This is a genomic window from Pedobacter metabolipauper (assembly GCF_004362715.1).
GTDB lineage: Bacteria > Bacteroidota > Bacteroidia > Sphingobacteriales > Sphingobacteriaceae > Pedobacter > Pedobacter metabolipauper.
In genome coordinates, this window is record NZ_SNYC01000005.1 from 809,180 (window position 1) to 924,522 (window position 115,343).

Here is a 115,343-nt window from a genome sequence, read left to right on the forward strand (position 1 = left end):
AAACGTACCCCCTCTTTTGCGTACATCGGCAACAATCAGGCTATCCGTAGCTTCTTTCAATTCAAAAGAAGTTCCGCCGCCGGTAATGTTCAATATGGTTTTAGTAGCTACAGAATCTTCATAAGGCTGGGTAAAGTTCATGTTCTGGTAATCACTATCGTCATGATCACCATTAAAATTTTCAATTTTCCAGGTCCTCTCTGTCCGTGGCTGCTGGCCCCTTACAAAAAGCACAGCGAGCGTAATCACCAGGATTCCTAAAGATATGATTCCGCCCAACTGCGATTTACTGCGGTTAAACAAAATATTTATACCGGCAATGATTAAAAATATCGGCCAGAATCGCCAAACGCTCGTCCAGTAAAAATCAATGATATTAAAATTCTCCAAAAGAAGCACACCGCCTATAAAAAGCAGTACAATACCCCACATGATTCTCTCTAGCTTCATGATATGTCTTTTTTAGTAAAACGATCGTCTATTTTATTTCCTTCAGTACCTGTATTTTGCGAAGTTCCCTCATCTGTTGCCGGAGGTATTGGGCCATCTGTTACGGGAGCATCCGTTACCGGGCTGTGTGTTACCGGAACAGCTGGTGTTTGAGTTACCGGGGTAACCGGATCTGTAACCGGTGTTACAGGATCATTTCCGGAAGGCACTACGGGTTCGGGTTCAACAGGGTTTTCCTGTTGTCTTTTCCAGTCTTCCCAGGCACTGTTTCCTTTTGATTTTAACAGGAAACTTAATCCAATGGCTACGAAAATAAGCGGCCACAGTTTTCCAAGGCTAAACCAAAATGGAACGAAGTGAAATTCATCCATTAAAAAATATAAACCAATCACCAGCAGAAATAATCCCCCAACGGTACGCCCGGTTTGATTGTTCTTTTGATAAGGTTTAAACTCATCTTGCTTTTTGAATGCCCCAAAACCACCATCATTAACCGTTGATGAAACGGGTGGTTGTGTAAATGGATTTGACGACTGAAAAGGGTTTGGGTTCCCTTTATAAAAATCATTAAATTTTGAAAACCGCTTTGCCGGGTCATAATTTACAGGTACCACGATCCACATGACCAAATACACTAAAATTCCAGTTCCAACCAAAAATATGGTAGAAAGAACAAACAACAACCTCACTATAGTTACATCAATTTCCATGTATTCTGCAATGCCGGATGAAACCCCGGCAACTACCTTTTCATGCTCATTTCTAAATAATCTCTTGTCCATGACTATATCCTCCTGTTTTAAAAATGTATTGGTTTGATCGTTACCTCATCAACATTTACGCCATTACTTAAATTTAAGATGGAATAAATGGTATTGGCTATATCTTCCGGCTGAACAAAACGATCGGCAGGAATTTCTGTGCCCTGCCATGAAGATGTCAATGTTGATCCCGGCAGGATAGCGGTTACCTTTACGTTGTATTTTGATAACTCATTCCTAAATACATGATTAAGACTAAGCAAGGCTGCTTTAGTTACACTATAACCGCCAGCATTTTCTACAACGATTTTACTGGCTACGGAGCAAATGTTAAAAATATGTCCTGAACGGCTGTCACGCATCATTTTACCGAAAAATTTCGAGCAATAATAAGCAGCATAAAGGTTCAGTTTTACCTGGTTTTCAAACTGATCGTCTTCCTCATCCAGAATAGAACCCTGCAGGTACATGCCCGCATTGTTGACCAGAATATCAGCCGTTGGCATTTCCTGCTGCACTGCATCGCAGAACGCATACACCTCGCTTTTAATGCCGCAATCTGCGGGAAAGGTTAGTATGCGCACACCCGTATATTCAAGGCTGGCTTTAAAGGCTTCCAATTCCTGACTGCTCCTGGAACAAACAGCCAGATCATAGCCATTTTCAGCAAGCTTAATGGCCACCGCTTTTCCAATGCCTTTAGTTGCACCCGTTATAATTGCATTCATATTTTAATTGAATTTACTATACAATAATACAAAAAAGGGCTGCATCACAAAACTTTGCAGCCAAAGATTTGTTAGAAAAGTCTGTACCACATTTTTCAACTTTTTATTGTTTCTTTGTAGTAATATTGCGTAAGTACCCATAGCTAATTTTTCAAGCATGAATTTCACCAACTTTGGCAAGTACCTCCTTTTATTGAAAGCGGTATTCAGACGGCCAGAAAAATTTAAAATATATCTGAAAGCCATTTTTAAACAAATGGATTTTATTGGCGTTGGATCCATGGGTTTAATTGCGATCATTTCTACCTTTATTGGTGCAGTAATGACCCTCCAGATTGCGTTCCAGCTGGTTAGTGATTTTATTCCAAAAACCATTATTGGTTCTGTAAACAGGGACTCCAGCATCCTGGAACTGAGTCCAACCATCAGTGCAATCGTACTGGCCGGTAAGATCGGATCTGCCATCTCCTCAGAGATCGGAACCATGCGTGTGAGTGAGCAGATCGATGCCCTGGAGATCATGGGAATTAACTCCCCGGGATACCTGATCCTGCCAAAGATCATTGCCGGAATTACCATGGTTCCTTTGTTGGTGATCATGTCTATGTTTTTAAGCATTACCGGCGGATATATTGGCGGAACCTTATCAGGAGCAGTATCCCCGGCAGAATATATTGAAGGTATTACCACAGACTTTAACCCCTATACCATCGTTGTAGCCCTGGTTAAAGCATTCGTATTTGGTTTCATCATTACTTCCGTTCCAGCGTATGAAGGCTTTTATGTAAAAGGCGGCGCACTGGAAGTTGCACAGGCAAGTACCCGTGCAGTTGTGGTTAGCTGTATTACCATTTTAGCCTGTGATTACATCGTTACCCAGTTATTATTATGATCGAAATTAAAGACATTCACAAATCATTTGGCGACAATGAAGTGCTTCAGGGAATCTCCGGAAAATTTGAAGCTGGCGTAACGAACCTGATCATTGGCGGTTCAGGATCTGGTAAAACGACCTTGTTAAAATGTATGATTGGTCTGCATCATCCGGAAGAAGGAAGTGTTACCTATGACGACCGCGAATTCACCACCATGAATTTTGAAGAAAAGATCGACATCCGTAAAGAGATCGGTATGCTTTTCCAGGGATCAGCACTTTTTGATTCCATGACCGTTGAGGAAAACATCATGTTCCCACTGAACATGTTTACAGAACAAAGCCATAAAGAAAAGCTGGACCGTGTAAACTTCTGCCTGGAGCGGGTAAACCTGGAAGGTAAAAATAAATTGTTCCCGGCAGAGTTATCCGGCGGGATGAAAAAAAGGGTAGGTATTGCAAGGGCAATTGCCATGAACCCTAAATACCTGTTTGTTGATGAACCCAATTCAGGCCTTGATCCTAAAACATCAATTGTTATTGATGAACTGATCAAAGAACTGACTGAAGAATACAATACCACAACCATTGTCGTTACCCACGATATGAACTCCGTAATGGGAATTGGTGATTACATCATCTTTCTTCATGAAGGAAAGAAATTCTGGGAAGGCTCCAACAAAGAAATTGCCCGCACCGACGTTCAAGAACTAAATGATTTTGTTTTTGCCAGCCGCTTCATGAAAGCTGCCAAAGGGAAATTTTAATAACATCCGAATTTTATGATAAGCCTGTTAACACCCACACACTGGAAAGATTATGAGTTGATTGATTGTGGTGATTTTGAAAAGTTAGAACGTTTCGGTAACCTGGTCCTATGCCGGCCGGAGCCGCAAGCGGTATGGAAAAAAACTTTTTCCGATCAGGACTGGAAAAAACAAACGCACATCCGTTTTAAAGGCAGGTCAGCAACCTCCGGAGAATGGATCAAAAGCTCCGCCCACCTGCCGGACCGCTGGAATGTGGAATATAAAAATGATGATGTTACGATCAATTTACGCTTAGGTCTTACTTCCTTTAAACATGTTGGTGTTTTTCCGGAGCAGGCTGTAAACTGGGATTATATCTCCTCCTCGATAAAAAAATTCAAAAGTCCGGTTCCCAAAGTACTAAACCTGTTCGCTTATACCGGAGCAGCCTCACTAATTGCAAAAGCAGCAGGAGCAGACACCACGCACGTAGATTCCATCAAACAGGTAGTGAACTGGGCCAATGAAAACCAGGAATTGTCTAAACTAAAAGATGTACGCTGGGTAGTAGAAGATGCGTTAAAATTTGTAAAAAGGGAATTAAAGCGAGGTAAAAAATACAATGGGATCATTTTAGATCCGCCTGCATTTGGTCACGGGCCAAATGGGGAGAAATGGAAACTGGAAGACCATATCCAGGAAATGATGCAGGATGTGGTACAGCTTTTGGATGAAGAAGAACACTTCCTGATCTTAAATACCTACTCCCTGGGCTTTTCATCAGTGATTGTAGAAAACCTGATCAGAACCTCATTCCCGCAGGTACAGAACCTGGAAACGGGTGAATTGTATCTACAGGCTACCTCGGGCATTAAATTGCCATTGGGCGTATTTGGAAAATTCAATACCTTTAAATAATCAGTTACCCTCATTTGGTTCTGACGGTTTCAGACAGGATGGTCTAATTAAACGGAATTATCTCCAGGTACCATTTAGCCTGGCCGCATCAAATCGCAGCATGATATCATAATTAGACAAAATAAGGCGCCGGGGCCTAATCCGACGCCTTCTAAACACACTTAGAGCCAGTAACACCTCACTGCCTAAGTTTCTTTCGCTGTCAGTTTAGCCGGATAAACCGTTAAACCAGTACAGCCAGTTCATTGGCGATCATTCTCCAGTCTTCATTTTCAGGAATACCTGGTTTACGTTTTCCGAAGAACTGAACAATGATATTTCCTTCCGCATCAAATACCTCGATGCTGGTAACATAACCATCATCAGTTGGTTTTTTAACCAGCCAGATCGACGCAATTCCATCCATACGCAAGTGCATATTAAATTCCGGATCAAGTACATTGAACCACGGACCGGTTTCCAGGATCTTTTTGATCAGGCCCGTATGGATCTGGATACAGCCTGCGCTGGATACAAAGACCATAATTTCCAGGTCTGTTACCGAGATCTTCGTTAAAATTGCTTTCAGCGATTCCAGGCTGATCTGAGCAGCATGTCCTTCCGGAGCCAGACGCAATGCCTGGGTACGGGTTAACCCATACTTACGGATCAGGCCATGAAAATCATGCGTATCCTTTAATGCGAGCCAGCCTGCTTTAAACGCATCAACATCTGCTTCAGCATCCGGTTTTTCTGTAACAATAGCTTTTTCCGTATTAATTTCCAGTGTTCTGTGTTGATCTTCTGCAGTATATTTTTCTACCAAGGCGGTATATGCAGCTTCATCACTGGTATCAGTCAGGTAAATTTTATGAAGAGCAACGCCATCCTTACCAAAGAACTGCAAACTCTTACGTCCGTTTTCGTCAACGGCAAAACCGGATTTCCACTGACCCATGAACAGCCTTAAATCAATATCCGGGTTGACGGCCAATCCCATAGCGCCATCAAAGGTTACTTTTTTATAAATACCTTTACGCTCATGTACACAATGGTCATTGCGGGTTAATCCCATCACATAACCAATGCCTTCAATTTCTTTTAAAATTTCCTTGAACTGGTCTTGTAAACGGATCGCCGTCTCCCCTACCGATGTGGCTATTAATTCGGCTTCAGTAGTGCCCATTTGTTTAGCCGCATCCCTGATGCGAAGTTTTGGGTTTTCTAATTTAAAAGACTCCCATTGGCTTTTTAAATCTAATGTCTTTTCCATATCCTTAATTTTAATATTTATATTTTCAACAACTATTTTACCCATTTAAGCAGGCCATCGTACTGAGAATGTCTGTTCCGGATCCTTATATTACATACCCTGCATGTGCGGGGATGCTGCAGCAGCAGGAAACACAAGCGGGCAATCGTAATCTTCACTTGCCATCAATTTCACTTTAATGTTAAACGTCAGCTCTATATTCCCGGTATTGATCACACTTAATGGTGTTCCATCTGCCACCTTTTTACCATTTTTGAGCATGATGATCTGATCTGCGAAGCGGGATGCAAAATTGATGTCATGCAAAATACAGATCACCGTATATCCGCGGTCGGCCATACTGCGCGCCAGCACCATGATCTGCTGCTGGTACTGCAGATCTAAACCATTGGTGGGCTCATCCAGGAACAAACAGGCATTTGGGTTATCGTAGATCTGGGCAATTACACGGGCAAGCTGTACACGTTGCTGCTCTCCGCCAGATAAGGTATTGTAATCCCGCCCAGCCAAATGGGTAATGCCTGTTTCTATCATCACCTGCTTCAATACCTCATGATCATGTAATCCGGGCTGCTGGTCAAAATGAACATACCTGCCCATCATCACCAGTTCTTCCACTAAAAATGAAACAGAAAGGGTATTGTGCTGCTGAAGCACGGCCCTGGTCTTAGCCAGATCAGTAAGGCTGTAAGCGGTAATGGCCTTATCGTTGATAAATACCTCGCCCTGATCGGGCTTAATGTCGCGGCACAGCAATTTCATCAGCGTCGTCTTACCCGCACCATTTGCACCCAGAACGGCAAGCAGCTCCCCTTTCTTCACGTCAAAGCTCAGGTTATCTACTAAATTCCGTTTTCCGGCTTTAAAGGTCAGGTTTCTTACTTTGATCATCGCAATGCGTTTTTATTTCTTTCTGAAATGATAATGTATAAAAATACCGGTGTTCCGATCATGGCCGTTAAAATACCGATTGGAAGTTCAGCCGGAGCAACAATCGTTCTGGCAATCAGGTCTGCCCCGGTTAGCAAAGCTGCACCCAATATTGCGGAAGCAGGAATCACAAAGCGGTGATCGGCAGTAACCGTCATCCTTAAAATATGAGGAATGATCAGCCCAATAAACAGAATGATCCCGGCAAGGGCAACAGAAGCACCAACGGCCATGGTAGCCATCACAATAATAATGCGCTTCACCAATTTCACATTGATCCCGAGATGCTGGGCCTGTGATTCACCAAGTGCTAATGCGTTAAGCGATTTAGACATCAAAGGCAATCCGAAGATCGGGATCAGCACGAAAGGCAAAAGCGCCGTTACGGTTTGCCAGCTTGCGCCGCCAAGACTACCTAAATTCCAGAAAGTGATGCTTCTCAACTGGGCATCATTGGCCAGGTAGGTAAGAAAGCCGGTAAAGGCATTTGTTAACGCATTGATGGCCAATCCTGCCAGCAGTAAGGTCGTGATCACTGTCTTACCATTTTTCATCGCAATGCGGTAAACAATCGTCGTGGTTATGCCGGCACCGATAAAGGCAACGATGGAAAGCACATAAAAACTCCAGATGCCGGTTAATTGTTTAAAAAGTTTGATCTCCAGTACGATCATCATAACCGCAAACAAAGTTGCCCCTGAAGAGATCCCGATCAAACCCGGTTCAGCAAGCGGATTTCGGAATAAGCCCTGTATGGCAGCACCAGAAATCCCAAGAGCGGCACCAATTAGTACGCCTAATATCACGCGCGGCAAACGCAGGTTAAAAAATACGGCCGCCTGCTGGGGCTGAAAATCCTGCTGATCAGATAATCCGGTATGGTAACTGATCATAGAAACCAATTCCGGAAGACGGATTGTAACGGCACCAATACAGGAGGAAACGACCATGATGGCAATCATCAGGACGAGCAGCAGCATCAATATATATTTTGTTTTACCCGTCACTACTTTACTGCAGCATTAATTTTATCAGACAATTCTTTTATCGCAATGCCAAGGCGCATGCCAAAACCAGTCAGCAATTCACCATTCATGGTGATGATGCTTTTATTCTTTCCAGCATTGGTTTCTGACACACCCTGAATACCCAATAATCCGGTCACACCACCAAGACTTTCCAGTCCGTCGTCAAACAACAGGATCACATCTGGATTGGCCTGCACCAGCGACTCAGGAGTTAAAGGCTTATAGTCGTTAAAACCTACCACTGCATTTTGTGCACCGGCAAGTTCAATGATGCTTTGTACCTGCGTACCAGCACCAGCCACCATCATGGTGCCCGTTCCGCGGGCATAAAGGAATAATACCTTCGCTTTTTTAGGCGTATTTGCAAGCTGCTTTTGGGCAACTGCCATTTCAGCATCGAATTTTTTGATCAATGAATCTGCTTTCGCCGGACTCTGCAGACTATCCCCAACAGAACGGATCAGGTCTTTGGTTCCCTGTGCAGAGAACTCCTGTTTAAAAAGCAAGAGTTTAATTCCAGCAGACCTAAACTGTGCAGCCAGTTGTGGTGGTACTTCTTTCTCGATACCAACTACAATATTTGGTTGTAAAGCAAGCACACCTTCCACATTAATCTTGCGGTTATGACCAATCTTAGGTTTCTTTTTCAGGCTTTCCGGGTAGTTACTGGTAATGTCAGTGCCCACAATATTTTTTTCAAGACCCAGTTCAGCAACGATTTCACTTACGGTACCATTTAAAGAAACGATCTTAATGGTATCCGGTAATTGCTGACCTGCATTTTTTTCAGTGCTGTTTCTGCAGGCGCTAAATAAAGCAAGGACCAGGCATAGTCCTATTAATCTTTTCATACGTTAAATGTAATAATAATCTATATTAATTATAAATAAAAAGAGGAGCTTCCGAAGGGCATCGGAAGCATTCCTCATCAACCAAACTAAACCAAATCTTTATGCTTTTTTAACCAGCTTATATTCAATAAGCGGTTTACCACGTACCCCGCCATCAGTAGGATGAAAGTTTATAAACTTCAATTTGTAAACATTTCCTGATGCATCTTTCAACACATAGAAACGGTCTGTTTTTACACCGACTGTTCCGCCAGAGGTTACCCTCCAGTTCGAACCGATCACATCACGGTTTGTTTTAAACTCCGTAGTCGCAATATTGCTTTCTTTATAATCTGCATACGTTACTGTAGCGGTCAGCACTTCAGCAGCCTGAACACCTCCGATTGAATTGATGAAGACAAGGTCTGAAAAACCGTAAGGCAATGTTCCGGTTAAATACATGCTGTATCCCCAAACCAGGTCCCACTTCGCTTTTGCAGGCTCCACATTTACAACTTTATTGGTCACCAATGAAGCAAACTGGAAGTTGTAGGTATTATCCTTAGTGATGTCAATTGTTTTAAAGGTTGTTTCAGAAACCTTCGCATATTGAAGGGAATATCCGGTGGTACCTTTTCTGATCACTTTGATCTTATACAGATCTGCAAGCTCAGCTACGGTATTCGAACCGCCTTTTCTATTGATGATATAAACTTTATTTTCAGCATCCGCAGCAGACACTGCGGCAATTGCTGTTTTATTCAGAATGTTTGCTTCCCTTGGATCGTCAATCAGTGCGAAAGTTCCGCCTCCCTGTCCAACTTTCAATGTATTTGGATCAAAATCTGCCGCAGTAACCGCGTTTAGATCTGTTTTTGCAAGTGCAATGACAGAAGAACCGTTGCTTGCATTCAGGATCACTTTAAAATCCGTACCTGAGTAAAAGCCAAGGTCCCAGCTGTCACGATCAACCGGAACCTGGGCATTTCCGCTAAAATCTACAAATACAGAATTGCCTGCACTTGCACCAATTTCGGTAGAAATGATTCCGTTCAAGGTCATTTGGGCACCGTCAGAGGTAATGGCCGCAAAGCTCAGCTGAGATTTAAGAACCGTTCCATTCAGTATTGGCTGTGTAACAGTAGCAATGGTAAAATCGATACTTTCCGTACCATTGATCACTGCATTGGCTACTTTTTTAACTTTAAAAGACACCGAGCTGCTGCCAGCAGGAATGGTTAATGCCAATGTATTGTTTACTGCAATGGGATCCGTTGTAAATTCAGTTCCGTAGGCTACACCGTTCCCGGTTAGTGTAACGGTTAATGGAATGGCCACATCGGTTGCTCTGGATAAGTTGATATTGACTACCGATTCTGTTGCAGAAGCTTCCAGTCCTTGTTTATCTGCAGCAAAGCTGATTAGATTGTCTGGAAGCGGCGGATCTGATTTTTCACAGGAAACGACAGAAACAGAAAGCGCGATGATAAATAGAAAGTTAAAAATTTTGTTCATTTTGTATAAATTAGTATTAATTAGTTTTTAGACCATTGCAGGGTTAAACCCAGGAAGAAAGAGCGGCCATAGCCCATGGCTACAGAACCACCCGGACTGTGGGGATCGGTATTGGTACCGGTGGTATTGAGCCTGCTTACATCGAACAGGTTTCTTGCACCGGCATTGATGGTGATGAAATTGTTCACCGATTTATTGAGGGTAAGATCAGCCAGGTGATAGGATGCTACTTCTCCCAGAATGACTGTATTTTGTCCGCTGGACAAGCTCGTGGTATATTGCTGGTACCTTCCGGTAAACTTATAGAAGAAGCCAATATTGGCATCCAGTTTAGGAAACGAATAAATGATGTTGGTATTCAATTCCGGCGACCAGGTAAAGCTTGGAGAATCGCCAAGTTCAGGTTGTTCTGAATACTGGTTGTAGCGGCCAATATAGGACAGTCCCAAGCTTGCCTGTACATTTTTAATATTCAGTGTATTGTTCCACTCTGCCCCCGTCGTTTTAAATTTTCCAATATTGATGTATACACTGGAATTACTAACCGCAGCATCTGTACCAATGTCTATCCTGTTTTTAAATTCATTGTAAAAACCACTTAGAATTGTACTTAGCCGAACCGAAGCTGTGCTTTTTAGTGCCCAGGCCAGTGAACCGTTAAAACTGTTGGAATGTTCAGCCTTCAGGTTTTCATTTCCAACGATATCGTGACTGGAGTCTTTAAATATAAAATAGAGTTCCCTCAGAATAGGTGCCCTGAATCCCCTGGCGTACGCGAATCTGAGGTCGAGCTGTTCATTTAACCTAACTTTTGCATTTAGCGATGGAATTACCGGAGGTGCATCGTATACCGAATTATTCAGGAACCGAAGACCGGGTCTAAGCTGGATGGCAGGATTTAGCTGGATCTGGGAAGAGATAAAAAATGAGTAATCATTGATCACCGGATCACCCTGGATCCTTGCTCCTTTGCCAGAATTGTTATTGTATTCAATTCCAGGCTGTAAAGAAACCGATGGCGAAAGTTTGTAAAGTGCGGTCCCCCTGAAAAAGGTACTGCTAAATACGTCTTTATCCTGCGATCCCGGATCAATGGATAAGGTTTCACTTCCGGTATTCAGGTTTAAGTTGGTCGATTGTGTTCTGCGGCTATAATCGGTATAGGAAGCTGCCGCATTGAAGCTTAGTTTATCATTAACTGTTAAATCTGCCTGGGCCTGGTGAAAAAAGCGTTTGGACAAGTATTTCTTATCAGATGCGATCGGCGCACCATTGTTGGTGATGATATCGCCCAGGTAATGCAGAGTTTCATCAGTTCCGTTAAAACGGTACCAAACATCCAGATTATTCATTTTATAACCCGCCAATGCCGTTCCAAGCCACTGGTCTTTAGGAAGCCATTCTTTAGCCCTGCCTGTATGGTCACCCTGCCATCCGCCAAAGTTATTGCGGGTTGCAGAGAGGCCGAATCTCCAGGCATTATTCTGCCAGTTGACACCTAAATTACCGTTATGGGTACCTCCCTTGTTAAAGGCACTGTATTCTGTTCCTGCGCTTTCTTCCTGTAAACGGGCATTTACAGAGAGTTGGTTACCGGTAATTCTTTTGGTAATGATGTTGATTACACCAGCCATTGCGTCTGTGCCGTACATTACGGACATTGGCCCTTCAACGATCTCAATGCGTTCAATGGTATTCACATCAATTTGAGCAAGACTTTCTTTCGCGGTACCACGGTCTGCCATAGGCACTCCGTCCAACAGGATCTTAATCCCCGCACCATCCATGCCCATCAATTGCGGATCACTGATCCCGGTTGCCGGATCATTAGAGAACCGGATTCCAAGCTCAGTGGATAAGATCGTTTTTAGATCTGTTGCCGCCCTGAGTTTGATCATTTGGCTATTGATCACGCGGACATTGTATACGGATTTTTTTAAAGATTGAGGTTCAAACTGACCGGTAATGACTACTTCCTGTAATTTCAACAGGCTATCGGCTGTAATTTTCCTGACGGGACTTGTTTTATCCTGCTGGGCACCGGCATTAAAGACTAAAAAAGAGAGAATAACTGCAGGTAAAAAAGACTTCATGTAAAATTATTTAGAATCATTTCAAATAACAGCGCAAACATAAACACTTATTTAGACTAAATACAAATAATATTGAAAATAATTTAATATTCAATCTATGCCTCCTTTTTATTCATTGAAGAGTGTTATACTTGTATGATTTTAGTGCGGAACAGCTTTGTTCAGTTTAAAATCACATCTAATCTTAAAAAAACACGTATAAAAAATGAAATTACCTCAGCTAGCAGGGATGCTTTTAGTCGGAATGGCCTCAATTGGCGCATGTATAAGCTGCACCTCAGACAACGCCGCTAACGGAAAGACCAAAACTACGGACTCTGCGTCCGCGGATTCAACGGTAACAGAAGCAGAGATCAGTACGACTACTCCTGTTGACACTGCCAAATACAATGCGGCTGTCCTTAAACTTGCCAATGGTGACACCACAGGCAAATGGCCGGTAAAAAAACAACCTTATCCATTGGCCGGCGCTATTCTTCCATTTAAACGGATCGTGGTTTATTATGGCAATTTACATTCTAAAAAAATGGGTGCACTTGGAGAGTATGCTCCAAAAGAAATGTGGACCCGTTTAAATGCAGAAGTTAAGAAATGGAATAAAGCAGATCCAGCTACTCCAGTGCAGGCCGGTGTTCACTACATCGCTGCTGTGGCAAGCGGTACCCCAGGAAAAGATGGCAAGTACATCAACCGGATGGGCGATAAACAAATTGACTCAGTGATCAAGATTGCCAAGATGAACAATGGTATTGTATTCTTAGATCTTCAGGTGGCCTTGAGTACCATTCAAAGCGAATTGCCAAGGATCGAAAAATACTTAAAAATGCCGCATGTACATTTAGGGATCGATCCGGAATTTTCTATGAAAGATGGCAGCAAGCCAGGTAAAAAAATAGGAACCTATGACGCAGCAGATATCAACTTCTGTTCTGATTATTTAGCCAAACTCGTAAAAGCAGGCAATCTGCCTCCAAAAGTATTTGTCGTGCACCGTTTCACTAAAAAGATGGTAACGAATTACCAAAACATTAAACTTCGTCCGGAAGTACAGATGGTAATGCACATGGATGGATGGGGCGAGCCGGAACTTAAAAAAGGTACCTACCGTCACTTTATCTATTCTGAGCCCGTTCAGTTTACCGGGTTTAAAATATTCTACAAGAACGATTTGAAAAAAGCGCCGAACCGTTTAATGACACCAGAAGACCTGTTGAAATTGAAACCGGCACCGATCTATATTCAATACCAATAACACCAGATCACCATCATTTGCATACTAAGAAGATCCCGGCATTCACCGGGATCTTTTGGTATTTATACCTTGCATTAAATTAAGTTCGTGATCAGGAATGTGCTGCATTTGAGACCCGTATTGTCATTCAATTAATCCACAGAAGGTTTAAGGGTTCCGAGATAAACGCTATTTGCTATTTTTTTACGGTTCATGGCAGTAACACCAACGTACACATGCAGCTCTTTGCCTATAAGCCGGTTTCGAAAGGTAAAGCTGCATTTTTGCCGGGCCCTGGTTATTCCGCCAATAAAACCTTCAGTCTCGTGAAATTCAGGGCAATATATGGCCAGCATCAGCTGGTCATTAAATTTGGCTCCTCCCGGATAGGACATTTTCCAGTTCAACTCTACGGTATTGGGTTCGGTTAAGGTTACAGTTAGCTCTTCCAGCGGAGCCAGCTTCCCTTTGCTGATGATTACTTTAGAATAATCGATACCCAGATTCTGATAAACGCCGGTTATTGCATTTTTCATGGTTTCTGAATGGCAAAGATTAATCTCTGTCTGGTTGTCTGCGATGTTTAGAAAGCCAACATTGATAAACTCATGAAAGGGAACAAGCCATTTCGACACAAAGACAAACCGCTCCGTAGCTGCCAGTTGTGCTTCAGTCCGGGGCTTTCGCGCCTTTTCCTTCTTTGTTTTCTTTTTGGGTGCCTTCCTGATGGTGGAAATGCTTTTCCACATCGAGCCAACGATATTGCCTACTTTACCTGAAAAAGATCCAAAAATCCCATTTTTTGCTTTTGCCATATTTTTTGTTTTTAAATGATTAGATTATGAATTGAAGGTTGCCCCTTACCAGGGCTAATGAGGGAGGCATCGGGAGTATATACAAAAACGGACGTTATTTGTATCAAATACGGCTTTAATACCTGTTTTCTATTGCTAAAGCAATAGCAGAGCAATACAATACCCAAACAAAAGCAATACAAAATACGGAGTATAAGTAAGCCCTGCCCGACACCTTCCCTAGCCCAGCCCAACCCTGATGTGTTGTGTGTACCCATTTTTTATTGATTTTAATTTAATGAAATTCCTAAACCTATAAATCACTCTTGTCAGATAAAATTACCCGATCAGGATTGTTGATTTTGCGTGTATACCTGATGTTTAATTCTACAACTCACTTAACATCAAACACTTCCTGTCTGAATCAAACCTAGTGATAATAACATGAATATTTTTCATGCAAATATTTGATCTCTAGAATCCTGTGTATTTTTTAGCGCTTTTTGCGCTTTTTGGCGCTTTTTGCGTTCTGTGGCGTTTTTCTACTTTTTTGGCGTTTCATTTGACATTAAAATGACAATTTATTTAGCCCATAACTAGTTCGGGAGAGGAAAATGGTGCTTTATTAAAAAGCAGGATAGCAAATAAACTGAAAATCAGGATACTATAAATTATATTATAGTTATTACATTTAATCTTTGATTTTTAATGCGTATGAAGCAGCCTTATTTAACACTTAACTTACCTGTTAAATTAACTGAAGATTTATCATTGGAAAATCTTCCCGATTTTTGCACTTACCCAATTCAATATGCTTCTTCCAAATTAATTACCATTCCGGAAGGTCAAATCCTGGATCAATCGTTCAGCCATAAGTTTTCACATATAAACCTGTTAGAATATAACTTACAGGAGGATGCTACGATCTCCTATACCGTTGATGAGTCTTCTATCGTGATGCTCTTTATAATTACAGGAAGTTGTTCCTGTGCGCTCACCCATTATCATCCAGGGGTGTATAAAACAAATTTTACCCAGGGCAATCATAAACTGCTGATGTTTAACATCAGCTTAAATTGGCTATTGGAAAAACTTCCTGAATTACCGGGTCTTCTTCCCCTTTTTGACCATGCCGAGTATGTGCAAAAGGGATTACTATCGTTAGGCTTCTGCCCATCTCTGAAAAAATTAATCACGCCGGCCAAAAAAATTTTGATCCTGGATAAAGATTGTCCAAAAAAAATGGAATCTTCTATAACCAGGCATTTGGAGCAGATCCTCAAAAAATACCACGGCATGCTTTTGCAAAAACATTTCAATACAGCAACGGTCCATGAACAAAAAGCACTTGAAATTGATCGCTTTGTAAAAGCCAATTTCTCCAGTAAGATCATTGAAAATGAAAAGACAATAGCTGATCTGCTTCTTTTGTCCAGCAGCAACCTGAACCGCATCTCCAGAAAAGCCTTTGGGATGCCTTTCCATCAGCTGGTGATAAAATATAGAATGCATTACGGATTAAAAGATCTTTTACTCAGCAACAAATCCATTAAAGAAATTGCAGTTACGGTTGGTTATGAAGACGCCAGTTATTTTAGCCGTGCATTTAAAAATTACTTTGGTATATCCCCTACTGAAATCCCCAGGGCTTACAGTAAGCATTCCATGAATTAAAAAGAAGAAAACTCTACTTTATGCTCCGGATTGTCCAGCTTTGTACTCTTCCGTTTGCCATTGACAATGGCATGGATCATATTGATCTGGCTACTGTGCTGCTCTAAAAGGATGGTGTTCTCTATGGCAAGCCGCTGGATCACGTCTGTAGCTTCTGTTTCAAAATAACACCAGGCTGCATCCTCTTCAATCTCATAACCTACATATTTTAAAACCAGCGATTTGTTATTCGCCTTGATCTTTAAATGATTTTTGACATAATCTGCAATAAGCCCGTCTGCCTGTTTGCGGTTGGATGGCTTTAAGATATTTACCCGTACCTTATAATTCTTATCCAGCGCATTTTCAAAATCATCAAAAAATACACGCACACTGACCTGCACCACCTTTGTTTTTTGGTTTTGTTCGATCTCTGTTACACTCACATAAAACGGATGAAAAAGGCTGAGCCAGCTAAAAAATAGGAGTTGTAACATAATTGTTTTGATCCGCTTAAATTAAGTATTGTTTGCGATTTTTAACCAAAATTACAAATTAATAAACAATGCAGGATTTTTGGCTCTATTTTGATCTCGGCTGGCACCACATTCTGGACTGGCAGGGATATGACCACATTCTTTTTATCATGGTGCTTTGCGGAATGTACCTGCTTAGCGACTGGAAAAAGGTTTTGATCTTAGTTACCGCCTTTACCATTGGACACAGCATCACGCTTGCACTGAGTGTCTTTAAGGTTGTTACCGTAAATACAGCCTGGATCGAATTCCTAATTCCTGTCACCATTTTAATTACGGCCCTGACCAACATCCTCAATAAAAGGCAAAAACCAAAACATGTTGGCTATAGATATTTCATTGCTTTATTTTTCGGGCTGATCCATGGCATGGGTTTTTCTAATTATTTAAAGAGCCTGCTTGGAAAAAGTACAAATATTGTTGCCGAACTTCTGGCTTTTAACCTGGGTTTGGAATTTGGGCAGATTATTATTGTCATTGCCGTACTGATTTTATCTTTTATTTTGATTTTCATTGTAAAAATAAAGCGATGGGACTGGAATTTCTTCCTCTCATCTGCTATATTTGGTATTTCCTTAATCATGGCACTGGAAAGACTTCCAATTCACTTATAAAATAATATGAAGAAAAGATTACTCCTGCTGGCGGCATTGTTTTTTAGTGTAACCACTTATGCGCAGTTATTAACCAATCCCGGATCAAACCACGGTAATAAATTTGAACAGTTAGGAACCATTCTTTCTGATCCAAACTCTTATCGTTCCGCTTCAGGTGCTCCTGGCCCCGCTTACTGGCAGCAGCGTGCTGACTATCTGATCAATGCAGAACTGGACGAGAAGAAATTGCTGTTAACAGGCGCCGAAACCATTACTTATTACAACAACTCTCCTGATCCGTTAAGTTATTTATGGGTTCAGCTTGATGAAAATCAAAATAAGTCGACAAGCGACAATAAGCTTACAGAAACCAGTAAAATGACGGATAAGATGAGTTATAAAGACTTATCAGGAATTATCCGCGCAGAGAATGATCTTGGCGTGAAGATCATTAAGATCACCGATGAGAAAGGCAGTCCCCTTCCCTACGTGATCAACAATACCATGATGCGGATTGATCTGCCGGCAACACTGAAGCCAAATCAGAAATATATTTTAAAGATCTCCTGGAATTATAAGATCTCAGACCGCATGGTTACCGGCGGCAGAGGTGGTTATGAATATTTTCCTGAAGACGACAACTACCTGTTTACCATTACCCAATGGTTTCCACGGATGGCCGTCTATTCTGATTTCCAGGGATGGCAGAATAAACAATTTGAAGGAAGAGGTGAATTTGCCCTGGCCTTCGGAAATTATAAGGTAAACATGACGGTTCCCGCAGATCATGTGGTAGGCGCTACCGGTGAATGCCAAAACTATGCGCAAGTATTAAGCGGAGCAGGCTTAAAGCGCTGGAATGATGCACAAACAGCAAAGGCACCTGTGGAAGTGGTGAACCTGAGCGATGCTAAGTCGGCAATGACTAAAAAATCTGCTGCAAAGAAAACATGGACCTATACGGCAGATAATGTGCGTGACTTTGCATGGGTTTCTTCCAGAAGATTGGTTTGGGATGCAATGGCCACCTACGTTGATGGCAAAAAGATTATGGCCATGTCTTATTATGGCCCTGAAGCCTATCCGCTTTACAACCGCTACTCTACAAAGGCCGTTGCCCATACCCTTAAAGTATACTCTAAACACACCATTCCCTATCCATATCCGGTTGCCATTTCTGTAGAAGCTTCAAATGGTATGGAATACCCAATGATCTGTTTCAACTATGGCCGTGCTGAAAAAGACGGCACTTATACTGAAGCGGTTAAATATGGTATGATCGGTGTAATTATCCATGAGGTTGGCCATAACTTCTTCCCTATGATCGTAAACTCTGATGAGCGTCAGTGGAGCTGGATGGATGAGGGACTGAATACTTTTTGCCAATTCCTGGCGGAACAGGAATGGGACAACCAGTATCCATCATCCAGAGGTCCGGCACATAAGATCATTGATTATATGAAGATGCCAAAAGATCAGTTGGAACCGATTATGACCAACTCTGAAAACATCATCAATTTTGGTCCGAATGCCTATGCCAAACCTGCTACCGCCTTAAACATTCTAAGGGAAACCATTATGGGACGGGAGCTTTTTGATTACGCCTTTAAAGAATATGCAAAACGCTGGGCTTTTAAACATCCTACCCCTGCTGATTTATTCAGAACCATGGAAGATGCGTCGGCTGTAGATCTGGACTGGTTCTGGAGAGGCTGGTTCTTTAGTACAGATCCTGTAGACATTGCATTAAATGATGTGCGCTACTATCGCATGAACAGCATGAAGCAGTCCATCGAAAATACCGAGAAAAAGACCGCTTACGATAAAGATGCAAATTATATCGGCCGTGAACGCAACCGTGTTGCCGGCATTAAATTCGCAGTAGAACAAGACACGAGTCTGCTGGATTTTTACAATAAATTTGATCGTTTTGAAGTTACCAAAACTGCCGATCAGGATTTCCAGACTTATTATGCCGCATTAAGTGCTGAAGAGAAGAAATTATATGAAAGCAGGAAAAACTTTTATGAGCTTGAATTTTCAAACATCGGCGGATTGGTGATGCCAATCCTAATCGAGTGGACCTATAAAGATGGCAGTAAGGAAATTGAAAAATTACCGGCATACATCTGGAGAAAAAATGAGAACAAGGTAACCAAAGTGTTTGCGAAAGATAAAGAAGTTGTCTCTGTACAGATAGACCCTAACCGGGAGACTGCAGACATTGACGAAAGCAACAATTCCTGGCCAAGAAAAAGTCAGCCTTCAAGGTTTGAGTTGTTTAAGCAGCAACAAGCACCGAGAGGCTCGTCTACTGGTGCCAATCCAATGCAGGAATCCAGGAAAAAAAGTTAAACTGATATTTATAAAAAATGCCATCTTTTCGGATGGCATTTTTTATAACGGGCTGATTGCTGAACCTGGTTCTTTCAATGCAGCGCTATTTCGCTTGTGTTTTTAAAAGTTGTACTTCCTTTTTAAGCTGCTCTATTGCTTCCTGCTGTTCCTGAATTGCTGCAACCAGCACAGGAATTAAACTTTCCGTTTCTACAGCATCATACTTCGCAATTTTCGACTCGTTCTTACCGCCATCATAAAATCTAGATGCTTCATAAACCAGTTCCGGAAATACAGACTTTACATCCGGACTTAAAAAGCCATATTGTAAGGTTGCAGGTAATTTTAGATGTTTAAAGGTTTGGGTATCATATTTAAAGGTAATTGGTTTTAAACTATTTAACCGCTGTACCGCGTTGGGTACTTTATTTACTTGTTGTTTTAACTGTTGTTCTTCAATTTTTTGCGCGTTTGCAGAAAGTGCAAAAAGGCTGATTAAAAAGCCTGTACCCAGACTTTTTGATACTAAATGATTCATAATAATATAATTGTGTTGTTTTTAAATGCGAATTGATTAATGGTATTTTTACTCGTCCTAAACTTCCGGAGGCTGATACGGCGAGTCGTAATACGAAGAAATACAAGAGACAGTATATGGTGTAAAGATCATTTGAGCATTTGGGTGCCGGATTAAACCAGCCAGGTCTTCCGTAATAAAGGCATCCTCAGGAAGCTCTGTGTTTTTAGATTCCTTTTCTTCATCCGGCAGGCTTTCGGAATCTGGATCAACTCCCCGGTCCCCATCATGGTCTGTACCTAAATCTTTGTCAGGATTTATATCCCGATCCGTATCCCGGTCTGCATCCTGATCTTTATCTGTATATCTATGTAGGTTCGCCATTTGATCGGCATCCTGATCAATTCCAATGTTTGCTGGATCTGTATAAGTAATGATTGCTGAATTTGTATAAAAAGAAAACACAGAAATATGCTTTGCTGCCAAAAATGACAACAAAATAAAAAGACCTGTAAACTTCCTCAATCCCAACATCACATTCATTGTTTTAAAACAGTTTAGTCTGCCCCGTATCGTCGATATCCAAATCATCCGGGTTCGTGATCTCCAGATCTATTTTCTTCACTGGCTTAGCCTCAGGTTTATCTGGCGTACCCCATGCTTTTTTAGCCTTTACACCGGCCTTTATTTCAGCAGGCACCGCTGGCGTTTCTGCAGTTTTTTGATCTGGTTCCTTTTTAACAACCGGAGCCGGCTCCGCTGCAGCTGTACCCTCATCAGAAGCAACTGGTGTTATTTTAGATGTTTCTTTTACTTTAGGTGATTCTGTTACTTTGGGCAATTCCTTTGGCTCAGTAACGGAAACATCAGGTGCTTTATCGCTTTGCAGCAGTTCGGAATCCTGATCCTCCTGATCCTGAATTATCGGATTATCAGTACTGTCATCGTCCAATGCACCTTCATTCACTGCATCTTCTGCTCCAACCGTTTCACCTTGCTCAGCATCATCTTCGTCGGCAGCTTGTACAGGAACTTTCGCCTCTTCAATTACAGCCTCCTGCTCTTCATGATTGGAGATTGAAATATTTTTCACCTCGTGTTGTGAAAGCCGGTTCCCATTTGCCTTGATGCCTTTTACATCGATGAATTCTGTCAGCAACACCTCCACGGTTTCAGGGATCTGTGTTTTTCCTTTCAGCACATCAACCGTTAATACAGCGGCAGGATTACTCGTCAGGTAAATAAATTTAGAGCCTGTTTCTTCACTGATCAGGTTTCCTTTTCTTCCTACCGCTATGGGTTCAAATACAAACCGTTTAACAAAGTAATTCTTGGCCTTGCCTTCAAACTGCACTACGGTAAAAGGCTTTTCAGGATCAAACTTCTGGATCAGGATAAGATCCGCGTCAAAGTGATTGCTCAACTCAAACGTACTGAGTTCATACCAGCCCTCTTTATGAACCTGCAGAATTTTATCATCTCCATCAAATTCACCCAGGTATTTTCCCCTGCCGTCTACATTCAGGCGTCTCAGCAACTCGTCGTACCAGATCTTTAATCCGGAAAGCGTTGAGATGCCCTTGCTTTTAAACAATATCTTTTTAATCGGATACTTGGATACAATGTTACCCTGAGAACCACGGCCCTTGATCGCGATCTCTGCATAATCCAGGTCAAACTGTAATTTCTTCAGCTTGGTATGCGGCTTAAGCTGCACCGTAATGACCTCGGCTTCCCCATTTGGGTTTGCGGTAAAATATAAGATCTTAGAACCCTTGCTTCCCTTGGTCAGGTCGTACTCTTTGTCACGCGTTACGCCAACTACGGCAAAACGTTTCACATAGGAAACACCGCTGGCCCCATCTTTATAAATTAAATTGTAAACCGTACGTTCATCGTTCTTTTTAAAGATCTGCGCATGCAGGATCCCTTTACCAACGAATGTCTTATCGGCAACTTTCGTAATGATACATTTTCCGTCTTCCCGGAATACGATGATCTCATCCAGATCGGAGCAGTCGGCCACAAACTCATCCTTCCGCAATCCTGTTCCAATAAAACCATCTTCACGGTTCAGGTATAATTTGACATTTGCCAGGGCAACCTTAGAAGCTTCAACCCGGTCGAACAGGCGGATCTCTGTCTTCCGTTCCCTTCCCTTGCCATATTTATCGCGAAGTTTCTGGAACCAGGCAATGGCGTAATCGGTGAGGTGGCGCAAATGATTTTTAACCACCTTGATCTCATCTGCCAGTGATTTCATGTGTTCATCGGCCTTTTTCACGTCAAAGCGCGTAATGCTGCTCATCGGTTTATCGATCAGCTTTTTAAAATCTTCCGGCAGGATCTCCCGGTAAAGCTGGGGCATAAATGGTGCGAATAACCGGTTCAACACTTCAACCACCATGTCAAAGTTATTCGAATTTTCATATTCTGCGTTCTTATACATCCCTTCCTGGATAAAGATCTTCAGCAATGAGCTGAAGAAGATCTTCTCCTGAAGTTCATGAAGCCTGATCTCCAGTTCCTGCTTCAACAAGGATTTGGTATGCAGCGTATTTTGATTGAGGATGTCATTAACCCCTAAAAACTGGGGCTTATCATCTTTAATTACACAGGTATTTGGAGAAATGGAAACCTCGCAGGAGGTGAATGCATACAAGGCATCTATGGTTACATCCGGAGAGATTCCCGGAGCCAGATGAATGACAATCTCTACATGCTGTGCGGTATTGTCTTCAATCTTCTTGATCTTGATCTTTCCTTTATCATTGGCAGAAAGTACACTATCGATTACAGAACCGGTTGTGGTGCTGTAAGGGATCTCGGTAATGACCAGTGTCTTTTTATCTTTCTCCGTAATTTTTGCGCGCACCCTGATCTTACCTCCGCGCATCCCTTCATTGTATGCCGAGAAATCGGCCATTCCGCCGGTAAAGAAATCAGGTAATATATTGGAGCGGTTGCCTTTTAAAATTTCTATGGAAGCATCTAAAAGTTCCAGGAAATTATGGGGCATCACTTTAGTAGCCAAACCTACCGCAATACCCTCTGCTCCCTGTGCAAGCAATAACGGGAATTTAACGGGTAAGGTGATCGGCTCATTGTTCCGGCCATCATAACTCAGCTGCCAAACGGTGGTGTCCGGGTTAAATACCACGTCGTTTGCAAATTTAGAAAGACGGGCTTCGATGTAACGGGCAGCGGCAGAGCTGTCTCCGGTAATTGGATCTCCCCAGTTACCCTGGCAATCGATCAGCAGGTCTTTCTGTCCGATTTGAACCATCGCATCCCCAATAGAGGCATCCCCATGCGGGTGATACTTCATTGTATTTCCAATTACATTCGCTGCCTTATTAAAGCGTCCGTCATCCATTTCTTTTAAGGAATGCATGATCCGTCGCTGAACCGGTTTTAAACCATCGTTGATGTGCGGAACTGCGCGATCGAGAATTACATAGGACGCATAATCAAGGAACCAGTTTTCATAAAGGCCATTTATTGGGATCACATGATGTGTACTTTCTTCGCTTATGTTGTTTTCTATTTCGTCGCTCATCAAAAAAAGATTGGATTTTGTAAATATAAGGCTTAATGCAAATTTTATGAACAGAAGTTTTTAACAGTTCTTAAATATAATTCACCGCGCATGGCATGATTTTGGTTATAATCAAGCGATATAAATTCTCAAATTATTACAATTGAATAAATATATACGCAAAAGTCTCAAAATTGTGCTCTGGATAATCGCAAGTGTGATTATTCTGGTTGTTTTATTGGCCATTTCACTCAATATTCCTGCTGTTCAAAATTTTGTAAAAGATAAGGCCATTGGATATTTAAAGAACAAAACCAAGACAGAAGTACGTCTGGAAAGCATAAAAATTGCACTTCCAAAGGATGTTGTCCTGAACAAATTCTACATTGAAGATAGAAAAGGTGATACACTGCTCTATGCAGAAAAACTTTCTGTTGACATTAGCCTGCTCAAACTGCTCAGCAATAAAGTAGAAATTAACAACATCACCTTAAAAAAGATCAGGGCGAATGTTACCCGTATTGATCCGGACACTGCATTTAATTTTTCCTTTTTAGTGGACGCATTCATGTCTGAACAGACAAAACCGGAAGCAGAAGTAGAAAAAGATACCACTTCAACCTTAAAGTTTTCCATTGACAAGATCAATTTCGAGGATATCGGCATTGTTTACCGTGATGATGTGGCCGGAAATGCAATGGCCCTGAACCTCGGAGAATTTAAAGCCAATGTGAAAGACTTTGACATGGCCAATCAGCACTATGTGATCAAAACCATAGCGCTTAACAATACCGCTGTAAAATACCTGCAGAAAAAACCATTAACCGTTTTACAGGCCCACCTGGAAAACAGCATTGATACCGCAAAGACCGGGACCGGAAAGTTACCTTTGGTAGAGATCAACGACTTTGCTTTTAACAACATTAAGATCAATTTTGACGACCAGGTCTCCGGCATGAATGCAGATGTAGATCTGAGTAAACTTACCCTGGAAAAACTATTTGTAGACCTTACCAACGGCAACTATAAGGTGGATGATGGTAAGATCAACGACACCAAAGTCAATTTTAATTCAGCAGCCAATAGTGCAAAGGTAAACCTTCGGGAATTTTCGCTGACCAGGGTGATCGCTGATGTAAATAAAGGCAATTATAAATTGGATAATGCAGTACTGAATAAGTCAGACGTTGTATTTCAGCTAAAACCTGTAAAAGCTGTTAAAGGCAGTAATGCTAAAGAAACAGTAAAAGATTCCGTTGCACCTTCGGCACCGCTATCTCTGCTGCTTGGCAAATTAAGTTTGTCAGAAAACAACATTCAATTTGACAACAACGGCACCAAACCGGTTAAAGGTATGGACTTTAATCATTTAAAGATCAATAGCCTGAGTTTGCTGGCAGAATCAATTGCCTATAGCGATGCCGGCATAAAAATCAACGTAAAGGAAGGCTCCTTTAAAGAGAAGAGCGGCTTTCAGCTGAACAGTTTGCAGGGTGATGTTGCCTATTCTGATAAAGCCATTAAAGTAGCCAACTTTAAAGCGAGAACACCCAATACGACCATTGAGAACAATACGGACCTGACCTATACATCCCTTGAAGACCTGACTAAGCATCCGGAGCGTGTTAAGATGGCGGTAGTGCTCAAAAACACGACCATTGGATTGAAGGATGCGACCTATTTCAGTGATGCTGTACCCGCAAATTACCGAAATGAAAAAATCCGTGTAAATGCAGTGGTCAACGGGTATATGAATAACCTGAGCATTCCAAGACTTCAGATCAATGGCCTTAAAAGCACATCGATTGATGTAAGCGGAACGGTAAAAGGTTTGCCCGATGTGGAAAAGACCGTACTTGACCTGAACATTAAAAAGTTCGCCTTAACAAAACAGGACCTTTTAGTGGTCATTCCTAAAAATGCACTTCCGGCAAGCATTCAGCTTCCAAACTACATATCTGCCAATGGTAAATTTAAAGGGTCGATGACCAATTTTAATACCGGCTTTAATATCAATACAGATATGGGCTCTGCCAAACTTCTGGCAAACATGAATGGCCCTAAGGGAAAAGAGCATTATACCGCCAACATCAGCCTGAACAATTTTAACGTTGGCCGCTTGTTGAAAATGGATACTGTATTGGGACGGATCACAGCAAAAGCTACCGTCAATGGTACCGGCCTGGATATGAAAACGGCTACGGCAAAAGTAAATGCGCAGCTGATCAGTGCATATTACAATAAATATACCTACCGGAACCTGTTCCTTAGCGGAACCTATTCCAAACAAAAGCTAAATTTAAAAAGTAATATGGCAGACAGCAATGCCAACTTTAGCTTAACTGCTTTTGTAGACATGGCTGGAAAATACCCGGCTATAAAAGCCGACCTCAACCTAATCCAGGCAGATCTTCAGAAACTAAACTTTAGTACCACTGAATTCAGGCTGGCCGGACTCGTTACAGCAGACATTCAGACTGCTGATCCGGATTACCTGAACGGGGATGTGAGCATCAGAAGTCTGCAGCTGGTAAAAGAAGGTCAGAAGTTCAATATGGATACCATTGACATCCATTCTGAGGCCGATGCAAGCCACAACCTGCTTACTTTAAAATCTGAAGTAATTACAGCCAGGGTAGACGGTAAATACCAGCTGACCAATCTAGGAAGTGCCGTGATCAACCAGATCAATAAATATTACCAGTTTGGTGAGGTAACCAAAATACCTGATCAACGGTTCCGGTTTAATGTGCACATCTTTAACCCTAAATTCTTAAAGAACTTTGTTCCTTCATTAACCACCTTCTCTCCTGCCCGGATGAGCGGATTGATCGATACCCAAAAGGATAGTCTATTGATGAATGCTTCGTTTCCGCAGGTGGTATATGGTGATTACAAGGTAGACAGTACCAGGCTAAACATCAACAACAACAATCAGCAGCTGAATTATAAACTGCAGATCAAAGGTGTACAAAGTCCTTCTATTGCGTTATACAATTCTGAAATAAGCGGACAGGCCGTAAACAACATACTGGGGTTAAACATCTTTTTACGGGACAGTAAATTAAAGGACAAGTATTTGATTGGCGGTACGTTTAAATCCATCAATAAAGATTTCCAGTTTAGCCTGGATCCGAATAAATTATTACTCGACTATCAAAAATGGACCGTTGCACCGGAAAACTTTATCCAGTTTGGTCAATCGGGAATCCTTGCCAATAACTTTAACATCAGTCAGGGAAGTCAGCTGCTGCGCATTAACAGTTCAGACAACGTGCCCAATTCTCCGCTAAAGGTTGAGTTTAAGGATTTCAGGATTGAGACCCTGACTAAGTTTGCTGAACAGGATAGTGCCCTGGTAGGCGGGTCTATCAATGGTGCTGTAGATGTTAAAGATTTAATGGGCAGTCCGAAGTTTGAAGCCAACCTGACCATTGACCAGCTCCGTTATGAGAAAGACCAGCTGGGTACCTTACGGATCGCTGTAAACAATAATACAGCAAATGCATTTGAAACCAATATCGCGTTAACTGGTGTTCATGAACTGCGAGTAAACGGATTTTATTATACCAATACAGAGAATGCGCTGGATCTGACCCTGAACATTGACAAGATCGACTTAAAGGCTTTGGAAAGTTTATCTATGGGACAAATTAAACGTGGATCAGGTACCATTACGGGTCAGCTTAGTGTTAAAGGCGCTATTGCCGCACCAAAGGTATTGGGTGACATTAAGTTTAACCAGGCTGCATTTACAGCTACCTATGTGAATTCGTACCTGAGGATGCCTAATGAAACCATCAGCTTCACCAACCAGGGCATAAACTTTAATAACTTTACCATACTCGATTCCCTTGGACGTAAAGCGACGATTGGCGGTGGTGTGTTAACGACTGACTACACGAACTTCAGGTTTAACATGGACATTAAAACTGATAATTTCAGGGCGCTGAATTCTACAGCCCAGGATAATGATATGATCTACGGAACGGTATACCTGACCAGCAATATTAAAGTTCGCGGCGACTTGAATCAACCTGCTGTAGACATGACCATCAAGGTAGAAAAAGGCACAAAGTTCTTCTTTGCCCTGCCGGTGGATGACCCTTCCATAATTGATCAGGAAGGTATTGTACAATTTATCGATGAGGATGCTGCACCATATAATGGACAGAAAGCATTAAATGGAGACAGCATCAGCAAGGCAGCAATTAAAGGAATTAACCTGAGTGCGAACTTAACCATTGATCCGGAAGCGGAACTGAATGTGGTTGTAGATCCGGCAAACGGAGATGCGTTACGCGTTAAAGGCGAGGCCAACCTGATCGCTACCATGGATCCCAGCGGTAAGACCAGCTTAACCGGCCGTTATGAAATTTCTGAAGGTTCTTATAACCTGTCTGTTGGTCCGCTTGGTAAAAAAGAATTTAAACTGGTTAAAGGCAGTTATATTGTATGGACCGGCGATCCGATGTCTGCCAATGTAGACCTTACTGCGCTTTATGAGGTTAATGCAGCCCCTATTGATTTGCTGAATGCGGCAGACAATGTATATGCTAAGACCAAGCTTCCATTCCAGGTTTACCTGATGATGAAAGATGAGCTGATGAAACCGAAGATCTCCTTCCGCATAGACTTGCCGGAAAATGAGCGTGGTGCATTGGGCGGACAGGTATATACCCGTTTACAGCAGGTAAACCAGGATGAAAGTGAACTGAACAAACAGGTGTTTGCATTACTGGCCCTAAACCGTTTTATTGCAGAAAATCCATTTCAAAGTCTTGCCGGTGGTGGTGGCGGTGTTTCAACCCTTGCCAGGTCCAGTGTCAGCAAATTGCTAACTGAACAACTCAATAACCTGGCGTCTGACCTGATCCAGGGTGTAGAGCTTAACTTTGGTGTAAACTCTTCTGAAGATTATTCTTCCGGATCGCTTGAACAGAAAACAGACCTGGAAGTTGGTGTTTCTAAAAAGCTTCTCAACGACCGGTTAACCGTTACTGTTGGCAGCTCATTTGGACTGGAAGGCCCTCCTACACAAAACCAGAACTCGACCAATATTGCGGGTAACGTCAATGTTGAATATGCACTCTCTGCCGATGGAAGGTACCGCTTAAGGGCTTACCGCAGAAATCAGAATGAAGGGGTAATTGAGGGGCAGATCATTGAAACCGGACTTGGTTTTGCATTGGTGGTAGACTATAATAAGTTTAAGGAGATCTTCCAAAGCCGTAAAAAGAAAAACAGAATACTTAATAACGAAACTATTGAACAGAAACCTAAAGATGAAAAATCCAATTAAGCCTCATTTCTTACTCTTTTTGTTCTTGTTTTTAGCCGCTTGCAGTACAACGAAGCGTTTAAAACCCGGACAAATCTTATATACCGGAGCTGAGGTGAAGATTAATCCAGACTCATCCGCACGGATTGACGATCAAAAATATGTTAAAAGCACCCTTGAGGATAAGACCAGGCCAAAGCCAAATAAGTCTTTTCTGGGTATAAAATATAAGCTGTTCTTTTATAACCTGGCCGGAGAACCAGCAAAACCAAAGGGTTTCAGACACTGGTTAAGAACCAAGCTTGGCGAGCCGCCGGTTCTGCTGAGTGAAGTTAAACTAAAATACAACAATGATGTACTCACCAGCTACCTGATTAGCCAGGGCTATTTACAGTCGGTGGTTACCGGTGACACCGTGGTTAAAAATAAAAAAGGAAAAGCCATCTATACCGCCTATACCGGACAACGGTACAAGATTAACCGCATTACCTTTCCGCCAGATAGCGGCAACCTGGCCAGCATCATCAATCAGCATAAGGGTGAAACTTTATTAAAAGCAGGCGAGTATTACGATCTGGAAAACTATAAGAATGAACGGATCCGCATTGACAATGACTTAAAAGAATCCGGATATTTTTACTTTAGTCCGGATTACCTGATTGTACAGGTTGACAGTACCATTGGCAAGAACCTGGTTAACATCCGCGTTCGTGTAAAAGATATTGCTCCGGATGCTGGTTTAAAACCATACACCATCAAGAACATTAACATTTATCCAAATTATAGTTTGCGCAGGGATAGTGTGTTGAGAAAACTGCCGCCTGTTCAGTACAATGATTTTAACATCTACGATAACCGGAATACTTTTAAACCAAGGGTATTTGACCGCCTGGTGTTCTTTAAAAAAGATGAATTGTATAACCGGAAAGACCATAACCAATCCCTAAACCGGATGGTTAACATCGGTGCCTTTCAAAGTGTAAAAGCAGAGTTCCTGCCAATAGACAGTTTTAAAAATAACCAGCTGAACCTGAACATTTATTTGACTCCTTTAAAAAAGAACTCCCTTACTTTTGGGGTTACGGGAACCAGTAAATCCAATAATTTTGTGGGTTCTGAAGTGAAGCTGACCCAAACTACCCGGAATTTATTCAGAGGAGCAGAAATATTAGAAGTCAGTGCCAGCGGTGGTTTTGAAACCCAGGTAAGCGGAAAATCACAAAACCTGAATTCCTATTCGTTTACGGCTGAAGGTAAATTGACCTTTCCCAGGTTCATTGTGCCTTTTTATAAACCAGAGTCTACCAATGCCTTTATTCCGAAAACAATTGCTTCTATTTCCTATCAGCTATTAAATCGTGGATCGCTGTACAGCTTAAACTCCTTTAAAGGTGAATATGGATACAGCTTTAAGGAAAACCAGTACAAAGAGCATGTGTTTAATCCAATTTCCATTAACTATGTGCAACCGATCATTGATCCAAACAAAAATCAGGAAGATCTATTTGATTCAATTCCAGGCTTAAGGTATACCCTCCAGAAACAATTCATTATTGGGAGCAATTACAGCTTTACCTATACTGACCAGATGGAAACACAGCGCCGCAACAATATGTATTTCAACGGAAGCATAGAAACGGGCGGTAACGTTTGGGGGCTATTTGCACCGAAGAATGAAGAAGGTAAAAAAGCAATATTTGATGTTCCTTTAAGCCAGTTTGTGCGCCTGGAAGCAGACTTTAGGGATTACTTTAAGGTCAACAGGGGCGTAACCTGGGCCAACCGGTTAAATGTAGGCTATGGTTTTGCTTATGGTAACGATTCTTCACTTCCTTTTGTACGCCAGTTCTTTGCAGGCGGAAGCAACGACATCCGGGCGTTTAAAGCACGGTCATTGGGTCCGGGTACCTTTAAAGTAGCAGACACGGTTCGCTTTGCCGATCAGGGTGGTGATGTAAAGCTGATGCTGAATACTGAATTGAGGTTTAAGCTGGTTAGTGTGCTTTATGGTGCCTTATTTGCCGATGCCGGTAACGTATGGCTGCGCCGGGAAGATCCGGACAGACCGGGTTCTAAATTTAATGCAAAAAATGTGCTGAGTGAACTTGCTGTAGGTACCGGTGCCGGACTGCGGGTAGATGCCACCATTTTTGTGATCCGTCTTGATGTTGCATTCCCGGTCAGAAAACCATACCTGCCGGAAGGACAGCGCTGGGTGTTTGACCAGGTTTCTTTTGGAAGCAAGACATGGCGCAGAGATAATTTAATTTATAACATCGGGATCGGGTATCCTTTCTAATCATACTTATGGAACTAGTTGTTAAAACGAAGAACTTTTTTATTGCTATTTATCATTTATTCATTGCTGCCGGAAAAGGTTTTATGGAAGACCGGGTATTGAAACTCAGTGCTTCGCTGGCCTACTATACCATCTTTTCATTAACGCCTTTGATCATTATCATCATGTCATCTGCAAGCTTATTTTTGGGAGACAAATTGAATCCGCAGGATAAGCTGCTTGGCGAAAATGGAGAAATTACGAGTATGCTTGGCCGCGAGACTACGGAACAGCTAAAAACCTTTATAGACAAGTCTAACCTGGAAGGCAAAAGTACAATGGGCCTGATCATTGGCGTAGGCGTATTGATCATAGGTGCCACGGCCATCTTCATCGAGATCCAGGATAGCATTAACATGATATGGAAAGTAAAGGCGGTGCCTAAAAAGGGCTGGAAGAAATTCCTCACCAACCGGCTGCTCTCCTTCTCACTTATTGCATCGTTAGGGTTCCTCCTTCTCGTTTCACTGGTGATCAACAGTATTGTAGTCGGGGTTGGTGATAAACTGGCCAGCTATTCTGACCGGATCGGAATTGAGAAAGTTTCCGAGTTATTTATGCTGATCCTAACCAACGTAATTACCCTCGCTGTGGTAACCTGCATCTTTGCGATTATATTTAAAGTGCTGCCGGATGTAGACCTGAAATGGAAACCGGCCGTTATTGGTGCTTTATTTACTGCGGTACTGTTTAGTATCGGTAAATATGTGATCGGGATCTATATTGAAAAAGGAAATCCGGGATCAGCTTTCGGGGCAGCCAGTTCCATCATTGTTATTTTAACCTGGATCTATTATACCGCAGTTATCCTTTATTTTGGCGCTGAATTTACACAGGCCTATGCCGAAAAATACGATGATGGAATAGCACCCAGCAAATATGCCGTACATACCAAGATCATCGTTGTGGAAAAGAAAGTGGATGTACTGCCGCCGCAGCACCCGGAAGATACCAAGTTGCCTGAAGGAAAGATCTAAGCAGATTCTGCGAGATCCTCATCCTCATCAACCACATCATGAACAACAGCCATCGTAGATGCATCTTCGGTGGCTGAGATCAATTCTTCAACGGTATCCTTTTCTACCCTGAGATTCCTGATGATGTGCTGTTGCCTGTCTGGTGTATTTTTACCCATATAATATTCCAGCAAATTCTTAATCGTTTGATCTTTGAGGATCACAGGATCTAAGCGGATATCTTTACCGATGAACAGGCCGAACTCATCAGGTGAGATCTCTCCAAGACCTTTAAACCTTGTTATTTCTGGTTTATTGCCCAGCTTCTCTATTGCCTTTTTACGTTCATCATCACTATAGCAATAAATGGTTTCTTTTTTATTGCGGACGCGGAACAACGGTGTCTGCAGGATATAAACGTGACCGGCACGTACCAGATCCGGAAAAAACTGCAGGAAGAAGGTCATCATCAACAAACGGATGTGCATGCCGTCTACATCGGCATCGGTAGCAATCACAATATTATTGTAGTGCAGTCCTTCCAGTCCGTCTTCAATGTTCAGGGCATGCTGAAGCAAATTGAATTCTTCATTTTCATAAACCACTTTTTTAGTCAGCTCATAACAGTTTAGCGGTTTACCCTTTAAACTGAATACGGCCTGGCAGTCTACATCCCTGGATTTGGTGATCGATCCGGATGCGGAATCCCCCTCGGTAATGAATAGTGTAGTTTCGTAACGCTTATCATGTGTACTGTTAAAATGCACTTTACAATCGCGTAGTTTCTTATTGTGCAGGGATGCTTTCTTTGCACGGTCATTGGCCAGTTTCTTAATTCCGGCAATGTCCTTCCGTTCACGTTCCGACTGGAGGATCCTTTTTAGTAATGCATCTGCTACATCGGTATGTTTATGCAGGTAATCATCCAGTTCTTTTTTAACAAAGTCGTTGATGAAGGTCCGCACAGACGGTCCTTCCGGCCCCATATTCTGAGATCCCAGTTTGGTCTTCGTTTGCGATTCAAATACAGGTTCCTGAACCCGTACAGAAATTGCCGCTATGATGGAAGACCGGATATCTGAGGCTTCATATTCTTTTTTATAAAACTCCCGGATTGTTTTCACCACTGCTTCCCTGAAGGCTGCCTGGTGTGTACCGCCCTGTGTGGTATGCTGTCCGTTAACAAAGGAATGGTAATCTTCGCCATACTGCTGGCCATGCGTCATCGCGATCTCAATGTCATTCCCTTTTAGGTGAATGATCGGATACCGGATATTTTCCACGTCGGCCACTTTATTTAGCAGGTCATACAGACCACGTTCAGAAAGATATTTTTGATTGTTATAATTTACCGTCAGACCTGTATTTAAGAACACATAGTTCCAGATCATGCTTTCTACAAAATCAGAAATATAGTGGTAGTTTCTGAAAATGCTTTCATCCGGATAAAAGGTTATTGCGGTACCGTTTCTTTGCGTGGTATCAATAATCGGATGATCAATAACGATCTCCCCTTTTGAGAATTCTACTTTTTTTGTTTTACCGTCGCGGTAAGACTGGACAACGAAATTGGCAGACAATGCATTTACCGCCTTTGTACCCACCCCATTTAAACCTACTGATTTCTGAAATGCATTGCTGTCGTATTTACCACCGGTATTGATCTTTGACACACAATCAATTACCTTACCCAATGGGATACCGCGGCCATAATCCCTGATATTAACCTTTGAATCTGAAACGGTTACATCAATGGATCTGCCGGAGCCCATCACAAACTCATCAATGGAGTTGTCCATGATCTCTTTCAGCAAAACATAGATGCCGTCATCATGTGCTGAACCATCTCCAAGTTTACCGATGTACATACCGGGTCTTAACCGGATGTGTTCCTTCCAGTCGAGGGAGCGTATACTGTCGTCGTTATAAATAGGTTCAGCCATGATTGTTTGTGAGTAGAATACAAATTTAATCGAATAAGCCATCTAATCAACCACAAAGTTTCAACAAATACACATTTTCATGTATATTGATCGAATAAATTATTAGGTATGGCTCCAAAGAAACAGCTCTCCCTGTTTGACCTATCCATGATCGTAATCAGCCTGGTTATTGGAATGGGGATTTTCAAGACGCCGGTACGGGTAGCTTCCGCTGCACAAATCCCGGAGCTTTTCTTCCTGGCCTGGATCATTGGCGGTCTGGTGGCCCTTTGCGGTGCATTGACCTATGCGGAGATTGGATCGCGTTTTCCGGTTACCGGAGGCTACTATAAAGTATTCTCTGCCTTTTACCACCCTTCTATTGCATTTGCGATCAACTGCATCATTATCGTTTCTAATGCGGGTTCTGTAGCTGCCGTTTCTCTTATTGGTGCGGAGTACCTGAGTAAGGTGATTCTTCCTTTAGACATGCAAACCGAGTTTTACCGGATCATTATTGCCGCTATTACCATTGTTTTATTTTATATCGTTAACCTGCTGGGATTAAAGGTTAGTGCCAAGGCCCAGAATGTATTGTCTGTTATTAAAATGGGGATGGTACTGACCTTGATTGGGGCGGTATTTGCCGGGCCTGCCGCTGTGAGCCAGACGCCTGTTTTTGAAACCGGGATTGCAGGTGCAGTTCCGGCCTGGTCAGACTATGGAAAAGCCTTGGGGATCTGCCTGATTGCCATTTCGTTCACCTTTGGCGGCTATCAGCAAACCATCAATTTTGGCGGCGAAACAAAGAATCCAAACAAAGTTGTACCGCGTGCCATTATTATTGGGCTGGCCATTATCATTGCGCTTTATATGGCCATTAACTACGCTTATGTTCGGGTCATTGGATTTGAACAGCTGAAAACGGCAGAGAGCATTGCGGCAATACTTGCCGGAAAGATCTTTGGTCCGGCTGGTTTTACCTTACTTTCCGGACTCATTTACCTGTCCGTTCTGGGGTATGTAAATGTTAACCTGTTGAGCAATCCCAGGGCAATGTATGCCATGGGCGAAGAAAAAGCACTCCCTTCTTTATTTACCCGGATCAGTAAGAGAACGGATGTTATGTATGTGAGCTTAACGGTTTTTGCTGTGATTGCAGTGTTTACGTTATTTTATGCACAAACCTTTGAAAAGATCTTAAACTACACCATATTCTTAGACTGTATCGGCATGGCCACCTCTGCCGCAACGCTCTTTTTTTTAAGAAAACGCACTGCAGATCTAGATAAAAAGACCATTTACAGCATGCGTTTATACCCCTTATTACCGCTTATTTTTATTGCTGCCTATTTATTTGTCGCACTGAGCATTTACAGTGACGATCCGAAGGCCGCAATAAATGGATTGATCATCTTCGCTGGATTTATAGTTATCTATTTCATCAGTGTATTTTTTAATAAAAATAAACAGACCGGATAATTATTTCCGGGACCAAATACCCCGCTTAACTAAATATAACGATTACCATTTTAATATACATTTGCCCTAAACCAAAACCAATATTACCAACTCATTAGCGCCTTACAAACCTGGAATGCCGATAAAACAATTGCCTTTAAAAAAAGAGATCTCCTATGCTGCCGGAATGATGGGCTGGAGTATCATGAGTAACCTCATTATTGTGATGCTCCCTTACTTTTACCTGCCGCCAAATAATTCCGGGTTAAACCCACTGGTTCCGCAGCTGATGGTTTTCGGTGCATTTAATATTCTTTCACTGATTGCGGCCTCTGGCCGCTTGTTTGATGCCATTTACGATCCTTTTATTGCTTCGGTAAGCGATAGCAGCAAAAATCCTAAAGGCAGAAGAATTCCAATCATGAAATACGCAATTGTTCCTGCTGTGCTTTTCTGCTCCCTTGTTTTCTATCCCCTGGTTAAGGGAGAAAGCATTGTAAACGGATGGTGGCTGGCCATTGTACTTGCCGGATTTTTCATCTCCGTAACCACTTATATTATCCCTTACAATGCCTTGCTTGCCGAGCTTGCACACGATGCAGATCAAAAAGTCAAGCTTTCTACGTACCAGCAGGTTGGATTTGTGCTGGGAATGATCCTTGCTGCCCTGTGTAATAATTATGCGGACCTGATCCAGGATATTTTTAAGGTTACCGAACGTGCCGAAGCCTTACAGTATACCATTTGGGGTTTAAGCATTTTCTCCGGACTGGTGATGATCCTGCCTATCATATCCATTGATGAAAAGGAATATACCACGGCAAAACCCACACACATTGCCTTAATTCCTGCAATAAAGAACACGTTTAGGAACTCAAACTTTAAGTATTACCTGATCTCAGATTTTGCCTACTATATTGCATTGAGCATCATTTCGAGCGGATTGTTATTCTTTGTAACCGTTTTATTGGGATTGCCGGATTCTGACGGGGGTAAATTTATGGGGATCATGGTTGTCCTTTCTCTTTTGTTCTATCCTTTTATCAATTATGGGGCTAAGCGCTTTGGGAAGAAACCCCTGGTTATTGCCGCCTTTGCTATACTCAGCCTGATCTTTGTAACGATCTATTTTTTGGGTGAACTGCCCATATCCCCTACCCTGCAAATGTATATCCTGGTTACCTTTGCTTCTTTTCCGCTGGCTTCACTTGGAATTTTACCCAATGCGATCCTGGCAGACATTGCGCAAAAGGATACGATAGAGACCGGAGAGAATCATGAGGGGATGTTCTTTGCGGTGAAGTATCTGTTCGTTAAATTGGGTCAGACGATGGGGATTGCCATTTTTGCCATGCTGACCGTTTATGGCAAAGATCCGGGAAATGACTATGGTTTACGCTTAAATGGTGCCGTTGGCTTTGTACTTTGCGTTTTGGCCCTGATATTTTTTAGCCGCTTTAAGGAAAGCAAAGCTAAGGTCTGATACTCAAACCACTATAAAACACAAGGATAAGTAAAAGCCGAAAGTTTATATGTACCTTTGCCGGCGAAGCGAATTATTTCGCGGCTATTATTACATTAAATACAAACATATTGTTATTCGAAGAATTAAATCTGATTGAGCCCATTTTATCTGCGCTGCAAACAGAAGGTTATACACAACCTACCCCCATACAAGAACAATCTATTCCAAACATATTACAAGGCAGAGACCTATTGGGCTGTGCACAAACAGGAACGGGTAAAACTGCAGCATTTGCTATTCCAATGCTGCAACTGCTAAGTAAGCCACATACCAACACGAAAGTTCATAAAGCAATTAAAGCATTGGTATTGACGCCAACGCGTGAGCTTGCCATCCAAATTGAAGAAAGCTTTAAAGCTTACGGAAGAAATCTGCCCATTAAACACCTGGTTATATTTGGTGGTGTGGGTCAGAAAGCACAGACCGATGCACTTCACCGCGGTGTAGATATTTTAGTTGCCACTCCCGGAAGATTGCTTGACCTGATGAACCAGGGATTTGTAAACCTGCGAGACATTGAGATCTTTGTACTGGATGAGGCCGACCGTATGTTAGATATGGGCTTTATTCATGACGTTAAAAAAGTAATTGCGAAGCTGCCTGCAAAAAGACAAACCTTGTTCTTCTCGGCTACCATGCCTAAGGAGATCCAGACGTTGGCAAATACCATTCTTAGCGATCCAATTAAAGTAGAAGTTACACCGGTATCCTCTACCGCTGAAAAAATCCAGCAGGAGATCTACTATGTAGAAAAGAACGATAAAAAGAACTTACTGATCCATATCCTTCAAGATAAGACCATTCAAACGGCCTTAGTCTTTGCCCGTACCAAGCATGGTGCAGACCGGATTGTAAAAGACCTGATCAAAGTTGGTGTTAAAGCGGAAGCCATTCATGGTAACAAGTCTCAAAATGCCAGACAAAGGGCTTTAACAAATTTCAAAGCAAAGACTACACGGATCCTGGTAGCTACCGATATTGCTGCCCGTGGTATTGATGTGGATGAACTGACCCATGTGATCAACTATGAGCTTCCAAATATTCCGGAAACTTACGTTCACCGTATTGGCCGTACGGGTCGTGCAGGATTAAGCGGAACCGCTCTGTCTTTCTGCGATTCTGAAGAAAAAGAGTTTTTGGATGATATTGAGAAACTGATCGGATTAAAGCTTCCGGTTACAGAGGATCATCCGTATGCATTGAGCTGGCAAAGCCTGATGAGCGGTGCTGCAGCAGCAAAAGTTAAAGGCAAAGCGAAACCTTCAAGAGGCGCGCGCCCTGAACGTACCGAACGTCAGCCTAACTTAAGCGGAGCCAAAAGAACACCAAACGGTGGCGGTGGTGGCGGCAAAAGATGGGGAAGCAATAAAGGAAAGCCTAAAGCGGCAAACTCCTGATCCCAATGATACATCAACTATAAAATAGAAGATACATACCTTACGAAAAGCCTGGTTTTAATAGAACCAGGCTTTTTTATTAAACGGCAATATGATTACTGCGGCTTAGGGTATGATAGGAATCCATATATGCACTTGGAGACTGTCCGATTATACTTTTAAATACCCGGTTAAAGTTTGTGATGCTGTTGAAGCCTGCCCGGTATGCTACGCCGGAAATGCAATCCGTTTTATGGTCAGAAACCAGGCTTTTACATGCATCATTAACCCTTACCTCATTTAAGAATGAAATAAACGTATGACCCGTATGTTTTTTAAAGTACCGGCAAAAGGCGTGCGGTGTCATATATGCTGCATTGGCCACATCTTCCAGATCAATCTGGTTGTTGTAATTGCGCATAATAAAGTTGATGATATTACTCAGCCTCATCCCTTCGCGCTCTGAAAGTGCTGACGCGTAAACATCCTGACAAAGTGCTTCAAGCCCTTGTTCTATATTTTGAAGTACTTCCAGTAACCCCAGGAAGTTAAACAGCACGTTCATCCCGGATGCGTCATGTACCTGGAGCATTTTATCTGCAACAGCAATACGGTATTGCTCCGGAATTTTAAATCCATGCTTGTTATTTTTCAGAAAAGCACCTGCAGCCTTAAGTTCAGGCAGGTTGAATAACCCATCCAATATACCTGAAGGGTTAAAGTAAATGGAGCAGGCCTGAATGGTTTTGCGCGCATCTTCTTCAAAATATTCCGGGTTGCTTTTGAATAGGTGCGGCAGATTGGCCCCGATTAAAAACAGATCGCCGGCACAAAAAGCATGCATATTATTCCCGGCAATGAGTGTTCCTTCCCCTTGTTCCACCCAGGTTAGCTGCCATTCATCATGCCGGTGTAAATAAGGATAGAAATGTGGCCGTTCAATGCGTTCGGAGATCACACTTTTATCGTCTGGAGCCAGCAATGTAAATGGAAGTACTTTCATAAGCTTACCAGAATTTAATGTAAAGTGCCGCGATGATGAGCAGGGTAATTACAATCAGAACCAATGTAGAATTACTCACCTTAAACATGGTCTTATCCAGTTCAAAAGCTTTTGGATTTATTTTTGGACCGAATAAGCTGATTAAGATCATGATCAGCATGGTAAAGCCAAATGACAGTCCCATACAGATGTGAAACGGGATCTCATACGCACCGGATCCATTTGGATAGGCCGTATACAGCAAGGTATCGTTACCCAATAATTTTGGTGCAAACTCATTGAAAAATACAGAGAAAAGGAAGCCTGCCAATACACCGGCAATTGCGGCGCTTCCGGTTGTTCTTTTCCAGAACATACCAAGAATGAACATGGCAAAGACCCCGGGACTGATAAAGCCGGTATATTTTTGAATAAAGGTAAAGCCCCCTGCGCCGCCGATTCCCAACAGATCATTCCAGGTGAACAGTACCGCAAGGATCATCCCCACAAATACCGTAGCCCTTCCAATAAAGACAAGGTCTTTTTGGTTGGTACCTTTATTAAAATATTTGGAATACACATCCAGCGTAAATATGGTTGATATACTATTTACCTTACCTGCCAGTGAGGCAACAATTGCAGCGGTAAGTGCGGCAACAGACAATCCTTTTAAACCAGTAGGCAAAAACGTAAGTACTGCAGAATAGGCACCATCCTTACCACCGATCAGCTGGGGTAAATGACCGCCTTTGTAAAGTACATAAGCCGCAATACCGGGAAGCATTACAATTACAGGCATTAACAGCTTAAGTAATCCCGCAAACAGGATTCCTGTTCTTGCGGTTTGAAGATCAGCACCAAGAGCCCGTTGTGTAATGTACTGATTACAGCCCCAATAGTTTAGGTTAATGATCCATATACCTGCTACGTAGGATGCGAGGCCGGGAAAAGTTAAGTATTTACTGATCTCGTTTTGTGTGGACGTGGCTGTAGGTTTAGGAATGATCATTTTAAAGTGTTCCGGTGCCTGCTCCATCAATACATTAAAACCAGCGATGGCATTGCTGCCGACACCAAATTTCTGGCCTACCACAGTTAAGGCAATGTAGGTAGTTACCAGGCCGCCAAATATCAGAACGGCTACCTGGATTACATCGGTATAGGCTACCACCTTCATCCCTCCCAAAGAAATAACCAATGCAAAGACGGCAAGGCCGATCATGATCACATGCAGGTAATCACCACCGGTTAATCCATTGATTGCCACAGCACCTAAATAAAGTATGGAAGTCAGGTTTACAAATACGTACAGGAATAACCAGAAAACGGCCATGATCAGCGCGACCGACTCATTATACCGTGTTTTAAGAAACTGGGGCATGGTGTAGATCTTATTTTTAAGATACACGGGAATAAACCATACCGCAACAATGATCAGGGCAATTGCAGCGATCCATTCATAAGCTGCTACCGCAATGCCGAGAAAGAAACCTTCGCCACTCATGCCAATAAACTGCTCTGCAGAAATGTTTGATGCAATTAAAGATGCCCCAATTGCCCACCAGGTTAAGGTACCTTCAGCCAGGAAAAAAGCTTTGGCATCGTGTTCTCCTTTTTTACGTTCGCGATAAATGTAGTAGCCATAGCCGGAAACGACCAGGAAATAAATGATAAAGACTACATAATCTGTAGTTACTAAACTATTGTTCATACGTTATTTGGTTATTTGGTTTGTGGTAATCTATCTGTAATACATTTCATTCCAGTGCAGCTCGTTCCTAAAGTTTTCCAACTTAGTCCCTGCATTGATATTCAGGTATTCAAGGCCTGCAATATTAGCAAAATCAAGCATATTCCCTGCAGTTAAATTCTGGCTGTAGGCAGTATGGTGGGCACCACCTGCATAGATCCAGGCTGCGCATCCTGTTTTCATGTCCGGCAGTGTTTTCCACAGTACCCGTGCTACCGGCAGATTAGGAAGTGCCTCGGTTGCCTCTACCGCTTCCACTTCATTAACCAGGAGCCGGAAACGGTTCCCCATGTCTATTAAAGATGCATTTAGGGCTTTACCTCCGGCTACATTGAAAACCAGGCGTGCAGGGTCAGCTTTACCACCAATGCCAAGCGGGTGAACTTCTAAACTGGGTTTATCCTTTGCCAGGGAAGCATCTACTTCCAGCATGTGTGAGCCCAGCACCATCGGGTTTTCCGGATTAAAATGATAGGTATAATCTTCCATAAATGCATTGCCTCCTTCCATACCGCTCCCCATCACCTTACAAGCCCTTACCAGGGCAGCAGTTTTCCAGTCGCCCTCACCAGCAAATCCATATCCGGATTCCATAAGCCGCTGTGCAGCAATACCAGGCAGCTGGATCATGCCATGAAGATCTTCAAATGTATCGGTAAACCCCTTAAAGCCGCCATCCTCTAAAAATTTACGTAACCCGAGTTCAATTTTAGCGGCTTCGTATACCGAAGCGCGTTTTGATCCGCCTTGCAGCAGTTCAGGCGACATTGTATAGCTTTTTTCATATTCGGACAACAGATCCTGGATCTGCTGCTCTCCAATACCATCGATCACAGTTACGAGGTCGCCGATGCCATAGGTGTTTACAGAAAAGCCAAACTTCATTTCAGCTTCTACCTTATCGCCTTCGGTAACCGCAACAAACCGCATATTGTCACCAAAGCGGGCAAATTTAGCGCCCTGCCAGTCGTGCCAGCCTGCTGCCGCCCGAGTCCAGGCATTGATCTCATTTAAAACGTCTTCATCCTGCCAATGTCCCACAACTACCTTTCGGTCTTTGCGCATTCTGGAAACCATAAATCCGAATTCCCGGTCTCCATGTGCACTCTGGTTCAAGTTCATGAAATCCATATCTATAGTATCCCATGGAATGTCCCTGTTAAATTGCGTATGCAGGTGCAGCAATGGTTTTTGCAGTATACTCAATCCCCTGATCCACATTTTGGCAGGAGAAAAAGTATGCATCCACGTGATTACTCCAATACAGTTTTTGGTTGTATTGGACTGCTGTAAGGTTTCAAAGATCTCATCCGGAGATTTTACGATGGGTTTAAACACGATGGTTACCGGAATCTGCTTTACTGTATTTAGTGATTCTGCAACTTGCCGGGCATGTTCAGCAACCTTTTTTAAAGTTTCTTCACCATATAGGTCCTGACTGCCTGTTATGAACCAAACTTCCAATTCTTTTAGATCTATCATCATATATTTTTTAAGATTTAGGGTTACTGACCATAATAACTATCTGGTCCATGTTTACGTTCAAAATGTTTTTTTACCAGGGCTTCCTTTAATTTTGGTGCCCGTGCATTGATGCCTTGCGTAAGCTGGGCCATCTGTGCAATATTCTCGAGCACTGCACTATTGTAAACGGCTTTATCTGCAGTTTTGCCCCAGGTAAAGGGGGCGTGGTTTGCAACCAGCACCATCTCTACTTCCTGGTAGCTGAGGCCCAGGTTTTTAAAGTGGTCGATGATCTGGTATCCGGTTTCATATTCATAATTGCCGGCGATCTTTTCGTCGCTCATTGGCGGGGCACATGGAATATCTACAGTCAGATGGTCTGCATGTGTTGTTCCCTGGATGGGGATGCTGGATTGCGCCTGTGCCCACGCGGTAGCATAGGTGGAGTGTGTATGAACGATACCGGAGATCTCCTTCCAATTCTTATACAGGACTGCATGGGTTTTAGTATCTGAAGATGGCCTGAGTATTCCGTTTATGGTATTGCCTTCAAAATCAACGATCACCATATTTTCCGGAGAAAGCTCTTCATATGGAACACCGCTGGGTTTAATGGCGAATACACCAAGGTTTCGGTCTGCCGCACTCACATTACCAAAGGTAAAGAGCACCAGGCCCAGTTTGGGAAGCTGCATATTTGCAGCGTAAGCTTCCTGCCTTATTTTTTCATACTTACTCATGGCGGATATTTTGTTCGATGTAAGCTCCCAATGATTTGTATTTCGGAAAGCGTTTGGCATAATACCCGGCAAGCGCTGGATTGGGCTGATATGCTGCATCGAAGCCACTTCCCATAGCTTTCATAGCGTCTTCAATGCTTGGATATATACCTGCTGCAACTGCGGCGAACATGGCCGCTCCAAGCGCACAGGTATGTGTAAACTGATGAATTCTGATGGGCATATTCAATACGTCGGCCATCATCTGCATCACAAAGGGTGACTTTTTTGCTACGCCGCCTATTCCGATAATCCCTTTTACCGGAATGCCTTCAGAGATAAAGCGGTCTACAATATTTTTAGCACCGAAGCAGGTTGCTTCGGCAAGTGCCTTAAAAATTCTCGGGGCATCTGTACCCAGGTCGAGCTGGAATAATGCACCTTTTAATTCCTGGTTTGCATCAGGTGTTCTTCTGCCGTTTAGCCAGTCGATACCCAGCTCATCATCCGGATCATTGGGTAAAAGTGCAGCCTGCACGCTTAATTCAGGTATGATCCGGTCTGTCATTTCTTCCCGTAATGCGGCAGCTGTTGTTTCATTGATGATGGACGAATCTGTTAACAGGTTTTGCAGCGGCCATGCCAATATATTTTTGAACCAGGCATAGGTATCGCCAAAAGCGGACTGTCCGGCTTCCAGTCCTGCCATTCCCGGAATTACCGATCCATTAACCTGGCCACAGATGCCTTTAATTAATTTGCCTTCCATATCTTCCTGAGGGGCAACCAGTATATCGCATGTGGAGGTACCCATAATTTTACACAGGAAATAGGGTTCTATTTGTCCGCCAACAGCCCCCATGTGTGCATCAAATGCACCAACCCCAACCTTAACTGCTGTTGTTAGCCCGAGCCGTTCTGCCCATTCCGCACTTAATGAACCTGCAGCCTGATCGGAGGTATAAGTTTCTTTAAACAGGCGACCGGTATATCCATCTAAAACCGGATCGAGTGCTGTAAAAAAATCATTGGGGGGCAGTCCTCCAAATTCTTCAGCCCATAATGCTTTATGACCAGCGGCGCACCTGCTGCGTTTCATCTCATCAGCAGACGTACCGCCTGTAAGCAGAAATGGAATCCAATCGCAATGCTCTACCCAGGAGTAACAGCTGTTTCTAACAGCTTCATCTGTTCGGAGCGTTCGCAGCAGCTTGGCCCAAAACCATTCTGACGAATAGATACTTCCTACATATTTTAAATAATTATTTTCATACTTAAGCGCATGTGCGTTGATCTGTGCGGCTTCCTGAACGGCAGTATGGTCTTTCCAAAGCACAAACATGGCATGTGGATTTTCTTCAAAGCCCGGCGTTAATGCCAATGGGGTACCGGTATGGTCTACAGCAACAGGCGTAGATCCGGTTGTGTCTACAGAGATCCCTTTGATGAGACCGGCTATCGCACTACCGCCCGCTTTCTCCACACATTCTTTGATGGTAATTTCTAATCCTTCTATATAATCTAAAGGATGCTGCCTGAATTGATTTGCTGCAGGATTACAATATAATCCCTGCTGCCATCTTTTATAATGGTGTACCGCCGAGGAAATTTCTTGTCCCGTGCCGGCGTTTACCAATACGGAGCGAACAGAATCAGACCCGTAGTCAATACCGATAACATATTTGGTTATGTTCATAATATTATTAAATGTCTAATTAACGTTTAATAATTATGAAAAAAAAATTTAATTCATCTTTTGGGAAAGATTCTATCCAATAATGTTATCGAGGTTAGGCATAAAGTTTATAAAAGACTGAAATTTAGTCTTATACAGATCCTTATCCAGCTTGAAATAGAAAGCTCCTCTCTTGGAGGCAGACTTATCCTTATCTTCCAGTTTGATCAGCAAACCAGTTGAACTTAGTTTTCTTATGAAATTACGATTGTCAATACTGGTATTATATACCTGCTCATAGAGACTTTGCAGTTGCGGTATGGTGAATTTTTTAGGCAGCAGTTCAAAAAGAATGGGATGAAGTGCGGCTTTGTATCTTACCTTTTTCTTGGCATCTTCTACCATCTGGTCATGATCGAAAATCAGTTTAGGGGCTTCATTGAGCAGAAACCATTCTGCATGAAAATTGTGGCTGATCTGCTTTTCATACTTATGGATATCTATCAGTGCAAAATAAGCAACAGACACCGTACGCTCCATTGGGTCTCTGTTCGGGTCACCATATGTTTTAAACTGTTCCAGGTAAACTTCTTTTAAGCCTGTCAATTCCAGCAGGATACGCTGGGCAGCACCATCTACATCTTCATTTGCACCAACAAACCCACCCATTAAACTCCATTGGTCTGTAGCCGGTTCAAAACTTCTTTTGATCAGTAAGATCTTAAGTTGTTCTCCGTCAAATCCAAAAATGATACAGTCTACAGCAAGCAGCAGATGTGCCTGATTAAAATATTCAGCCATTGTGTATTTATAATATATATCTTATCCAAAGATAAACTTGCTTTGATATATTTAAGAAAGATTAAAAAAATAATAAGCGTTTAACTGACTATTGTTCGGAATTTAAGGTATCGCATTCCCTAAACCGGCACCTTTTACCTTCCGGTATTATTTGGCCTGGTATAAACCATCTGCATGACATGGATATTGCGCATGGCAAATGCTGCTTCACAATAATTAAAATAATACCGCCATTTGCGGATAAAGCGTTCATCAAAGCCCAGGCTTTTAACCAATGCAGCATTCCGGTTAAACTGCTCAAACCACAGGTTCAGTGTTTTTGCGTAATCCAATCCCATGTCCTTCAGATCGACCATGGTTAAGTCGCCTGTTGCATTGATGGCTTCATTTATCTTTGCTACTGAAGGCAGCAGAGAGCCTGGAAAGATATGCTTCTGAATCCAGTCTACCCCTTTCCGCAGACTATCATATCTCGAATCCGGACTTGTGATGACCTGTAATGCAAGTATCCCATGATCGGCAAGCACTTCATTACATTTAGAGAAATAGGTTTTATAATAATTGTGACCAACGGCCTCCAGCATTTCTATGGAAACTATCTTATCGTATTTGCCTTTTATATCTCTGTAATCGCGGATTACAATTTCTATTTGATCAGATAAGCCAGCGGCAGCTACACGCTCCATCGCTAATTTCTGTTGTTCTACAGAGATGGTTACTGAGGTAACCCGGCATCCATAATTGCGTGCCATATAAATGGCATTGCCGCCCCATCCACTCCCTATTTCCAGCACATGATCTGTAGACTTGAGGTGAAGCTGTTCACAAAGGCGTTTATATTTGGCATGCTGTGCGTCCAGCAGCGATGTTTCCGGAATATAAAAATAACCGCTGGAATAGGTCATGGTATCGTCCAGAAATGTTGCAAAGAACGCATTATTCAAGTCATAATGCGCTGAAATATTTTTCCTGGAACCTGAAATACTATTTGATCTTCCATTGTGATAGACCCTGTTTATCCATTTAAAGATATTGAGGCCTAATGTTTTGGCTTTACTGCCGGATACTGAGGGTGCATTTTCTATATTCAGCAGTACCCATTTAATCAATGCTGTAATGTGGTCTGTTTCCCAAAGCCCGTCCACATAAGCTTCTCCAAAACCAATATCGCCATACAAGACCAGGCTTTTAAAAAAGTCATTGTGTTTAATGATGAGTGTGGCACTGATCTTCGCCCTGGCCTCACCAATACAGATCTGTTCACCGCCCGGCAATGTCAGGCTTAAGCTTCCCTTATTCATTTTTTGCAGGGCATTGAGCACTACATTTTCATAGAATCCGGGTTTACTTTTTACGATGGACAAAGAAGACATGGGCTGCTCAGTTAGTAGGTTTATAGGGTTTATATACGTCCTTTTGCAATTGGTGGTTTGCCGACTTCTTATGGAATGAGAAGTCCTTGCGCCACAATAAAAAGGCCTGCCAGTGGATTAATCCCATCACCCGAAGGGGGATTAAAGGAATAGAAAAGAAGTATCTTAATAAGTTTGCATTTGTTAAAGGTTTTCGCGTTCCGGTTAATGTGCTTAGAAAAAAACGCTGCCCGTTCTTATCGTAATCGTCGATCCTGATATCCAATTTTTCTCCAGGTATACCCAGGTTAAAATCAAACAGGGTATCCAGGTCTATGAACGGAGAAACGTAGAAATATTTTTCAACCCGCTGTACCCATCTACCACCTTCCAGCTCATCTTTACCAATAAAGAACAGCTTCATTTCATGAAAGGTATTGCTGATCTCAACTACCGCACAAAGCGGCTTACCGTGTTCGTCCTGGCAAAAGTAAAACGATACCGGATTAAAATTATAGCCCAATACGGACAGGTTGGTTAGGAGCATCACGCTGCCGCGACCTAAAACGACCTGGTTCTCCAGCAGGTACCTGGTTAAATGTTCCCGCGTACTTTTACCAGGATCAGGATTTTTTGCCGGCAGCTGCAGATGGTCCTTATCCCTAAAATTAAACAGGTTAAATCTATTGTGACCAATCCAGCGCAATTTTTTAGAAAGGAGACCGATTTCATCCAGATCTATATAGAACAAATATACTTTATACCAAAAGTGGTGCTTCTTTGGCGACAACCGGTTGTGCATTACTTTACAGATATAGAGCGATGAATTCATTTTAACAGGTTTAAAGGCGCTTACACAGTTCAACTGCGCTTGCATACGCATCTTCATGGAAACCATACTTAAAATAGCTTCCACAGTAATAAACAGGCCCTGTCTGGTTTAACAGATGCAGTTCTTCCTGGGCCTTCATTGCAGGCACATCAAAAAGAGGATGCTCATAATCGATTTCTTTGATAACTTTTGATCCATCAAGCTGGCTGGATGGATTGATGGATACAAAATAATCTTTTTTGTCAGACACCTGCTGCAGCTGGTTCATCCAATAGATGGTGCTTGGCACCAGGGCATCCCCATTTTGTTCTACCCGGTAATTCCAGCTGCTCCAGGCCAGTTTTTTATTCGGCATCAGGGAAGTATCTATGTGTACAACGGCTTTATTGGACTGATATTTAAATTTTGACAGCAGACGGGCTTCATCTGCTGTTTTATGCTGCACAATCTTATCACTTTGATCTGCATGGCAGGCCATGATCACTTTATCGTATACCGATTCTTTGCCGCCGGAACTGGTTACCATAACCTGACCATTTTCAAGCCGTTCCACCTTTACCACCTTTTGTTTGAGCATGATCCGTTCTTTAAACGGAGCGATGAGCAGTTCCCGGTAAGATTGGCTTCCCTGATGCAGGGTATACCACTGGTGCTGGCTATCCAGCCCTAAAAAACCATGATTCTTAAAAAAACGGATCAATGATACCGCAGGGAAATCCAGTATTTGTTCCATTGGTGCAGACCATACTGCGGAACTCATTGGAATGAGATACTTCCAAAGCATATCTTCGCCATACCCAAATTCCCGGATGTAACGTCCGATGGTATAATCTGCATATTGCGGATTATACAGCACCTGGAGACATTGTGTATTGAACCTGTTTATTTCCAGCAGCATCCGCAGATAGGAAGGCTTAAAAATATTCCGCCGCTGTGCAAATAAATGGTTTAAGCTTGATCCGCTATATTCGAGCTGATCTGGAAGGTACTGGACGCTGAAGGACATTTCGGTTTTTTTTACCGGGGCCTTGATCTGTTCAAAAAGCTGGGTCAGGTGCGGATACGTCCGGTAATTAAATACCATAAAACCAGTATCCAAATGCACCGTTGCTCCATCTTCATTTACCGTAATGGTATTGGTATGCCCTCCTATATAGTCCAGTTCTTCATAAAAAGTCAGGTCGTATTTTTTATGCAGAAAATGACCGCAGCCCATTCCGGCTATTCCGGTTCCAATGATTGCTATTTTCTCCATCAAATCTGGTTCTTTTTAAACAGGTAATGTGAAACCATCCACTCATTCCCATTATGGTAACCAAACAATTCGGCACATGACATATAGAACAACCGCCAATACACCCACCATTTAACGGACTGATCCTTTCCATAGGTTTGCTCAAATAAGGGTATAATCTCCTTTTTATGGGCATCCATATTCTTTAACCAGGCTTCTGACGTCTTAGCATAGTGCATTCCATTAACTACCCATTGCTTTTGCACGGTAAGATCATCATTAAAATAGGACAACAGGTGATTGGAAGGCATGATGCCTCCGGTAAAAAAGTATTTGCTCATCCAGTCGGTTTCATCGATCACTTCGAACTTATAAGCCAGGGTATGATGTGTAAAGATGTGAACAAACAGCTTTCCGCTTTCTTTTAAAAAAGAAGCTACCTTTTTCAACAGCAACTTATAATTGCGCATGTGCTCAAACATCTCTACAGAGACTACACGGTCAAACTGATGGAGAATTTGAAACGTATTCATATCTGCGGTGATGACAGTCAGGTTTTTGATACCCCGTTCAGCGGCTGTTTCATCGATGAATGCCTTTTGCGTAGTAGAGTTAGATACCACGGTAAAGGTACTGTCCGGGAACTTCGCAGACATATAAAGCGATAAAGAGCCCCATCCGCAGCCCAGTTCCAATACCTCCTGTCCGCTTCGAAGATCTGCACGCTGACAGGTAAGTTCGAGCATGTCAATTTCTGAGGTATCTATATCTTCAACTCCGCCATACCAATATCCGCTTGAATATTTCAGGTTCTTTCCAAGGCAATACTGGTAAAATTCGGTTGGCACTTCATAATGCTGTTCATTTGCGTCTGATGTATTGATGGCTATTGGTGAATTTCTAAGTTCTTCCAATAGTCCGCTTAAGCGCTGCTGCTGCAGTTCACTGTTTTCAGCAAGTTCATCTTTAAGTCGCTGCTTTATTAATCGCCTGATTCCGAGGCGCAACAGGAAATCAGGCAATTTATCTTGTTCAAGTAGTTTATCGTACCACATCAAGTCGAAAGTTTATCTAGGGGTTAGGGTTATTCCTGTATCTGTACGAATTGATACAAGCGCAGTTATTAATTATACGTTTTTAGCCACTATTGAGATTTATTTTAAACGGATTAGGAATTAAAATGAACAACCTGAACAGGTTAATATCATTACAAAAACATCATCCTGGCGGAAAAGAGAGAACGTCTAAAGAGAGAACGTTTAAAGAGAGAACGTCTAAAGAGAGAACGTTGAAGAGAGAACGTTTGAAGAGATAACATTGGAGAGAGAACGTTTGAAGAGAGAACTTTTAAAGAGATAACATTGGAGAGAGAACGTTTGAAGAGAGAACTTTTAAAGAGATAACATTGGAGAGAGCATCCAATATTGAGCCTTGGAGAGAACGTTGGAGAGAACGTTGGAGAGAACGTCGGAAGAACGTTGGAGAAAGAACATTAAGAGCAATCAATAGAGAACGTGTGAAAACTAACTGTTCTTAAACCAGGGTACAAATGCACTGGTAGTTTCCTGGTACTTGCGGTATTTGTCGCCTTTAGATCTTAATGCCTGCTCTTCTGTTGCTGGAATACCGGTTACATTAAAGATCAGGTAAAAAATGATTGCAGGGCTAATGATGGCGATCCATCCCCATGAGGCGGTAACGGCGAACAGGAAATAGGAGACCCACATCAGGCATTGAAAAAAGTAATTGGGGTGCCTCGAATAGTTCCATAATCCAAGGTTACAAACCTCTCCTCTATTCACGGGATCTTTTTTAAACAAGCTGAGCTGCCAGTCTGCAATCCCCTCACCAATTACCGCGATAGCCCAAATGCCCATACTGGTATATTCCAGGATATTTATTGCAGGTTCTTTGTTTAATGCGATTATAAAAAATGGAATGGCAAGAACTACATTGGAGATGGCCTGAAACTGAAAGAATACAAAGAATTTAAAATCTTCACGAGGTGCCCATTCTTTTCGCAGTTGCTTATAACGGCCTTCTTCTTCATGAAGGTGTCCAATTACGCGTTTCCATAGGTGAATACCCAAACGTGTACCGGCAATAACTACCATACCACAGATCAATTGCTTACGGGGCTCAAAACCTTCTGCTAGGCAGTAGAGCAGGATTCCTATGACGGGAAAGTTCAATGCCCAAAAAACGTCAACAACCCCTGCATTGGTTATCTGCTTTGCCCAAAACCACACCGCAACCATAATGAGGCAGCAGCTGAACAGGCAAATAATAATCAACAAAAGGGTTGAGATCATACCCTAGAAACGAATTTATTCGTTCTTAGGTTTTCCGGATGCGGATAATGTGCATCCAGTGCATCACCTTCATGATCGGATAGGTTGGGTCAAACTCATACCATTTTGATGCAAAATTCGGGCTGTTTGGCTTTTTGTGGTGATTGTTCTGAAACAACTCCCCCATCATTAAAAAGTCTAACGGCAAAGAGTTTTTGCTATGGTCGTTATTATCATGGTTGGAATATCCATATTTATGTCCGCACCAATTTACGATCGCTCCATGTAACGGACCCATCAGGAAATGAACAGGCAGCAATAAGAACATCCACCAGGCTGTAGCAAAGGTTACATAGAACCAAACATAAAAGCTGATAAAGATGAGTCTGGTGATCCATGAATCGCCAATCTTATCAATGATAGGCCATGAAGGATAGTTATCCCTAAATTGCTCTTCAGGCTCATGATTATATTTCGAATAATTCAGGTAAATATTTTTGGTTTGGATCATCATCCCCCAGACGTCCTTTACGAAGTGTGGGGAGTGCGGATCTTTTTCGGTATCACTAAATGCATGGTGCATGCGGTGCAGGATGGCATACGCACGTGGATTCAAGAAAGATGAACCCTGCGACAAAAAAGTGATGGTATAAAAGAATTTCTCCCAGAAAGGATTCATCTTAAACATTTTATGCGAAGCATAACGGTGCAGGAAGAAGGTTTGGGAAAAAAGTGATAAAAACCAGTGTAACAGAAAAAACAATAAAATGATCATATTGGTATTAACGAATATTTAGGCATAATGTTCTAATGCCATCATAAAATGATGTAAATAAAAAGAACTTATCTGCCAAAATCGTCCTGAACACGAACAATATCACTTTCATCAGAAGGATTGCTTTGGTCAGTATGCTGCCAAATCTCAGATACGATACCCCAATCTTCCAGACCGATCAAACGGTGTCTTTCACCTTGTTTTAATTTAATACTTTGACCCGGACTAAGCTGCTGTAATGCACCTTCTTCATCTGTATCGCTGGTTACGACACCTACAGTACCGTTAACTACACGCCATATTTCAGCACGACGGTGGTGGTATTGCCACGAAAGACGAGTCTTAGGGGCTACGATTAATATTTTAGGGCTCAATTTTCCTGAAATACGAAGGTCTTCCACGTTTAATCCTTCGAAGTAAACATTGGCAAACTGTTGTGCCTGATCTTCATCGATTACAAAGAAACCACCCCATGGGCGGGTTTCATCACGGTTAACTACATTAAATCCTTCTATTTTTAAACGCTGCGCTACGCCGTCGAATATTTCTTTCTTTTGATCTGACATTTTAAATTGCTCTATTATTTTAATGCCCAAACTTAGATAAAATTGCTCTTATATACAAAGAAGCCGGGCAATCTTTGTCCGGCTTCTTATGTATTGTATAAAAATTAATTGTTATTTATTCAATTGGGCATTGATTCGTTTTACGATGTAATCGATATCAAATGGTTTGCTGATATAATCGTTAGCACCAGCTTCAATACTAATCTGTTTATTCTGATCGTTTGCAGACATTACGATGATTGGAATGTGTCTGGTAAATACATCCCCTTTAAGATCGGCACAAATACTGGCACCATCACCATCAGGAAGCATGACATCTAAAATAAACAAATCAGGAACAGAATCTTTCAATTTAGTTTTCAATTCTGCGAATGTAGACGAAAGCTGTAGTTCATATCCTTCATCTTTTAACAAAACTCCAATAATGTATCTGATATCTTCATCATCTTCAAGTACATGTATTCTTTTTATCATAATTTGATCTTGTTTATAAGGTTTCGTGCTATTACTAGCAACAACTTTGCCATAGATAGAAAACCCTGCAAATTACATAAAAAAATTACCGGCAGGAACTACCCTGCCGGTACTAACCAACCATTTATTTAACATAAACGTCTACTTCTCCAAGAACAATATAAGCCTGAGGTCCCCTTAGCCCGGTAACCTTAAAATATCTTGCTGTAGTCAAAGTCTTCATTGTGAAAATTTGCTCACCATCGATGAGCCTGTTGAACGCGAACGTACCCTGATCTGTCCAGGTTACATTGTCCAAACTTGTTTCGATCTTAATGGATTCTGGTGCACGGTCATCTGTGTTCATTCTCCATAAACTCAAATCAGTGATGGTTCTTACTGCGCCCATATTCACTGAAAAATAATGTGGATACGGGGTAGGATTGGTTGCCAGTCCATGCCAGCGTGTGCCTGGATTTCCATCAATAATATTGGCTACTTTATTTTCATCACCAGGATGGTTATTGTCAAAATTAGCAATAACCCATTCCTTTTTATCCAGTTTTAATTTAGGGCCAGACAGGTAACCGGTATAGAAAGTATCAATAGCCAGAGAATCCGGCAGGTATAAAGTACGGTACCTAAAGTTGGTTTCTAATTTATAATCAGCGATCTCGGTATTCAACAGCCCGCCTTTGAAACGGACAGTCTTCAATACACCTGCAGTATTGGTATACTCCAGATCAGTAGCAAAAGCACCGGTAACGCTATCAGCAATGCTCCAGTTTAACTTGAGTACATTGGCTTTAGTTAACATGGCTGCGTTAAGCGGTCTTTCTAAAACCCTTGACTGATAATTATCTCCATACACGCTGCCAGAAACCTCAACCGGAACAGATACATGTCCCTGCGCGTCGTAGGTCTTAATGGTGAACGAATAGAAATTCTCTGCCAGGGTTGTAAACGTATGGCGAACAACACTCTGACTGGCAGTGATTGGAACTTCCACAGAATCGGCATAGTTATTCCAAAAGATCCTGGCTTTCACGATTTTAGGATCTGAGCCTTTCAGCCATTCGAGTATGGCGCGTTTATTTCCACCATGCAAAACTGCAGACTTTGCAGCTCCCGGATATTGGATACCACCTTTAATAACATATTGTTCATAGGTACTATCCATTTTTTTACAGGCCATAAAGACACAGAGCCCTGCAAATACAATCAATAAATAATATAATTTACTTTTCATTTACTTTAATTTAATTGATTAATTTAAAATTTCCCCCAGAAGCTGATTTCTGCGATGGTAATCTGTCCGCCGCCACCATAGGTTTCTAATGATTTAAAACGATAATAACGATACGCCAATGGTGTTTCTGTTAACTCAAAATCTTCACCAAGGGTATGACCATAATTATAATCTTCTGCACTATTCTGACCCAATGGAAGTCCTGATGGCTTGGTTGAGGTAAAGGAACCTAACAGTTTCCAGCTATCCCAGCTTCCATTTGGATTTGGTGCACTTGATCCGTACAATTCAAATCTTTTTACATTACCACCACCGTAGGTATAGTTTGGCGATCTCTGGTGCACTTTCATACGGCTAACAATTACCGGTCTGTTTAAATCTACTGTAAACCATTGTGGCACAACGGTACTGTTTCTTGACGCAAAGATCCAGATGTCAACAAGTCCGTCCCACATTCTCGACATTGGATAGGCTGCTTCTACCGGCAGGTATTCATCCGTTGGCAACTGAAGTGCTGTAAATGGTTTAGGTACCATGGCTTCGGCCAATGGTGTTGTACGCTTTGTTAGAATTTCTGATTTATTACCCCATCTGTCTCTCAGATATACCGTAAAGGTTTTCCTTATTGGTGCCAATCCCCTGTACGAATAAGAACCTTCCCTTGCCTTGGTATAATAGGTTTGTAAGGGTATCATTACTCCATTTCCTGCTGTATCTGCTTCAAGAACAATCGCCAGGTTTGCCTGGAATTCATTTTGGAATTTGATCTTCACCCCACCAAAACCTGAATCAAGGGTAAGGTATTTAAAAGCACTCTGAACCGGAGGCGTTAAAGGCTTAACCTTAATGGTCAATGGTTCTGAAGCTTTATCATTTTTACCCACGGTATAGACCTTTACATCATATTCATTGGTATCACCAAAACCTTCCAGCCTGATGGTATCGGTATAAAAAGAAGCTTTACCCTCTTTAAAAACTCCGGGCTGTATTTCATAAACAGCCTTTACATAAGACAAATTAGCATCTGAAGGAACCGTGTAGGTTAAAATTGCACCACCGGGTATACCTTCTGATTTAATATTGCTTACTTGCTGAGGAGCAGGTGCATTCTCATCAATATGATCAAGTCTAAGCTCTTCCTTGCACCCTTGCCCTACTACTGCAAAAAGCAGGAGTAAAGGGAATATGTATCTTAATTTTTTCATAATATATATTCAGTTAATCAATTACCATCCTAAATTTTGAACTAAATTCTTATTCACCAACAGATTGTTATCCCTGATTGGCCAGAAATAATCCTTTAAGCTAAACTTCTGATCAAAAACAACCTTTGTACGGTAATAGAATGTCGGATCAGATTGTTGAAGATCCCAACCCTGAATCGGCTTTCTGTTGTATTCTGTAATGGCTGTTTTCCAGCGTCTTAAATCCCAGAAGCGCTGTCCTTCAAACGCAAGTTCAATCAGTTGTTCCTGACGGATAATTTCCTGCATACCCAATTTTGAGGTTGCTTTACCCGGGTTGTTTGAAAAGTTAGCCCATGATGTTCTAACGGTTCCTAATCCTGCACGTGCACGTACCAAATCAACATAGGTATACACTTCTTCACTTGGTGCTGCGCCCAATTCATTTAATGCTTCTGCATACATCAGGTACAGATGCGATAAGCGTATTAATGGCCATGGGTATGCATTGATGGTATAGTCATTTACTGAGGCACCCTGAACATTCTGGAAATGAACATATTTCTTAACATAATAACCGGTAACTGACCCTCCATCTGAGCTATTTTTTGAATTCGGCTGACCTTTTCTACCGGAAACATAATAAAGACCTGATGGAGCTGCATCGTCATAAGCACCTTGTCCGTACCAAACTCCGCCATCAAAGCCAAGACTTGCATAAAAACGAGGTTCTCTGTCAAAGTTTACAGCTGCAGTTGTATACCCTACACGAATAGCAAGTGCATCAGCAGCAGTACCTACTCTGGTTGCTCCTGTATTAACCCTGGTTTTGTCTTCGCTAAGCGGAACACCATTTTTAGTGTAAAACGTCTCTGTAACTTTCAATGTAGGAGATAGTTCACCAATAATCCTTGGATTATCCATGTAACGGAAATCTACTTTAGCAGCAGCAACCCTTTGAAGAAGATTGGTACTACCCTGCGTATTTGCCCAGATGATCTCACTATTCCATCTTTCAGTAAATGCATTTCTTAAATCCATTTGGGTTTTAATAAATGGTGTTAAAGCATTTCCAACTGCCGGATTGTATTTATAAAGTACATTACCTGCAGATGCAGCAATATCAATCGCTTTTTTACAGGCAACTGCTGCTGAATCCCATTTAACTATTGAAGCGGTTTGATTAAACAATTGAGCACCATCACGGTTCCTTAATCCGGCCTGTTCCGTATTTCCGTTAAACAACGGACTTGCAGCAGTAACCAATACTTTTGCTTTAAGCGCATAGGCAATTGGTTTAGTGATCCGGCCAAGCTGTCTTTGAGGGTTTGTAATGCTTAATGTCAAATTATCCTTTGCTTCGTCAAGAAGCTGCACAATGTATGCAAAACATTCATCTACCGTATTTCTGGATACTCTAACGGAGGCAATGTCTGCATCAATCGGTAAGTTTTCCTTAATTAAAGGGATTGGGCCATACATTCTTAACAGGTAGAAGTGATAATATGCTTTCAGAAATTTTACTTCAGCAGTCCACTCGATTTTTTCCTGATCAGTAAGGTCCGGAACACTATTTACATTTTCCAGGAAGATATTACAATCACGTAATCCCCTATACAGGTTATCCCAGTGAAAATCACCTACCGGATTAACTGTGCCCTGAAGCCCACGGGCAATGTTAAACATTCTATGGTCAAACTCTGGCAATACAGAGCTTTCAAAACCCCACATTTCATCTCCGCTCAATATGGCTGGATTTGAAGAAGGATCCCCATCTCTGGGCATATATGAGTAGCAGGTATATAAATACTTTTCTGCTTCAGTACGCATGGTAAATGCATTTTCAATGGTCGGAATATTATCCGGCACTACATCAAGGTAATCTTTACAGGAGCCTAACACAGATAAGAAAACAAGAAATGCTGCTCTCAATATCCATTTTCCTTTTTTAATATTTTGCATATCAGTAATCTCTATTAGTTAAAATTTAAGTTCACACCCACATTAAATACTTTTTGAACCGGGTAACCTAATCCGTTACCTGCCATCTCAGCATCCCACATTTTGAATTTACTGAACATAAATAAGTTACTTCCGTTTACGTATACACGGAAACCAGCAGCTTTAATCTTGCTCAACACACTTTTAGGCAGGGAATAACCCAATTCTATTTGTTTAATCCTCAGGAATGCCGCATTGCGCATAAACCAGGTACTGGTTTGGGCATTGTTTGCATTTACTGTAGGGCTTAAACGTGGCCAGATTGCATATACATTCCGGTTTTCTTCAGACCAATAGCTGTCGGCATACGCTTTTAAAAGCTGTGTCTGGTTGTTGAAAGGAGCGGTTGCAGAAGGGTCAATCCAGAAAGACTGATTTGCAGAACCTTGTGCGAAAGCTGAGAAATCAATATTTTTATATTTAAATGAGAAACCAAAACCATAAATAACTTCTGGTGTTAACGGGTTTCCTATTGGAACCATATCTGCTTCAGAGATTCTACCATCACCGTTTACATCGGTGTATTTGATATCACCACCACCATATTGCCCGCCAAACTCCTGTCTTGGAGAGTTAGCAGCTTCTTCATCATCGATAAACAAACGTTCAGCAATGTAACCGAAGTTTTGTGCAAGTGAATTACCTACCCTGTAGCGCCATGGCTCATTAAACTCAGGCTCTTCGTATACTTTAAATTTACTGGTTGCATAGGTAAGATTTCCTTTAAGCGACAAGAACATATCCTTGCTCCATGCCTGCTGATAATCTGCCTGTATGTCTACACCTCTGCCTGAGGCCTTACCAAGATTTGCTTTTGTAATTGCTGCCAATCCCATCGTTGTTGGGATCGAAGCACGGCTCATCAGGATATCACTCCGTTGTTCTGTATAATATTCAGCAATGATGTTCGCTTTGCCGAATAAGCTAATTTCCATAGCCATATTCTGCTTAATTGCTCTTTCCCAGCTGATGGCTGTATTGGCATAACGGTTAACTGTTACCCCATTCAATCCAAAGTTCAGGTCACGACCAAAAGTTGCTCCTTTATTCGGATCGTTCATGGTAACGTTTGAAAGATAAAAGAAACGATCGTTGGCATCACCGATCCTATCGTTACCTACAACACCATAGGTATAGCGTAATTTCAAGTTGGTGATTGAACCTTTTAATGGCTCAAAGAATTTCTCATTAGATATAGCCCAGGCTACACCTCCTGAAGGGAAGAAACCGAACCTGTTTTTTTCAGCGAAACGTTCTGTACCGTTGTAACCAAAGTTAAACTCGGCAAAATATCTTCTGTCATAGGCATAAGTAGTACGTCCGGAAAGACCTAAGTTCCTTCCTGGAAGTGATTGTTGTAAACTACCTGCATTTGCACTTAAGCTTTCTCTCATGATCAGTACCAGTAAGCCACTCACATCATGTTTATCTCCAAATGTTCTGCCATAGTTCACCATGGATTCATTATAGAAACTGGAGTTTAATGTTTTACCACCTTCCTGAAAACCTAAATACTCTGTTCCATTGTCATTAATTTGTGAAATGGAGTACTTATCAGCTAATGGATCGTAACCTGCTAACCGGTAATAAAACGGATCATAAGAACGCTCATAACCGAAATTTGAGATCCGGGTTAAATTCAGCATCGTCCGTACAGATAAACCTTTGGTAATAGACTCCAGGCTTTGTTTTATTTCAAACTGTGCCAGCATTTGTGATCTGGATTCATCTCTGTATCCTCTAACCATGTCTGCATACGGGTTAATATAGGCACCTGTAGTACCAACACCTGCATTACCAAACATAATGTGGCGTACATATTGATGCTGTGCATCAACCGGATAATAAGCAGGGAAAAGAACAGGATTTGAATGTACAACCTTATTATACATTGCAGCACCACCATCTAAAGGACCGCTGTAGTCGTCAAAGTTTCCACTTAACTTAATACCAAGTTCAGTAGATTTGGTTAAGTTAATGGTTACGTTGGTTAATAACGAGTAACTTTTTAAGTTGATGTTACTGTTAAAGTTATTCCGTTCATCAACATTTAAAACCCCATTATCTTTTGTATACGCACCGGCTACATAATAAGTTGCAACGGCACCACCACCTCTAACATTCAAATTGTAACGCTGATTGATGGCATTGTCTTTAAATAACATTTTACGCCAATCGTTCGCAGGGTATACTAAAGGATTAGCTCCTTCGCCTGTCTTAACAATTTTTTCTTCCAGATAAGGAAGGGTTGCCAATGGATCGCGTGTTGCAAAAGCCTCGTTAGCGAGCTTCATATACGTTACCGGATCGGCAAGTTCCACATTATCTGTTGGACTGGATACAGATGTTTCTGCCCTCAGTGAGATATTTGCTTTACCAACAACCCCTTTTTTAGTAGTTACTAAAATTACACCATTTGCACCACGTGCACCATATAACGAGGTAGCAGTAGCATCCTTCATGATGGAGAAAGTCTCGATATCATCGGTTTGAAGCCTTGCTAAATCGACTGTGCTCAATTCCACACCATCGATTAGGATCAGTGGACCAGTATTGGCCCCGAACGTAGTAATACCACGAACAAAGAAGTCGGCATTATCTGCTCCCGGCTCACCGCTTCTCTGATATGCGATTACACCCGCTACCCTACCAGCCAGTGCTCCTGTTAAGTTACTTGAAGGCACTTTTAGGTCACCCGGACGTACCGTAGTAATGGAACCGATCACGCTTTCTTTCTTTTGAGTACCAAAAGCCACAACGGCCACCTCTTCCAATGCATTTTTTGCATCCGGTGCCATTTTCACATCCAATACTTTTTTATCGCCGATTGTAATTTTCTGGGAGGTATATCCTACAAATGAAAATACCAGGATCTCAGAATCACTATTGATCTGTAAGGTATACTTACCATCTGCGTTGGTTACCACACCACGTTCGGGAACGGATCCCTGAACTTTAATGGTTACACCTGGAATGGATACACCTTCTTCGTCATATACAGTTCCGGTTAGAACCCGCTGACGGACTAATGAGTTACTATTTTTTAATTTGGTTACTGTTGTTTTATTAAAGACTCCTGATTTACCTGTGGTTTTAGCGAATGCGAACGCATTGCACAACACACAGCATACAAGGAGAATAAGTATTTTTTTCATACTTTTACACCTGTTTAAATGTTAATTGCCTGCAGTAGCGTTTATTCATGGTTGTCGCCTGTTATTTGCGCCCTGCTTTTAAAATCATGTACATTTGAATGTGGTCTTTTTGTTAGCTCCTTTACGCAATAAGGGAGCTTCAAAAGGCCGAAAGATTAGATAATTGTCTAGATCATAAATATTTTCCCTCTCAGTTTGTTTAAAACACAGGAGAATTCAATCCGCTTCAATGATGCAATAGTAAACAAGGGATCGTTTTACGATTGAATGATCAGGGTTAAAATCCTTTGGTTTAGTTTGTTTTGGTTAATTGGCTTTGGTTAATTAAGAACAATTATAATGCAAACCCGTATCAGCTGCAACCTGTGCTGTCCTGCTTTTATCGTTTTATTTCAAATTAATACCAAATTTTATTTTTATAACCAATGAAAATGCCCCTTAATTGGAAAGCTGGACTTTCCGATTAAGGGGCATTTTGATAAAACAGGAAGAAGAAGCCGTTTTATTTTGCCTTTATCCAGGACGCGATATCATTTACGAGGTCTTCAGATACACTTGCAGGGCTTTCATATTGTTTGCTTGTCCCTTTCATTCCCTGAAAGCTCATCAGGTGATTGAGTTGTGGATACAACTTAAGCACTGCATTTTTATTTTGTGCTAATGCTGCATTCCAAAGTTCATAATCGGCAACGGATACCTGGAAATCCAATGCTCCCTGTGCCACAAAGATTTTTTTGTTTAAGCTTTTCGCCACAGCCACCTGATCGTAATTATTAATGTCAATCCAGTAAGATGCAGGAAGCCCCAGTACAGATGAATCTGGTTTCATTTTTCCCAGTGTATTTAGTCTTGTCTTTTGGATCTCCGTAGTTAGTGAGGTCATTTGCTTTTTTGTTGCTGCTGATGTATCCTTTGAAAGGCTATACATATAGTTATTCTGTTCAATGATCAGATCAGTCATTTTACGTGCAGGTGCAGCGAGCAGTAAGATCCCTTTTAAATCTGGTGACAGTGTGGCAATTCGCGGCGCCAGCATTCCACCCAAACTGTGCCCGAGTAAATAAATCTGACTTTTATTTGCTGCAGGAATTGTTTTTGCAAGTTCTACTGCCGCTATGGCATCATCAACCAATTCTTCTTTTACGGTGAATGCTCCATAAAACTCAGCATTATAGATCATGGTTCTCTTTACGTAACGGATGGAAGCAATACCCTGAGACGCAAGACCAAGTGCAATGTCTTTTAAGGGTTTATTGGGACCAACGGTTTCATCCATATCATGAGGTCCGGATCCATGAACCAGTACCACGATTGGAAAGTTGGCTGCATTTTTTGGTGCAGTAAGTATTCCAACCAACTCGTGACCGGGTGTTTTTACATAGATCTCTGTTTCTTTATATAATGTAGTATCAGATGCATAGGTTGGTTTTGCGTAGGCCACAGCGTTTGTTTTTCCGGGAAGATAAAAACCAACGATCTTTTCTGCTTTGTTATAGGCAAAGAGAAAATTTTGTGTGTCTTTTTCAAAATTACCCTCCATAGTGATCACAAAAAAATCGCCTTCGGTTTTACTGCTTACAATGTCTGCCGACTTAAACTTACCAAGACCGGTATTTAAGTTTGTCCACAGTTGTTTTAGATCAGGCTCAGAAAACTTAGCATGAAAGGTGGTGTCAAAATACAGATAAGCTTCCTGATATTTTTCTTCGTTTAATAACGTGAAAAAATCCTGTGATTTACCTAAAAGACCAATCAAACCCTGTGAAAATGCAGAGGTGGTAATTAAAACTGTAAAAAATAATAAAACAACTTTCTTCATGTAACCAAAGGTAATAATATTTTAGCAGATCAGTTTATATCCGAACCCTCTGTGGTTAATTATTTGAACCATGGGATCGGCCTTAAAATAGCCCCTTAATTTTGAAATATAAACATCCAGGCTACGGGAGCTAAAAAAGTCGTCATCACCCCATACCTGTATTAAAAGATCTTTCCTGTTTAGCATTCTGTTTTTAAACTGATAAAGGGTATTCAACAATTCTCCTTCCCGGGAGGTTAGCTTTCGTGTTCTTTCCGGATGCGTTAGGATAAGCCTTTTGAGGTCGTACCGGTATTCTCCGATCTGAACAATTTCCAGCTGGTTTTCCGGATCTGCTTTTTCCAATAAACGATTGTGATTTAGCAGTACCCTGATTCGAACCACCAGTTCTTCCATATCAAATGGCTTTTTGAGATAGTCATTACCGCCGGCTTCAAATCCATTGAGTACATCATCGGGCATGGTACGTGCGGTTAAAAACAAAATGGGTGTATCTTTATCATGCTGCCTTATTTTCTTTGCAATGTCCAGGCCGCTTTCATTCGGCATCATGACATCTAAAATTAAAAGGTCTGGCTTAATTTTTAAATAAGTGCGGTATACTTCATCGCCTCTTGTGATCAGAAAAACATCAAAGCCACGGCTTTCCAGAAGATCTTTGATGATCATTCCAAGCGCCACCTCATCTTCGGCCAGCAAAAGTCTGGTTCGTATCATCCTTGTGGTAAAAAAATGGTAAACACTGTGCCTGTCAGATCAGACTTTGATAAGGCCACGTTCCCTCCATGCCTTTCCACAATTGACCTGACATGCGTTAATCCCATGCCGTATCCTTTGATGTGCTGATCATCCGGATCCTGCACTCTGTAGAACTGATCAAAGATATGTGCCTGGTGTTCTTTAGCAATCCCAAGTCCATGATCGGTTACGCTGATCTCTATTCCGTTGGTTACAGTGGTACACGTGATTAGAATATCAGCCGGATCGGGTGAGTACTTAACCGCATTATCAACCAGATTATTTATGGCCTGGTGGATATATTGTTTATCGGCAGATACGATTTCCGGAGCCGTGTACATCAGATTGATAATGGCCTGATCTTTTAACAAAAGCTGCTGACCCGCTATCAGTTGTTCCAACAGCTCTTTTAGATTAAATGCTGAAGGATCTATTCTAAAATTCTCTCTTTCGTACACGACACTGTTTAATACCTGGCTAACCATTTGAGACAACCGCTGCAATTCTGAAGCTGCCGTTTTTAAGTAACGGTTTGTTTTATCCTTATCTTCTAAAACATCAAAATACTGCATTCCCTGAACTGCGGCCAAAGCGGTTGCAATTGGGGTTTTCAGTTCATGCGACATGTTCCCGATAAAATCATTCTTTAGGTCGTTGAGCTTTCTTTGATGAATGATCAGGTAAAGCATGTAGCTCATGCATGCAATCAGTATAATGAGCAATAAGAATGACCCTAAAATACCAAGCGCCATACTTTTTATGGTATAAGCTACTGGTACATCTACTTTTAGCAGGACCATCTGAATGGCCCAGAGGTATTGATCGTTCACATCGCTTAAAAATGACCGGCCAGCGTATATCGTTGTTCCGCGTGATCCATTTTCTTTAGATTCTTCATTCGCGCTGCGTTCCCCGGATGCTCGATGTTCTCTACTTTTATTACGATTTCGGATGGACTCATTTAATCCAAGAAGCCGGTCAATTAAGTTTGCATCAGTTGGAATAAACCCTTTACCTGGTGTAAATGGCCCAGCCTTAGCATACAAGACGTTGATATCTTTTATAAAAAGAATTTGCGCATCAAATGGCAGGCTTCTGACTTTAAATTGCTGCTTCATGATCTTATTTAAGGTACGGATGTCACTATATGGATCATTGCTTAACTGCCTGAGTTTATTTAGCACTGCATCTTTTTCAGGATCATCCGTAAATTCCTTTGCCCCAAGTAATGCGGAGTACAAATGTCTCAAGTCGTTGAGGTTACCCCCATCGATCTTACCGATCAAAAATTTATATGGGTCATTTTTCAATTTGATTATTCCTTTTTCCGTAATGGGATAATCAAAATAGCCATGCTGATCATCGGAACTGAAACTGGCGCGTATTCCGTAAGGATAGCGGGTAATCCGGTATATAAAGTCTTTTTCTGACGTGATCATTTGTTTTAACCCATACCTCATGCTATCGGCCTTTTCTACTTTATAGCTGGTGATAATTTCATCCAGCACATCTGACACTGTATTTTCTGCCTGCTGTCTGCTGATGCGGTAACTATCCTGAAGCCAGATGATCTGTGATATGACAATGCCCCCGCAGGCCAGACAAAGCACAGCGACCAGGACGCTCAATTTTACACCGATTTTTCTGTCTTTAAATATGGAGCTTACCATTTGAACCTCCTGTTAATGGCATCAGTAACGGGGCCTACTCGTTCCGCCTCTGCTAAATAACCAGGATTTGTATCGACTAGCATTCCGGCAGCATCAATTAAAAAGTGAGATGGATAAGCGTGAAATCCAAGGATCGTATTCATAACGGTAGCTTCATCGTTGGAAAGGTAAATAAAATCAGCATTAATCTTAAATTTCTCCTGAACATGGTGCATCTGGTCTTCTGTTGTACGCACCGCAAAGAAAATAAACCGGATTGGCTTGTGCTTTAACGCCTGGATCAGTTTGGGATAATTGGGCATCTCCTGCATACAGGGCGCACACCAATCGCCCCAAAAGTCGAGATATAAATTGCTTCCCCTGGTTTTCATAAAGATATCTGCAAGCTTTTTCTTAACCGGTATACTGGCATTCGAACTTTTAATCTTTTCCAAAACCGGGTAGGGTTTAAAAACATGATCTGCAGCGTTGTCTTTTTCGATCATTCGTTTTTTTAAATAGACATTATGAACCGTTGAATCCATTCGGCCACGGCTCATACCTGCCTGCTCAGCGGAAAAATAGTTGTCTGCATACAGCAGCTGACGCGTTAGGCCCTTAGCGATCTGGTCAATATGATTTAACCGCAATGTCAACGTGTTAAAGCCATTGTTTTTCTTCAGGTCATCGTACATGGGATTCATATTGATCAGGATCATCTGTGTTGCTGACAATAAACTAAGGAATTCGTAATACGCAGAATTATTCCATGCAGTAAGGCTGTTAACAGGTATCTGATCCAGCAACTGATAAAGCTGGGGGACTGAGATCTCAAATTTTGGCTTTGCAGATCCTGCAAAGTACATGATATCTTTTGCGGCAGAATAGATTAGATGGTTACGTTGCCAGACTACAAAAGTTTGGTTGCCGACCCTCTTCTTTAAGACATATGCCTCAAAGAACTGTAGTTCTTCTTTTAACTGCGCCTGCCTGTTTAAGGCGAATGTAGTTTCCGACTGCTCCTTGTACCCCGCATCTGCTTTTAAGAGAAACGGGTGCTGATTAAATTCCGACTGAAATCTGATCATGGCATTACTGATCCCTGCCAGTTCTCCAGCTACCAGGAAAACATTGGAATTTGGCTTCCCGAAGTCCATCTGTTTTTCATCAATCGCAACAGACAATTCCTTTCCGGGTTCTGCATAAACACTTATATAAGCCTCCTTATAATTCAGGCCGATATCTCCTTTAACCGGACGCGCAAGTACCGCATCAAAACTTCCGTCAGGCTGAATAGCTACTGCAATTCGGTTACTTGTTCCATCCGGATCACAAACAGAGAACTTCACGTAGCTTTCTGTTTGTCCGGGTTGATAACCGGCAATTGTTCCTTTGATCCGGATGCTGTCTTCCTTAAATGGATTCGATTGTTCCATTTCCTGTTGCGCAATTGCTTGATCCAGCAAGAGCAATGTGCCGCACATAAGCATGCAGAGACGCTGATATCGTTTCATATTCCTTATATTTTCAACGAAAGTAATGGCGGTCTGCAGTACTTAAAAACGAATTAGGGAACGTTAACATTCGCTAAATTATTTTCTGTATTTAATTATTACTATTTTCGCTTTTATTTTAATTATGATCATTACTCCAAGAACCCGTGGGTTCATATGCTTAACTGCTCATCCAGAGGGATGTGCGCAGAATGTACAGAACCAAATCAGTTATGTAAAAGAACAAGGTACCATTGATGGGCCTAAAAAAGTATTGGTAATCGGTTCTTCAACCGGTTTCGGACTGGCTTCAAGAATCACAAGCACTTACGGTGCTGGTGCAGGTACAATCGGTGTATATTTTGAAAAACCACCAGCGCCTGGTAAAACTGCTTCTGCGGGATGGTACAATACTGCTGCATTTGAAACACAAGCTATAAAAGATGGTTTCTATGCAAAGAGCCTCAATGGTGATGCTTTTTCTGATGAAATTAAACAAAAAACATTCGACCTGATCCGTGAAGACCTGGGACAGGTAGACCTGGTTATTTACAGCCTGGCCTCGCCCCGTCGTACACACCCTAAAACCGGTGAAGTTTTCAATTCGGTATTGAAGCCGATTGGAGAGACGTTCACCAACAAGACCGTGGATTTTCATACCGGGATTGTTTCAGAAATTTCTATTCCTCCTGCCAATGAAGAAGAAATGGCCAACACCATTGCTGTTATGGGCGGTGAAGATTGGGAATTCTGGATTGAAGGCCTAAAAGAAGCCGGCTTGCTGGCAGATGGTGCCATCACGGTTGCCTATTCTTACATTGGTCCTGCGGTAACGGAAGCTGTATATCGTAAAGGAACCATTGGCGGTGCAAAAGACCATTTGGAGAAAACAGCTTTTACGCTAACTGACAAATTGAAGGATATTAACGGAAAGGCCTATGTTTCGGTTAATAAAGCCCTGGTAACACAGGCCAGTTCTGCTATTCCGGTAATTCCTCTATACATTTCATTACTTTATAAAATAATGAAAGAAAAAGGTTTGCATGAAGGATGTATTGAGCAGATTGAGCGTTTATTCTCTGAGCATTTATACACTTCTAATGAAGTACCTGTAGATGAAAAAGGAAGGATCAGAATTGACGATCTTGAACTGAGAGCTGATGTACAGGAAAAAGTAGCTGAACTTTGGCCACAGGCAACTACAGAATCATTGGATACGATGGCAGATCTTAACGGGTATAAAAAGGATTTCTTTAATTTGTTTGGTTTCGAAGTTGCTGGTGTAGATTATGAAAAGGACAGTGATGAAATGGTAGAGATCCCTGGATTATCTTAAACGATTTATGGTATGCAGCCGATAAAATGGATATTGTTATTTTTTAGCCTATTCAATTCTTTATTATCGGTTGCACAACCTATTCATCCGGCAGATTACGGTTTAAAAAGTTTCACATTACGGGATAAGAAGCTGGGTAAGATCAGTTTTTATCTGGACACTATTAATATCAACAAGAAAGCACCCCTATTTCTCGATGTGAATGGTAGCGGTGGCTATCCTTTGTGCTTTTTAATAAAAGGCAAAGGATATGAACGGGTTATGAATACGTTCAAGCCTTTTCATATCAGTCAGACACAAGTACAATACCATTACATACTGTTGGATAAACCGGGTACCCCTTTTTGTGATACGATTTATACTGATCAGGGAAAAGATGCTTTTAATGGCACTACCTTACTTGAAAGTTACCGCCCTAGTCCTGCCTACACGCAGCAAATGAGCCTGGAATGGCGTATAAATGCCAGCAAGGCTGTTCTCAATTATCTAGTGAGCAAAAACTATTGGGACAGGTCACAGATGATAGCTTTTGGTTATTCTGAAGGCGCACAAGTTGTGCCCGCACTTGCTGTTGCTGAAAAAAAGATCTCTCATGTCGCTGCTGTAGTTGGCAGCGGGCTGAACCAATTCTATGACGAGATCCTGCAATTCCGGATCAATGCGGCTATCGGAAAAATGACACATCCCCAGGCGCAGGACAGCATTGAATCAAAGATGAAAGAGATTGAAGCGATTTACAGGGATCCGGCAAATACGACCAGGGAATATAGAGGACATTCGTTTCAACGATGGGCTAGTTTTGGTTCGTCGATACCTTTTGAAGAACTCCGGAAGCTGGATATTCCGATTTATGTGGTTGCCTCCAGCAACGACCGCAATTCACCAATCTACAGTTTAGATTATCTCTGGCTTGATTTTATCCGGCTTGGCAAAACTAATTTAACGTATAAAACTTGTGTTGATTGTAACCATAGCCTGATTAGTGGAAAAGACGATAAAGCTTTATCTAATTATAGCGACTATTTCATGGCGATACTGAAATGGATTAAATAAAAAATATGAAAACTCTGTGTTATTCCCTTATCCTTTCTGCTGTACTTTTTGGTTGTCAAAGACAACAGTCAAAAACATATATCCCTTCGGATATAACCAAGAATCAAAGCTTTAACCAGCCCGTAACTTCTGACGGGGATTCTATAGAAATAGAAAAACTGGATATACCAACAAGTGACCTCAACGAAAAAGGCCCGAAAGTATATTATCAGGTAAAGTTCGGGGACACTTTGCTTCGTATCCAAACGAATAAGGCCGATACCGGTTCTGCAAAAGGAAAATTTCTTAGAGCCCTATTCATGAATACCCAGAAGACCTGTGCATTGGTACAGATCTATGACGATTATGATTATAAAACTGCTCCATTTTATATCGTTGCCCTAAAAGATGGCAAATTGGAGGTAAAAAGTCTTTATCGCGCCTCAAAAGGAAGAGCAGACAAGAAATACAGTATTGGAATGGCTCGTATTGGCAGGGATGGATACCTGATCAATAATGACTTTTTCATCAGCAACGTAAATGCAAAAGTCTATCTTATTCCACGTCAGCATGCTGAAGAGAAGATACAGGGTACTTTCTTCATGCAATCTGCAGACAAAGAAACCCTGGTTTTTATACAACCGGATTCGTTGTACGAGGTGCATTATCCAAGTGGTCGGAATTTGACAGTTGCCCTTGACCCGGATGCTTATAATAACCTGTATCAGTACGTTACCCAAAATTACAAATGGGAGAAGAACGGTAATGGAGCCAGCTTTTTACAAAAGAAATAGGATAGCCTTTATCAAAATTCTTTTGAATTCATATTGGTTATTTTGTAACTTGTACTGGCAATGTCAGTTACCATAAAAAACAATTCTTTTGAACGGATCAAATCGATAGATATCGTCCGGGGCCTGGTCATGGTGATCATGGCCCTTGACCATACCAGGGAACTGATCTTTGTTGACGCCCTTGCGCTTGACCCGACCGACCTGAAGGTAACTACGCCTATCCTGTTTTTTACCCGCTGGATTACGCACCTTTGTGCGCCAACCTTCGTTTTTCTGTCGGGCGTATCCGTTTACCTGTCATTCAGCAGACAGGGTAATTTGACCAAAAGCCGAAATTTCCTGATCAGTCGCGGTCTTTGGCTTATTCTCCTGGAGTTTACGCTGATCACCTTTGCGATCAGTTTTGACATTCACTTCCAGATCTTCGTGTTCCAGGTGATTGGCGCTATCGGCTTTAGCTTTATCATTCTGGGATTGTGCTTGAGGCTTAAGCCTGAATTCATCGGTCTGCTCGGGTTGCTGATCATACTTATGCTCCATATATTTCCGGCATTACATGTTCCCGTTTTATCCCAACCCGAGTTCATACCACTTCCATGGGGTGCAAACCTGCTGATGGCTTACCCGCCCATATTGTGGCTATCCATTATGTTTTTAGGCTTTGGCGTAGGGAAATGGTTTCTTGTCCCTTCCAGATTGCGGCTCTTTCTTTATATTGGTGTAAGCTGTATCCTATTGTTTGCAGGCATCCGTTACCTCAACGGTGTTGGTGATCCGGTTCAATGGGCAGCACAAAAAGATGGGCTATTTACTTTTCTTTCTTTTGTAAACCTGACAAAATATCCACCCTCACTGGACTATGACCTGCTATTTTTAGGGATCATGTTTTTACTTCTTGCCCTCGCGGAACAGTTGAAAGGAAAAGCGGCTCATGTGCTTCATGTATTTGGGAGTGTTCCGTTGTTTTATTACCTGCTACATTGGTATCTGATCCGGATCGTTTCCTGCTGCATCTTGTTTGCCCAGGGCTTTGGCCCGGCAGACTTTGAATTCGGTTTCAATTTTGGGCGGCCGAAAGCAACAAACGGACTACCGCTTTGGGGTGTATACCTCGTTTGGATTGGCATCGTAACTGCACTTTATCCGGCCTGTTTGTGGTATAAAAAGTATAAGGCAGCGAACCAACACCACAAGAAGTGGCTTAGGTATCTTTAATTGCGACACCTGTAATCATCATCATGATACCGGCTGTTCACAAGCGTACGTCAAATGTTCATTTACGGACATATAAAAATCCATAAACGGTCTTTACATGCAATTCGTGACACTTATTGAACATGGCACGTCATTGGTTCAATGAGGGGTATATCCTAATATTCATTTGATGTTTAAATTAAACTTAAAAATAGCTTTACGCAATTTGTGGACAAACAAATTATTCACCGCTATTAATATATTCGGTCTTTCTGTTGGCTTAACCGGCTTTATGCTGATCCTGGTTTACGTAAATTATGAAAGAAGCTATGACAGCTGGAACCCTGAAGCTGAACAGGTTTACAGACTATCAATTACTGATAATCCAGGTGAGGAAGAATATCCATCTAGCCCGGGAGAACTCGCACCTGCGCTAAAAGCAATTGCCCCGGAGATCACGGCCTATTCCCGCTTTTATTTTTTCGATTTGGAACAACGGTTGATGGGTGAGCCTGGAAATGAACATTTTATTGACCACATCATGGGTGTAGACAGTAATTGGATGGAGTTATTCCCTTACAAGTTCATTTACGGCAGTGTTAAAGCTCCACTGGCATCGGCCAATGATATTGTACTCAGCAATAAAATAAGCAAGCAGTTCTTTGGCGACAGTAATCCAGTTGGAAAAACCCTTAAGATTAATCAGAAAAAGAGTTATACCGTTACCGGGGTATTTGAAGCTCCTGCTAGTCCGGAGCACATGGAGCACAATGGCTTTGTACAGATGAGCTCAAAAGGAGATGGCTGGGGTAACGGCAATTTCGTAACCTATCTTAAGCTGGCAAAGGGAACTGACCCTAAACAGTTTGAAGTTAAACTAAACCAACTGGTAAAGACATTACCAATTGCGAAAAGAGAAAGTAAAAAAAGAATCACGCTTCATATTCAATCCGTAAAAGATATTTACCTGCATGCCACAGCAGTTCAGGATATCGCAAAAAGAGGTAATGCTGCTAACATCACCATCTTACTCGCACTGTCCAGCCTTTTATTGATCATCGCCTGTATCAACTTTGCCAATCTATCCATCGCCCAATCTGCAAAAAGAGCTAAAGAAACTGGTATACGTAAGGTAATGGGCGCCTTTAGAACGGAGCTTATTGTGCAGTTCCTTACAGAAACAACGGTTCAATGTCTGCTGGCACTTTTTTTAAGTGTTGTATTGGCTGAAATGTGCATCCCTGTTTTAAATATGATGATGGGAACTGAACTTCAGCTTTTTAATCCGGCATCACTGCAAAAGCTATCCATACAGATTAGCCTGGTCATCCTGATTGTAATTTTAGTATCTGGCGGGTACGCTGCGTTTTTTCTATCCGGATTTAAACCTGCACGTGTACTTAAGGGAGATTTTTCAAGAGGTACCGGAAGTTTATGGCTTAGAAAATCATTAATCGTAGCCCAGTTTATAATTGCTTCTGTTTTCATATCTGCATTGTTGGTTATTAATAACCAGCTGGACTTTATGAAGCATAAAGATAAAGGCTTTAATAGTGACCAGGTATTGATCTTTAAGGTCCGCAAAGGTGATACCCGCAGAAATTTTGACCAGATCAAACAACGGCTGCTTCAGATTGAAGGTGTAAAAAAGGTGAGCCGCGTAAATTATTATCCCGGAATAATGGGAATGCAGGTAATTGGCTCTACGGTTGCCGGTAAGCAAATTGACAACCTTAGCATCGTTACTGTTGATCCTGATTATTTTGAGGTGATGGGAATGAAGGCCGTTAAAGGAGCCTTATTTTCAGGACGGCACAGCACCGACAGTGCTTCAATTATTGTAAACGAAGCTGCCTACAAAAAATATGGCATGCAAAATAGCCTGGGTAAAAAATGGGTTTATGATTTTAACTTTACAGGTGTTGTAAAGAACCACATCCAAAAAGGGATGGATGTTGAAGTAGAACCAACTGCGTTTATTGTTGAAAATGGTAACTCAAACCCTGCAGATCATGTGGTTGTTAAAATGGGATCGAAAAATATCCAGCAGACTGTTAAAGAGATCCAATCGGTATGGCAAACTGCAGAGCCTTTTCCATTTGAATACAATTGGCTGGATCAGAGTTTTCAACAGGTATATATTCAGTATATACGCCTTGGAAAACTATTTACTATTTTTACTTACGTCACGTTATTTATTGCAGCCTTAGGTTTATTTGCATTGGCTGCATTTACTACACGGCAGCGGACTAAAGAGATTGGTATCCGGAAAGTATTGGGAGCTGACGACCTTGACATTATTAAACTCATCAATAAGAGTTTTATCTGGCTCATTTTAGCAGCTAACGCTGTGGCCATTCCGCTTGCATTTATATTAACTTCAAAGTGGCTTAATGGATTTGTTTACCGTGCGCAGATCAGTATACTCCCTTTTTGCTTTGCACTGCTTATTTCCATGATCATTACCATTTTAACGGTAAGCTTTCAGGCTTATAAGGCGGCAAAAGCAACACCTGTCCATGCACTTAAATATGAATAACAAAAATTTCAGTGTCTTGTTATAGTTGTTATTATAGTCATATAAATAACAATTATTTAAATCTCACATCCAGACGTCCCGGAATTACGTTTACAAATTAGGCATTATTATGCCAATAAAAGGGGAATACACGTTTTTAATACATGAGAAAATATTTAGCTGCGCTATGGTTATTTGCGCTGGTACTTGTATTGGCCGGATTTTTCTGGTTCAATCAATTGAGATATTTATTACCTACACCAGTACCTGTTTCTTATAAGGAGGTTCTTCCTGGTGAAAAAATAAAGCTGAGTGCTGATTTATCGACACTCAATGAGAAGCCTTTGTTCCTTCATTTTTTTAATCCGGATTGCCCATGTTCCAGGTTTAATATGGATCATTTTAAATCACTGGTTAAGCAATATGGAGGCCGGCTGAATTTTGCAGTCGTATTAATGTCTGCCAGTCCTGCTGATCCTGAAGAAATCCGTAAACGTTTCGATTTAGATATTCCTGTTTTTAACGACTCAAATGTACTGGCAAAATCTTGTGGGGTGTATTCAACGCCGCAGGCTGTTGTTCTTGAAAAAGGGTCGAAGCTTTATTACCGCGGAAATTACAACAAGAGCAGATACTGCACAGACGAGGCTACCAGCTATGCAAAGATCGCCGTCGAAAATCTAATACACCGCCAGCAAAATGTTAAGTTCAATGTTCTTGCATTACAGGCCTATGGTTGTACACTTCCTAACTGCATCAATTAATGCTGAAAATTTTAAAGTCATATTCAGAAGATCAAAAGTCGATCATAGATTTCAGGTCTGATATTAATAAAAGATCCGATCAGTTGATTAATTACTTTCTCATTGCTTTTTTCCTTCTTGGCTTATACTTCGCTACATTTTACGATACCTGGAATATTGCTTTTGGAGTTGGGGGAACATTACTCATAGCTTACTATAGCATGAAGTGGCTTTTCCCAAAATCAACCCTGCATCAATATGTGCTAAGTGTGTGTCTTGGTGTCTTTATGGCCCAATTTATATTTCAAATGCATGGTATGTTTGAGATGCACTTTTTCGCCTTCATAGGGAGTGCCATATTGATTACCTATCAGAACTGGAAACTTCAGATACCGATGCTGCTGTTTGTGGTAATCCACCATGTTGGATTGAACTATCTTCAGAGTATTGGATACGATGCTGTATATTTTACAACACTGGACCATCTTGAGTTTCAAACCATGTGCATCCACATTTTCTTAACCGCAATTATATATTTTGTATGCGGTTTGTGGGCGTATAATTTGAATAAATACAATGGCGCACAACTTGCCATGCTTTTGCAGATTGAGGAAAGAAAAAAAAATGAGGAGATACTGGAAGCTTTAAATGAAGAATTACGGCTATCAAACCAGGAGGCTCTGGATGCGATGAAAGTTGCGGAAAAAGCTGTTCAGGCAAAAAGCATTTTTCTTGCCACGATGAGCCATGAGATCCGTACACCAATGAATGGTGTAATGGGCATGACCTCTTTATTGATGAACACCCAATTGTCTGAAGAACAGGCAGACTATGTGAATGTGATCGACACCAGTGCAGATGCACTGCTGAGTGTGATCAATGATATTCTCGACTTTTCAAAAATAGAATCCGGGCATATGGATCTCAATGCGCACAGCTTTGATCTTCAGAAATGTATTGAGGATGTTATTGACCTGTTTGTCAGTAAATCTGCCGCCAGAGGAATTGAACTCTTCTATGAAATTGATCCTTCTATACCAGAAGTGATCATTACCGACAGCGTTCGCCTTAGACAAGTATTGATCAATTTACTGAATAATGCAATAAAATTCACCAATCATGGAGAGGTACACCTTAAAGTTCAGCCGCTAAAGATTGCGAATGAAAAAGTTAAAATCCTATTTGAGGTTCGCGATACAGGAATTGGAATCGCTGCCGATCAGATTGGCCAGCTTTTTAAGGCGTTTTCACAAGTTGACTCTTCGAACACCAGAAGATTTGGTGGTACAGGATTGGGACTGGTGATCAGTGAGAGACTTGTTCACTTAATGAATGGCACAATCGATGTTAAAAGTGAAGAAGGTAAAGGTTCTGTATTTTCATTTACCATTGAGGCGGGCATTAAACTGATCAGGAAACCAGACTTAATGCCGGGCACTCTTTTAAATCACCGGGAAAAACGAATTCTTATTGTAGATGACAATTTCACTAACCTCAGAATTTTAAAAACGCAGCTTGAAATCTGGAAGTTCCTGCCTATGGTTGTCAGCTCAGGAAAAGAAGCCCTCCGGCTTTTAGATTCAGAGACCGAATTTCATTTGATGATCACAGATTACCAAATGCCGGATATGGATGGTATTGCCTTAACTAAAGAAATCCGTTCCAGAAATTTGAAGTTCCCTGTTATCTTACTCAGTTCTGTTGGAGAAGAAAGCAGACAGGACCATTCGGATCTTTTCTTTGGTATTCTAAATAAACCTGCAAAAAACAAACCGTTCTTAAGTCTGATCTACCAGGCATTAAATTACCAGGTGGAGAAGCAGGGACAGGGCGTAACGACTGGTAAACATAACCTGACTGACGAGTTTTCTACTTTATACCCGTTAACTATTCTTTTGGCTGAAGACAACTTGATCAATATCAAACTAATCAGTACTGTTCTAAGCAAACTTGGCTACAACATAGACATTGTTCATAATGGATTACAAGCTTATAAGATGTGCACAGAGAAACTTTATGACCTGGTGCTGATGGATGTGCTCATGCCGGAACTGGATGGCCTGGAGGCCACTGTAAAGATCAGATCGGCAGACATTATACAACCGGCAATTATTGCCCTAACTGCGAACGCTATGCCTGAAGACAGGCATAAATGCATTGAGGCCGGCATGGATGATTATCTTTCCAAACCATTAAAAGTAGATCTGCTGGTATCTGCATTAAAAAAAGTATATATGTCTAAGCATACAAAAAAACTGCATTAGCCGAGTCCATTACTTAATATTGAATGGTAAATTCTGTATATTTTTAATTTCAAGACGTGTTGTGGTCCCGAAGTTATTGTTCTCAAAAATTAAAACATCACCATTCACCTTATAATCGTACCAATAATCGCTCATGAGGTATGTGCTTTTAGCAGACAGATTGACCACAATCGTTTTTCTTTCATATAATTTCTCCATCCATGAACAGACCATATATTTTTGCTGGTCTGGAAAGATAAAATTACATCCCCAGAAAAAACCCTCAAGCTGCAGGCCATCGACATTTAAAGAATGATAGGAGTCTCCATGAGGCGGTTCACCAAGATACTTTAGTTCAATAGCATGACCGCTTTCTGTAAGTATGATCTCGTAATCATCCATTCCCATCCAATGAGATTGGTCGTCTGAAATTTTAACAGTTGTCATTTCACTTCTATTGCAGGTTTCTTTCGCATAATTATAAAGCAGGGAGTTTTATTCCTGTATATATTATAATTACAACTCAATATACACGGATTTGTTTTGGTTCCATCTCTTCATTGTGTGACATTTTTTAGTTCCATGCGATTAACTAGGCATATTTAAAAACTATCTTTAATATCAACAGAAGAATAATGAGAGCACTCAGCCCTGAAGATGAATTTATAGCCGTAATTGATCAGCATAAGGGGCTGATCTATAAGATTGCCAACTCCTATAAAAAGGATGGGGACGATAGAAAAGATCTGGTACAGGAGATCATTTTCCAGCTTTGGCGTTCTTTTCACAGTTTCAACAGACAGAGTCAAGTCTCAACATGGATGTACCGGGTAGCGCTGAATGTATCTATATCTTCCTACAGGAAGGATAAGCGCGAAGCTGCCCGGAGGCTGCCATTTTCAGAAAACATGCTGGAGTTCAGTGCACCTGAAATGCAAATAGAAACGGAACAAAACCTATGGTTACTACAGCAATTTATAAATGAACTGAACAGGCTTGATAAAGCACTGATGTTACTTTATCTGGAAGACAAAAACGGGAAGGAGATGGCAGAGATCCTCGGCTTATCAGAAACTAATGTAAGAACCAGGATTAACCGGATTAAAGGGAAACTAAAACAAAGATTTTCAACAATAAATACATATTAACATGGAAGAATTAGCAATCAGACAACTCTGGGATAATTATGATAAAAAGCTGGAACAATCTATCCAGCTAAACCGGAAAATCATTAGACAAATGCTGCTTCAAAAGATAGAGCACAGGATCAACGCTTTTAAAAGATCTCATATTACCACCATAGTGATCGGTATTTTATGGGTTGCACTGCTGGTTTTTCTGTTGGCAAATTCACGAAGCAACACTTACTTTTTGATCTCCGTTGGCTTCATTGGTCTTTTCAATGTTTATGCAGTTGCCATTTATTTAAGGCATTTGGTTATGGTAAACCAGGTTGACTTAACTTGCAGTGTCAAAGAGACACAGCGGAAAATTTCAGCGCTGCAGATCTCCTTCATCAATGAAGGAAGGGTCTTGTTTTTACAGGCTCCTTTTTATTGTACATTTTGGTACAATGATGACCTGGTTGCAAATGGCAGCACACCATTTTGGATCATCAATCTCAGCGTTGTTGCTTTTTTTACAGTGATCTCTATTTACCTTTTTACAACTGCCACTTACAAAAACATTCATCGCCCATGGGTTAGAACAATACTTGAAAGCTTCGGTGGAAAAGCCTTTGCTTCTACAATAAAGCTTCTTGAAGAGATGGAAGAAAATGAAAATTAGTTCAAATAAAGAAGCCTTTCAGTTAATTCTGAAAGGCTTCTTTTGGTGGAGAATAGCGGAGTCGAACCGCTGACCTCTTGCCTGCCAGGCAAGCGCTCTAGCCAGCTGAGCTAATCCCCCATGGCTAAGTAATTATAAAAATTACCAGAGTGGGGCAAAAGTAATTAATTTTGGATGGGATGCAAATTAAATGTTAAAAATAGTGATCGATTTTCGGTAGACCCTCCTGGGGGAAACACTAATCTTCAATTTTTGAATGATGCTTCGTATCCTTCATGGTCGTATACAACACCAGCGAGATTAAAATGCAAAAACTGACATACCAGTAAAAATAACTTTCATGGCCAATACCTTTAAACCATAAAGCAAGGTACTCAGCCGTTCCCCCAAAGATGGCGACAGTTAATGCATATGGAAGTCCAACACCTAAAGCCCGGATATGTGCCGGAAACAATTCCGCTTTTACGACTGCATTAATGCTGGTATAACCGCTAACGATAATTAAGGCACCGATCATCAATAAAAAGATAAGTGTAGTATTGGTTTCTGAAGTTAATGTGATTAAAATTGGATATGTACACAAAGTACCCAAAACACCAAAACCGATCAGCAAGGGTTTTCTGCCAATTTTATCAGATAACAAACCAAATAAAGGCTGTAAAATAGCGAATATCAATAGAGAAGAAAAAGACAAGATAGTCGACTTCTCCTTACTCAGATGAACCGTATTCACTAAAAATTTCTGCATGTACGTACTGAAGGTGTAAAACGCAATGGTGCCACCAAGCGTTAAGCCCATTACTGTTAAAACTTCTTTGGGATATTTTAATAATGCCCTGATCCCTGTTTTCTCTGCAACTACTGTTTTCTGTGCGTTAAAAACCGCAGTTTCCGCAATGTGCCTTCTTAAATATAAAGCGATAAAGGAAAGTATGGCACCTATGAAAAAAGGAATGCGCCAACCCCAGGCGTGTAACTCTTCAGAAGTAAGCAGCCAGTTTTGTAAGATCAATTGAATTCCGAGTGCCAATAGCTGTCCGCCGATTAATGTAACATATTGAAAACTGGAATAAAATCCACGATGTTTTTTAGTCGCCATTTCACTTAAATACGTAGCTGACGTTCCATATTCACCACCCGTGCTCAGGCCTTGAATTAGCCGGGCAAAAAGAAGTAAGAATGGTGCAGCAATTCCGATCTGATTGTATCCTGGCGTTAAGCCAATAATTAACGAACCAATAGCCATGATCAGTACCGATAAAGCCATTGATCTTTTTCTGCCATATTTATCTGCAATGCCGCCAAACAACCATCCCCCTATTGGACGCATTAAAAAGCCTACAGCAAAAATACCTGCCGTATCCAAAAGCTGGGCAGTTGGATTACTGTTTGGGAAGAACACCGGAGAGAAATATAATGCAAATGCAGAATAGCTATACCAATCGTACCACTCTACCAGATTGCCAATGGAACCGCCAAAAATAGATTTCAGTCTGTATTCAACATCTTTAATTTCATCCTTTTCAATAACTTCTACCGTTTTATTCATGCATCCGTACTTTAGTCGTAAATTTGATAGTAAGCGTTCTATACAAACATAAAAGATTTACGTGCAATGAAAGATAATTTTTCAACCCAGTCGGCAGAATATGCACAGTTTAGGCCGACATACCCAAAAGAGGTGTTCGACTTTATTTTATCCTTCGTTAAAGAAAAGGATATCGCCTGGGATTGCGCAACCGGCAACGGACAAGTAGCCCGGGAACTGGCCAAACATTTTAAGCAGGTTTTTGGTACAGACATTAGTGAAAATCAATTAAAAAATGCCGCCCGGCTGGATAACATATCTTATTTAAAGGAACCTTCAGAACACAGTTCCTTTAACGATAGTACCTTTGATTTAATCACCGTTGCCCAGGCTATTCACTGGTTTCAGTTTGATGCCTTTTATGCAGAAGTAAAAAGAACCTTAAAACCTGGCGGTATTTTCGCTGCTTTGGGTTATACGGTAATGCAGATTGATGAAAAAGTTGATGTAGTGATTACCAAATTGTATGATGATATTTTAGGAAAGTACTGGGATGAAGAACGCCGTTACATTGAGCAGCAGTACAAAACCATCCCGTTTCCTTTTGAAGAGATGACAGCGCCTTCGTTCTTCATTAAAGCTTCCTGGAATTTTGAACAGCTGATTGGGTATTTGAATACCTGGTCATCTTTGCAGCACTATAAAAAAGCAAATGGCTCCAATCCTTTAGAACTTATACATGAAGACCTTAAAAAAGCATGGGGTGCTGACCTGCAGAAAGCCGTGCAATTTCCTATCTTACTGAGAATTGGGAGATAAAATCAGATCAATTCTAAAACTCGTTTAATGTATTGAGAAACTCAAGTGTAAACTCCGTTCCCTGATCAACTGAACTATTGATGGTAATAAAACCACCCAATGCTTCTACCTGGGTTTTAACCATGAACAAGCCCATCCCCTTACCTTCCACATGCTGATGAAAACGTTTATAGAGACCAAAAACTTGTTCACTATATTTTTCAAGATCAATTCCAATTCCATTGTCTTTAAAGGTAATGAGCAAAGAATCTTCTGTAGTTTCACTTTTAATTTCAATAACAGGCAATGTTCCCGGTTGCCTGTATTTAATGCTATTTGCGATCAGGTTATAAAAGATGCTGTATAAATAACTTTTAAGGGTCGATAATTCATCTCCCGCACTAAAGTCCATCCTGATCTCTACATTTTCTAAGTCAACCAGATCTTTAATGCTGAATAAAATTTCATTGATAATTTTTGAGAGTACCACTTTCTCTTTTTTTTCACCGATTTGTCCCTTAACCTGCAAAACGTGATTCAGGTCCCGAATTACATTATCCAGCTGATTTACGGATGCAGATAGAAATTTATTCAGATCTTTTACCTCATCTGAAACTGCGGCATGCTCACTCAATTCTGCTGTCAGGCCGATAATATTGGCAACAGGTGCGCGCAGGTTATGAGAAACGATGTAAGAAAATTGCTCCAGATCCCTGTTCCGGTGCAAAATATCATCCATCATTTTAATGCGTTCCAAATCTGCCAGTTTACGCTCTGTAATATCTTTGAAGAACACAGACAGACCATTTGGGGACGGGTAGATACTAATTTCTAACCAAATATTCAGTTCATTATTAAAACGCTCGTAATGCTGCATGTTATTTTCTCTGGCAGACTGATAAAGCTTAATGTAAGAAATTGTGCCAATTGCATCCTGATAAATATCCCAAAGATTCTTTCCAATTACATCTTCGCGTTTTTTACCTAGAATGTGCTCTGCTTCTTTGTTCCAGTAGGTTATTATCCAGTCATGATCCAATGCATAAAAACCGTCTTTAATACTTTCGAGAATCAGGTTCTTTTCTTGTGCAGCTTTTAAAGCTTCAATTTCTGCCCGTTTCCTTACGTCAATATCCTGAAAACTTCCACCCAGTTTAATGCATTTACCATGTAAGAATTCTGCCTCTCCAATAATGCGGATCCAGCGATCGTTACCCTTAGCAGTTACAATTTCCAATTCCAGATCTACTGTAATTCCGTCTGAAATGGCTTCACTCATGTTTTGCATGATGGCTTTCCGGTTTAGGCCTTCTTTATAAAAGTCAACCGCCGTTTGCAAATCTGGCTGATAATCATTTTCAACCTCGTGGATTTCTTTGGTCACCGCGGACCAGTACAGGGTATTATTTACCAGATCAAGTTCATAACTCCCTATCCGAGCCAGGTTATTGGCTTTATCTAAAAGTTCTTCCAATGATCTTCTTTCATTTTCTGCCTGTATCCGCTCTGTATTGTCACTATAATTCATAATGAACGCATTGATGCTCTCGTCTTTAAGCAGGTTTGTGATCGTTCCTTCTGCAGAAATAAAGTGTCCCTGTTTATGCAAAAACCTAAAACGGAACGGGACCGGAACATCCGGAAACATCCGCAGCCGGTCTAAAACGGCCACATAATTCAACTGATCATCAGCATGGATATAAGTACTTACCTTTTTGCCGGCAAGTTCTATAAAAGAAAATCCGGTAAGTCTCTCTACCGAAGGACTCTGGTATACCCATTCTCCGTTTTCATTGAACAGGGTGATCGCATCGTGACTATTTTCAATCAATGCACGGAACAGGGTTTCATTGCGGATCAGTTCTTCCAGATTTTTCTGATGGTCCTTGATCAGGCCAAATTTATCAAGGGCATTTTGTAAGGCTGTTGGTAACCGTTCCAGCCTGTCCTTTAAAATGTAATCATCTGCTCCTCTTTTAATGATGTCAACAGCAAACTCTTCGGAAATGGTCGCCGTGATCAGAATGAAAGGGATCTTTAAGCCTGTTTTCTGAAAAATAGACAGCGCTTCATAGGAGTTAAAGGATGGCAGAGAATGATCTGAAAGGACCACATCAGGCATAAACTCTGATAATCCCTTAATAAAATTCTCCCGGTTATCTACTACCAATCCAACAAAATCAAGCTTGCTTTTTCTCAGGAACCGGCTTACCAGTTCTGCATCACTGTGTACATCTTCAAGGTGTAAAATTCTCAACTTATTCATATTATTTCTCTTAGTTCATTATAGAGGGGTTTATTATATAAATTATGTTTGAGGGGTATTGTTGATTACCAGCCAGTAAAAGCCCAGTTCAGCAATTGTTTTTGAAAAATTATCAAAGCCTACCGGCTTTACTACGTAACTGTTTACGCCCAGCTTATGGCTTTCTAAGATATCTTGCTCCTGCTTGGATGAGGTCATCATCACAACCGGGATCAACCGCGTTCGTTCATCGCTTTTAATGATCCGCAATACTTCCAGGCCGCTCACCTTTGGCATTTTTAGGTCCAGAAAGATGACCTTGGGCATATTGTCCATGTTCCTGCCTTCAAACTCTCCTTTGCAAAAGATAAAGTCAAGTGCCTGGGCACCATCAATTAAATGGATCAGGTTGTTGGCAAGGTTATGTTTTTTAAGTGCCCTGATCGTAAGCATGGCGTCTGATTTGTTATCTTCAACCAGTAGAATTTGTATCGCTGTATCCTGCATTGATTTGTATATTCTTTTTATAATCGTATAATTATGTATTTGGAAGAGAAATGTAGAAACAAGCGCCTTCATTTACTTTTCCTTCTGCCCAAACCTTACCATTGTGTTTGGTAATGATCCGTTTAATGATTGCTAGTCCGACCCCGGTACCTTCAAACTCATTGCTGCTGTGCAGGCGCTGAAAAACACCGTAAAGCTTATCATAGTACTGCATATCAAAACCGGCACCGTTGTCTTTTACATAAAACACACAATGCGGCCCCTCAATATAAGAACCGATCTCTATAATGGCATCTTTAGTTTTTCCGGTGTACTTAAAGGCATTGGAAATCAGGTTAATAAATACCTGCTTCAGTAAGTGCTTATCTCCTTTAATATCACAAAGTGGCTTCATGTCTAACTGAACATCCCTGTCCGGGTACTGCAGTCTCAATTCTGAGATAATGTTTTCTATGAGTTCTTTGATCCCTACGGTAACCATAGAAATGTTCTGCTTACCAACCCGTGAAAATTCAAGCAGGTTATCAATCAGTTCGCTCATTTTTATAGAGTTGCTGACTATTTCATCCAGCACCTCTTTTGCGTCTGAATCCAATTGATCCAGATAATCTTCTACCAGGATTTGTGTAAAGCCATTAATTGCCCGGAGTGGGGCCCTTAAATCGTGTGATACCGAATAAGAAAAAGATTCCATTTCTTTATTCGCTGCTTCCAGCTGTACAGTTCGTTCTATGATCTTTTGTTCCAGACCAATATTTAATTCAACAATCTGCGATTCTGCTTTTTTCAGGTCTTCATTGGCAATGATCAATTCTGCAGCACGGTTCTCTTTCTCCACATTTTGAAACGCGAGTTCTTTATTGGCAACGATCAGTTCTGCGGCTCTGTTTTCCTTCTCTTCATTTTGAAAAGCGAGTTCCTTATTGGCTATGATTAGCTCTGCAGCCCTATTTTCTTTCTCTTCATTTTGAAAAGCGAGTTCCTTATTGGCAATGACCAGTTCCGCGGCACGGTTTTCTTTCTCTTCGTTCTGAAATAAAAGTTCCTTATTCGCAATGATCAGTTCGGCAGCACGGTTCTCTTTCTCTTCATTCTGAAAGGCCAGTTCTTTATTGGCGATGACCAGTTCGGCAGCACGGTTTTCTTTTTCTTCATTCTGGAATACCAATTCTTTATTCGCAATGATCAGTTCGGCTGCACGGTTCTCTTTCTCTTCATTCTGAAAGGCCAGTTCTTTATTGGCGATGACCAGTTCGGCAGCACGGTTCTCTTTCTCTTCATTCTGAAACGCCAGTTCCTTATTGGCTATAACCAACTCAGCGGCACGGTTCTCTTTCTCTTCATTTTGAAAAACAAGTTCCTTATTGGCGATAACCAGCTCTGCGGCACGGTTCTCTTTCTCTTCATTTTGAAAAACAAGTTCCTTATTCGCAATGATCAACTCGGCAGCACGATTCTCTTTCTCTTCATTTTGGAAACCAAGCTCTTTATTGGCAATAACCAGTTCTGCCGCACGGTCCTTTTTCTCTTCCTTCTGATAAGCAAGCTCCTTATTGGCTATTGCCAGTTCGGCAGCACGGTTCTCTTTTTCTTCATTTTGAAAACCCAGTTCTTTATTGGCGATAACCAGTTCGGCAGCACGGTCTTTCTTTTCTTTACTTTGATAATCAAGTTCTTTATTTGCAATGACTAATTCTGCAGCACGCTTTTCTTTTTCTACATTCTGATAGGCAAGTTCTTTATTTGCAATGATCAGCTCTGCTGCTCTTTCTTCTCTTTCTTCAATCTGAAAGGCTAATTCCTGATTTGCGCTAATTAATTCGGCATCGCGTTTTTCCTCCTGTTTGTTTTGATAGGCGGCATCCTGATCTGTGATCAGAAACAGATCCCTTTTTTTTACTTTAGACATAGAAATGGGTGCAAGAATAGCTTAGGCTTCTGCATTGTAATGTACTCATATATTATCGCTAAAGTATTAAATGGGTTAATTTTCTTTTAAAAATATAACTGAAATTTAACACAATAAAAAAGATGTTTCCTTTACTAACAGTTAAAATAAATTGATACATTCATGTAACGATTTGCGCTTATCCGAATCTTAATGCTGAAAACACTTGAATTCTTAGAACCTAACCATGATCACAAAATCACTTTCCATCTTAGCCCTTAGCGGCAGTTTAATTTTATTGAGCAGTTTTACTCCTACAAACAATGATCATCCAACCCAAATAGAGTCTGCAGCAACAGATAACTGCGATAAGATCATCAAATTTACAGCAAGTAAAGTCCGCAAAACAGATGGTACCGAAATACCTATGAAAACTACGCTGACCATTTTCCCTAAAAAGAAACAGATTGATCTGAACAGTGAAGATGCGAATGGACAAAAAGGCGGATTCAGTATGACCATCGAAAGTATGGAGTGCTCCATTAATGAAAAAATGGATGGCGGGTATGCAGTTTATAAATGCACCATTCCACAGGGTGATGACACAGCAAAGAAGATGACCTTTACTTTAAAGATCATTGATGGAAAATGGACCGCCAAACCATCTGAAGGTGAGCAAACTGAATCTTCTGTAACCATAGAATTTGATAGTTTTGAAACTTTTAAAGACGCAGAAAAATCATGATCAGAAACTTTTTTTCAGCGATAACAATTGGCGGCTGCCTGCTGCTATTGAGCAGTTTTACCAATTCAAACGATGATCATGCAGCTTCACAAAAAGCTGTTGATCCCGGGAGCTGCGACAAGATCATCCGCTTTACAGGTACAAAAGTTCTTCAAACAGATGGTTCAAGTTTGCCGTGGAAAACGGTATTGGTTATTTTTCCCAATAAAAAACAAATGGACCTGAAAGCAGAAGATACCGATGGCAACAAGAGCGACATCAGCATGCAGATCGAAAAAGCAGAATGTACATTTAATGAAAAAATGGATAGCGGCTATGCCTCTTATAAACTCAGCATGTCCAATAGAGATGGCAGCACAACAGCCAGCAGCATGGTATTAAAGTTTATAGACGGGAAATGGACTGCCGGACTAGCGGAGGAAGAAAGGACGGAGAAGTCGATCAGGTTTGTATTCGATACCGTAGAAACCTTCAAAGAAGAGTAATCCATTTTATCGCCTTGATTTACAATTTTTTAATGTTAAATTGCTTTATATTTCTAAGGCGACGCAACTTTTTAAGGATTGCATCGTCTTATAGTTAAATCAATACTGTTCAAAAATGAAAAGATTAATTCCTTTCCTGTTATGTGCCATGATTTGTGCAGCAGGTATACACACTTTTGCAAAATCAGAAATTACGATCAGCAAATCAGCCTTTAAAGAAGACCGGGATGTAAAAAACTTTAATGGTGTTGTTTCAGGCGGGCCAATTGACGTAGTCATTAAATTAGGCAGTACTGAAGGTCTGAGATTTGAAGGGGATGCAGAAGCCATTTCAACCCTGGTTACTGAAGTTAAAGGAAATATATTAATTATCCGTCCTAAAAACAGCTGGACCAGCTGGGCCAAAAAATACGAGAACAAAAAGATCACTGCTTACGTAACGGCAAAAGACATTACCAGCTTAACCATGAGCGGTAACGGCAGCATCAAAGCAGAGGGCACACTTCATGCAACAGAATTTGCTGCTACTTTAAGTGGCTCAGGAACAATTAAAGCAAATATTGACACCGATGAACTGGTTGCCGTGATCAGCGGTTCCGGAAGTTTAGCCCTTAGCGGTAAAGCAGACGAAGCCAGCGTGAACATTAGCGGGTCTGGAAAATTAGACGGAAAGACGCTTTCATTAAATGAGCTATCCACCCGGATCAGCGGCTCCGGAAATGTGAATGTGAAAGTAGACGGATCAATATCAGCATTCATCATTGGTTCTGGTCACGTTTATTACAGTGGAAATGCTTCTGTTGAAAAAAAGGGCGTAGGCTCTGGCGGCGTAAGTAAGATCTGATGAAGCAATTTTGCGTTGCTGCAGGAATCCTGATGCTTTCCATCTCTGTTAAAGGGCAACTTTTGTTACGGCAGGCAGACAGCATACGCATCGAAAGTCAAATACCAGAGCTTAGCTACGTGATCTTAACTGCAGACCACATTTTAACTACAAATACACTCGGTTTTCATAGATCAGACGTTCAAAATACCACAACCAAAGCGAAAAGCACTGATTATTTCCATTTGGGCTCAAATACAAAGGCCATAACCGGGTTTATTGCGGCATACCTTGTAGTGCAAAAAAAAATCAGCTGGAATACCCGGTTCTTTGATCTTTTTCCTGAATTGAAAAAAGATGCCAATGCAGCTTATCTGGATATTACGCTGGCCGATTGCCTGTCTCACCGGGCCAGAATTAAGCCCTATACCAGCGGCACGGAGTTGGTTAAACTACCGAAATTTACAGGTACTGTTTCAGAACGCCGCAGCCAGTTCGTTGCCTACCTGGTAAAAGATGAACCTGTTCAAAAAACCAATGCAGCCTACTCCTATTCCAATGCAGGATACAGCGTAGCCGCAGCCATGCTGGAAAAAGTATCCGGGAGGACATGGGAAAAACTGGTTGATGACATCCTCTCAAAAAAGCTGCACCTGAACTATAAATTTGGCTGGCCAAATAAAACCAACACCATCCAGCCCTGGGGACATTGGATAGAAAACGGCGTATTAACACCGCTTCCAGGTACAACCGCCTATAATTTAAACCTGATTGAGCCTGCCGGTGACCTCAGTATGCCTATTGATGATTATGCAAAATTTATCCAGTTAAACTTATCCGGCTTAAATGGCAAAGACAACCTGTTGAAATCGGAAACTTATAAATACCTGCATTACGGACAAAATGACTATTCCATTGGATGGCTGAATGTTAACAGTAAGGGCAAGCAAATTTCAGAACACGCTGGTTCTGCAGGAACATTTTACTGTTATACGCTCATCAATACGGATAAAAACATAGCTTATATCATTATCGCGAACTGTGCAACAGAAAATGCACAAAAAGGAATATTCAAACTTTTGAATAAAATGATCCAATCAAAAGCTGCAGACTATTAGTCTTTACATCTGCGTGCAGCTTCACGGATAATGTCAATGATCCCTTCATTTTCGACAATATACATTCCCAGTCGCTCTGTGGATACCCCATCTCTCAATTGATAGGTAAACACGGGCTTACTGTCATTAAAAAAGGTTTCCATGTATTTAAACGAGATATTGCTGATGTTCTTTAATGCTTCTGCAAGTTCTACAATATGCGTGGAGATATAAAACACAGAACTGTTGATTGCCGACAACTCGGAAATGATCAGCAAAGATGCATCGTAAGCATCCTTTACGTTGGTTCCTCTAAACAGTTCATCAAAAATGATGAACATCCGGTCATTCCCTAATAGGGTGGACGCGGCTTCTTTAACACGCTTTACTTCACTGTAATAATGACTAAGCCCCTGGTTCAGGTTATCGGGTAAATTGATGGTAGTGATCAGTCCGTTAAAAATAGTGGTTTCCATGCGGACTGCCGGGACTGGAAAACCAAGATGTGCCAGATAAACACACATTCCCAATGATTTAAGCAGCGATGACTTTCCGGCCATATTTGAACCACTTAGAAAGACAACGTTCTTCTCTTTTTCAAGCCGAAGATCGTTTCTGACTGCATTTTTAATTGCCGGATGATATAAGCCTTCTATCGAGACCTTAACAGCAGTTGAATCCAGATACTCCGGAAAGCAAAATCCTTTGTCACGCGCCACGAATGACACCGTTTCAAAGACATCCAGCTCATATGCCAATTCAAGTATCGCTTTGATGCTGTCTTTCTCTTTACGGCGAAACAGATGATCCAGCTGGCTGATCTGATAATATTTTAACCGGTCATGGTCCAGCATCCGTATTTTCTTAAGACCCCCGCTTTCTATAATTGTATTGATCTTTTCAGACAAACTGATCAGGTACTTTGGCACACCAGATGAAAAATGTTCTTCTGTAAATCCGGCAATATAATTTAACAGTTTGACGATATACTTAATGCCAACGGTAATGATGTAGTAATCATTGGTTGCCTTCAGCTTATTACTCAAAAAATCATAAGTAGCATCTATGATGTTGCTTCTTAAAAAGATCTTATTGTTCTTTAAATAATGTTCTGTAAGATCCAGCTCTTCCCTGCTTAATTTCAGGTCTAAGGGATGTTTGCAGAAATAGGCGATAGATTCCTTACGAGCCGTGATAACATCAATCGAAGAAGAAGGATTGTGCATCACTTCCAGCATCTTTTCCCGTCCGCCTAATGTCTTGGTGTGCTTAAATAAGCTAAATAGTGCAGCAGAATCTGACGACTCGGTAAATACATTCAGGTCCCTGTAGGATTGCTGATCCATTTTAAACTGCATAGTTTGAGCTTAGTTAATTTAAGTTTTAAGGACAGCGGGTAATTTAGTGAAAATTAACCCGTCATTCTCCTGAGATTCAGAATGACGGGTATTGTATTTTAATTAAACCAGCAGATGTGGTTTCTCTTTGTATACTTTCCAAAGAAATTCACCAAAGATGGTATTTGCCCATGCAAACCAGGATCTGGTAAATTTAGCCGGATCATCCTGGTGGAATGACTCATGCATAAATCCGGTATTGGCATGGCTCTTCTGCAGAATTTCCAGGCACGATTTAATCTCTGCTTCATTTTTACTGGTTAGTCCCTGGATCACAACGGCAATTGGCCAGATCCTGTCTATTCCCGTATGCGGACTTCCAATTCCCTTTGCAGATTTACCAACAAAATAAAATGGATTTTCTGACGAAAGGATCAGTTTACGGGTATTGATATATACCGGATCTGTTTCCTTTACGGCACCCAGGTAAGGCAAGGCCAGCAAGCTGGGTACATTCGCATCGTCCATGATGTTGAAACTGCCATATCCATTCACTTCGAATGCATACACTTTACCAAACTGCGGATGGCTTACTATGGCATGTTTCTGTAAGGCTGTTTCTACTTCTGTTGCCAGTGCCTTACATTCAGCAACCAGCGCACTGTCTTTATGTACTGCCTGCAGAATCTCTGCAGCCTGCCTTAAGCTAACTACAGCAAAGAAGTTAGAAGGAACCAGGAAGTTATAGATGGTTGCATCGTCACTTGGTCTGAATGCAGAACAAATCAGGCCAACTGGTTTTACAGGATAGCCATAACCACTTAACGGTGTGGTATCTGTAGCGAACATCGTTTCCCGCTGAAAATGATATGGCCCTTGTCCATTTTTCCGCTGCTGTTCTTTAAATGTTTTTACAACTACTGCAATGGCATCTCTCCAGGTACTGTCAAAAGGAGTGGTATCTCCTGTAATTTTCCAATACTGGTAACTTAATCGGATGGGGTAACATAAAGAATCGATCTCCCATTTGCGTTCATGCACACCAGGTTTCATATCGGTATGATCCGTTTTCCACTCACCCTGTTTATTGGGATCGCCATAAAAGGCATTGGCATAAGGATCTTTTAAAATACATTTTACCTGGTGATTTACTACTCCGGCAATCAGGCTCTGCAATTGTTTATCACCTTTTACCAATGGCAAATAAGGCGTAACCTGTGCCGTACTGTCGCGAAGCCACATCGCATCAATATCACCGGTAATCACATAAGTATCCGGCTTGCCGCCAGTTTCAGTGTAAGTAATGGTTGTATCCAGTGTATTTGGAAAACAGTTCTCAAATAACCAGGCCAATTCTTTATTCTTTACGTTTTTGTGAAATTCTGCAATGGCACTTTCTACTCCTTTACTTTGAAAGTGTCTTTTTGATACCGGAACACGTACTACCGGAAAATCTGGTGCGGCAGCAAAGGATACTTTGTTTGCCATCAGCCCAGCGGCTAGAAGCCCTGTGTTTTGTAAAAAGATTCTTCTCTTCATGGTTTTTATTTGGTTAAAGAAAAAGGCTTATCCTCATCAGTGATGCCTCTTTTTAAATTTGGTTTATTGCTCATTTCAAATTTTAAGGTACCTCCATTGGTGAGGTCACTATGGGTTATGAAATTTTTGGTATAGGTTTTCCCGTTTAAGGTTGCTGTACTAATGTAAACGTTTTCGGCAGTATTGTTATTGGCCTCAATGATAAATTTCTTATTATTTTCCAGGGTAATGGTGATCTTCTTAAACATCGGGCTTCCCAATACATATTGATCTGTTCCAGGGCAAACGCTGTAAAAGCCCAAAGCACTTAACACATACCAGGATGAGGTTTGTCCCTGGTCTTCATCACCAGGATAACCATCTTCTGTTGCGTTATATAGCTTAGACATCACATTACGCGAATGGTACTGGGATTTCCAGGGTTCTGCTGCATAGTTATACAGGTATACCATATGCTGAATGGGCTGGTTCCCGTGTGCATACTGTCCCATATTGGCCATCACCATTTCTGTCATTTCATGGATCAGTCCGCCGTAGGTGCCTACTTTCACTTTATTAGGCACAGAGAATACAGAATCCAGCTTTGCATTAAAGTTCTTTTCCCCTTCCATCAGGTTGATCAATCCTTTTACATCCTGAAATACAGACCATTGATAATGCCATGCATTTCCTTCTGTAAAGGGGCCTCCCCATTCAATCGGATCAAAATTAGGAACCCAGTTACCATCTTTTTGTCTGCCCCTCATAAATCGGGTTCCTTTATCATAAACATTCCTATAGTTATATATCTGCCTGCTAAAAATGTCAGTATAAAAATCATTACCGGTCATTTTCGCGAGGTTATAACCGCAGAAATCATCGTATGCATATTCCAATGTCTTTGCGGTTGCTTCCCGGTATTCGGGATATGGAACATAACCCAGCTGGAAATATTCTTTCCAGCCATGCCTGCCGTTGGCTGGTCCCCATGGTCCTTTATTAGTTGCTTCATGTAAATACGCTTCCAGTGCCTTTTTTGGATCAAACGTCCGGATTCCTTTGGCCCATGCATCAGCCAACAGGGAAATGGCATGATTCCCGATCATACTTCCAGCCTCTCCGGGGAAAGACCAGGATGGAAGCCATCCGCATTGTTCCTGTGCTGCAAGGAGTGCCTGCATATATCTGCCGTGCATGGTTGGCTGCATGATCGTATTTAACGGGAATTGTGCCCGGAAAGTGTCCCAAAAACCAGTATCTGTAAACATAAAGCCTTCGTGGACTTTCCCATCATACGGACTGAAATAATACGGTTTACCTGCGGCATTGTATTCAAAAAACTGTCTTGAAAATAAGCTGGCCCTAAAATAACAGGAATAAAAAGTAGCCTTATCTTCTTCAGAACCTCCTTCAACCAGGATCTTACCCAAATGGGTATTCCATACTTTAGCTGCTGCAGCTTTTGTCTGATCAAATGTTTTAAAAGAACCCAATTCTGTTTTCAGGTTTAATGCGGCCTGATCCTGACTGATGTAAGAGGAAGCTGTTTTAGCCTGAACGACCACTCCTTTTTTAAATTCAATATAGGCACCCTGTCCTTTTCCTTCAGCAGTTAAAGTCCCTTCAGAAACCACATTGTCTTTATTTTCCCAGGTTCCGTAATTTATAAAGGGTTGATCAAAGCTAATTTCAAAATAGCTTTTCAGGTTATCGGTTAAGCCCCTCCCATTGTGAACGTAACCAGTTATCTTTTTTTCTTTGGGATGAATGGTAACCATGCTCATGCCGGTATATCCATCAAGCACTAAAAAGCTTTTCCCATTTTTGGGAAAGCTAAAGCGCAGATGTGCACCTCTTTCTGTCGGACTGATCTCAGTAACGATATCATTGCTCAGCTTTACTTTATAGTAATGGGGTTTGGCAATCTCATCTTTGTGATCGAAACCTGCTTTACGGTCATTTTCATTTACCGTCAGTTTACCGGTTACCGGCATCAAAGAGAATACGCAGTAATCATTTGTCCAGGAACTGCACTGGTGTGCCTGCTGAAAGCCGCGGATCGTTTTCTTAAAATACTGATACTTCCAGCCGTCGCCGTTATTACCGGTTTGCGGGGTCCAGGTATGCATACCAAAAGGTAATGCTGTTGTTGGGTACGTATTACCCCGTGTTAGCTCGTGTTTGGAATTGGTACCCTGGAGCGTATTTACATAATTTACCAGGTCTGCCTGTTGTGCCATGCAGGCATTGACGAGCAGTAAGAATGCGAAAGAAAGTAAGATTGATTTCATGTGTGTGGTTTTCCCTTGTAGACCTAATTATAAGGGTGGTTATTGGTTAAATCGTTTTAGTATTCAATAATATGAAATTAAAACAACTTATAAAACAGAACAGGTGATTGTTTTACAACAACCACCTGTTCTTTAATGGATTTCGAGAATAAGCAAGGATTAATTATATCCAGAATTCTGAGTTAGATTCGTGTTTAATGACCGTTGCTGCTGAGGGATTGGGAATAGTTTCCTGGTATCGGTAGTTGGCTGATGGTCCCACCAGGAAGCGGTTGTAAACTTGCCAAACCTAATCAGGTCATCTCTTCTAAAGCCTTCAAATATAAACTCGCGGCCACGTTCTGCCAACAGTTCGGTTAATGTTAACGAAGCCACAGTATATTCATTTCCTGCCCAGTCTGCTGCACTGTATGCCCTTTTCTTGCAATCGTTGATTAGCTGCACTGCTTCCGGAGTTGCGGTACCTGCATTTTTACGCATCAAAGCTTCTGCTTTTGCAAAATAGATCCAGGTTAAACGGTATACATTCCAGTCGGTATTGTTATAATTTGGATCTGGCTCCACATTGACCCCATTTACGATGCCCTGTGCAGAATTGCTGATTTTATATTTATCAAAACGCACACCGCTGTTCTCTTCCCCATCGCTCATGGTAGATGAAGTTCCGCCTGTACTGTTTCTTCTGATGTTATCCACAAACTCCAATTGCTTATTGGTATATTCTTCGGAACCGGTAACCGGTGTTCCATCCGAAAATTTCACCTGCGGGCCAATACGCAGCCAGTTTGTTTTTCTAAGATCGGCATTTCCAAAGGTAGTATACACACCTGGAATAACCACTACCCCGTTGTTACCGTTTCTGCCGCCACCGTAAATTTCACGTTGTTTAAAGTGATAGAATTCACTGGTAAATGAGGGTTCAAACCGTGCACGGGTATAATCATAGGCAATAGAGAAGATGACTTCTTTAGAAAGATCATTTGTAGGTTTAAACTGATCACTGATGTTCGGATCCAAAGCCATCGCTCCATTTTGTCCGCCAGCTTGTCCGGATATCAATTTATCCGCAGCGGCGATACAATCGTCCCATCTTGGTGTACCGGTCCAGGCCTCTGCATTCAAATACAGTTCAACCAGCATCGCATAGCCACCGGCTTGCGACATTCTGCCCAGCATGCCTCTGGACAGCACCGGTGTTTTTTCTATATTCTCTTTAATTTCTTTTTCAATAAAAGCGAATACTTCTGCCCTTGGCATGGTTTGCGGTAAGGTAGTACCTACTTCTGTAGCTACGGGAATATTACCCCACAGATCCATAATTTTCAGGTAATGAAATGCCCGCAGCAGTTTAAGCTCAGCAATGTAGGCGTCTTTTTCCTCCTGCGTAATCCCCATTGAGGCAACATCTCTGCTGGAGATCTTTTCAATCGGATCATTACACAATCCCATGCCCCAATACATCAGTACCCAGGCATTGTTCAGGTAATCGTCATCTACATTCCAGGTGTGATAGTGCAGTCTCTTCCACTTACCACCATCTTCACCATGACGCCCTTTGGTAGGCCATGCCAGCTGGTCTGATGACAGCTCACTGATTTCCCACCAGTTTCGCTGATCTGCTGGTGTAACCCAAGCATTTGCATGGGTATATGGACGTAGTACCGCAGAAAGTACTTCGTTTTTATTGTTATAAAATTTCTCGCTTAGCAGCTGATCATAGGCATTCTCATCCACTTTAGTACAAGAAATACCGGCAACCGTAAATAGAAATGCGAATATATATAGTTTACTTTTCATGTTATTTAAATTAAAATCCAACATTTACACCGAACACAAATGACCTGGTAGTTGGGTACGGGCCGCGGCCGTCAATACCCGGGCCTAAACCTGTATCCTGAATGAAGTCAGGATCATTTCCCGAATATCCTGATATGGTAGCCAGGTTTTGTCCGGAAACATAAGCCCTGAGGTTACGAACAAATTGTGTTTTTAGCTTGAAACTGTATCCAAGAGTTACCTCATCAATTTTAAGGTGACTTCCACTTTCCAGGTAATAATCAGAATACATATAAGTATCATTGATTGCACTGTATTTTGTGAAAGCTGATTTTAACAGGTTACCAGTCCATGTTTTATTACCATAGGCAATGGCCGAAGTATTCAGGATATCGTAACCAAACTTACCCCTTAAGAAGATCCTAAGGTCAAAATTCTTATAACTGAAACTATTGGTCCATGACGCATAATATTTTGGAATACCATTACCAATCGGCACCAGGTCTGTAGTATTTCTATTTCTGGATGGATTGATCTGCGCATTGCTTACTGCTTCTCCATTTCTATTGTAGAACAGCCACTTGCCCTCAGCATCAAAGCCTGCAAAGCGCTTGCCCCAAAACTCACCCAATGCTCCGCCTTCATAGGTTACAATGGCACTACCCAATGCTCCGGCCCCACCAATATCACCAAACTCAATAAACTCCCTGGTAAACTGTGAGTTAGAATATGAATCCAGTTTATTACTTAATGTACTTGCGGTAACATCCATGCTCCAGGTAAATTCTTTTCCTTTCAAAGCCTGATAGCTCAATGCAAGCTCAATACCTTTAGAAGAGATCTGACCCACATTGGTATAGATTTCTGCACGGATGTATGGCGGTTGCGGCGTAGTATAGGTATCTAAAAGGTCTTTGGTTGTTCGTTTAAACACATCCAGCGCACCTGTTAAACGGCTATTGAACATGGTGAAGTCTAAACCAATGTTAAGTTCTCTTTTAGATTCCCACCTTAGGTCAGGATTTGGATTCCGGTCCGGACCATAGGTTTCCCTGTAGGTACCATCCGGATAAATGTATTTTCCACCACGGCCAAGGGTTAACCGGGATGCATTGTTAGAGAAACCGCTGTTACCGGTAACTCCATAACCTCCCCTTAATTTCAAGTAATTGATGAATGTAACATCCTTCATGAAATCTTCACTGCTGATGTTCCAACCCAGTGACACGGCTGGGAAATTACCCCATTTGTGGTTTTCACCAAATCTGGAAGAGGCTTCCCTTCTCAGGATAAACTGGGCCAGGTATTTATTATTAAAGGAGTAATTTAAACGTCCAAAAAAAGCAATCAATGTATTATCATTTTTGAAACTGCTCATGTCGGCTTTTCCTTCAGAAAGGGCTAATCCATCGTTTAAATTATCCTCATTGAACTGGTCGTTCAAAAAACCACGGTTACTTGCAGCCTGTCCTTCTTCAATATGGTAACGATAGCTATATCCCGCCAGTGCGGTGATGTTGTGTTTTTCGGCGATCGTTGTTGTATATTGTAAGGTTGGTTCAACAGCAAAATCCTGGAATAAAGCTGTACCTTTTGATGCATAGCCGCCATTTGGATAATCGGAATTCTCTTGTGAATCTTCACTGGCCAGCATCCGGTACGAACCATCGATATAGCTGTTTCTCTGTACTGAACCAAATATGGTACCTGTAAATCCTTTAGCCAGGTCTATATCCACTTTAGCATCTGCAGAACTGGTTTGTTGTTTCCGGTAATTGGTTTCCTGGAATAGTCTTGCATATTCGTTGGTACTTTGTGTATCGAAGCGATAGGAACCATCCGGATTGAAATTGGAAAGCGTTGGGTTCTTTGTGGCTTCACTTTCCCAGCCGCCACCGCCAAGAAGGTTTGCATTGTTAAAGTTGGTAGCCAGGTTCATCTGAAAATTCACTTTATCATTTAAGCCTCTTTGATTTATATTTAAACGAAGGGAGTATTCTTTTCTGCCATTTTCAAGGGCAATACCTTCCAGATCACGGTAATTTATACTTCCGCGGTAACTGGATTTATCAGTACCTCCGGATAGCGACAGGTTGTGATTCTGTGAAAAATTATTCTTGTTGATCAGGTCGTCAAAGAAGTCGGTGCTTGAACCAAAATCTTCGCGGACCAATTCACCGGAAGCAATCTTCTGCCTGTATTCATCTGCATTTAGAAAATCAGGTCGATTGTAGACTGATTCTGTACGGATGTAACTTGAGTAGTTAAATTGCGGAGGTCCGGGTTTACCTTTTTTGGTGGTAATTAAGATTACACCAGCATTGGCGCTGGTACCGTAAATGGCCGCACCGGAACCATCTTTTAATACATCAATAGATGCAATATCATCCTGCTGCAACAGATCAGGGTTACCACCTGGAATTCCATCGATTACATACAATGGGCTTGCGGACCCTTTCACAGAAACGACACCCCTTAATTGTATACTGGGGCCAGAATTTGGGTTGGAGCCACTTCCCCTGGTAATTTGGAGACCGGCAACTTTTCCCTGGATCAGGTCTAATGGACTTCTTGCCCCGCTTTGCCTGAATTGAGCGGAATCCAGATGCGCTACTGCAGAGGTAACCTCTTTAGACTTTAGCGTTCCATATCCAACAACAACCACATTTTCCAGTTCAACACCTTCAGATGGAACCATGCGGATGCTCAATGGGGCATTTCCGCTTCCGGCCGCGCGGCTTTGAACGTTATAGCCTAAATAGCTAAAAGAGATCAGCTCTGTGGGACCAGTGGTTGCAATGCTGAATTTACCATTGGCATCTGTTACTGCCGTTTTATTGGAAGCGGTCTTAATTCCAACACCGGGAATTGGAAGGGATTTCTCGTCAACAACGATTCCGGTGATCACCTTTTGCTTTGTGGAATCCTGAACTGCAGGTGTAGCGGGCTGCTTTACTGTGGAATCCTGTAAAAGGTAGTTAAAATTTAATGAAGTGGTTTTCGTAAAACTATGGGCATAGCTTCGAAAACACAGCATACAGCAAAGTATTGCCGTACTGAGTAGTACTCTAGTGTTCATGAGGGATTTAGTTAAGTAGTTAGTAATCGTTATTTGTTGTATTAAATTTTTGACATAACCTTATCTGAAGGACAGAATTCAGCACCAAAAAGGCACTAAACTGTACTTAGAAATTTAAAAGAGAGAAAAATCAGATGGATTTATAGAATAGTCTCAGATTATCGAGACAGTCTCTTATGCTTTACAGACACATAAACCGGAATCAATACAGGTTCATGTTTTTTAAAAATAGGAGTGTTTATTGAGATTAGATGCGAGATGAATTTGTAAATATTTTTCATGTGATATCTGGTATTATGTCTTGGTAAAACGATTTACCTAAATAAATGTTTTGTAAAAAATGAAAAAATATTTATATAACTGAAAGCCTGCGGATTAATTTACAAAACACAAACAGGGAAACTACGGATCATAAAATTCGATATGATCAGTCTTTAAGGTAAGAAACGATCAGTCCGGCGGTTCGTTCTGATGCACCTGCACTTCCCATTCTTGCAGAAAGTTCTTCGTAATCCTTAAGCATCCTGATCCTGCCGTTCCCTTCCAGGATTGAACCCAGATGATTTATGATATTTTGCCTGTTACAATCTTCCTGGATCAGTTCTTTGACAACTTCTTTATCCATGATCAGGTTTACCAGCGAAATGAACCTGATGTTGACCAGCATCTTTGCAATGGCTACAGAAATTGTTCCGCCACGATAAAGTACCACTTGCGGTACATGAAATAATGCGGTTTCCAAGGTTGCTGTTCCCGAAGCCACCAATGCGGCCTTTGCTACCTGGAGCAGGTTATAAGTTTGTCCGAATACCAATGTTACATTCGATGTGCTGATAAACTGTTTATAATATCCGGCATCAAAACTTGGTGCCGCTGCAACCACAAAATGATAGTTCGGAAATTTTTTAGTTACACTAAGCATATCTGGCAGCATGCGTTCTATTTCTTGCTTCCGGCTTCCGGGCAGTAACGCGATGATCTCTTTATGATCCAGCCGGTATGTTTCCCTAAAAGAAGGATCCGGACTAAAATGGGCTTTTTCATCCAGTAACGGATTACCGACATAATCGACATCCATTCCCCATTTTTTATAAAAGTTTACCTCAAAAGGAAGGATACAGTATAGCCTGTCAATAACTTTTTTGATCTTCAATACCCGCTTTTGGTTCCATGCCCATACTTTTGGAGAAATGTAATAACATACTTTTATTCCATTGTCTTTCGCAAATTCAGCAATCTTCAGGTTAAAGCCCGGAAAATCAATCAGGATCAATACATCAGGCCGGTGTTCCAGGATATCGCTTTTACAAGCCTTTAAATTTTTAAGGATGGTACGGAGGTTTAGGAGTACTTCAGTAAAACCCATAAATGCCATGTCTGCATAATGCTTTTTAAGCACCCCGCCTTCCGCCTGCATTTTATTGCCGCCATAATACCTGAAACTGGCATCAGGATCTTTATCCTTTAATGCTTTCATCAAATTAGCGCCGTGCAGATCTCCGGATGCTTCTCCTGCTACCAAGTAATAGTTCATGACTGATTGATTTTATAGAAAAAGAACGCAAATGCCCAGATAAAGGTTGCACTGATGATTCCCCTGCCAATATTTTCTTTATCCTGTTTAAAGAAAAAATGCATTAGCGCAGCGTTTACTGCAATGCATCCAATTAACAGCAGGTCCGCTTTGGCTAAAAAAGCAAAAGTATGCATCAGGTACCAGGCTCCCGAAAGCAGGATGCCCGGTATGACCAGTCCAATACCCAAGCCTGCAAAAACAGAATTTTTAAGGTTTTTAAACATCAAATGTCCATGAATTTAAAACCGGAATGGCATGGTGTGCCGTAAGGTCAAACTGAACCGGCACTACAGATACAAAGCCATGCTCCAATGCCCAAACGTCAGTATCCTCTCCTTTATCATTATTTTGAAATACACCGGTTAACCAGTAATACGGACGCTCATAGGGATCTTTACGCTCGTCAAACTCTTCTGCCCATTTGGCATTTGCCTGTCTGCAGATCTTAATACCCTTTAAGTTATCGCCTTTAGGAAAATTAACATTCAGCAGGGTTGCCGGCGGCAGTCCGTGTTTAAGCACTTCCATAGAAATGGTTTTTATGTACTTTTTACAATGGCTAAAGTCTGCCTGTTGTGAAAAATCATCCAGAGAAAACCCGATTGACGGAATCCCTTCTATGGCCCCTTCTACTGCGGCAGACATAGTTCCTGAATAAATCACATTGATTGAATTATTTAAACCATGATTTACACCTGAAACACATAGGTCTGGCTTTTTACCTTTAAAGATCTTATTTACAGCAAGCTTTACACAATCTACCGGTGTTCCGGAACATTTATACATCTCTACACCCGGGTACAGGTCTACCTGGTCAAACCGCAGCGGCTTACCGATGGTAATGGCATGTCCCATGCCAGATTGCGGGCCATCAGGAGCTACGACCACTACATTTCCAAGTTCCTGGGCTACTTCAATCAGGTTTTTAATCCCTGGTGCAGTAATTCCATCATCATTTACGACTAAGATATTGGGTCTGGATTGCTTTTTTGTCATTCGAAATAAGGTTTTGTTCTATGTTTTAATCCATAAACTTAATGGAATACCAACGAATATGAATGGTACTGCTATTGGGTATGGATTGTAAAAGTACAAGAATTCAAAGTAAAAATTTCAGGTAATTAATGAATTAATGGGTAAATGTTCAATTGAAATACTCACTATTTTAATTAAGTTTGATCTATAACTTTAAATCATGAAAAACAAATTATTAATTGCACTGCTCCTGCTTACGGGAAGTGGGGCCATGGCTCAATCTGCATTTCAGTGGAAAACAGCCACATCAGGTGGATATACCTATAAATACGTAACGAACGACCCTACCAAGTCGCGCTTCTACACCCTAAAGAATGGCATGGAGGTGATCTTATCTCCAAATACTAAAGAACCAACCATTGAATTCCGCATGGCAGTACGGGCTGGAAGTAATACAGATCCGCGTACCGCAACCGGGCTGGCCCATTACCTGGAACACTTGCTTTTTAAAGGAACGGATAAATTCGGAACACTGGATTATGCGAAAGAGAAACCTTTGCTGGACAAAATTGATGCGCTTTATGAGCAGTACAATAAAACGACTGACTCTGCAAAACGTAAAGCGATCTATGCAGAGATTGACAAAACCTCTGGCCTGGCCTCTAACTTTTCTATTGCCAATGAGTACGACAAGATGATGAAAGCGCTTGGTGGTCAGTCTACCAATGCACATACCTGGTATGAAGAAACCGTTTATAACGAAGATTTCCCTTCCAATGCCACGGATAAGTTCCTTGCCCTTCAGGCCGAACGTTTCCGCAACCCGGTATTCCGTATTTTCCATACGGAACTGGAAGCTGTTTACGAAGAGAAGAACCGCGGACTGGATAATGACGGGTGGAAACTGGATGAAGAGATGTCTGCTCTCCTGTTCCCTACCCATAACTACGGTCAGCAAACAACCATTGGAACCATTGAACACTTAAAAAACCCATCATTGGTTGAAATCAGGAAATATTATAACAAGTACTATGTTCCTAATAATATGGCTATTGTATTGGCTGGAGATTTCAACCCGGATGAAATGATCAAAAAAGTAGATCAGTCCTTTTCTTTCATGCAGCCTAAACCACTGGAGCTATACAATCCTGCACCAGAAAAACCGTTAACGCAAATTCAGAAAGTTGACGTTTACGGACCAAGTGCTGAAACGGTAGAGATCTATTATCGCGGATTTGCGCAGCGTACCAAACAAAGTTTATTACTGGATCTAATATCCAGCATTCTATCGAATGGCAAAGCCGGTTTGTTTGACATCAACTTAAATAAGCAGCAAAAGGTACTTCGTGCCAATGCAGGCTATCAGCAAATGAAAGATTACGGTGTATTCAATTTATCGGCCCAGCCTAAACAAGGACAAACCCTGGAAGAAGCCCAGCAATTGTTACTGGATCAAATTCAGCTGCTTAAAAAGGGTGAGTTTGATGAAAGTCTGATCAAGGCTACCGTAGCGAATGCGAAACTTAGCCTTTTACAGGCATTTGACAACAACGGTTTCCGTGTTGAAGCCGCGACTACCGAATTTATTCAAAATCGTGGTGTAAACTGGGATAAATCTTTAAGTGCGCCGGATGAGATGGCAAAAATTACCAAGAAACAGATTGTTGACTTTGCAAACCAGTTTTTTGCAGATAACTATGTGGTTGGCTTTAAGCACAAAGGGGTTGATAAAAACACCATCAAGGTAGATAAACCATTAATAACCGCTGTTAATACCAATGCAGGAGAAACTTCTGGATTCACTAAAACACTACTTGCCGGACCAACTAAACCCATTGCTGCCAAGTTTCTGGATTACAAAAAAGATTTGAACTTTGGGAAAATAGGGATTGCTGATGTAGTTACCGTTCAGAACAAAGAGAATAGCATTTTCCGTATGTCGTACCGCTTTAATATGGGTGCATGGAATTATAAGCTGCAGCCTTATGCCGCTCAATACCTTACTTTTTTAGCTACCGATAAATACAGTGCTGAAGAGATCAGTAAAGAATTCTATAACATTGCCTGCAGCTATAGCTTTAATGTTTCTAATGAAACAGCCACCATTAACATCAGCGGGCTTCAGGAGAATTTTGATAAAGCTGTTAGTTTAGTTGAGCATATTTTTGCGAACTGCAAACCCAATGAACAGGCTTTAGCTGAACTTAAAAGCAGGATTCTTAAAACACGGGAGAACACCAAATTAAACAAGAATGCGATCCTTAGCGGATTGATGAGCTATGCCCAGTACGGCCCCAGTAACCCAACTAATTTTGCGCTTACCAACGATGAGGTAAAAAGCATGACTTCGGATCAGTTATTGTACATTTTGCACAACATCAATAATTACAAGCACACCATTACCTATTATGGTCCAAAAACCCTGGCAGACTTTACTGCAGATATATCTAAAGTACATAAACTGCCAACGGAGTTTACGCCTGAAGCCGCAGCCAAACGATTCACTTATACCAACAATACAACCAACCAGGTTTACTTTGCGGATTATGACATGGTACAATCGGAAATCCGCTGGGTTAGGAACGGTGGGATGTTTGATCCGGCACTTAGTGCTAAAGTAAACTTATTTAACAGTTACTTTGGTGGTGGTATGGGATCTATCGTTTTCCAGACGATCCGGGAATCTAAGGCCCTAGCTTATTCTACCTATGCGTATTATTCTGTGCCAGACCGTAAGGACAGAGAATATGCGATGGTTGCTTACGTAGGAAGCCAGGCAGATAAGATGAACGATGCTGTTGCGGCAATGAATGAATTGCTAAACACCCTGCCACAAACTACAGAGTCTTTTGAAGCTTCTAAATACAATGCGTTAAATGCCATTGAAACCAGCAGAATTACTAAAGACGGCATCTTCTTAAGTTATTTTGCAGATCAGAAATTAGGCCTGGACCATGATTCCAGAATTGATGAATACAACGGCTTAAAACCATTGACCTTTGAAGACATCAAAGCTTTCCATATAGCCAATGTTGCCAACAAGCCATACAACTATTGTATTGTTGCTTCTGAGAAAAAAGTAAAATTAGAAGACATGCAAAAATTTGGAACAGTTACAAAATTAACACTGGAACAAATATTTGGCTATTAAAAGCATGAAATCTTAAATACCACGACGTGTAATTTAGAAAAACCCGTCTTTTAAAGTGCCTCTAAAAACTTTTTAGGGGCACTTTTTATTAATATGGTTTTTTTAGTTAAGCGCAATACCAGCCTATATATATATAATAACGCTTATTGCTTCATTATTAAAATTTTAACAAAAATAGTTTTACATTTAAACCCTATTCAGCCGAAACCTTAATATGAACCAACATTCTGCGCTTTCCTATATCTATTTTAAGAAATTTATAGGTTGTTTTCTCCTGTTCAGCGCTGCGTTCGCTACACAGGCACAACAAAAACCTTCCAACCCTTCTCTTTTCGTTCATTTTGACAAAACGATCTATACCAATAATGAGATGGTTTGGTTTACCGGGTATTTACTGCGTGGTGAGATGAAAGATTTGAATAAACACAGTATTTTATCTGTGGCTTTAGTCAGGGATATTGACAGCGCTGTAATTAAACAAGACAAATACCTAATGGTTAACGGGCTCTCTTTAGGCAGCATGGTTTTACCTGATTCCATGATCACCGGAAATTATCATTTTCAGGCTACAACGAACCGGATAAGCAAAGGACTGCCCGAGGTGTTATTTATGCAACCTATTGTAATCAAGACAAATATTGATGCCGCATTCAATGCGTCTATAAAACTTTTAAATGCAGCAAAGAATAGCAATTCTGCCAATCAGGTTGTGGTAACAGTAACTACCAAAGATGCCCGGTTTTTACCAGAGCCTGTGGATGTTACCTATAAATACGGCAGGGTTTATAAGAACGCAAAAACAAACACCTCCGGAGAATTGCTGTTTTCGCTCGATGAACAGGCAGACCTTGCAGACCCGAATGTTTACGCCAAAATAAAATATGGCAAAGACAGCAGCTTTATAAATATGCCTATCCCGGTAACTAAACGAAAGGCTTTGGTTAAATTTTACCCGGAGGGGGGTCAACTGGTGGATGAAGTTCCCGGATTTATAGCCTGGGAAGTTAGAGACCAGCAAGGGGCTACCGTTGACCTGAAAGCTACACTTTATGAAAATGACAAACCTATAAACACCATTGAAAGCAACGCTTATGGCATTGGCAAATTTATGCTGAACCCAAAAAAAAGCATGAATTATTCAGTTAAACTGAGCCATACAGCTTTTGCAGACAGTACATATTATTTACCGGCAATTGTTAGTGATGGCATTGGTATCCAGGTAAAAAATGCGGTTACAAGCGATACGCTCACGGTAATTCTAAGAAGTAAGATTGCACAGACGCTGGGATTACAAATTAAAGATGCAGATAGTACCTTTCTGAGTACAGATGTTAAGATCAGTAAAAACGGAAGAATCCTAAAGATCCCATTGAACGATGTAACTAAAGGACTTAAAACCATAACGTTCTCCGATAGCCTGAACCGGCCCCTGGCTGAGCGTATGTTCTTTGCGCATTATAATACTCAACAAAAGATTATTGTTTCAACAGACCAGCAGGCTTATAACCGGCGCGAAAAGGTCACTTTAAAACTAAAATTAAATGAGCAGGACACTTTAGGTATGGTATCCATTGCCTGTGTTCAGGATAACCGGATGCTTATGAAATTTAGTACGGATATTGAAAGCTATGTTTATTTAAACAGTGAATTGGGCACTTTGCCCATTGGTGCTGCGGGCAGGCCTTTTGAAGACAAGCCTTATCTTGAAAATGTACTCCTGGTTAAAGGGTGGAGAAAATATACCTGGCAAAATGCTGGTTACGACTCACTTGCTTTCCATGTTGCCTTTAAAAAATTTGACAAAACACTAAAGAAACCAATTGACGTTAGTTATTTAAAAGAAAAAGGCATGGGCATCCTGCAAACAGACAGCCTGGGTACAATGACTTTAAGTAATGAAATTCTTACACTTGAATATGGCAAGAAAATGTTCCTGGTTGCAACAGCAAAAAATCAGGGCAATTACAATATGGAAGTGAATGATCCCTACGTAAAACTCAATAAGCAGTATGCTAAATTATTTAAGGTAGCGCACAATGAACTTCCTGCTGCTGTTTATAATAACAATGAGCTTGCACTGAAATCGAATGAAAAAGCAATCCGGTTAAGGGAAGTTATGATTTCCGGAAATGAAGTCCCTGTATTTAAGGGCCCGAATGCTTGCGGCGATTATGTATGCCTTTATAACATTTTAAACTGCCGTAATCATACCTGGGATGGCCACAACACACTTCCTGTGGCAGGAAGAACATATAAAGAGGACGGGACTAATCAATTGGTCGTGTATAAAGCCTGTGAAAAAAATAGTTTTCTTTCCATCATTGATGGGGTTTATACTAAAAAGGAATTTTATGTCAATGATTTTGCTGATCCTCTGGAACCAGCATTGGTGTCTACCTTATACTGGAATGCCGGGACGGTTATGAGTGCTAAAGAAAAGGAAATTATCTTTTATACCGGTGACATTCCGGGCAAATTCAGGATCGTAGTACAAGGCATTACGGATAGGGACGTAATTTTTGGTCAACACGATTTTGAGGTTAAAGAAAATAAGTTGTAATTTAACCATAAATTATTGATCACGTAATATGCTGAAACTTTCTAAATTATTTACACGCTGCTTCATTCTGTTTTTAGGTGTCACGCTATCCGCCAAAGCTCAGTCAAGCAGTTCCGCTCCAACCCTCTTTGTTCATTATGACAAGACCATTTACACCAACAATGAAACCATCTGGTTTACCGGGTACCTGCTGAAAGGAAACCCGGAAGAAAACAGCAAACATGGGGTGCTCTCTGTTGCACTTGTCCGGGATATTGACAGCGCAGTCATTAAACAGGATAAATATTTAATGGTAAATGGCATATCCCTGGGATGTATGGTATTACCAGATTCACTGGTTGCCGGAAATTATCACTTACAAGCCAGTACCAACCGGGTAAGAAAAGGCATTCCTGATGCGCTGTTCCTGCAGCCCATTATAATAAAAACAAATATTGACCCTGCATTTAATGCGAGTATCAAACTGCTTAACGCCGGCAAAAAGGACAATTCACCCAATCAGCTCTCCTTAACCGTAACAACCAAAGATGCCCGGTTCTTACCAAAGCCTGTTGATGTCACGTACAAATACGGAAACATCTATAAAAAAACCAAGACCAACGTGTCTGGTGAGCTGGTCTTTACTATTGATGAACAGCCTGACCTTGCAGATCCGAATGTGTATGCCAAAGTAACTTATGGCAAGGACAGCAGTTTTATAAATATCCCGATACCGGTAAGCAAAAGAAGGGCTTCTGTAAGTTTTTATCCGGAAGGCGGAAACCTGATTGAAGGTGTTCCATGTTACCTTGCGTGGGAGGTTAAAGACCCTCAGGCCAGCATGGTTAGCCTGAAAGCCAAGTTGTATGAAAATGATAAGATTATAGATACCATAGAAACCAATGCCTATGGAATGGGTAAATTTATTGTGATCCCAAAAAAGAGCACTAAATATACCGTAAAGCTAATGCACTCTGCATTTACGGACAGCACATACCAGGTTCCTGAACCTATTGATGGCGGCCTGGCACTATTTATAAAAAATGCGGTGGTTAAAGATACGGTACGGATTGTATTGAGAAGCAAGTTGCCCCAAAAAGTAAGCATCAACCTAAAAGACACCAGAGAATCTTATTTAAGTACAAATGTAAATGTAAACATCAGCGGCAGAGTTCTAAAAATACCATTAACGGAAGTTCCTGCCGGACTTAAAACCATTACGATATTGGACAGCCTGGGTCGCCCATTGGCAGAACGAATGATCTTTGCACACTACGCGCCAGAAAAAAAGATCAGCATCTCTACCGATCAGCAAAGTTATGGTCAGCGCCAAAAAGTAACGCTAAAGCTTAAGCTCGGCGATGCAGACACGATTGGCCTGGTTTCCATTGCCTGTGTACAGGATAACCGCATGTCGGCCAAACTGAATACAGACATTGAAAGTTATCTGTACCTGAACAGTGAACTGAGTACTTTACCTCTTGATATGAATGGCCGTGGCTTTGAAGACAGCCGCTACCTTGAGGATATGCTGATGGTTAAGGGCTGGAGAAAATATACCTGGCAGAATGAAGCCTCTGCGACCAATCCAGTAAAAGACTATGATCCTTTAGACTTTAAAATTGCGTTAAAAAGATCTGGCAAACCACTTAAAAAGGTTGCTAATGTCAGCTTTTTAAAAGATAACGGTCTAGCAATTTTAGAAACGGATCAAACTGGTGTTCTAATACCAGATAAAGAAGCACTCATGATTGAATATGGAAAAAAGATCCATGTACTTCCTGATGGCGGTGCAGACGCTGGTTATGAAGTAGAGACCAACGATCCTTATATTGCATTAAATAAAAATTATACGCATTTATTCCATGTTGATCATGCTGGCGTACCATCTGCTGTGCAGGACAACAATGAACTATCTATTAAAGGAAATGAAAAAGTGATCCGTCTGATGGAAGTAAAGATCACATCGGGACATCAGGAAGAATATATGTTCAGTTCAAAACGGGGAGCCAATAAATGCGGGGACTATGTGTGCCGCTATAATATATTGAATTGCCCCAACCATTATGGTCATTTTGAAAATACCCAACCCATAGCTGGCAGACGCTACAAAAGTGGCATTAGCAATTCCAGCATCATTTACAAGGATTGCGAAATAGAAAACAAAAGCTATATCACCTCGATCAATGGCATTTATACCAAGAAGGAATTTTACATGAATGATTACGCTGATCCGGTAGAGCCAGCAACGGTATCAACAATTTACTGGAACCATGCCAAAGTATTGAACAAGAAACAAGAAGAAATGACCTTCTATACCAGTGACCTGATTGGAAGGTTCAGGATCATTGTTCAGGGCATTACGGATAAAGATGTGCTGTATGGCCAGCAATCATTTGAAGTTAAGGCGAAATAACCATATAGAACCAATCAAAAAGAGCTGCTTAATTAAGCAGCTCTTTTTGATTATAGACTTTTAATCCAGGTTACCAGCTCATCGCGGGTCTTCCCTGTTTTCTGTTGTAATCTTCCCAGTAACTCATCATCCTGTCCCTCCTCATGCTTAAGATCATCGTCGGTTAAATCACCATATGCTTGTTTTACTTTTCCTTTGATCTCATTCCATTTTCCTTTTAATTCTAACTTATCCATGATATGATATTTTATGTTTTACAATCGGTTATGTTATTGATAAACAGGAACAGCATATGAATGTTTTATTTTTTTGTTTTTTCAATGATCTCGTCTACAATGGCAGGATCGAGCAGGGTACTGGTATCACCCAGGTTTGCGGTATCCCCTTCTGCTATTTTCCGCAAGATGCGGCGCATGATCTTACCGGAACGGGTTTTAGGCAATCCCGAAACGAACACGATCTTATCCGGTTTCGCAATTGCCCCAATAACGCGGGTTACTGTTTGAAGAATATCTTTCTTTGTCAGCTCCTCTTCGCTGTGTAACTTGGGGTAGATTACAAAAGCATAGATCCCTTGTCCTTTCACATCATGCGGATACCCTACAACAGCACTTTCGATAACACCTGCATGCATATTGATTGCATTTTCTACCTCGGCAGTACCAATCCGGTGTCCGGATACATTGATTACATCATCAACGCGTCCTGTAATCTTATAATAACCATCTTCATCGCGCATACATCCGTCACCTGTAAAATACAGGTTGGGATAGGCAGAAAAATATGTTTGTTTACACCTTTCATGATCTCCATAGGTGGTGCGGAGCATTCCAGGCCATGGAAAGCGGATGCAAAGGTTCCCGTTTACGCCGTTTCCTTCAATCTCGTTGCCTTGCTCGTCCACCAGAATAGGTTGTACCCCAGGCAATGGAAGCGTGGCGGAGGAGGGCTTAAGCGGCGTTACAAACGCAATTGGTGAGATCATGATCCCACCCGTTTCTGTTTGCCACCAGGTATCTACAATCGGAGATTTCTTTTTCCCGATCTCTTCGTCAAACCAATGCCATGCTTCTTCATTGATCGGTTCACCAACAGAGCCCAATACCCGGAGGCTGCTCAGATCCGATCCCTGAACCGGATCAGTACCAAAGCTCATCAGCGATCGTATCGCCGTTGGTGCGGTATATAAAATATTTACTTTATGCTTTTCAATCACTTCCCATAGTCTGGATGGTGTTGGATAGGTTGGAATCCCTTCAAACATCAGCGTAGTGGCTCCTTGTGATAAAGGACCATACACGATATACGAATGCCCGGTGATCCAGCCAATATCGGCTGTGCAGAAAAACACTTCATCAGGCTGATAGTTAAATACATTTGAAAACGTATAACCGGCATAGACCATATAGCCACCAACCGTATGCACTACCCCTTTAGGTTTACCGGTAGAGCCTGAAGTATATAGGATAAACAGCATATCTTCAGCATCCATTTCTTCAGCCGGACAATCGGTATCAACCAGCTTAATTTCATCTTCAAACCACAGGTCGCGGCCTTTAAGCATAGAAACTGGCGTACGGGTATGGGTAAGTACGATTACCTTCTCTACAGTTGGGCAGCCGATCAATGCATCGTCAATCACTTCTTTGAGTTGAATTTGCTTGTTACCCCGGAAAGAACCATCCGCTGTAATTACCAGCTTGCAGGCAGAATCATTGATCCGGTCTGCAATAGACTTAGCAGAAAAGCCCCCAAAGATCACTGAATGCACTGCACCGATACGTGCACAAGCTAAAACCGCAACAGCAAGTTCAGGTACCATTGGCATGTAAATACAGATCCTGTCTCCCTTAATTACCCCGTTCTTCTTCAATACATTTGCAAAACGGCAAACTTGCTCATGCAGGATTTTGTAGCTTAATGTCACGCTTGGTTTCTCAGGATCATTGGATTCCCAGATAATCGCCGGTTTATCTCCATTTTCTGCAAGGTGCCTGTCCAGGCAATTTTCTGTAATATTCAGTTTAGCCCCTTCAAACCATTTGATATTGGGTTCAGTAAAATTCCAGGAAAGCACTTTATCCCATTTTTTACGCCATAGAAATTTATCGGCTATCCCTGCCCAGAATTCTTCGGGCTGTTCTACACTCTGTTTATAGGTTTTATGGTACTCTTCTATTGACTTTATCTGCATATCTGGTTGATTTCACTGACTAAAACTCAAACTTATAGAAAATAGTTTCGATATGCAATATTGAAAAGCTGGAGAGGCTACTGCATTTAAAGGGTTAATTTGTTCACATTCGGCATCCATTTGATCCGGTATTGTCCATTTGAATGGAACGTGCTGATAATTAATTGAAATTATTTTAGGCAGCTACTTGATGATTACAAATATTTTATTGATATTTGCACACTCTTAAAAAAATTAAGCGAAGAATAATTAACATATATTTAAAGGCATGTCTAGAGTTTGTGATCTAACCGGAAAAATGGCAATGACAGGTTTTAATGTTTCTCACTCAAACGTTAAAACTAAGCGTAAGTTTTATCCCAACTTACAACTTCAGAAATTTTATATTCCTGATGAGGATCGTTGGATAACACTGAAAGTATCTACTTCAGCTATCAAAACCATCAATAAAATTGGTATTACAGAAGCGATTAACCGCTTCATGAAAAAAGGGTATTTGTAGAAAAATTGGTTGATGTGAATCAACCGTAACAATAAAGAAATGGCAAAAAAAGGTAACAGGGTACAAGTTATTCTAGAGTGTACTGAACATAAAACCAGTGGCGTTGCTGGTATGTCCAGATATATCACAACTAAAAACCGTAAAAACACTACTGAGCGTTTGGAATTGAAAAAATTCAACCCGGTATTGAGAAAAGTAACGGTTCACAAAGAAATTAAGTAATACATTTAGTATATAACTAAATCCAATTCTATTTAGATCATGGCAAAAAAGGTAGTTGCAACCCTGAAAACGGGAAAAGGAAAAGAGTATTCGAAAGTTATTACAATGACTAAATCACCTAAAGGTGCTTATTCTTTCAAAGAAGTTATTGTTCACAACGATCACGTTCAAGATGCTATTGCATCTAAAAAATAATTTTAATATTTAATCATATTAAAGCCGTCCCTTTATTCTGGGAGGGCTTTTTTTGTTTTGTTATACATGATTATGGGTTTATTTGATTTTTTTAAAAAAAAGGAAACTGCACCCGAAGCGCAGGAAGCTCTAAACAAAGGTCTTGAGAAAACTAAAGCTGGTTTTTTAAGTAAGCTCACCAAGGCTGTAGCAGGAAAATCTACAGTAGATGATGATGTTCTTGATAACCTGGAAGAGGTTTTAGTGACTTCTGACGTTGGGGTAAGTACCACATTAAAGATTATTGAGCGCATCCAGGAACGTGTTGCCAAAGACAAATACCTTTCTACTTCTGAGTTGAACCTGCTGCTGCGCGATGAGATCCAACTCCTGCTTTCAGAGAATAACAGCAACGACTTCCGCAGTTTTGAATATGGTGATCATAAGCCGTATGTGATCATGGTTGTAGGCGTTAATGGTGTGGGTAAAACGACAACCATTGGTAAGCTTGCCCATAAACTTAAATCGGAGAACCTTAAAGTTGTTCTGGGTGCTGCCGACACGTTTCGTGCTGCTGCTGTGGAACAGATCAGACTTTGGGCTGAGCGTGTTGGTGTTCGTGTGGTTGCACAGGCCATGGGTTCTGATCCCGCTTCGGTTGCGTTTGATACCCTCCAATCTGCCGTTGCAAATGGCGAAGACGTGGTGATCATTGATACTGCCGGACGCTTACACAATAAAGTGGGCTTAATGAACGAGCTTGGTAAAATTAAAAATGTGATGCAGAAGGTGGTACCTGGTGCCCCTCATGAAATACTGCTTGTTCTGGACGGTTCTACCGGTCAGAATGCATTTGAGCAATGCAAACAATTTACCGAAGCTACTGATGTGAATGCACTGGCCATTACCAAACTTGATGGTACGGCTAAAGGTGGCGTGGTGATCGGAATTTCTGATCAATTTAAGATCCCGGTAAAATATATTGGCGTTGGCGAAAGCATGAACGACCTTCAGCTGTTTGACAAAAAAGCTTTTGTCGATGGCTTATTTAAATAATACTGATTAATAAAACATGAATACAAAAACAATATCCAAAATAATACCTGTAAAAAAACCTAAAATTAATGTCATCACTTTAGGCTGCTCTAAAAACACATACGATTCTGAAGTTTTAATGGGCCAATTACGTGGTAACAGTTTGGATGTAGTCCATGAATCTAACCAGATTGGTAAAGACGATATTGTAGTGATCAATACCTGTGGATTTATTGACAACGCAAAACAGGAATCTATAGATACCATTTTACAATACAGTCAGCTAAAAGACGCAGGAAAAGTAGGAAAGGTCATTGTAACCGGATGCTTATCAGAGCGCTATAAACCAGAGCTGGAAGCCGAAATTACCAATGTAGATGCTTTTTTTGGCACCAATGATTTAAACAACCTATTGCATTCCCTGGGTGCAAACTATAAGCATGAACTGATCGGTGAACGCTTACTGACTACCCCTTCTCATTTTGCCTATTTCAAAATTGCAGAAGGCTGTAACCGCCCCTGCTCCTTTTGTGCCATTCCGCTGATGCGTGGTAAACACGTATCCCGTGACATGAATGAACTTGTAAATGAGGCAAAAATACTAGCAGCCAACGGAACGAAGGAACTGATCCTTATTGCACAGGATTTAACCTATTACGGTCTGGATATTTACGGAAAACGTAATCTTGATGAATTGCTGCGGAGGATCTCTGACGTGAAAGGTATCGAGTGGATCAGGCTTCAATATGCCTACCCTTCTGGTTTCCCGATGGAAATTTTAGATGCCATGAACGAACGCGAGAATATCTGCAAGTACCTGGATATGCCTTTACAGCACATTACAGATAATATGCTCAAATCAATGCGCCGCGGTATTAACAAACAAAAAACCATAGACATTGTAAACCAGATCAGAGATAAAGTACCAGGCATAGCTATGCGTACTACATTGATTTGCGGATATCCCGGAGAAACAGAAGAAGATTTTGAAGAAATGATGAACTGGGTTGAAGAAACCCGTTTCGACAGACTGGGCTGCTTTACCTATTCTCATGAAGAAAAAACCCATGCCCATATCCTCGTTGATGATGTTCCTGATGAGGTAAAACAGGAACGCGTAGATGCCATTATGGAAATACAGCAAGGGATCTCTTTTGAAATTAACCAGGAAAAAGTTGACAAAACCTTTAAGGTACTGATTGATCGGAAAGAAGGTGATTTCTTTATTGGACGTACGGAATTTGACTCTCCGGAAGTTGACAACGAGGTTCTGATTGATGCTACTACCGGTTATGCCGCAAATGGAAGCTTTGTACAGGTTAAAATTGACCGTGCAGAAGATTTCGATCTGTATGGACAGATTGTAAAATAACGGCTTGAAAATATGAATTGTAGTTTATTAACTTAAATTCGCATCCAATGCAGGCCAATTACATCACTTATAAAGAAACGAATGCTTTTTCGTCAGCCGTACTCGATTACATCGGTGGCAAAGAACAACTTAAAGCATTTTACAAATACAGTCCGGATCTAAGCGGCTTTGCTGAAGCGATCTCCAACCGTCAATTCAATGGCGACAGGAACGTGTTGGCAGATACGCTGAAAAGACAATATGAACCGATACAGAAAAGCAGCCTGGTTGAACAGAACATCAACCTGCTGACCGATTCCAAAACGTTTACGATCACTACTGGTCACCAGCTGAATATCTTTACCGGTCCGCTTTATTTTATCTATAAGATCGTTACTGCAATTAACCTGGCAACTGAGCTTAAACAGAAATTCCCGGAATACAACTTTGTACCGGTATACTGGATGGCTACAGAAGATCACGACTTTGAAGAGATCAATCACGTTAAGGTAGAAGACAAAAGGCTAACCTGGAACAAGGAGGCATCTGGCGCTACCGGCAGACTGGATACCAAAGACCTGGAAGAAGTGTTAACTGCTTACAAAGGCTATCTTGGTATCAGCGAAAATGGTATGGATTTCTCTAAAATGGTTGATCATGCCTATTCCAATAATCAGAAATTAAGTGATGCTACACGTGAACTGGTCGACGCCCTTTTTGGACGTTTCGGTTTACTATGCGTTGATGCCGATGATGCTGCCCTGAAAAAACAGTTCGCCGCAATCATTCATCAGGACATCACCCAGGAAAATAGTTTTAACCACATTAGCAAGAGTGATACCGCCCTGGAACAACTCGGCTACAAGCCTCAGGTAAACCCTAGAGAGATCAATTTCTTTTACATGGCCGACCAGTTAAGGGAACGCATTGTTAAAGAAGATGGTATTTTTAAGGTGATGAATTCTGAAATTCAGTTTACACCTGATGCGCTCCAAAAAGAGGTTAGCGATTTCCCGGAAAGGTTTAGTCCGAATGTGGTGATGAGGCCATTGTACCAGGAGGTAATCCTACC

General features: G+C 41.3%; 88 protein-coding genes and 1 tRNA gene (2 of these 89 running past the window's edge). 36 read left to right on the forward strand and 53 right to left on the reverse strand.

Annotated elements, in window-relative coordinates:
* The 3 genes in view from ATK78_RS15870 to ATK78_RS15880 are tightly spaced (at most 17 nt apart) and all read right to left on the reverse strand, a layout consistent with a single transcriptional unit that may run on beyond the window.
* Positions 1 to 450, reverse strand: partial view of a LiaF transmembrane domain-containing protein gene (locus ATK78_RS15870; RefSeq protein ID WP_133577087.1) — the start only. 471 nt of this gene lie to the left of the window's left edge; 450 of the gene's 921 nt are visible here — the first part of the coding sequence; it begins with the start codon at positions 448 to 450; the stop codon falls past the left edge of the window.
* Complete coding sequence (locus ATK78_RS15875; protein WP_133577088.1) at positions 447 to 1,232, reverse strand: PspC domain-containing protein; 786 nt, start codon at positions 1,230 to 1,232, stop codon at positions 447 to 449. The genes ATK78_RS15870 and ATK78_RS15875 overlap by 4 nt, the downstream gene beginning before the upstream one ends.
* A gap of 17 nt (positions 1,233 to 1,249) precedes the next feature.
* A complete protein-coding gene (locus ATK78_RS15880; protein ID WP_133577089.1) occupies positions 1,250 to 1,939 on the reverse strand; it encodes an SDR family oxidoreductase in 690 nt (229 codons plus the stop codon).
* A 157-nt stretch (positions 1,940 to 2,096) separates the two neighbouring features.
* Between ATK78_RS15880 and ATK78_RS15885 the strand changes: the two genes are divergently transcribed.
* Genes ATK78_RS15885 through ATK78_RS15895 form a run of 3 tightly spaced genes read left to right on the forward strand, consistent with a single transcriptional unit; the run spans position 2,097 to position 4,480 of the window.
* Entirely contained in the window at positions 2,097 to 2,831 is a 735-nt protein-coding gene (locus tag ATK78_RS15885) for an MlaE family ABC transporter permease (protein WP_133577090.1), read from the forward strand.
* Positions 2,828 to 3,580, forward strand: coding sequence for an ABC transporter ATP-binding protein (locus ATK78_RS15890; RefSeq protein ID WP_133577091.1), 753 nt, complete (start codon positions 2,828 to 2,830; stop codon positions 3,578 to 3,580). Before ATK78_RS15885 ends, ATK78_RS15890 begins: the two co-directional genes overlap by 4 nt.
* A 15-nt stretch (positions 3,581 to 3,595) precedes the next feature.
* Complete coding sequence (locus ATK78_RS15895) at positions 3,596 to 4,480, forward strand: class I SAM-dependent methyltransferase (RefSeq protein ID WP_133577092.1); 885 nt, start codon at positions 3,596 to 3,598, stop codon at positions 4,478 to 4,480.
* 223 nt (positions 4,481 to 4,703) lie between these two features.
* Here ATK78_RS15895 and ATK78_RS15900 read toward each other — a convergent pair whose 3' ends face one another.
* The 6 genes from ATK78_RS15900 to ATK78_RS15925 form a co-directional block, all read right to left on the reverse strand.
* On the reverse strand, positions 4,704 to 5,732 hold the full coding sequence (locus tag ATK78_RS15900; protein ID WP_133577093.1) for a hemin-degrading factor: 1,029 nt from the start codon (positions 5,730 to 5,732) through the stop codon (positions 4,704 to 4,706).
* Positions 5,733 to 5,822: 90 nt separating this feature from the next.
* On the reverse strand, positions 5,823 to 6,623 hold the full coding sequence (locus ATK78_RS15905; protein ID WP_133577094.1) for a heme ABC transporter ATP-binding protein: 801 nt from the start codon (positions 6,621 to 6,623) through the stop codon (positions 5,823 to 5,825).
* On the reverse strand, positions 6,620 to 7,642 hold the full coding sequence (locus ATK78_RS15910; RefSeq protein ID WP_133577095.1) for a FecCD family ABC transporter permease: 1,023 nt from the start codon (positions 7,640 to 7,642) through the stop codon (positions 6,620 to 6,622). Before ATK78_RS15910 ends, ATK78_RS15905 begins: the two co-directional genes overlap by 4 nt.
* A 26-nt stretch (positions 7,643 to 7,668) precedes the next feature.
* Complete coding sequence (locus ATK78_RS15915) at positions 7,669 to 8,541, reverse strand: heme/hemin ABC transporter substrate-binding protein (RefSeq protein WP_133577096.1); 873 nt, start codon at positions 8,539 to 8,541, stop codon at positions 7,669 to 7,671.
* A 99-nt stretch (positions 8,542 to 8,640) separates the two neighbouring features.
* Positions 8,641 to 10,035, reverse strand: a complete 1,395-nt coding sequence (locus tag ATK78_RS15920) for an HmuY family protein (RefSeq protein ID WP_133577097.1) — start codon at positions 10,033 to 10,035, stop codon at positions 8,641 to 8,643.
* Between the two features lie 20 nt (positions 10,036 to 10,055).
* Entirely contained in the window at positions 10,056 to 12,128 is a 2,073-nt protein-coding gene (locus ATK78_RS15925) for a TonB-dependent receptor plug domain-containing protein (RefSeq protein ID WP_133577098.1), read from the reverse strand.
* A gap of 205 nt (positions 12,129 to 12,333) precedes the next feature.
* Here ATK78_RS15925 and ATK78_RS15930 point away from each other — a divergent pair, with 205 nt between their 5' ends.
* Positions 12,334 to 13,380, forward strand: a complete 1,047-nt coding sequence (locus tag ATK78_RS15930; RefSeq protein ID WP_133577099.1) for a hypothetical protein — start codon at positions 12,334 to 12,336, stop codon at positions 13,378 to 13,380.
* 131 nt (positions 13,381 to 13,511) lie between these two features.
* Here ATK78_RS15930 and ATK78_RS15935 read toward each other — a convergent pair whose 3' ends face one another.
* Positions 13,512 to 14,174, reverse strand: coding sequence for a DUF6266 family protein (locus tag ATK78_RS15935; protein WP_133577100.1), 663 nt, complete (start codon positions 14,172 to 14,174; stop codon positions 13,512 to 13,514).
* A gap of 693 nt (positions 14,175 to 14,867) precedes the next feature.
* On the opposite strand from ATK78_RS15935, the gene ATK78_RS23090 reads away from it, so the two are divergent.
* Entirely contained in the window at positions 14,868 to 15,827 is a 960-nt protein-coding gene (locus ATK78_RS23090) for a helix-turn-helix transcriptional regulator (RefSeq protein ID WP_166664897.1), read from the forward strand.
* Here the strand turns inward: ATK78_RS23090 and ATK78_RS15945 are convergent.
* Complete coding sequence (locus tag ATK78_RS15945) at positions 15,824 to 16,303, reverse strand: DUF6702 family protein (protein ID WP_133577102.1); 480 nt, start codon at positions 16,301 to 16,303, stop codon at positions 15,824 to 15,826. The genes ATK78_RS23090 and ATK78_RS15945 overlap by 4 nt on opposite strands.
* A 68-nt stretch (positions 16,304 to 16,371) precedes the next feature.
* Between ATK78_RS15945 and ATK78_RS15950 the strand changes: the two genes are divergently transcribed.
* Both ATK78_RS15950 and ATK78_RS15955 read left to right on the forward strand, forming a co-directional pair.
* On the forward strand, positions 16,372 to 16,956 hold the full coding sequence (locus tag ATK78_RS15950; RefSeq protein ID WP_133577103.1) for a HupE/UreJ family protein: 585 nt from the start codon (positions 16,372 to 16,374) through the stop codon (positions 16,954 to 16,956).
* A 6-nt stretch (positions 16,957 to 16,962) separates the two neighbouring features.
* Positions 16,963 to 19,293, forward strand: a complete 2,331-nt coding sequence (locus ATK78_RS15955) for a M1 family metallopeptidase (protein ID WP_133577104.1) — start codon at positions 16,963 to 16,965, stop codon at positions 19,291 to 19,293.
* An 85-nt stretch (positions 19,294 to 19,378) separates the two neighbouring features.
* Here the strand turns inward: ATK78_RS15955 and ATK78_RS15960 are convergent, their stop codons facing one another.
* The 3 genes from ATK78_RS15960 to ATK78_RS15970 are packed head-to-tail and all read right to left on the reverse strand — an operon-like array spanning position 19,379 to position 23,351.
* Complete coding sequence (locus ATK78_RS15960) at positions 19,379 to 19,813, reverse strand: tail fiber domain-containing protein (RefSeq protein ID WP_133577105.1); 435 nt, start codon at positions 19,811 to 19,813, stop codon at positions 19,379 to 19,381.
* Between the two features lie 57 nt (positions 19,814 to 19,870).
* Positions 19,871 to 20,335, reverse strand: coding sequence for a hypothetical protein (locus ATK78_RS15965; RefSeq protein ID WP_133577106.1), 465 nt, complete (start codon positions 20,333 to 20,335; stop codon positions 19,871 to 19,873).
* A gap of 4 nt (positions 20,336 to 20,339) precedes the next feature.
* Positions 20,340 to 23,351, reverse strand: a complete 3,012-nt coding sequence (locus ATK78_RS15970; RefSeq protein WP_133577107.1) for a DNA gyrase/topoisomerase IV subunit A — start codon at positions 23,349 to 23,351, stop codon at positions 20,340 to 20,342.
* A 175-nt stretch (positions 23,352 to 23,526) separates the two neighbouring features.
* Here ATK78_RS15970 and ATK78_RS15975 point away from each other — a divergent pair, with 175 nt between their 5' ends.
* From ATK78_RS15975 to ATK78_RS15985, 3 genes are read left to right on the forward strand one after another with little or no spacing between them, the layout of a single operon-like run.
* Positions 23,527 to 28,632 (forward strand): translocation/assembly module TamB domain-containing protein, encoded by a 5,106-nt coding sequence (locus tag ATK78_RS15975; RefSeq protein ID WP_243732553.1) that lies wholly within the window; start codon positions 23,527 to 23,529, stop codon positions 28,630 to 28,632.
* A complete protein-coding gene (gene tamL / locus ATK78_RS15980) occupies positions 28,616 to 30,910 on the forward strand; it encodes a translocation and assembly module lipoprotein TamL (RefSeq protein ID WP_133577109.1) in 2,295 nt (764 codons plus the stop codon). The genes ATK78_RS15975 and tamL overlap by 17 nt, the downstream gene beginning before the upstream one ends.
* An 8-nt stretch (positions 30,911 to 30,918) precedes the next feature.
* The gene (locus tag ATK78_RS15985; protein ID WP_133577110.1) at positions 30,919 to 31,926 is read left to right on the forward strand and encodes a YihY/virulence factor BrkB family protein; all 1,008 of its coding nucleotides are present in this window, start codon (positions 30,919 to 30,921) and stop codon (positions 31,924 to 31,926) included.
* Here the strand turns inward: ATK78_RS15985 and ATK78_RS15990 are convergent.
* On the reverse strand, positions 31,923 to 33,848 hold the full coding sequence (locus tag ATK78_RS15990) for a DNA topoisomerase IV subunit B (protein ID WP_133577111.1): 1,926 nt from the start codon (positions 33,846 to 33,848) through the stop codon (positions 31,923 to 31,925). The two genes, ATK78_RS15985 and ATK78_RS15990, sit on opposite strands and share 4 nt — an antisense overlap.
* A 108-nt stretch (positions 33,849 to 33,956) precedes the next feature.
* Between ATK78_RS15990 and ATK78_RS15995 the strand changes: the two genes are divergently transcribed.
* From ATK78_RS15995 to ATK78_RS16005, 3 genes are all read left to right on the forward strand, one after another.
* A complete protein-coding gene (locus tag ATK78_RS15995; protein WP_133577112.1) occupies positions 33,957 to 35,309 on the forward strand; it encodes an APC family permease in 1,353 nt (450 codons plus the stop codon).
* Between the two features lie 115 nt (positions 35,310 to 35,424).
* The gene (locus ATK78_RS16000; protein WP_133577113.1) at positions 35,425 to 36,771 is read left to right on the forward strand and encodes an MFS transporter; all 1,347 of its coding nucleotides are present in this window, start codon (positions 35,425 to 35,427) and stop codon (positions 36,769 to 36,771) included.
* Between the two features lie 110 nt (positions 36,772 to 36,881).
* Complete coding sequence (locus ATK78_RS16005; RefSeq protein WP_133577114.1) at positions 36,882 to 38,210, forward strand: DEAD/DEAH box helicase; 1,329 nt, start codon at positions 36,882 to 36,884, stop codon at positions 38,208 to 38,210.
* Positions 38,211 to 38,289: 79 nt separating this feature from the next.
* Here the strand turns inward: ATK78_RS16005 and ATK78_RS16010 are convergent, their stop codons facing one another.
* The 22 genes from ATK78_RS16010 to ATK78_RS16115 all read right to left on the reverse strand — a co-directional run bounded on the left by ATK78_RS16010 (position 38,290) and on the right by ATK78_RS16115 (position 66,392).
* Positions 38,290 to 39,192, reverse strand: a complete 903-nt coding sequence (locus ATK78_RS16010) for an AraC family transcriptional regulator (RefSeq protein WP_133577115.1) — start codon at positions 39,190 to 39,192, stop codon at positions 38,290 to 38,292.
* Positions 39,193 to 39,196: 4 nt separating this feature from the next.
* Positions 39,197 to 40,882: a sodium/sugar symporter gene (locus ATK78_RS16015; RefSeq protein ID WP_133577116.1), complete on the reverse strand. Its 1,686-nt coding sequence runs from the start codon at positions 40,880 to 40,882 to the stop codon at positions 39,197 to 39,199.
* A gap of 30 nt (positions 40,883 to 40,912) precedes the next feature.
* A complete protein-coding gene (gene araA, locus ATK78_RS16020; RefSeq protein WP_243732554.1) occupies positions 40,913 to 42,406 on the reverse strand; it encodes an L-arabinose isomerase in 1,494 nt (497 codons plus the stop codon).
* A 20-nt stretch (positions 42,407 to 42,426) separates the two neighbouring features.
* On the reverse strand, positions 42,427 to 43,125 hold the full coding sequence (locus tag ATK78_RS16025) for an L-ribulose-5-phosphate 4-epimerase (RefSeq protein ID WP_133577117.1): 699 nt from the start codon (positions 43,123 to 43,125) through the stop codon (positions 42,427 to 42,429).
* Positions 43,118 to 44,800: a ribulokinase gene (locus ATK78_RS16030; protein ID WP_133577118.1), complete on the reverse strand. Its 1,683-nt coding sequence runs from the start codon at positions 44,798 to 44,800 to the stop codon at positions 43,118 to 43,120. The genes ATK78_RS16025 and ATK78_RS16030 overlap by 8 nt, the downstream gene beginning before the upstream one ends.
* Positions 44,801 to 44,872: 72 nt before the next feature.
* A complete protein-coding gene (locus ATK78_RS16035; RefSeq protein ID WP_133577119.1) occupies positions 44,873 to 45,580 on the reverse strand; it encodes an NUDIX hydrolase in 708 nt (235 codons plus the stop codon).
* A gap of 134 nt (positions 45,581 to 45,714) precedes the next feature.
* Positions 45,715 to 46,953: an SAM-dependent methyltransferase gene (locus ATK78_RS16040; protein ID WP_133577120.1), complete on the reverse strand. Its 1,239-nt coding sequence runs from the start codon at positions 46,951 to 46,953 to the stop codon at positions 45,715 to 45,717.
* 7 nt (positions 46,954 to 46,960) lie between these two features.
* A complete protein-coding gene (locus tag ATK78_RS16045; RefSeq protein ID WP_166664898.1) occupies positions 46,961 to 47,764 on the reverse strand; it encodes a DUF1365 domain-containing protein in 804 nt (267 codons plus the stop codon).
* Positions 47,765 to 47,774: 10 nt separating this feature from the next.
* Positions 47,775 to 49,019, reverse strand: a complete 1,245-nt coding sequence (locus tag ATK78_RS16050; RefSeq protein ID WP_133577122.1) for an NAD(P)/FAD-dependent oxidoreductase — start codon at positions 49,017 to 49,019, stop codon at positions 47,775 to 47,777.
* Positions 49,019 to 50,053, reverse strand: a complete 1,035-nt coding sequence (locus ATK78_RS16055) for an SAM-dependent methyltransferase (RefSeq protein WP_133577123.1) — start codon at positions 50,051 to 50,053, stop codon at positions 49,019 to 49,021. Before ATK78_RS16055 ends, ATK78_RS16050 begins: the two co-directional genes overlap by 1 nt.
* A 468-nt stretch (positions 50,054 to 50,521) precedes the next feature.
* On the reverse strand, positions 50,522 to 51,310 hold the full coding sequence (locus ATK78_RS16060; protein ID WP_133577124.1) for a DUF1295 domain-containing protein: 789 nt from the start codon (positions 51,308 to 51,310) through the stop codon (positions 50,522 to 50,524).
* A 25-nt stretch (positions 51,311 to 51,335) separates the two neighbouring features.
* Positions 51,336 to 52,064, reverse strand: coding sequence for an acyl-CoA desaturase (locus ATK78_RS16065; RefSeq protein WP_133577125.1), 729 nt, complete (start codon positions 52,062 to 52,064; stop codon positions 51,336 to 51,338).
* 68 nt (positions 52,065 to 52,132) lie between these two features.
* A complete protein-coding gene (locus ATK78_RS16070) occupies positions 52,133 to 52,630 on the reverse strand; it encodes a cupin domain-containing protein (RefSeq protein ID WP_133577126.1) in 498 nt (165 codons plus the stop codon).
* Positions 52,631 to 52,741: 111 nt separating this feature from the next.
* The gene (locus ATK78_RS16075; protein WP_133577127.1) at positions 52,742 to 53,104 is read right to left on the reverse strand and encodes a response regulator transcription factor; all 363 of its coding nucleotides are present in this window, start codon (positions 53,102 to 53,104) and stop codon (positions 52,742 to 52,744) included.
* Between the two features lie 124 nt (positions 53,105 to 53,228).
* Positions 53,229 to 54,332, reverse strand: a complete 1,104-nt coding sequence (locus ATK78_RS16080; RefSeq protein ID WP_133577128.1) for a DUF4998 domain-containing protein — start codon at positions 54,330 to 54,332, stop codon at positions 53,229 to 53,231.
* Positions 54,333 to 54,355: 23 nt separating this feature from the next.
* Positions 54,356 to 55,537: a DUF5000 domain-containing lipoprotein gene (locus ATK78_RS16085; protein WP_133577129.1), complete on the reverse strand. Its 1,182-nt coding sequence runs from the start codon at positions 55,535 to 55,537 to the stop codon at positions 54,356 to 54,358.
* A 21-nt stretch (positions 55,538 to 55,558) separates the two neighbouring features.
* Positions 55,559 to 57,478, reverse strand: a complete 1,920-nt coding sequence (locus ATK78_RS16090; RefSeq protein ID WP_166664900.1) for a RagB/SusD family nutrient uptake outer membrane protein — start codon at positions 57,476 to 57,478, stop codon at positions 55,559 to 55,561.
* 14 nt (positions 57,479 to 57,492) lie between these two features.
* Positions 57,493 to 60,672, reverse strand: a complete 3,180-nt coding sequence (locus ATK78_RS16095) for a SusC/RagA family TonB-linked outer membrane protein (protein WP_133577131.1) — start codon at positions 60,670 to 60,672, stop codon at positions 57,493 to 57,495.
* A gap of 502 nt (positions 60,673 to 61,174) precedes the next feature.
* Positions 61,175 to 62,491 carry a DUF3887 domain-containing protein gene (locus ATK78_RS16100; protein ID WP_133577132.1) on the reverse strand — a complete coding sequence of 439 codons (1,317 nt, stop codon included), beginning with the start codon at positions 62,489 to 62,491 and terminating at the stop codon, positions 61,175 to 61,177.
* A gap of 21 nt (positions 62,492 to 62,512) precedes the next feature.
* Positions 62,513 to 63,208: a response regulator transcription factor gene (locus ATK78_RS16105; protein WP_133577133.1), complete on the reverse strand. Its 696-nt coding sequence runs from the start codon at positions 63,206 to 63,208 to the stop codon at positions 62,513 to 62,515.
* Positions 63,205 to 64,899 (reverse strand): sensor histidine kinase, encoded by a 1,695-nt coding sequence (locus ATK78_RS16110; protein ID WP_133577134.1) that lies wholly within the window; start codon positions 64,897 to 64,899, stop codon positions 63,205 to 63,207. Before ATK78_RS16110 ends, ATK78_RS16105 begins: the two co-directional genes overlap by 4 nt.
* The gene (locus tag ATK78_RS16115) at positions 64,893 to 66,392 is read right to left on the reverse strand and encodes a TlpA family protein disulfide reductase (RefSeq protein ID WP_133577135.1); all 1,500 of its coding nucleotides are present in this window, start codon (positions 66,390 to 66,392) and stop codon (positions 64,893 to 64,895) included. Before ATK78_RS16115 ends, ATK78_RS16110 begins: the two co-directional genes overlap by 7 nt.
* 124 nt (positions 66,393 to 66,516) lie before the next feature.
* On the opposite strand from ATK78_RS16115, the gene fabV reads away from it, so the two are divergent.
* The 7 genes from fabV to ATK78_RS16150 all read left to right on the forward strand — a co-directional run bounded on the left by fabV (position 66,517) and on the right by ATK78_RS16150 (position 76,252).
* The gene (fabV, locus tag ATK78_RS16120; protein ID WP_133577136.1) at positions 66,517 to 67,707 is read left to right on the forward strand and encodes an enoyl-ACP reductase FabV; all 1,191 of its coding nucleotides are present in this window, start codon (positions 66,517 to 66,519) and stop codon (positions 67,705 to 67,707) included.
* Between the two features lie 12 nt (positions 67,708 to 67,719).
* Positions 67,720 to 68,760: an alpha/beta hydrolase family protein gene (locus ATK78_RS16125; protein WP_133577137.1), complete on the forward strand. Its 1,041-nt coding sequence runs from the start codon at positions 67,720 to 67,722 to the stop codon at positions 68,758 to 68,760.
* 5 nt (positions 68,761 to 68,765) lie between these two features.
* Positions 68,766 to 69,533, forward strand: a complete 768-nt coding sequence (locus tag ATK78_RS16130; RefSeq protein WP_133577138.1) for a hypothetical protein — start codon at positions 68,766 to 68,768, stop codon at positions 69,531 to 69,533.
* A gap of 60 nt (positions 69,534 to 69,593) precedes the next feature.
* Entirely contained in the window at positions 69,594 to 70,748 is a 1,155-nt protein-coding gene (locus ATK78_RS16135; RefSeq protein ID WP_133577139.1) for a DUF1624 domain-containing protein, read from the forward strand.
* 169 nt (positions 70,749 to 70,917) lie between these two features.
* The gene (locus ATK78_RS16140; protein ID WP_133577140.1) at positions 70,918 to 73,266 is read left to right on the forward strand and encodes an ABC transporter permease; all 2,349 of its coding nucleotides are present in this window, start codon (positions 70,918 to 70,920) and stop codon (positions 73,264 to 73,266) included.
* 143 nt (positions 73,267 to 73,409) lie between these two features.
* The gene (locus tag ATK78_RS16145; protein WP_133577141.1) at positions 73,410 to 74,009 is read left to right on the forward strand and encodes a TlpA family protein disulfide reductase; all 600 of its coding nucleotides are present in this window, start codon (positions 73,410 to 73,412) and stop codon (positions 74,007 to 74,009) included.
* Positions 74,009 to 76,252, forward strand: coding sequence for a response regulator (locus ATK78_RS16150; protein WP_133577142.1), 2,244 nt, complete (start codon positions 74,009 to 74,011; stop codon positions 76,250 to 76,252). Before ATK78_RS16145 ends, ATK78_RS16150 begins: the two co-directional genes overlap by 1 nt.
* Before the next feature lie 9 nt (positions 76,253 to 76,261).
* On the opposite strand, the gene ATK78_RS16155 is transcribed toward ATK78_RS16150, so the two are convergent.
* Positions 76,262 to 76,678, reverse strand: coding sequence for a hypothetical protein (locus tag ATK78_RS16155; protein ID WP_133577143.1), 417 nt, complete (start codon positions 76,676 to 76,678; stop codon positions 76,262 to 76,264).
* A 188-nt stretch (positions 76,679 to 76,866) separates the two neighbouring features.
* On the opposite strand from ATK78_RS16155, the gene ATK78_RS16160 reads away from it, so the two are divergent.
* Positions 76,867 to 77,379, forward strand: a complete 513-nt coding sequence (locus ATK78_RS16160) for an RNA polymerase sigma factor (RefSeq protein ID WP_133577144.1) — start codon at positions 76,867 to 76,869, stop codon at positions 77,377 to 77,379.
* Position 77,380: 1 nt separating this feature from the next.
* Positions 77,381 to 78,019, forward strand: coding sequence for a hypothetical protein (locus tag ATK78_RS16165; protein ID WP_133577145.1), 639 nt, complete (start codon positions 77,381 to 77,383; stop codon positions 78,017 to 78,019).
* Between the two features lie 43 nt (positions 78,020 to 78,062).
* Here ATK78_RS16165 and ATK78_RS16170 read toward each other — a convergent pair.
* Both ATK78_RS16170 and ATK78_RS16175 read right to left on the reverse strand, forming a co-directional pair.
* Positions 78,063 to 78,139: transfer RNA gene (locus ATK78_RS16170), tRNA-Ala, on the reverse strand.
* Positions 78,140 to 78,257: 118 nt separating this feature from the next.
* The gene (locus ATK78_RS16175) at positions 78,258 to 79,568 is read right to left on the reverse strand and encodes an MFS transporter (RefSeq protein WP_133577146.1); all 1,311 of its coding nucleotides are present in this window, start codon (positions 79,566 to 79,568) and stop codon (positions 78,258 to 78,260) included.
* A gap of 66 nt (positions 79,569 to 79,634) precedes the next feature.
* Between ATK78_RS16175 and ATK78_RS16180 the strand changes: the two genes are divergently transcribed.
* Entirely contained in the window at positions 79,635 to 80,366 is a 732-nt protein-coding gene (locus tag ATK78_RS16180) for a class I SAM-dependent methyltransferase (RefSeq protein WP_133577147.1), read from the forward strand.
* 13 nt (positions 80,367 to 80,379) lie between these two features.
* Here ATK78_RS16180 and ATK78_RS16185 read toward each other — a convergent pair whose 3' ends face one another.
* From ATK78_RS16185 to ATK78_RS22925, 3 genes are read right to left on the reverse strand one after another with little or no spacing between them, the layout of a single operon-like run.
* Positions 80,380 to 82,611, reverse strand: a complete 2,232-nt coding sequence (locus tag ATK78_RS16185) for a PAS domain S-box protein (protein ID WP_133577148.1) — start codon at positions 82,609 to 82,611, stop codon at positions 80,380 to 80,382.
* Positions 82,612 to 82,653: 42 nt separating this feature from the next.
* Positions 82,654 to 83,097, reverse strand: coding sequence for a response regulator (locus ATK78_RS16190; RefSeq protein ID WP_133577149.1), 444 nt, complete (start codon positions 83,095 to 83,097; stop codon positions 82,654 to 82,656).
* 31 nt (positions 83,098 to 83,128) lie between these two features.
* The gene (locus ATK78_RS22925) at positions 83,129 to 85,006 is read right to left on the reverse strand and encodes a sensor histidine kinase (RefSeq protein WP_133577150.1); all 1,878 of its coding nucleotides are present in this window, start codon (positions 85,004 to 85,006) and stop codon (positions 83,129 to 83,131) included.
* A gap of 226 nt (positions 85,007 to 85,232) precedes the next feature.
* On the opposite strand from ATK78_RS22925, the gene ATK78_RS16200 reads away from it, so the two are divergent.
* The 4 genes from ATK78_RS16200 (at position 85,233) to ATK78_RS16215 (ending at position 88,156) form a co-directional block, all read left to right on the forward strand.
* Complete coding sequence (locus ATK78_RS16200; protein WP_133577151.1) at positions 85,233 to 85,730, forward strand: hypothetical protein; 498 nt, start codon at positions 85,233 to 85,235, stop codon at positions 85,728 to 85,730.
* Complete coding sequence (locus ATK78_RS16205; RefSeq protein WP_133577152.1) at positions 85,727 to 86,215, forward strand: hypothetical protein; 489 nt, start codon at positions 85,727 to 85,729, stop codon at positions 86,213 to 86,215. The genes ATK78_RS16200 and ATK78_RS16205 overlap by 4 nt, the downstream gene beginning before the upstream one ends.
* Positions 86,216 to 86,330: 115 nt before the next feature.
* Complete coding sequence (locus ATK78_RS16210) at positions 86,331 to 87,059, forward strand: head GIN domain-containing protein (RefSeq protein WP_133577153.1); 729 nt, start codon at positions 86,331 to 86,333, stop codon at positions 87,057 to 87,059.
* Positions 87,059 to 88,156, forward strand: a complete 1,098-nt coding sequence (locus ATK78_RS16215) for a serine hydrolase domain-containing protein (protein ID WP_133577154.1) — start codon at positions 87,059 to 87,061, stop codon at positions 88,154 to 88,156. The genes ATK78_RS16210 and ATK78_RS16215 overlap by 1 nt, the downstream gene beginning before the upstream one ends.
* Here ATK78_RS16215 and ATK78_RS16220 read toward each other — a convergent pair.
* The 8 genes from ATK78_RS16220 to surE all read right to left on the reverse strand — a co-directional run bounded on the left by ATK78_RS16220 (position 88,153) and on the right by surE (position 100,708).
* Positions 88,153 to 89,493, reverse strand: a complete 1,341-nt coding sequence (locus ATK78_RS16220; RefSeq protein WP_133577155.1) for a MutS-related protein — start codon at positions 89,491 to 89,493, stop codon at positions 88,153 to 88,155. The genes ATK78_RS16215 and ATK78_RS16220 overlap by 4 nt on opposite strands.
* 102 nt (positions 89,494 to 89,595) lie before the next feature.
* Positions 89,596 to 91,011 carry a glycoside hydrolase family 125 protein gene (locus ATK78_RS16225; RefSeq protein ID WP_133577156.1) on the reverse strand — a complete coding sequence of 472 codons (1,416 nt, stop codon included), beginning with the start codon at positions 91,009 to 91,011 and terminating at the stop codon, positions 89,596 to 89,598.
* A 5-nt stretch (positions 91,012 to 91,016) separates the two neighbouring features.
* On the reverse strand, positions 91,017 to 93,281 hold the full coding sequence (locus ATK78_RS16230) for a GH92 family glycosyl hydrolase (RefSeq protein ID WP_133577157.1): 2,265 nt from the start codon (positions 93,279 to 93,281) through the stop codon (positions 91,017 to 91,019).
* Positions 93,282 to 93,440: 159 nt separating this feature from the next.
* Positions 93,441 to 95,078, reverse strand: a complete 1,638-nt coding sequence (locus ATK78_RS16235) for a RagB/SusD family nutrient uptake outer membrane protein (RefSeq protein ID WP_166664901.1) — start codon at positions 95,076 to 95,078, stop codon at positions 93,441 to 93,443.
* 10 nt (positions 95,079 to 95,088) lie between these two features.
* Positions 95,089 to 98,136 carry a SusC/RagA family TonB-linked outer membrane protein gene (locus tag ATK78_RS16240; protein ID WP_243732555.1) on the reverse strand — a complete coding sequence of 1,016 codons (3,048 nt, stop codon included), beginning with the start codon at positions 98,134 to 98,136 and terminating at the stop codon, positions 95,089 to 95,091.
* 427 nt (positions 98,137 to 98,563) lie between these two features.
* On the reverse strand, positions 98,564 to 99,670 hold the full coding sequence (gene lpxB, locus ATK78_RS16245) for a lipid-A-disaccharide synthase (RefSeq protein ID WP_133577159.1): 1,107 nt from the start codon (positions 99,668 to 99,670) through the stop codon (positions 98,564 to 98,566).
* Positions 99,667 to 99,936 carry a stationary phase survival protein SurE gene (locus ATK78_RS16250; RefSeq protein ID WP_133577160.1) on the reverse strand — a complete coding sequence of 90 codons (270 nt, stop codon included), beginning with the start codon at positions 99,934 to 99,936 and terminating at the stop codon, positions 99,667 to 99,669. Before ATK78_RS16250 ends, lpxB begins: the two co-directional genes overlap by 4 nt.
* Entirely contained in the window at positions 99,929 to 100,708 is a 780-nt protein-coding gene (gene surE, locus ATK78_RS16255) for a 5'/3'-nucleotidase SurE (protein WP_133577161.1), read from the reverse strand. Before surE ends, ATK78_RS16250 begins: the two co-directional genes overlap by 8 nt.
* A gap of 199 nt (positions 100,709 to 100,907) precedes the next feature.
* Here surE and ATK78_RS16260 point away from each other — a divergent pair, with 199 nt between their 5' ends.
* From ATK78_RS16260 to ATK78_RS16270, 3 genes are all read left to right on the forward strand, one after another.
* On the forward strand, positions 100,908 to 103,838 hold the full coding sequence (locus ATK78_RS16260) for a M16 family metallopeptidase (RefSeq protein WP_133577162.1): 2,931 nt from the start codon (positions 100,908 to 100,910) through the stop codon (positions 103,836 to 103,838).
* A gap of 214 nt (positions 103,839 to 104,052) precedes the next feature.
* Positions 104,053 to 106,398, forward strand: coding sequence for a hypothetical protein (locus tag ATK78_RS16265; protein ID WP_133577163.1), 2,346 nt, complete (start codon positions 104,053 to 104,055; stop codon positions 106,396 to 106,398).
* A 28-nt stretch (positions 106,399 to 106,426) separates the two neighbouring features.
* Positions 106,427 to 108,793, forward strand: a complete 2,367-nt coding sequence (locus ATK78_RS16270; RefSeq protein WP_133577164.1) for a hypothetical protein — start codon at positions 106,427 to 106,429, stop codon at positions 108,791 to 108,793.
* A 50-nt stretch (positions 108,794 to 108,843) separates the two neighbouring features.
* On the opposite strand, the gene ATK78_RS16275 is transcribed toward ATK78_RS16270, so the two are convergent.
* Positions 108,844 to 109,029, reverse strand: a complete 186-nt coding sequence (locus ATK78_RS16275; RefSeq protein WP_133577165.1) for a CsbD family protein — start codon at positions 109,027 to 109,029, stop codon at positions 108,844 to 108,846.
* Positions 109,030 to 109,094: 65 nt separating this feature from the next.
* Positions 109,095 to 110,987, reverse strand: coding sequence for an acetate--CoA ligase (gene acs, locus ATK78_RS16280; RefSeq protein ID WP_133577166.1), 1,893 nt, complete (start codon positions 110,985 to 110,987; stop codon positions 109,095 to 109,097).
* Positions 110,988 to 111,255: 268 nt separating this feature from the next.
* Between acs and rpmB the strand changes: the two genes are divergently transcribed.
* The 6 genes from rpmB to bshC all read left to right on the forward strand — a co-directional run.
* Complete coding sequence (gene rpmB / locus ATK78_RS16285; protein ID WP_039866682.1) at positions 111,256 to 111,489, forward strand: 50S ribosomal protein L28; 234 nt, start codon at positions 111,256 to 111,258, stop codon at positions 111,487 to 111,489.
* A 39-nt stretch (positions 111,490 to 111,528) separates the two neighbouring features.
* Positions 111,529 to 111,711, forward strand: coding sequence for a 50S ribosomal protein L33 (rpmG, locus tag ATK78_RS16290; RefSeq protein WP_133577167.1), 183 nt, complete (start codon positions 111,529 to 111,531; stop codon positions 111,709 to 111,711).
* Positions 111,712 to 111,750: 39 nt separating this feature from the next.
* On the forward strand, positions 111,751 to 111,906 hold the full coding sequence (locus ATK78_RS16295; protein WP_133577168.1) for a DUF4295 domain-containing protein: 156 nt from the start codon (positions 111,751 to 111,753) through the stop codon (positions 111,904 to 111,906).
* Positions 111,907 to 111,978: 72 nt separating this feature from the next.
* Positions 111,979 to 112,941 (forward strand): signal recognition particle-docking protein FtsY, encoded by a 963-nt coding sequence (gene ftsY, locus ATK78_RS16300; RefSeq protein WP_133577169.1) that lies wholly within the window; start codon positions 111,979 to 111,981, stop codon positions 112,939 to 112,941.
* A 16-nt stretch (positions 112,942 to 112,957) separates the two neighbouring features.
* Complete coding sequence (gene rimO, locus ATK78_RS16305; RefSeq protein WP_133577170.1) at positions 112,958 to 114,292, forward strand: 30S ribosomal protein S12 methylthiotransferase RimO; 1,335 nt, start codon at positions 112,958 to 112,960, stop codon at positions 114,290 to 114,292.
* Between the two features lie 47 nt (positions 114,293 to 114,339).
* On the forward strand, positions 114,340 to 115,343 hold the 5' portion of the coding sequence (bshC, locus tag ATK78_RS16310) for a bacillithiol biosynthesis cysteine-adding enzyme BshC (RefSeq protein ID WP_133577171.1). 583 nt of this gene lie beyond the right edge of the window; only the first 1,004 of its 1,587 coding nucleotides appear in the window; it begins with the start codon at positions 114,340 to 114,342; the stop codon falls past the right edge of the window.

Excerpts from the sequence above, each read along its gene's own strand:
- ATK78_RS15875 (WP_133577088.1), bottom strand. The coding sequence starts at position 1,232 with ATGGACAAGAGATTATTTAGAAATGAGCATGAAAAGGTAGTTGCCGGG.
- ATK78_RS15880 (WP_133577089.1), bottom strand. The coding sequence starts at position 1,939 with ATGAATGCAATTATAACGGGTGCAACTAAAGGCATTGGAAAAGCGGTG.
- ATK78_RS15885 (WP_133577090.1), top strand. The coding sequence starts at position 2,097 with ATGAATTTCACCAACTTTGGCAAGTACCTCCTTTTATTGAAAGCGGTA.
- ATK78_RS15890 (WP_133577091.1), top strand. The coding sequence starts at position 2,828 with ATGATCGAAATTAAAGACATTCACAAATCATTTGGCGACAATGAAGTG.
- ATK78_RS15895 (WP_133577092.1), top strand. The coding sequence starts at position 3,596 with ATGATAAGCCTGTTAACACCCACACACTGGAAAGATTATGAGTTGATT.
- ATK78_RS15900 (WP_133577093.1), bottom strand. The coding sequence starts at position 5,732 with ATGGAAAAGACATTAGATTTAAAAAGCCAATGGGAGTCTTTTAAATTA.
- ATK78_RS15905 (WP_133577094.1), bottom strand. The coding sequence starts at position 6,623 with ATGATCAAAGTAAGAAACCTGACCTTTAAAGCCGGAAAACGGAATTTA.
- ATK78_RS15910 (WP_133577095.1), bottom strand. The coding sequence starts at position 7,642 with ATGCTGCTGCTCGTCCTGATGATTGCCATCATGGTCGTTTCCTCCTGT.
- ATK78_RS15915 (WP_133577096.1), bottom strand. The coding sequence starts at position 8,541 with ATGAAAAGATTAATAGGACTATGCCTGGTCCTTGCTTTATTTAGCGCC.
- ATK78_RS15920 (WP_133577097.1), bottom strand. The coding sequence starts at position 10,035 with ATGAACAAAATTTTTAACTTTCTATTTATCATCGCGCTTTCTGTTTCT.
- ATK78_RS15925 (WP_133577098.1), bottom strand. The coding sequence starts at position 12,128 with ATGAAGTCTTTTTTACCTGCAGTTATTCTCTCTTTTTTAGTCTTTAAT.
- ATK78_RS15930 (WP_133577099.1), top strand. The coding sequence starts at position 12,334 with ATGAAATTACCTCAGCTAGCAGGGATGCTTTTAGTCGGAATGGCCTCA.
- ATK78_RS15935 (WP_133577100.1), bottom strand. The coding sequence starts at position 14,174 with ATGGCAAAAGCAAAAAATGGGATTTTTGGATCTTTTTCAGGTAAAGTA.
- ATK78_RS23090 (WP_166664897.1), top strand. The coding sequence starts at position 14,868 with ATGAAGCAGCCTTATTTAACACTTAACTTACCTGTTAAATTAACTGAA.
- ATK78_RS15945 (WP_133577102.1), bottom strand. The coding sequence starts at position 16,303 with ATGTTACAACTCCTATTTTTTAGCTGGCTCAGCCTTTTTCATCCGTTT.
- ATK78_RS15950 (WP_133577103.1), top strand. The coding sequence starts at position 16,372 with ATGCAGGATTTTTGGCTCTATTTTGATCTCGGCTGGCACCACATTCTG.
- ATK78_RS15955 (WP_133577104.1), top strand. The coding sequence starts at position 16,963 with ATGAAGAAAAGATTACTCCTGCTGGCGGCATTGTTTTTTAGTGTAACC.
- ATK78_RS15960 (WP_133577105.1), bottom strand. The coding sequence starts at position 19,813 with ATGAATCATTTAGTATCAAAAAGTCTGGGTACAGGCTTTTTAATCAGC.
- ATK78_RS15965 (WP_133577106.1), bottom strand. The coding sequence starts at position 20,335 with ATGAATGTGATGTTGGGATTGAGGAAGTTTACAGGTCTTTTTATTTTG.
- ATK78_RS15970 (WP_133577107.1), bottom strand. The coding sequence starts at position 23,351 with ATGAGCGACGAAATAGAAAACAACATAAGCGAAGAAAGTACACATCAT.
- tamL (WP_133577109.1), top strand. The coding sequence starts at position 28,616 with ATGAAAAATCCAATTAAGCCTCATTTCTTACTCTTTTTGTTCTTGTTT.
- ATK78_RS15985 (WP_133577110.1), top strand. The coding sequence starts at position 30,919 with ATGGAACTAGTTGTTAAAACGAAGAACTTTTTTATTGCTATTTATCAT.
- ATK78_RS15990 (WP_133577111.1), bottom strand. The coding sequence starts at position 33,848 with ATGGCTGAACCTATTTATAACGACGACAGTATACGCTCCCTCGACTGG.
- ATK78_RS15995 (WP_133577112.1), top strand. The coding sequence starts at position 33,957 with ATGGCTCCAAAGAAACAGCTCTCCCTGTTTGACCTATCCATGATCGTA.
- ATK78_RS16000 (WP_133577113.1), top strand. The coding sequence starts at position 35,425 with ATGCCGATAAAACAATTGCCTTTAAAAAAAGAGATCTCCTATGCTGCC.
- ATK78_RS16010 (WP_133577115.1), bottom strand. The coding sequence starts at position 39,192 with ATGAAAGTACTTCCATTTACATTGCTGGCTCCAGACGATAAAAGTGTG.
- ATK78_RS16015 (WP_133577116.1), bottom strand. The coding sequence starts at position 40,882 with ATGAACAATAGTTTAGTAACTACAGATTATGTAGTCTTTATCATTTAT.
- araA (WP_243732554.1), bottom strand. The coding sequence starts at position 42,406 with ATGATGATAGATCTAAAAGAATTGGAAGTTTGGTTCATAACAGGCAGT.
- ATK78_RS16025 (WP_133577117.1), bottom strand. The coding sequence starts at position 43,125 with ATGAGTAAGTATGAAAAAATAAGGCAGGAAGCTTACGCTGCAAATATG.
- ATK78_RS16030 (WP_133577118.1), bottom strand. The coding sequence starts at position 44,800 with ATGAACATAACCAAATATGTTATCGGTATTGACTACGGGTCTGATTCT.
- ATK78_RS16035 (WP_133577119.1), bottom strand. The coding sequence starts at position 45,580 with ATGGCTGAATATTTTAATCAGGCACATCTGCTGCTTGCTGTAGACTGT.
- ATK78_RS16040 (WP_133577120.1), bottom strand. The coding sequence starts at position 46,953 with ATGTCTTCTTTGTCCATCGTAAAAAGTAAACCCGGATTCTATGAAAAT.
- ATK78_RS16045 (WP_166664898.1), bottom strand. The coding sequence starts at position 47,764 with ATGAATTCATCGCTCTATATCTGTAAAGTAATGCACAACCGGTTGTCG.
- ATK78_RS16050 (WP_133577122.1), bottom strand. The coding sequence starts at position 49,019 with ATGGAGAAAATAGCAATCATTGGAACCGGAATAGCCGGAATGGGCTGC.
- ATK78_RS16055 (WP_133577123.1), bottom strand. The coding sequence starts at position 50,053 with ATGTGGTACGATAAACTACTTGAACAAGATAAATTGCCTGATTTCCTG.
- ATK78_RS16060 (WP_133577124.1), bottom strand. The coding sequence starts at position 51,310 with ATGATCTCAACCCTTTTGTTGATTATTATTTGCCTGTTCAGCTGCTGC.
- ATK78_RS16065 (WP_133577125.1), bottom strand. The coding sequence starts at position 52,064 with ATGATCATTTTATTGTTTTTTCTGTTACACTGGTTTTTATCACTTTTT.
- ATK78_RS16070 (WP_133577126.1), bottom strand. The coding sequence starts at position 52,630 with ATGTCAGATCAAAAGAAAGAAATATTCGACGGCGTAGCGCAGCGTTTA.
- ATK78_RS16075 (WP_133577127.1), bottom strand. The coding sequence starts at position 53,104 with ATGATAAAAAGAATACATGTACTTGAAGATGATGAAGATATCAGATAC.
- ATK78_RS16080 (WP_133577128.1), bottom strand. The coding sequence starts at position 54,332 with ATGAAAAGTAAATTATATTATTTATTGATTGTATTTGCAGGGCTCTGT.
- ATK78_RS16085 (WP_133577129.1), bottom strand. The coding sequence starts at position 55,537 with ATGAAAAAATTAAGATACATATTCCCTTTACTCCTGCTTTTTGCAGTA.
- ATK78_RS16090 (WP_166664900.1), bottom strand. The coding sequence starts at position 57,478 with ATGCAAAATATTAAAAAAGGAAAATGGATATTGAGAGCAGCATTTCTT.
- ATK78_RS16095 (WP_133577131.1), bottom strand. The coding sequence starts at position 60,672 with ATGAAAAAAATACTTATTCTCCTTGTATGCTGTGTGTTGTGCAATGCG.
- ATK78_RS16100 (WP_133577132.1), bottom strand. The coding sequence starts at position 62,491 with ATGAAGAAAGTTGTTTTATTATTTTTTACAGTTTTAATTACCACCTCT.
- ATK78_RS16105 (WP_133577133.1), bottom strand. The coding sequence starts at position 63,208 with ATGATACGAACCAGACTTTTGCTGGCCGAAGATGAGGTGGCGCTTGGA.
- ATK78_RS16110 (WP_133577134.1), bottom strand. The coding sequence starts at position 64,899 with ATGGTAAGCTCCATATTTAAAGACAGAAAAATCGGTGTAAAATTGAGC.
- ATK78_RS16115 (WP_133577135.1), bottom strand. The coding sequence starts at position 66,392 with ATGAAACGATATCAGCGTCTCTGCATGCTTATGTGCGGCACATTGCTC.
- fabV (WP_133577136.1), top strand. The coding sequence starts at position 66,517 with ATGATCATTACTCCAAGAACCCGTGGGTTCATATGCTTAACTGCTCAT.
- ATK78_RS16125 (WP_133577137.1), top strand. The coding sequence starts at position 67,720 with ATGCAGCCGATAAAATGGATATTGTTATTTTTTAGCCTATTCAATTCT.
- ATK78_RS16130 (WP_133577138.1), top strand. The coding sequence starts at position 68,766 with ATGAAAACTCTGTGTTATTCCCTTATCCTTTCTGCTGTACTTTTTGGT.
- ATK78_RS16135 (WP_133577139.1), top strand. The coding sequence starts at position 69,594 with ATGTCAGTTACCATAAAAAACAATTCTTTTGAACGGATCAAATCGATA.
- ATK78_RS16140 (WP_133577140.1), top strand. The coding sequence starts at position 70,918 with ATGTTTAAATTAAACTTAAAAATAGCTTTACGCAATTTGTGGACAAAC.
- ATK78_RS16145 (WP_133577141.1), top strand. The coding sequence starts at position 73,410 with ATGAGAAAATATTTAGCTGCGCTATGGTTATTTGCGCTGGTACTTGTA.
- ATK78_RS16150 (WP_133577142.1), top strand. The coding sequence starts at position 74,009 with ATGCTGAAAATTTTAAAGTCATATTCAGAAGATCAAAAGTCGATCATA.
- ATK78_RS16155 (WP_133577143.1), bottom strand. The coding sequence starts at position 76,678 with ATGACAACTGTTAAAATTTCAGACGACCAATCTCATTGGATGGGAATG.
- ATK78_RS16160 (WP_133577144.1), top strand. The coding sequence starts at position 76,867 with ATGAGAGCACTCAGCCCTGAAGATGAATTTATAGCCGTAATTGATCAG.
- ATK78_RS16165 (WP_133577145.1), top strand. The coding sequence starts at position 77,381 with ATGGAAGAATTAGCAATCAGACAACTCTGGGATAATTATGATAAAAAG.
- ATK78_RS16175 (WP_133577146.1), bottom strand. The coding sequence starts at position 79,568 with ATGAATAAAACGGTAGAAGTTATTGAAAAGGATGAAATTAAAGATGTT.
- ATK78_RS16180 (WP_133577147.1), top strand. The coding sequence starts at position 79,635 with ATGAAAGATAATTTTTCAACCCAGTCGGCAGAATATGCACAGTTTAGG.
- ATK78_RS16185 (WP_133577148.1), bottom strand. The coding sequence starts at position 82,611 with ATGAATAAGTTGAGAATTTTACACCTTGAAGATGTACACAGTGATGCA.
- ATK78_RS16190 (WP_133577149.1), bottom strand. The coding sequence starts at position 83,097 with ATGCAGGATACAGCGATACAAATTCTACTGGTTGAAGATAACAAATCA.
- ATK78_RS22925 (WP_133577150.1), bottom strand. The coding sequence starts at position 85,006 with ATGTCTAAAGTAAAAAAAAGGGATCTGTTTCTGATCACAGATCAGGAT.
- ATK78_RS16200 (WP_133577151.1), top strand. The coding sequence starts at position 85,233 with ATGATCACAAAATCACTTTCCATCTTAGCCCTTAGCGGCAGTTTAATT.
- ATK78_RS16205 (WP_133577152.1), top strand. The coding sequence starts at position 85,727 with ATGATCAGAAACTTTTTTTCAGCGATAACAATTGGCGGCTGCCTGCTG.
- ATK78_RS16210 (WP_133577153.1), top strand. The coding sequence starts at position 86,331 with ATGAAAAGATTAATTCCTTTCCTGTTATGTGCCATGATTTGTGCAGCA.
- ATK78_RS16215 (WP_133577154.1), top strand. The coding sequence starts at position 87,059 with ATGAAGCAATTTTGCGTTGCTGCAGGAATCCTGATGCTTTCCATCTCT.
- ATK78_RS16220 (WP_133577155.1), bottom strand. The coding sequence starts at position 89,493 with ATGCAGTTTAAAATGGATCAGCAATCCTACAGGGACCTGAATGTATTT.
- ATK78_RS16225 (WP_133577156.1), bottom strand. The coding sequence starts at position 91,011 with ATGAAGAGAAGAATCTTTTTACAAAACACAGGGCTTCTAGCCGCTGGG.
- ATK78_RS16230 (WP_133577157.1), bottom strand. The coding sequence starts at position 93,281 with ATGAAATCAATCTTACTTTCTTTCGCATTCTTACTGCTCGTCAATGCC.
- ATK78_RS16235 (WP_166664901.1), bottom strand. The coding sequence starts at position 95,078 with ATGAAAAGTAAACTATATATATTCGCATTTCTATTTACGGTTGCCGGT.
- ATK78_RS16240 (WP_243732555.1), bottom strand. The coding sequence starts at position 98,136 with ATGAACACTAGAGTACTACTCAGTACGGCAATACTTTGCTGTATGCTG.
- lpxB (WP_133577159.1), bottom strand. The coding sequence starts at position 99,670 with ATGAACTATTACTTGGTAGCAGGAGAAGCATCCGGAGATCTGCACGGC.
- ATK78_RS16250 (WP_133577160.1), bottom strand. The coding sequence starts at position 99,936 with ATGTTTAAAAACCTTAAAAATTCTGTTTTTGCAGGCTTGGGTATTGGA.
- surE (WP_133577161.1), bottom strand. The coding sequence starts at position 100,708 with ATGACAAAAAAGCAATCCAGACCCAATATCTTAGTCGTAAATGATGAT.
- ATK78_RS16260 (WP_133577162.1), top strand. The coding sequence starts at position 100,908 with ATGAAAAACAAATTATTAATTGCACTGCTCCTGCTTACGGGAAGTGGG.
- ATK78_RS16265 (WP_133577163.1), top strand. The coding sequence starts at position 104,053 with ATGAACCAACATTCTGCGCTTTCCTATATCTATTTTAAGAAATTTATA.
- ATK78_RS16270 (WP_133577164.1), top strand. The coding sequence starts at position 106,427 with ATGCTGAAACTTTCTAAATTATTTACACGCTGCTTCATTCTGTTTTTA.
- ATK78_RS16275 (WP_133577165.1), bottom strand. The coding sequence starts at position 109,029 with ATGGATAAGTTAGAATTAAAAGGAAAATGGAATGAGATCAAAGGAAAA.
- acs (WP_133577166.1), bottom strand. The coding sequence starts at position 110,987 with ATGCAGATAAAGTCAATAGAAGAGTACCATAAAACCTATAAACAGAGT.
- rpmB (WP_039866682.1), top strand. The coding sequence starts at position 111,256 with ATGTCTAGAGTTTGTGATCTAACCGGAAAAATGGCAATGACAGGTTTT.
- rpmG (WP_133577167.1), top strand. The coding sequence starts at position 111,529 with ATGGCAAAAAAAGGTAACAGGGTACAAGTTATTCTAGAGTGTACTGAA.
- ATK78_RS16295 (WP_133577168.1), top strand. The coding sequence starts at position 111,751 with ATGGCAAAAAAGGTAGTTGCAACCCTGAAAACGGGAAAAGGAAAAGAG.
- ftsY (WP_133577169.1), top strand. The coding sequence starts at position 111,979 with ATGGGTTTATTTGATTTTTTTAAAAAAAAGGAAACTGCACCCGAAGCG.
- rimO (WP_133577170.1), top strand. The coding sequence starts at position 112,958 with ATGAATACAAAAACAATATCCAAAATAATACCTGTAAAAAAACCTAAA.